The sequence below is a fragment of the Oscillospiraceae bacterium CM genome, assembly GCA_022870705.1.
GTDB lineage: Bacteria > Bacillota > Clostridia > Oscillospirales > Oscillospiraceae > Sporobacter.
This window is the reverse complement of the sequence record CP072107.1, coordinates 490,172-604,705: the sequence shown is the minus strand read 5'-3', so window position 1 is coordinate 604,705 and position 114,534 is coordinate 490,172. Positions and strand designations below refer to the sequence as shown.

Below are 114,534 nucleotides of genomic sequence, written 5' to 3'. Positions count from 1 at the left end.
CGCATAAGCAGGTTATCAAGCGTCTGCATGGCGGCGATTTCCGACCAATAGGACGATGCGCCGACATCAAGCTTTAATGAAAGATTGATTGTTTTCAGCACGTCGAAGTTAAAAAACGGGCTTTGTAAATTACCAACCGGCCTCGTCGACTGTTTAACAGTCCCAGCCGTGTCAAGGCGCCTCGTCCCGTAATATTCTCCCATAAAGTCGATATAGATCCGGCCGAGATCCTCAAGATTCTGATAAAGATTCTGCCGCGTCAGCTCGTTTGGAACGGCCGCCGCTTTTTGCAGGGCGATAATAGCGGAGGTGTTGTCCGGCCGCGCATCTCCAAGCGCTACGCTCGTTGCGCCCAGGGCGGACAATGTATCCTCTTTGGCCATCTGAATAAACTGCGCGATTTGCGGCGAAATCTGCGCCGGATCAATAATACGGGCAACAGAATTCACATCACCGCCCTGAACGGGAATCGCCGCGCCGACGCGGTTGTCCCATTTTGAAACACGTGTTTTATCATAGACGATCTTGGGGTATGCCGTCGTCATCAGGCTGATCATACTCATCGCGTAAAGCTTGTTGATAAAAATCTGATTCGGAATAAGCCCCGTCACCATAGCCTGCCCGTGGTAAGAATCCTGTACATAATCCCAGTTGAGCCACGTGATGGGGTAGCGTGTCAGGCCCGTGTCCCACGCCTTTCTGATTTCCGCATTTTTTGTGCATTCATAACACCAGATCGTCCCGGTGTCGCTGTCTCGCCACAGCTTTAAAAGCACCGTCGTCAGCTCATCCTGGGCATTGTTTTGATCCGGCTTTCGCTCGTCCGTGTCACTTTTCACCATCTCCAAGTCTGCACAGCCGTTCTTTTTGGCCCGCGCACGAACGTCATCCGTCATTTCACGGCTCATGATGAGGATGTACGGCTGCCTCTCAACGCGCCGGTCGCTCGTATTGCCGAAAAACACGCGGCTGTTTTCAATAACCTCTGTCACGACAGCGCCGCTGCAAAACTGGCCGGATGGCGCGTCCGGGTCCCAATATGTATACGTACAGCCGTCACCGTCGACAGCCGTGTTCCTCAAAAGCTCGCGCATCAGCATGAGCAGCTTGTTTTCTTCAAAAAGACGCTCAAATTCATGGTTAACGGTGTCCGTTACTTCCCCCATATCCAGACTGCCTCCATCATCGGGCATTGCGGAAGCCTGCATTTTGACGCAGCTTGACGTAATACCGGCAACCGTGAATAAAACAACGCGCTTGAGGAAGTTGAAAACAGGCGTCGGCAGTCCGTTGGACAAAACGCCCTCCCACTGCTTGCCGATAAAAAAGTTTTCATTCGTCTGAACCGTATCGCTAAATCCCGTCTGAACATTGAAGGCGAGCCCTTTTTCAAAGTCCTTCCAGACGCCGCTAACCGTTGGGCTGTATCCATTCTTCACCAAAAATCCATCCTTCCGGGCCTAAGACGGCCGTTTATCGCGCACCCTGTCGAGCCCATAGCCAAGAATGCTGGCGATACTCTCCGTAAAGTCCTTTTCAGCCGATAAAGACTTCAACGCTTCCTCCTCTGACTGGTCTTCTGCTTCGTCTGTGCTGCGTAAAAGCGCAGAGAGCTCTTTTTTCATGGTTTCGGCATCAGCCGCCAGCGCATCCAAGCGATGACGCAGCCGCTTCAAATTTTCATCGTTTTCTCGCCCTGCAGCGCTCATTTTTCGCTCAAGACGGGCTCCGAGAACAAGCAGCGTGACAAACAGCAGCTGCGCTAATATGAGTGTCGTCAGTTCCATGGTTTCTCTCCTTAAACAATTGCTTAAATTTTGTATTGTTCTCCCGACGCATTGCGCTTAGGCATCATATAAATATCCGCTTCTCAACTCCCCGCCTGTCATAAACATCGAGTATTCTGCCGTTTCTTGCCCGAGCCGGGTGTCGATTTTCATCTCCGGCGTTAAATAGCGCGATACACAGAAGTACCGCAGCGCGTCGACGCTGTGTGTGATGTCATGTGGCTGCCGCGCGCAGTCATTTGGATTGGCTTCATCGGCCAGAATAGCTTGTATATCCTCGATAAGGCCCCGGCAGGTGTCGAAGATGAGAAGCCCCGGCCTGCCGTCCGTCCGGTCCATGAGCATTTCCTTTATTTGCATATGTCCTTGAACCCTGCTGCTGTCAGCGCGGATAATTGGCACACCGTTTGAGAAAAAGAGTTCCGCCATCGTTTTACCACTGTCTTTTTGCCGGTTCCACATATCCGGCGGTGCATAGGTAACGGCGATCTGCTCCTGATAAAGCGTTGCCTCCCGGATCACGGCAGACGCCTCGGATACAACGAGCCCTGCCTTTTTCAGCGCTCTGTACACATAGCACCGCCCCGTCTCATCGACGGCAATCCAGCAGCAGGCCAGCATATCAAGGCCATAGTCAAATGCCCTGTAGCGCAGATAACCGTCAGGGATGACAAACGGTTTTATAACATGCCTGGCTGTTGAGAATTCCGAGAAATACGTGCCGGACAGCGCATCCCACTCGCCATATCGATAAGCGCGCCGCCTGTTTTCCGGCAGGTTTGACAGCATGGAAAGGTAGGCCGGGGACGACTTTATGAGGTGCGTGTTGTCCTCCACCGAGGCAAAAATAAAGGTGTAATCCTCAGGCTGCTCGTTTTCCTCGGGGTTTGCGCTTGCCGTCTTAAATCGCCGGTCGATAAACAGCCGCTTGACCCATTGGTGACCGACGCCACCAGGATTGCAGGTGAGGTAAAACCTTTTCGGAATCTCGTTAACACCGCGTAAGCAGCCGCCGAGATACCGGAATTCCTGCTCTGTAAACTGCGTGGCCTCATCCATGAAGATCCAGTCATATTCCTGCCCCTGATATTCCTGCTCGGCAGTCGCGCTTTGATAATGACCAAACTTGATCATTGAGCCGTCTATAAAATAAAGGGTGTGCAGCGTGCCGTTATAAGTTGCCAGCTCCGACGGAACAAGCTTTAAAATGGGCTCAATGTGATTTTGCTGAAGTTCCGGATACGTCCGTCGAATGATGAGTATTCTGATGCCCGGCCAACGAATAGCCCCGCCGACGGCTTTGATGCGGATGGCATGTGTTTTGCCGCCGCCCTTGGCCCCGCCGTAGGCCGTATAAAGTGTCCGACTTTTGTAGAAAAGAAGCTGCTTCGGATTAGCCTCGCCAAGGTTAACAACGATCTCGCCGGAACTTAATTTTTTTCTCCGTGCCATGAAAGCCCCCTGCGTAAACTAATCAAAAAAGCCGACAGTTCGGTTGGGTTCCCCCAACCGGTCTATCGGCTCTCAGGCTCTGTATTCTTTTTTTAGTCCCAATTAAATGTCAGCATAATTGGTGCCCGGCAGACCTTGCACCACAGTTCAACGCCGTTTGCCCGCCCCCCTTTTTCAAGACGACACAACCTTTTCAGGCAATGCGGACAAAGTGCCTCGTCATGTCGGATTACGGCGGTCACCGCCTCTGTCATCATCACACTCCTTAATCAAACAACCCTTTCTCGCCGCCGTTGAAACGAACATCAATTGTGACGTGATTTGTGTCCTCTCTCATCTTGTCCGTCAGTCCGCCGTTTCCGGCCTGGCGCGCCAGAAATATTTTCCCAGTCGCCGCTTTGTCTGTACCGTACAATTCCCGAACGATAATGCTCTCGCGCCGGAGCGCTGCTTTTTTCAGGCAGTCGGCATTGCCTTTTCCCATCTTCCCGCTCAAACAGCGCTCATACGTCTCTTTGTCAAAGCCGAGAAACAAGATAAGGCCCGCTTCATCGGGGTAAATCTTTTTCGCCGAACACTCTGAGAAATAGTCATCAACCCGCCGCTGAAGATCCTTAACGGTTCTTTTTGCGCCCTGCTCCGGCATCCATCGATCACCCTGTCCTTCAAAATCTCATAGGCCTAATTATACTGACCGTCTTTTTTAAGCGCAATATTTTAGAACAATTTTGTCGGTTATTTTGTACCGACATGCCCTTAAATTTACAGATATGAAAATATTAATAATTTTCTCAACTATTATCATATTGTTATGGAAAATTCATCCGATATATAAGGCATGTGCTGAAAGAAGTGTGGTGGGTTATTTGACAAAGAAAAAAATTCTGCTGATAGACGACAGTAATTTTTATGCCAAAGTCATCGCAATCGCCTTAACACCGGCCGGGTATGACGTGATTCGGGCGATCAACGGTGAAGAGGGGCTGCGTCTTGTGCAGGAAGAAAAGCCGGATCTTCTCTTGTTGGACGTCGTCATGCCGGACATCAGCGGTTTTGAAATCTGCCGGCTGCTGCGTGAATCAGAAAGCAATAATCTCATGCCTATTATCATGCTGACAGGTCAGGATAATCACGAGGATATGCTCATTGGCCTTGAGCTCGGGGCCGACGATTATATTGTTAAACCGTTTGACAACAGGGAGCTTGTCAGCCGTGTTAAAAACACGCTCCGGCGCATTGACCGGAACAGGGATGCAAATCCTCTTACCGGTCTGCCCGGTAATCTGGAAATACAACGAGAGCTCGAAAGCCGCATTCAGAAAGCCGCCCCTTTTGCCGCGATTTATGCCGACCTCGATAATTTCAAAGCGTATAACGATGTCTACGGCTTCTCCAAAGGTGACAGCGCCATTAAGCTGACGGCCGATATCCTACATGACGCGGCAAAAGGCTGTGACAGCAGCGCTTTTGTTGGTCATATCGGCGGTGACGATTTTATTGTTATTATTGACCCCTTTTGTGCCGAAATGATCTGCAAGGACATTATTGAGAAATTTGATTTCAGAATCCGCGCGCTTTACGAACCGACGGATCTGGAGAACGGCTTTATCGTCACATACAGCCGGCAGGGCAATAAAACGGTCTATCCGATTATGACCATCTCGCTTGGGATCGTGACGAACGAGTACAGAACGTTTTCGACTTTTCTGGAGGTGTCCGACATTGCCGCGGAGCTGAAGAAAAAAGCAAAGTCGATGCGCGGCAGCTCCTTCGTTAAGGATATGCGCCGACAATCGACGCCGCATATGGATCATGCCGGGTAAATGCAATGGCAGCCCATCGAAACGGCGGGCTGCCATTATTATTTCGTATTGATTTCTCATATGTATTTGCTGGCTTCCTTCACGCTGAGCGCGCTCAGCGTGTTTTTGTTTTCATCAACAAAGCGGCGTACCCAGGCCTTGTCCGTTTTGGAATACTCCCGCAGCGCCCAGCCGATGGCCTTGTTGACGAAGAATTCCTTCGACCCGGTGTTTGACAAGATGGCGCAGCTTAATACAGCCGTGTCCGTCTTCTCCCGGTATTGCAGCTGAAAATCAATCGCAATGCGTTTGAGCCAAATGTTGTCGCTTGCAATCCAGCGCGGGATGTCCGTCTCTTTGACACTTGGATGCCGCAAGCACAAATCACCGACAAAGGCGTCAATCGTATCGACCGTGTCCCACCACGACTTCGTCGTCACAAGCTTTTCAAGCGCCGGGATATCCTCTGGCACGAGAAGCTTTTTTACTGTTTCCAGATAAGTAAGCGCCAGATATTGAAACTCGCGCTCAGGCAGGTCATAACAGGTCCAAATGAAAGGCCAGTCAATGCTGCGGTCTTTTTTCATCTCCTTCAGAAATGCGCTGCAGAGCAATTTGCGCTCCGGCGTTTTAATGCCGAGAAACGGAAATTTGTTTTTCATATAAGCCGCCATCGGCCCGGCGTTTGCATCATTTCGAGCCGCGTAGAAAGCTTTGAAAATGTCCGGTTTCAGACATATCATCGCCGACGTCCAAAAATCCGCAGGAGGTTCAGAAACAGGTTAATGAGATCCAGATAAAGTTTTAAGGCCCCGATGATGGCAAACTTTTCATACTGCTCCGGCGTGAGGCCGCCGCTCTCATAGACGCGTTTGAGCCACTGCATATCATAGGCCGTCAGGCCTGAGAAAATCAAGACAGCCACAAAGCTGAACAGGTACATCAGCATCTCGCTTCCGATAAAAAGATTAATCAAGGAGGCGATGATGATGCCAAACAGTCCCATAATCAGAAAGCGGCCAATAGGTGACAGGTCGGTTTTCGTCACAAAACCGAATAGGCCCATGGCGAGGAAAAGGCCCGCCGCTGCGAAAAACACGACGAAGATCGATGAGATATCATAAACAACAAAGATCAGCGACAGCGTCACGCCGTTGACAAGCGAAAATACAATAAGGCCAAGATACGCCGCGCCGATACTCATGACCATAATGCGCCGTGACAGGAAAAAGACGAGAACAACCTCCAGAATCATCAGGATAAACAGGCCCGTCCAATTGGACATAACGGCACCAATAAAAGGCGGATAGCTGGCAATGCCGTAGGCTGTCAGTGCTGTCAGCACAAGGGCCCACGTCATATTGAAAAAAACGCGTGAAAAAAAGGTTTTCTCCTTGAATTGCGGATACATCAAATCGCCTTCTTTATTATTATCTACGCACAGAGTATGCTTTTTTAAGGGGTTATTTATCACAAATTTGTTAATCTTTTTGGTTTGTGATGAATTTAACGTCTTTTACGTGCAACGTATCGATCCACGCCTGAATCGTTTTTGGGACGCTCTTTATGGCGGGGCTGTTTGTATACACCTTGACGATTTCAGTGCCGGGGTCTAAAACAGCCCCGCAAATCGTCCCATCCGGCAGAAACATCACAACGGATTCGTTCGTGCCCACAAGACCGACAACCCACCAATGGTAGCACGTCGCGTGATACCCGTCCAAATCCTCGAGGTCGTCTTTAATCTGCGCCGTGTTTAAAAACAGCTCGGCATCCGCCCCGACGAGGGCTTTAAATTCGTCTTCCTGCGTTTTGCTTTCAACATAACCGGTACTCAGCAGCGTCATTTCCGGCAGTTTATCTTTCGTGTAGGTGCCTTCAAAATAGACGCCGGCACCGCCATATCCGTTTGCTGCTTCGTTTGCGCCCAATTCAATATCGCCGTTATGCAGCTTCATTGTGATCTCGGCCCGCGTCTCAGCTTCCATACAGATGGCAGTATTTCCGCTGATCGTTGCCGTCCCGTCAAAAAAGCCCATGTGGCCGCCAAAAAAAGCGCTGATCTGAAAATCGAAGCTCGTTTTTGTCTCGTTGAAGATAACAAGCGTCGATGTGTTAAACACACCGCCATTCTTCCGGTTCCATTCGCCGGACCAAACAGCATCTTTCGGAATACCATCGATGACATTCAGGTTAAACTTCAGTATTTCATTGGTTTTGGCATTTGTCCATAAGCCGGTTAAGCTGATACCGGGCGTGTACCAGCCGTCAAATTTACCAGCCTCTTTTCCATCTGCGCCATATTCGCTGAAGTTAATCATTCTATTTACTTCAATCATCCCGTCAAGCTTTATCGCCTGCTTGATGGTGTCGTAGTAATACGACCCTGTCACCTTCCCTGCCTTTATGATAAGCGTCATATGAACGGGCAGCGTGCCAATCGTCCCTTGCAATTGAATCGCGTTTTCAGGATTCGATGTCGCGTCGGTCGTCGACGCCAATACGCTTGGCGTTGCCGCGTCCGCATTTTGCCCAGTCTGCCCTGCCGTTTGCATGTTTTTGCAGGAAGAGGCTGACAGGAGCAGAACGCCGATTAGAATAACAGCTGATATCCGTTTCAAAATCTCACCCGCCTTATTTCAGCAAATAACTTGCAAACAGGGCAATATTAAGTCCGATGACAGCACCGGCAAACAGCCAGAGTAAAACTGTGTCGAGCTTTGAATTGGCGTATTTACCCATCACTTTTTTAGACGACGTCAGCATAATTTGCGTCACGATGGTTATCGGCAGCTGAATGCTCAAGAACATCTGTGAATAAATCAGCCCATCAAAAGGCGACCGGATGAGGAAGACGGCACCGGCGGCCGTCACCATTGTGATCATAACGCCGAGCTTGCTGTGAAGGTCCCCGATGTCATAAGGCTCTCCGAACATCCCGGCAAAAATGCTCCCGCCTGCCATTCCGGCCGTAATGCTCGAGGCAACACCGGCAAATAAAAGCGCCAACGCAAAAATAACGGCTGCGCCGTTGCCCAATATCGGCTGCAGCATCACCTGTGCCTGCGCCAGATCGGTAACAGTCGTTCCCTGCTTAAAAAACGTCGCCGCGGCGATGAGAATCATGGCGCTGTTGATGGCCCAGCCAATCACCATCGATAAAAGCGTATCGGCAAACTCATACTTAAGCTGCTTTTTAATAACGTGCTCGTCCGTTAAATGCCACTCGCGCGACTGAATAATTTCGCTGTGCAAAAATAAATTATGCGGCATAACAACGGCGCCAAGGACGCTCATGATGATGGGCATCGCGCCATACGGCACGGTCGGCACCACCCAACCGGCAGCGGCACTGCCCCAGTCAAGCGGGACGATATAAAGCTCATACAGAAACGACAGCCCGATGAGGGAGACGAAGCCGATTATGATCTTTTCAATCCTTTTATATGAGTTTGTAAGCTGCAAAAACAAAACGAGGGCCAGAACAAAAACACAGCCGAGCCGAATGGGGACATGAAAGAGCATATTTAGTGCAATCGCCCCGCCTAAAAGCTCCGCCAGCGCTGTTGAAACGCTTGCCGCCACAGCCGACGTCAGGATCGTGTTTTTCAGCCATGGCCGAAAGTTATCCGTTGCCGCTTCGGATAGACATTTGCCTGTGACGATGCCGAGGTGCGCGGCGTTATGCTGTAAAACGATCAGCATTAGCGTCGAGAGCGTAACCATCCATAAAAGGCTATAGCCGTACTGTGATCCGGCAGCGATATTAGCCGCCCAGTTGCCGGGGTCAATAAAACCAACTGTAACCAGAAGACCCGGCCCGATAAACTTTAAAAAGCCAAGCGCTTTCTTATTCGGCACATGTTTTTTGAGAAATGACATATCCATAGCGCATTTCCTTCAATCGTTATTAGCTGTTACATTGTACCGAATATTGCATAATTTTTCAAGGGACACCGTGAAGCCTGGCAAATTAAAACAGAGGCTCGCGCCTCTGTTTTGTTAACTGTATTCTCCCAGTATCTTTGATTTAAATGACCTCTGCTTCGACGCACACTTCTGCAATTTGAATAAGCGGCGCGTTTCTGGCCGCAGCTTCAATTACCGTCATTATCAGCGCGCTGCAAACCTGCAGCGTATAATGAATGTCATTTTCATAACTCGGCCGCCCGGCGAGGTAAGCGGCATAGGCCTCTTCTAAGTCTTCTGTAAGGCTTTCCACTTTAAACATTGTGGCCGGTATGACACCAGGAACAGTCAATAGAGCCTTATTGTCGCACAGATAGCGGTATAAATCCCATTCATATCGCACGTGTCGGCACGAGCCACCGTTATACGCTTTAGTATGCGGGTAGCAGTGAAAATCAGCGTAAAGATGGCATAAAACACCCAGCCGCGTTGAAAAGTCAGCGCTGTAACGTCCGTCTGTTGCCTCGTCGGTGGAAAGCGCCGCTATTTCACTCTGTAAGAAATCTGCCCAGGCATTTGGCTTATGCGGCCGCTTTAAATACATCGGGTGAAAATCGGGCAGCACGTTACCATATAGAAACCAGCCCCGCTGTAGTTTAACACCGGCCGACTCTTCAATACAGCGGCACAAATAATCACCGATCATCATATGAGTCATCGAATTCATCTGCTCATCCTTGCTTAAAAGTTACTTTAGTTGCAGTATAGCATTCTTTTTTAAATTTGGAACGTCAAAAATGCATAAGAAAGATTTACCGATTAATATCTAACGAACGTTAAATTACCATTCCTTAATAAACCTCGATAATATCGGCCCCGCCGCCCGTGATACACCGCCCGCCGTCGGGCGTTACAATATACGTATCCTCAACGCCGACCATACCCGCACCTTCGATGCCCTTCTTCGGCTCAAGGGCAATAACCATGTGTGCCTCCAGCGGGTCATCAAAACCGCGTGCTATGACAGGCGGCTCGTCCACGTGCAACCCGATCCCATGGCCCAAAAACCGTGCCTGCCGTGCCCCGAGGCCCATGAAGTTCTTTAGAAAAGATGCGTCAAGACTGCCGATGATTGCTTGATAAATATCGCCCGGCCGCGCGCCCGGCGTGAGCAGCGCTGCTGTACGCTTCTGAATTTCCATGCACATCCGGTGCGCACGGACGACGTTGTCATGTGGTTTCGCGCCAAAGCTGTACACCTGCGTCTTATCGCTGTGATAGCCGTCAATGCCATAACCCGTATCTACAAAAACAAGGTCGCCTTTCTTCAGCTTCCGTTCCCGGCTGCCGATCAGCGGCACGGCGGGCGATATACCACGGCTGCCGCCCGGACCGTCAAAGCTTGTCGGGTAAAGCGAACTTGTGCCAAAGCCGACCTGCCCGATACCAACCTCCGTTTGAAACATCTGAAATCGCGTGATGCCCTGATAACCGTTCTTAAGCATTCTTTCCGTCAGCTCAGCGACGAAGTCCACCTCGCTCATGCCCTCGCGCAGCAGCGCCGGTATGACTTGGGTAGCCATCTTAAAATGCTGTTGTCCAGACTCTTCCATAAGAGCCAACTCAAATGGCGACTTCACCGCGCGGACGCCGAGTACCGTTTTATCTACAGAGCCAATGCTGTCTATCGGCAGATACTTTTTTACTCGTTCGAGCATAGCGACCGTCATAATCTCCGTCTCAACAAATGTTGCCCCGCAACTGCCGCTGAAAACATCCAGCACGTCCCGATAGCTCTGCATCGGATAGATTGAATCAAGCGGGGATTCCTCCCGTGCCCGCTCGTAACTCCGACGAACGAAATAGCCCAGCTCGCCGCCGTTTTTAATGACAAGCAGTCCGTCCTGCATCGTCCCCGTAAAATAATACTGGTTAACCCTTCCGGCCAGCAGCGCTGTTTCCCACCCGGGGTGCACCAGCATCATGCGTTCGATAAAACGCCGACGTCTGTCGGCCAGTTCATCGCTCGTCAAAGCCTTGTCCATTGTTCCTCCAAAAACTATTATCACAGCGCAAAACGCCGCTTACCGCTTCAAAAATATCAAAAATAAAATTAAAGCGCTCAATAAAAGCGCGATTGTCATATAACTTCCGGCATTTTTTGGCAGCTTCAGCCATCGGCGCTTTTCGCCGTCCGCCTCAGTGCCGAAAGCTTTGGAAAAGGTTGCGTTCAACCCATTTTTCTGAACGACCGAGCCAAACAGTATCAAAACGGCGGCCACTATAACGCAAATGGCAATGAATAAAATACGCGTCAGGCTCATACGTCCGCTCACTCCATTTCCAAGCAAAACTTTTTCAGCGCCACAAGGATTTCCGCCACGATGCCCTCCAGTGTAAGCCTTTTTCTCACGTCAGTCGGGACAGTCAAATCGGCATACCGGCGGTAAAGCGGTTGGCGTTCCGAATAAACTCCCGATATCGTCTGTCCCGGTCGCAGTACGATTCCCCTCGTTTTGATATTTCGCAGCCGCCGTGTCAAAACAGCCAGTGGCACATCAATAAAAACCGTTACCGATCCGCTCCCCAGATGCTGCATCGCGATATCCGACAAAACCATGCTGCCGCCCGTCGCAATCACGGTGTTTTCACAATCAAGTGTCAGTGCCGCGTGCTCCTCTGCTTTGAGAAAATCGACAATACCATACGTGTCAATATACTTCTGAAGTGTCATGCCGCACTGCTTACTGATGAGAATATCCGTATCGACAAACCCAAGGCCGAGCGTTTTGGCCAGAATCACACCGGCGGTGCTTTTCCCGGCGCCCGGCATACCGATTAAAATGATATTGTTTTTCATATTTCTCCGCTGCCTTTTGAATTCATCCGTGATTGGTATCCAATTCGTTCCCCTATTTCTTTCTATTGAAAACAAGGCCCGTTTCTCTCGTACTTTTTTTGCTTATTCGGCTCGTTTATTTTGATAGCGTTGATACAACCGATATAACAGAAACCCTAACACAGCCCCGATGGTGTTGAGCAAAATATCATCAAGCTCACTCTCGCCTGTCCCAAACACATACTGCGACACCTCAATAACAAGGGAAACAAAACCGCCCGTTAGAACGACAAAAGGCAGCGTGATATCTTTTTTTGCAATAAACGGCAGCAGAAAGCCAAGCGGCATGAAAGAGACAATATTGCCAACGAAAAGGTAGATAAAAAACAGATAATTCTTTTCCATTAAAATCTCGAAATAGACCTTGAAGACAATCAGGTTGACTTGTCCGTTCTCAAACAACCTATGTCGAAAAAAGTCATGTCGAAAAACCGTAATTCTCAGCAATATTATTATGTAAATCGCCATTAGCTCAATTATGATAATCCGTTTCATGCGATCTCTGTCCAAACACTTCACCAACCGATCAAAATTTTAATTCTATTATATGTCAATTTTCTGCCAATCTCAACATGCCGCTTATGGCAAAATAGGATATGGAGATGCTTTTTTGCGTCAGTCCTTTGAATACGTTAAAAAACTTGACAAATTTGGCAACGCGGCATATATTGAACTTATATTCAACACTCTGTGTACGCAGTGCCGTGAATTTGAATACAGGGTTAGCCAATCTGGTCAAACGGGGCGGCGCGACCCGGCAGATGGATGGTGACAACCAATGGCACGGACAAAAGAGCAGAACAAGCGTATTCGAGACGCCAAACGAGAGCTGATTTTAACGGAGGCCCTCAATCAGTTCTCCCAAAAAGGGTATGCCGCCACGCGGATACAGGATATTGCCGAAACAGCGGTCATTTCACAAGGGCTCCTTTACTATTATTATCCATCAAAAGAAGCAATTTATGTCGACTTGGTGAATGACGCGCTCGAGCGCATTAATGAAACAGCGCGCTACGTTCGGGACATGAGCCGCCCCTATGGTGAAAAAATCATGTACGCGCTGAAAATTCTGTTCAAAACGATCGAAACAAGCTATCGCTTTCGTCAGACATGCCGAATGATTGCGCAGGCTACTTATCAGGCAGACATTTCCGCCGAGGCGCAGGCGGCACTGAATAAAAAGCGCGATATCTGCTATCGTATCATGGCCGAAATTTTCAAAAAAGGTCAGGAAGAAAACAGCATTGTCGAGGGCGACCCTATGGAGCTGTCCATCCTTTTTTGGACAAGCGTGAACGGTCTGGCCATCTATTACGCCACGCGTGATATTGCCGCAAATCTTCCCGATTACCGGCTCGTCGCTCCAATGTTTTTGAAAAATCGTATCGAGCTGCCTGAAGACGACATATAACCTTAAAAGAATAACACACTCAGCGGCGCCGATTTTTCGGCGCTTTCATTTCGTTCTGTCGGAGCCTAAACGCCACGATTTCACGAATCAGTGCTTCCGGAAGCGGCTTTTCGTACGGAAACTGCACACCGCCTTTTGACCAGGAATACGCAGTCAACTTGTCTTTAAACATCTCAATGCCGTCAGCTCCCGGAAAAAATCCGATATGCTTTTTAAAAGCCGCGAAATGGACGAGATTGCCGAAATAATAAAATGTCGGCATCCGATAGCTGATTTTTTCCGTTGCCTGTGGGGCCTCTTCATGGATTATCCGTCTCATCTCCGAAAGCCGGGCCTGGATCTCTGCCGGAAATTCGCTCATATAAGCGTCAATTGTCGTGAAAGCTTCCGTTTCCGTCATAATTCTTCTCCTTTGATGGCTGTCTCATCATGTTGCGCACAAAGCATTCTGATTATTTGCCCGTTATGCTCTGTTGACAGGCTTTCGGGTTGCTAGTATGATAAAATGGCAAATCGAGTCTATACGTTTGGGGTGTCCTGCATGCTCATCGGGTTTTTTGATTCCGGCATCGGCGGTCTGACGGTTCTGCACGAATCGCTCAAGACCATCCGGAAGGCAGACTATGTCTATTATGCGGACATTGATAACGTACCCTATGGTGCAAAAACGGCAAGCGCCGTCAAAGAATATGTCTTTAAGGCGGCCGATAGCCTGACTGGGCTCGGCGTCGGTGCCCTTGTCATCGCGTGCAACACGGCTACCAGCGTCGCCATAGAGGCGCTTCGGCAAAAGTTCGACATTCCAATAATCGGCATGGAACCGGCTGTCAAGCCCGCTGTCGAAAACCATAAGGGCAAGCGGATTCTCGTCACCGCTACGGCGCTGACGCTGAAGCAGGACAAACTTAAACGGCTGATCACGCGTTTAGACTGTGAAGACATTGTCGATTTTCTCCCGTTGCCGGGGCTTGTTGAATTTGCCGAGAAGCTGGATTTTGACACGCCTGCCGTCAAGGCGTACCTGAACGATGCTCTCTCCCCGTTTGATTTAAGCCACTATCAGGCTGTTGTTCTCGGCTGCACACATTTCGTTTTTTTTGCGCCGGTTTTCAAGGCGCTGCTGCATCCCGCCATTGAGGTCATTGACGGCAACAAAGGAACGGTTAACAGGCTTCTTGATGCGCTGGGCGGCAACCCGGAGGCTGTTGGGGGCAGCGGCGCCATCACCTACTGCCATTCCGGCCGCGCCGTCACGGACGCCGCGACACTCCAGAAATATGCCTCGCTGCTCCGCCGTTTAGACGGTACAGCTTAAGCTGCCTGAGATGAAATCCAGCTGCCATATTCTTTTATCCATCAGCCAACAGCGCCTTGACAGGCGCTGTTGTATTTTAGAGGCCGGGCCGGATCGCACGGCAGTCAAGATAGTAGCGCTTGTCCCGCGCGTGGCCGATTGAAAAGCTTTTTTTGGGGAAAACGCCGCCCGTCAAAACCGTTTTGAAGAAGTCCGATTTGTCCATTGTCGGCAGCAAAAAGCCGATATTGCCCGCTTCAGACGCAAGGGTGGTGAGTGACGATTCACCATGAATATAGTCAATTGTTCCGCCTGTTTTCTCGACGAACTGATCGAGGAACGTCTGCAACAGCTCAATCAGCTCAGCGACGCACCCGGCCCTGATCGCGATGCGACCGCGCCCGTCCCCCGTAATCCAATCAACGGCATAACCGCCGTCGTCAAACGGCAGCTGGCGGGCCATCTCATCGAGAAGGCGATCCGTGTCAATATCGAACACAATGCGATGGATCGCCTCAAAGGTAATTGCCGGGTCGTAAACGTTGTTGACCTCAACAAGAGCATACCGGGCCGGGTGATTCTCCCGCGCAGACTCCGGCAGCCCCGTTTTCATCTCATCCCAATATCCCTTTGCCGAAGCCAGCGAGTGGTTCCCGTCACCGATGATCATCTGCGCCCCGTCGCCGTCCGTCAACGCCGAAAGCGCTTCGGAAATGTGCGTGGCATCCACCGGGGGTACGCGCCAGCCCTTGATAGCGCCACCACCCTCCATCAGCGTAAAATCATACAGCAGTTCATAATCGCCTGTTTTGTCAGCAAGCGGCTCAATAACACGGGCCTGTCTGTCGTCAATGAGCGCCATAATATGCGGCACTTCCAGCGCAGCAGCGCGGCGCACCGCGATTCTGGCCGGCAACCGCGCTGTGATCGTTTTTTCGCTGGCGCGAACAAGTGCGCGTGAACCGGGTATGTAATCGTAGGCTTCCAAATCAAGCATGCCGACGAGGCCGCGGCGGACGCGCCCATCCGATATGGTCCGCTCCACATAAATGAAAGCGTTTTCAACCGTTTTAAAAATGCCGTTTTTCAAATATGTCGCCATCGTGCCGCCGATTTGCCCGGCGCTCTGCGTCAAGTCCACCGTGTCAAGATAAACCTCCGGGACAATCAGGTGCAGCGTTGACGGGCGATTGCCGACGGTCGTTTGAACGCGCTCCCAATAGTCGCGTTCCGAGGAAAACTGATCGCAGGCAACCACGCTCCAGGTCTCAAGATCAGCCCGTACGGGCAACAGAATATCAGCCGGGAAAAAGGCACTTTTTCTCACGATTTTATCTCCTGTATCTCTATTGTAAAATAACGGCCCCAAAGCCCGTTTCTGCATTCGAGAGCGCCGCCGTATTCCCTTTAGGGCTTGTAACGGCGGCAATGCCGGGCACTTCCCTCAGAGCAGCCGAGAGGGCTTCGGTGCTGTCAGAAATGAGATGGAGCGGCTTGTCGCATTGCTCCACAACGGCACGCAGGGCATCGAGAGCCTGCTCAGGCGACTTTGGCAGGCACACCATGATGATGCGTGCGCCGTTGTCGTCCTGCTCCAAAGCCATGTTAACAGTGCTCTCGGGCACCATTCCTTCACCAACCTGCGGGCGTTCAAACGTGTAATCGTCGAGGCTTTCCGTGTGCATCGGTGCGCATATGAAGAGCCCTGTCTCTTTTTGAAATACCTGCGGCTTCAAAGATGCGTAAACACGGCGGAGTGCATCAATATATTCTGGTGTTGTGCCACAGCAGCCGCCGACGATTTTGACGCCGAGAGCAGCATACATTGCCATCTGTTCGGCAAAATCACCGGCATCTGTATCGTACTTTTTCGTCAAGCCGTTGGGGAGACCCGCGTTTGGCTTGACAATGAGAGGCAGCGCTGTTATCCGCGCGATTTTTTCAGCCGCCGGGTAGATATCCTTCGGCGATAGCGAACAGTTGATACCGACAGCCGTAACGCCGAGCCGCTCTGCCATAACGGCAAAGCTTTCCGGCCTGCACCCGGTAAAAGTGCGTCCTCTTTTTTCAAACGTCATCGTTGCAAAAATCGGCAGCTTCGTATTTTCCCGAACGGCAAGAATAGCTGCCTTCATTTCCAGCAGGTCGCTCATCGCCTCAATGGCGGCAAGGTCCGCCCCCGCCGCTTCCCCGGCCGTCGCTTCCTCACGGTACAGGGCGTATGACTCCTCAAACGTCAGCTTCCCGAAAGGCTTGATAAACACGCCGGTCGGTCCGATATCCAGCGCCGTCAGCGTTTTGCCCCCACCGGCTTTTTTGGCGATACCGATAGCCTCCGTAATGATCTCCGAAACGGAATAGCCTGTTGATCTCATGGCGCGCTCGTTTGCGCCGAATGTATTGGCAAACAGAATATCGCTACCGGCATCGGCATACTGCCTGTGAATCTCATAAACGGCCTCGGGGGCCGTCATGTTCATTGTTTCTGGGCGCTTGCCCCCCTTAAGACCCTTGCTCTGCAGCAGGGAACCCATCGCACCGTCTAAATAGATAAAATCTCGCTGCAAAAGTTCGTTCAGCAAGATGAACACCTCCAAGTCTGTCTGGAATCTCATTCCATAGTAAGATACGTCCCTGCAAATGTAAAGTTTTTTTGAGGCGCATACATATAAAAATTCATTGAATTCAATCTGAAGTATGATATGATTACTTAAAAAAGGTAGCATTGAAAATGAGCTTTGCATTATCAGCAGGTGGCTATGCTCCCGGGAGGACTTATGGAAAAATTCATTCTCGCAATAAGCCGTGAATTTGGCAGCGGCGGCAGACAAGTCGGAGAAAAGCTCGCCGCGCGGCTTGGCGTTGAGTTTTATGACAAAGCAATCATCCGGCTTGCCGTCGAAAAAAGCGGCTTGCCATATGATCTCGTTGAACAAAGTGAAGAGCATATACCGAGCAGCCTGTTATATAATTTTCCCGCCGAAGCATCGTATGACGCTCTGACCGTCTCGGCTTTCTTTGATACACCCGTTAACGATAAAACATTTCAGTCTGAGGCGCTGGTTCTTCGGGAACTATCCAAAAACAGCTGTGTCATTGTCGGCCGTTGCGCCGATTATATTTTGAAGGACGACCCCGCCGTCATCAAAATCTATCTTTCCGCGACACTTGCCGACAGAGCCTCTCGCGCCGTTTCGGAATACGGCTTCCCGGCGGAAAAAGCGCTTGAAAAAATCAGGCGTATTGATAAAAGCCGCGCCAATTACTATAAATATTATACCGGCCAGAACTGGGGCAATATCCATAATTACGACTTGGTGATTAACACCTCCACCGTCGGCATTTCCGCCGCCGTCTCCATCATCCTGGCGTTGCTGGAGGAAAAAGGTTTCAACACACAAGCGTTTTAAAAGAGGGCTGTGCGCCCTTTTTTTATTCAATCGCTCGGCGCACCGCGCGCTGCGCTTCAGGAGGAATCATGAACTGGCTTGAAATAACTGTCCCAACAACGCCGCAAGCGCTTGACGGTTTGAGTGAAAACCTTGAGGACCTTGGCATTGAGGGTCTCGTCGTCAATGATGAATCTGCCGTTCGCGCCTTTTTGGATAACAATCCGACCGCGTGGGATTACGTGGATGACGATGTTTTATCATCGCTGCAGGGCGCGACCTCCCTGCAGTTTTATGTGGAGGACAGTGCCGAGGGCCGCACCCGTCTGTCTTTAATCCGTGCCGCCTTGCCCGGGCAAAATTTTTTGGTCAAAGAGGTGCATGACGAAGATTGGCTGAACAATTGGAAGAAATACTTTAAGCCGCTTGAAATCGGCAGCCATCTTTTAATCGTCCCGGAATGGGAACCTGTCCCGGAAAATTCAGGGCGGACGATTTTACGTCTCGAACCGAAAAACGCCTTCGGTAATGGCTCCCACGCCTCAACACGCATGTGTCTGGAGGCCCTTGAAAGCCACCCGGCCAAAAATGTGCTCGACCTCGGCTGCGGCAGCGGTATCCTCGCCATCACAGCGCTATTATTCGGTGCCGAACATGCCGTCTGTTGTGACATGGCCGATGACGCCGCCACTGTCTGCCTTGAAAATGCCGCGCTCAACGGTTTATCGCCTGACCGGCTTTCCGTCCGGGCGGGAGACGCTTTGTCACCAGATTTCCTGATAGCGCTAACAGGCGGCAGACGGTTTGACATCGTGTTTGCCAATATCATCGCCGACGTCATCATACCGCTGTCGACTCATGTTCCCCGCCTGCTCGCACCGGGCGGCGTCTTTATCTGCTCCGGCATTATTGACGGCCGTCAGGACGACGTCAGAAAAGCCTTGGCGGATGCAGGGCTTGTCGTCACCGCCGCCAAAACAGCGGATGACTGGCACATGTTCGCGGCCGTCCCCGTTGTTTCTGAACACGCGCTGTGATAAAATAAAATTGTGCGGCTTGCCGCATCAATGTTTCAGAGCAGGAGGCTATTGTGTGAAAAAGACGGCCGTTGCCATCATCATGCTTTTCTGTCTTCTTCTGGCTGTGACGCCTGCCGTTAAGGCGACGGATACGGTCTACTTTACTGCTGTCAATGACACACTTTTCCCGCTCAAAGGCAATACGATGCCGCGCTATATCGGCGGCAGGCTCTACCTGCATTATACGGTCTTTTCCTCCGACGAGCTGGGCATCTATTTTGCGGCTTCTAATAACCTCGATACCATTCTCTTATATTCCTCCGGCTCAAAACGATTGACGTTTGATTTGCCGAAGGCGACAGTCGTCGACCAGGATAATCAGCAGTATTTCACGCCGGCCGTCGTCTCCGGCGGGACGGTTTTCCTCCCTGCCGAATTTGTTTGCAGTTACTTCGGGCTTGCGCTGTCTGTCATTCAGGCAGATCCGGCACCTGTTGTCCGCATCAAAAAAAACTGTGTTTTAAATGACCCGACCTTCCCATCTTACTACAAAAACAAAATGCAGTCGTATTATAATGATTATATGGGTATTAAACCGTCACCCGGCGGCGATTCCCCGTCATCCTCCCCCGATGCGTCGGACGATGCCTCAAATGACAATATTACTGTTTTTTTAAGCTTCTCGAACCTTTCCGGCGGTAAATTCGACGCGATTTTGAACGCGCTGGACGCGTCGCGTGTCAAAGGCACATTTTTCGTCTCAGCCGATGAAATAGCCCCCAACGCAGACCTCTTACGCCGGGCGGCCTGCTCCGCCCATACGATCGGCATCCGTCTGCTTGACGGGACATATGCTGAGTATCAGAAGGCCGCCGCCCTTCTGTTTGAAGCGGCTAAGGTCAAAACACTACTTGTGACGGGCGGCAGCGATGCCAAAGCGGCTAAAGCCATGGCAGATTCCGGCGGCCTTATATACTGGCTACCCGACAAAAGCTATGTCGCGTCGAGCACTTTTACCGTCTCTTCCGTCATCGGAAAGCTCTCATTCGTCAAGGGCAGCAGGCAGAGTGTGGGTTTTGACTGCTCGGAGAAAACGTCAAAGTTTTTGCACGCCTTTTTGCAGGCGCTGGCAAAGAAAAATTGCGCCGCCCGTCGTATCACGGAGACGAGCGCCCCGACCTTCTCGCTTAACTGACCGCCAAATTCTCTCGAAAGGGATCGATCTATGAAACAACCTCTCAAAGCCGTCGTACTGGCTGCCGGTAAAGGCACCCGTCTTCAAACAGAGGGCTGCGACCTGCCGAAGGTCATGCGCCTGGCAAACGGCCGCCCGCTCCTTCAATATGTGCTTGACGGACTCTCCTTTATAGAACACGGCAATATCATCATCGTTGCGGGCTACCAAAAAGATACCGTCATTCAAGCCTTTCCGGGATACCGATTCGCCATCCAGACAGATCAGCTCGGTACGGGTCACGCCGTCATGTCGGCGGCGGCAGATCTGGAAGGGTTTGATGGCGCCGTTCTCGTCTGCTGCGGTGATATGCCGCTTTTGCGGCGCGAGACGTATGAAGCGCTTGTCACCGTCCATCTGCAGAACGGTAATGACTGCACCATCTTAACCGGCACATCAGATATTCCGCTTCCATACGGCCGCATCGTGCGGGACAATGGCGGCAATTTTGTCCGCATGGTTGAAGATAAAGACTGCCGCGATGACGAAAAGGCCATCAACGAGCTCAATAGCGGTGTTTACGTCTTCGCCGCTCAGAAGCTTCTGCCGGCACTGAAATGCCTCGGGAACAACAACGCCCAGCGGGAATACTATTTAACAGATGTTCCGGCCATTCTCCTTGCCGAGGGTGCCCGCGTCGGCATTTGCAAGCGCAGCCTTGGTTTTGAAATGATCGGCGTCAACACCGCAGAGCAGCTCAATCAGGTTGAAAAGCTTCTTCGCAGCCGGGAATAACGCATCCATTACTGTATGCTTCAGGCCGTATTACACGTCGTGCAATCTTGACAATCGGGCTTTTCGGTGCTAGTATAGCACTTGCTCTCGTATCAAACGCCGGTGTGGCGGAACTGGCAGACGCCCGGGACTTAAAATCCCGTGAGGGTCACCCCTCGTACCGGTTCGATCCCGGTCACCGGCATTGATTGGCTTGACAGGCAGCAGAGCATACGGCCACCTGCTATTAAGAGGCAAAGAAACACGCGCAGCCACGGCTGCGCGTGTTTCTTTATGATGAGCGAGCGTCATGTCTTCCCTCATTTAATATTTGGATGCTCTGTGTCGGAAACGCAAAATGGATTCCCGCTTCATCGAATCTCTCTTTAATTTGTAAATTGACTTCCTGATGGATATCCATATAATGCGCAAAGTCGCCGCTCAAAATAAAATAGGCAATCTCGAAATTCAGGCTTGAAGTGCCGTAAGAATTAAAATGCACACGCCCAAATTCCGTACTTTCAACGCCTTCAATTATCGCCCGTATCAAGCCGGGGATCATCCGCATTTTTTCAACCGGCGTGTCATACGTGACGCCGATATTAAACAGAACACGCCTTTTTTCAAGCGTTTTAAAATTGCTGATTCTTGAATTCGTCAAATCCGAATTGGAAAGGATTAGCTCTTCACCGTTTAAGGAGCGCAGCCGCGTCGTTTTCACGCCGATGTGTTCCACCGTTCCCATTTGTTCGCCCACAACAATGAAGTCCCCGATGACAAACGGCTTGTCGAACAAAATTGAGAAAAAACAGAAAAGATCTTTCAAAATTGTCTGTGCCGCAAACGCCACCGCCAGACCGCTGATGCCGAGCCCGGCAATCAAAGAGTCGATTTTTACGCCGACATTGTCCAAAAAAAGAATCAGAATAACAATCCAAATGAGTGCCTTGCTCAGGTTCGTCAGCAATTTAAGGGCGAGTAAATTATCATCACCATCGTCACGATACTTCCAATAAACAGCGATAAAATAGGCGGCTACGGCTGACAGGGCGAAGGCTGCCACGATCATTAGAAAAGCCAGCACCCCGATATCAATAACTTTCAAAACGGCGGGCGGCAGATTGAGGATTTTTATATCAAAATATAAAATGAGAAATATGATAAGCGGTTTGACATATTTTTGAATGCCCTGCAGCCAAAAATATGACCGCTCCGACTTCCGCCGATTTGTCGGCAGTTTTGTTAAAAGCCGACCAACAATTGCCGCGGCTAAAAAAGCAAAACCCAGAATAAGCAGAAAAATGAGATAGTTCAGCAAGGTGTTGTTCCAAATTTCTCGTGTTAAAAACAGTGGCATGCCATATGGGCCCCCTTCCGTTTGGCACTATATCACAAATAAATGCTTGTCGCAATGTTTGAAACCCTCGCCTTGAATAAGGTTCTGGTTGACTTCTCCTGTCATTCGGGTTAACATTTTTTTAATAGGACGCATCCGGCAAAAGCGGCAGAAGCACGACAGCAGAAAGTGAGTTGTTAAGATGAGAATATCCATATTATATGTCAGCCAGTCCGGCAACACGGAAAAAGCAGCCGGTTTTATTCGAGAGGGCATACAGCTTGCGGGCAGCGTTGACGTCAAGCTGATGAACCTCAGCAATGAAGGTGCCCTTGACGCCGAATTTGTCAAAGATAGCGCGGCCGTCATCATCGGCACACCCACTTATGCCGCCGGTATGGCATGGCAGCTGAAAAAGTGGCTTGACACGGACAGAAGCGTCAATCTCTCCGGTAAGCTCGGCGCGGCTTTCTCCACCGCCAATTTTGTTCACGGCGGCGCAGATGTCGCCATTGCAGACGTTTTGCATCATCTGCTCGTCAAGGGCATGCTCGTCTACTCCTCCGGTGCCGGCTGCGGCAAGCCGATTATCCATCTCGGCCCTGTGGCCATTGCCGGTGCACTCGACAATACGCGCGACCTCTTTGTCACCTTCGGCAGGCGCGTTGCCGAAAAAGCTCTGGCGCTTTTTGGCGCATAGCATTAAATCATCTGGCACACCGGGCAAGACAGCCCGAGCATAAAAAAGCGATCCGTTTCGGATCGCTTTTTCTTTTAAAATAAGTTTTCTGCTGTCGGGCCGTATTCTCGGAGGCGTCCGGCCGCTTCAGCCAGCAGCGCGGCAGACCGTTCCCGTACGGCTTTGACCTCTGGATTCGAGCCGGGGTCAATCCCGAGGATCCTGGAATAAACGTACGTCACATCCGCAAACAGCTGTCCCAAAACCGCTGAATGGCGTAAGTCGGGTGCCATGGGAACCTTTATTAGGAGTGTCGGCATGATTTCGGAAAATCGCTTGTAATTGGCCATCGCCAGAACGGCTTCCTCGTCACCGAACTGTAGCCCCTGATGTGCCGGATTAATGGGGTCGATCTCCGCACGAACCATCGGATGCCGGTTTTGAGCACGCAGATCCGTCCGCAGGAGAAAAACGCCCATTTTGGTCGCCCGGTTGCCCAGAATCCCCTCAATATTCATATGCGAGTCACGCGGCAATCCAAAAAATCGGGAAATGAGAAAATCATTGCCCGTTTTATTGACGCCTTCGTTCCAGAACTGAATAAACTCATCCGCGAGTAGGCCAAGCGCATCGTCATTAGCGCCAAAATAAATAAAGTTCTTTAAATGTTCTTTTTGATGGACGACGAGGAATTTTGCCAAAACGAACGGCAGTGAATTGGTGTCGCTCAAATCAAACACTTTGATGGCCGCGTCAATGTCTTTCCAGTACTGTGCCGTGTCCATGCCCGCAATCAGCATCGGCGCAAGGAGCATCGGCGTTTTATTCCGCCCGAAACGGCCGGAGACCTGATCGGGGAAATGCAAAATTAAATTCTTGTCACGTTCGGCAAGCTGCTTGAGCGGCCCGGAATTGGAAAAAACGATTCTCTTAGCCTCGCGCGGCGTGTACTCATGGGTTTTCACCGTCTCCTCTGTCAAGCTGCTTCGTGAAAACTCAACAAATAATGTATTCTGAACAGTCGCGTCCGGCGGTAAAAGCGCAAGCTTCCGTGGCGAATCGATGACAAGCCAATCGAGGCGGCGGTCTTTATTTTTGTTATTCACATCCGCAATAAAATGGGTAAACTGCTCGTTGGCGCCGATGCCGGTCGTAACCATGTACATGGGGCGGCCCCCGTCGAAGTTCGTGTTTATATAATCCATAATTACCGGTGCCATATCCGTCATAAAGTCGTTATAATACCCCATGACGTCACCACGGTAAAGCCCTGCCAGCGTGTCGTTTTGCATGGTTGCCGCCAACGTGTCAAACAGGCCCTCCAGCGTGTTTTTGAGTGCCTCGCCCAGTGCAACCGGTTCTTGCAGGCCGGGAGAAGACTCAATCTCAAACAGTTTGCTATAGGGGTTTTTTGTTTTTCCGCCGTCTGATAAAACAAGCGTCGATGGTCTGCTGTCATTTGCCCCTGTGTTTTTCAGGCGCGACTGCTCAATTAGCTCACGAAAGCCGTTTACCTCAAGGACTTTCACAGCGTCCTCTTTCGAAATGCGGAACACCTCGGCAAGGTTGTTGCTCAGTGTGTCAACGCTGACAGCGTTTTTAACAGCGGCCGTCACGGCTGCAACGGTTGCGCCCTTGCCGCTAAAGGCAGACAACAAGCTGTCGGTCAGGGCGGGGAAAAAGTATTGTTCACTCTGTCTATCGGCATCTGTGGTGAGCGTTTGTTTATCGGTCTTCCCCTGTATCTTATCGATATCGGCAGCCGTCTTATTATCACGCATTATGAATTCTCCCAACACGAATTTAGTCCGGGCCCTTTGAAATTATAACCATTTTCACCCGCCATATCAACCCTATTTAAACGCCAGACATATCATTGTGTGCAAAGCAGAGAATATTGTTCAAATGTTTTAAACTCTCGTTTAATTTCTGCCGGAATTACCAGAAACTTATCAGCCACAAGGGTTTTTCATTCATGTATAATAAAACGTGTGCAACAGCACAAGTTTTGGTGACGCCCTGGAAAGTGATGATATGAATAAAAAACGTCTTATTTTGATCCTATCCGCCATAATCCTTACCGCTTCGGCATGTCTTGCGATTTTTTTAATGCAGCCGAAAAAAGCGTCGCTTCTTTACTCCGACGTCGTCGGTTACTTTGAAGCCGGGCAAGTCTCCCATTACACGCTCAATGTGGGCAGCGGCACACTCTCCGCCGACCTGCGCGGCGGCGGGACGGTTACATATACAGTTGCTGATGTCGATCTCTTTATCAAACAGATCGAACCGCTTGTAACAGACTATAACGTCTCCCACCCGGAGAGCAAAATTGTTTATGACTATACGCAGCCGTGGGAGGGGTCATCCTTTATCGGCGTGCTGCCATATATCTTGGTGTTCGTTGCCGGGGTGGCGTTCATCTTATTCCGCAGTGGTGTTATCAAGAAAAGCGGGGGCAAAAACGCGCTGGCGTTCACACATCTAAAACCAAACACGCAAACAGCCTCCAAAGATAAAAAGACATTTGCCGACGTCGCCGGGGCGGACGAGGAGAAGGAAGAGCTCAAGGAAATTGTCGAGTTTTTAAAAAGTCCTCAGCGGTTTAACAAGCTCGGTGCGAAGATTCCAAAGGGCGTTTTGCTCGTCGGGCCACCGGGAACAGGCAAAACGCTGATTGCCAAGGCCGTCTCCGGCGAATCCGGCGTGCCGTTTTTTTCAATGTCCGGCTCAAATTTTGTCGAAATGTATGTGGGTGTCGGTGCATCCCGCGTCCGGAGCCTCTTTGAAAAAGCCAAAAAAGTTGCCCCCTGCATCGTTTTTATTGACGAGATTGACGCTGTCGGCCGCCGCCGCAGTGCCGGCCAAAGCGGTAGCAACGACGAGCGGGAGCAAACGCTCAATCAGCTTCTCGTTGAGATGGACGGCTTTTCCTCGGACGAATGCGTCATTGTGATCGCGGCGACGAACAGAGTGGATATTTTGGACCCGGCGCTCCTGCGACCCGGCCGCTTCGACCGCCAGGTTTACGTCGGCGCGCCGGATATCAAGGGCCGTGAAGCTATTCTGAATGTCCATGCGCGAGAAAAGCCGATCGATTCTAACGTCCATTTTCATGACGTTGCCAAAGCCACTGTCGGCTTCACCGGCGCCGATCTTGCCAATCTCCTGAATGAAGCAGCGCTTTTAGCCGCTAAACGTGGCCGACCTGTCATCGGCAGAACGGAAATTGAGGAATCCGTTATAAAAGTCGTCGCCGGGCCCGAAAAAAAGTCAAAGGTTTTGAGTGAAAAAGAAAAGAAGCTTACAGCCTACCATGAGGCCGGTCACGCCCTCGTCACAGCGTACCTCCCCTCTAAAAAGCAGGTGCAGGAGATTTCGATCATCCCCAGAGGGCGCGCCGGCGGGTACACGTTGACGCCGCCGGCGGAGGATAAAAATTACGAGACAAAGGGCGAAATGCTTGAACAGATCTGCATATTCCTCGGCGGGCGGGCAGCTGAAAGCATCGCGTTGGACGATATCTCTACCGGCGCTTCCAACGATATTGAGCGCGCGACGGAGCTCGCCCGTTCGATGGTCACAAAATTCGGCATGAGCGAGCAGCTCGGCCCCGTGACTTACGGCCACGGCAGAGACCGGCAGCACGGTATTTTATCCGGCCGCATATCGGCGGAAATCGACACTGAAATTCAGCGGATTGTCGGCACCGCACAGGAGCAGGCCTTGCGGCTTCTGACGAATCATCTTGATGCGCTCCACGCCGTTGCCGCCTATTTGTGCCAGAACGAAAAAATGTCCGGCGCGGAGCTCAACCGGATTCTGCAAGCAACAGAGCAGCCGATCCTGCCATAACATTCGTCTCATTGAAAGACGGAGAGGATACACTCTCCGTCTTTTTTCATTTTCCTGTAGTCAGGCACGCTCTTTTATATTTTTAAGAAATTTTGTCAAACTAATGACGGGCATTATTGCTGTCACTGTTTATGACAATAAGAGCAAGGAGCGCAGCTATGGTTACAAATCCCGAAGAGCTACTTGAAAAAATCTCATCCATGCATCAAAGTCAAAAGGCGTTTTCAGCCTTTTCACAGTCTCACGTCGACGATATTTTCCGTCAGGCCGCCATGGCCGCCAACGACGCGCGTATTCACCTGGCAAAACTGGCCGTTGAGGAGACGGGCATGGGTGTTTTTGAGGACAAGGTAATCAAAAACCACTTTGCCGCGGAGTATATCTACAATCAGTATAAGGATGCCAAAACATGCGGCATTGTTGACCGTGACGATGCCGCCGGGATCATGAAAATAGCTGAGCCGGTCGGTCTCGTCGCAGCAATCATCCCAACGACGAATCCGACGTCAACAACGATTTTCAAAGCCCTGATCGCCCTGAAAACGCGTAATGCCATTCTCTTCTCCCCGCATCCCCGCGCCAAAAAATCAACGGTTGCCGCCGCGCGGATTATTCAGGACGCCGCTGTTCGGGCCGGTGCGCCGGAGGGCGTGATTGGCTGGATTGACGAGCCGTCAGTAGCTCTGTCACAGCTTCTCATGCAGAAGGCCGACCTTATCCTCGCCACCGGTGGGCCGTCGCTTGTCAAAGCGGCCTATTCCTCCGGTAAACCCGCCATCGGCGTCGGCCCCGGTAACACGCCGGTCATTATCGACGAGACGGCCGATATCAAAACGGCTGTCAGCTCCATCCTCCTGTCGAAAACGTTTGATAACGGCGTCATCTGCGCGTCGGAGCAGGCAGTCATTGCCCTTGACGCCGTCTATGACGATGTCAGGCGCGAATTCGAAAAAAGAGGTGCCGCGATCCTTATACCGGATCAAACAGACAGACTCCGCGGAATTATTCTCAAAAACGGCGCCATCAATGCGGCCATCGTCGGGCAAAGCGCCTGTAAAATAGCCAGAATGGCCGGCATTGACGTTGAGGCCGATTGCAAGGTGCTCATTGGGGAAGTCACGTCCGTCGAGCTTGACGAGCCGTTTTCCCATGAAAAGCTCTCTCCCCTCTTGGCCCTGTACCGGGCGGGGACGTTTGAGGAAGCGCTTGTGAAAGCCGCGCGCCTCGTTGAGCTCGGCGGCTTTGGGCATACATCTGTTTTATACACAGATCAGCTCCGATCACTAAGCCGGATCGAGCGCTTCGGCAACGTTATGAAAACGGGTCGGACGATCATCAACATGCCGGCCGCCCACGGGGCGATCGGTGATATCTATAATTTCAAGCTGACGCCATCACTAACGCTTGGCTGCGGCACTTGGGGCGGCAATTCCGTAACAGACAACGTCGGCGTCAAAAACCTCTTAAACATCAAAACAGTCGCTGAGCGGAGAGAAAACATGCTGTGGTTCAGAGTCCCGAAAAAAATATATTTCAAATACGGCTGCCTGGCAACGGCTTTGTCGGAGCTTCGGGACATGCATAAAAAAAGAGTCTTCATCGTCACCGATCAGCCGCTCTACCAGTTGGGCACGATCGGTCCCATAACGGCGCAGCTCACGGAAATGGGCCTGTCGTCCAAAGTGTATTTTGATGTGGAGCCGGATCCGACGCTGCAGCAGGCCGAAAAAGGCGCTGCGGAAATGGCGGACTATAAGCCGGACGTTATAATGGCCGTCGGCGGCGGCTCGCCGATGGACGCGGCAAAAATTATGTGGGTGCTGTATGAGCATCCTGAGGTACGCTTTGAGGACCTCGCCCTGCGCTTTATGGACATCCGCAAGCGCGTGTACGCGTTTCCGAAAATGGGTGACAAGGCCATGCTCATCTGCATACCGACGACAGCCGGAACAGGGTCGGAGATATCCCCCTTCACGGTCATAACGGACGACAGGACCGGCCTGAAATACCCTTTGGCCGACTATGCGCTGACCCCCGATATGGCCATCATCGACGCCCAACTGATGATGCATCTGCCAAAAGCGCTGACGGCCGCTTCCGGTATTGACGCACTCGTCCATGCCATTGAAGCCTATGTGTCGCCACTCGCCTCCGCATATACAAACGGTCTTGCGCTTGAGGCCATCCGGCTGATCTTTAAATACCTTCCAGAGGCTTTTGATAACGGCTCGAAGAACCTCAAAGCGCGCGAAAAGATGGCCCACGCCTCGGCTATTGCCGGTATGGCGTTTTCAAACGCCTTTCTGGGGCTGTGCCATTCCATGGCTCACAAGCTCGGCGCCCTTCACCACGTCCCGCATGGCATCGCTAACGCCCTTTTAATTAATGAAGTCATCCGCTATAATGCCGTGGACGATCCGCGAAAGCAGGCGGCCTTCCCGCAGTACCATTATCCAAACGCCAAATGGCGGTACGCGCAGATTGCCGATTATCTGCGCCTCGGCGGCAGCAGTACGGATGAGAAAATTAATCTCTTAATAAACGCTATAGATTCGTTAAAACAACAGCTAGACATCCCAAAGACGATCGGTGGCTTCGGCCTCTCAAGAGACAAATTCTTCGCCACGCTGGAGGAGATGAGCCAGGCAGCCTTTGACGACCAGTGCACCGGCACCAACCCGCGCTTCCCGCTCGTCTGTGAGATACACCAGCTTTATGTAAACGCTTTTGAAGGCACGCCCGGTCTTGACGGCGACAGCTGCCGCGATATTCTCTGTCACAGCGGCGGCCTCAAACCGTAAACGCGAAAATCATATAAAGAAAGGCCATCAATTATTGATGGCCTTTCTGCTCTATTACGGGAATTAATAATAGGGGGAATACGGATAATACGGATAGTATGGTGCGTATGGATACCTATGGCCGCCGAGAAGCTCTGCGAGCAAAAGGCCGCCGATCAGGTCTCTGCCGAATCCGCGGCGTCTCGGTCTGCCATAGCCCGGCCTGTAACGGCCGCCGAAAACGATTGTCTGAACAGCCTCCGGCGGATCGTTATTTTGATTGCCGGCCATATATTCTTCCATGTCGGGGTGCATACGGCAAAAGTCACTGAGGATATCGTCACAGATCGTGTCAAGCTCCTCTTGTGCCGGCAACATGCTGTTCGTCGAACGGATGATGTCGCTTGTCGATGTAATGAACGGCTTCAATTTAAAATAGACCTCAGGGTACATGGCGCGGTAGGATTTTACATTTTCAGCCAGCGTCTGTGCATTATTCGGGGTGTCAGGCATGATCATTTGCTGGTCATTATTTGTCATGATCCCTGAATTTGGGTTTTCATTGTTTAACACGGTTTAGCCTCCAATTGAAACGCGGTAAACATACCGGATTTCTGCTTCATTATATGTCAATTGCAACGAGGCGTGCTTTGCGCGCATTCATCGGCTCGAACAAACAGAAGGCCGTGTCATACAATAGGATAAACCGGCGATAACATGGCGCATGCAAACATTAATGGTTTTTGATTTTAAACCGGTAAAAAGGAACAGCCACTATGTCCGTCCTCAATATCCTCACAGCCGAATCAAGCGGACTTCTGCGAAAAAAGGCGGAAAAGGTCCGTTCTGTCAATACATCAATCATAACGCTTTTGAATGACCTTACCGAGACGCTAGAAGCACATCAGGCCGTTGGGCTGTCCGCGCCGCAGGTTGGGTCGCCTCAGCGCCTGATTGTCGTCAAAAACGAGTCGTCACATCTCCTATTTATCAATCCCGTTATCATCCGCTCGGATGGCCGCCAAGTGTCTTTTGAGGGCTGCCTCAGTCTGCCCGGTCTGTACGGAAAAGTCAAGCGCCCTGAGAACATTGTCGTCAGGGCGCTCAACACAAAAGGAAAACCATATGAAATGGCGGCATCCGGCAGGCTCGCCTGCGTTCTATGCCATGAAATCGACCATCTTGACGGCGTCTTGTTTACCGACAAGGTGCTGCCGTCAAGTTTGATATCCGTGCGTCGCCAAGCGGCGCGCCGTTAAGACGTCTGACCGGCGGCAGCTGCCGTCAGTCGTTCGATTTGCAGGTGAATGTTCTGCTGTTCCGCCAGCTTTTCAAGTGCCTTTTTGATCTGCTCCTGATTCGTGTTGATCAGTTCCGCCGTCAATTGGTCAAGTGCGGCCTTCGGCAGTTTTGACAGGATCATTTTAGCGACGGCAGACGAGGCGCCGCCGGATAAGAGCTTGGCAGCCGGGTTGTTTGACCCCTTGAGCTTTTCGGCAATTTGAGGCAGAAACTGCTCTGCCAGACTGCCGTAATCGGCAACTGTTACGTCCAGTTCGAGTTTTATCATGTGTAACCTCTCTTTTTTCCCATGCGCGGACTAACGCAGCGCTTTGGCCAAATAATAAAACTGGCGCCGCTGAATGACGGCGCCAGTTCATGAATCGGTTCATGCCGCAGGCACCGAAACGCTCTTACTTCGCGTATTCGATCGCCTTCGTCTCTCGCAGGAGGTTGACTTTGATTTGGCCGGGGTACTCTAGGTCATTTTCGATTTTTTTGGCAATATCGCGGGCCAAAATAACCATCTGATCCTCAGAGACATCCTCGGGCTTTACCATAATCCGAATTTCGCGCCCCGCCTGAATGGCATAGGAGCTGTCAACACCAGAGAAGGAATTCGTAAGCTCTTCAAGCTTTTCAAGACGCTTGATATAGTTTTCGATATTCTCCCGCCGCGCGCCCGGCCGTGCCGCCGAAATCGTGTCGGCCGCCTGAACAATACAGGCGATAATCGTTTTCGGTTCAACGTCACCGTGGTGGGCGTGGATAGCGTGGATAACCTCTTCGCTCTCTTTATATTTCCGGGCGAGGTCGACGCCGATTGTCACGTGGCTGCCCTCAACCTCGTGGTCAATGGATTTACCGAGGTCGTGCAGAAGCCCGGCGCGCTTGGCCGTCATCACATCAGCACCGAGCTCGGCCGCCAGCAGGCCGGAAATATGTGAAACCTCAATAGAGTGGCTGAGAACATTCTGCCCATAGCTTGTACGGTATTTCTGCCGCCCAAGGAGCTTGACGACCTCGCCGTGCAATCCGTGAATACCGGTTTCAAATGTTGCGCGGTCGCCCTCAGACTTAATTGTCGCGTCGACTTCTCGTTTCGCCTTTTCAACCATTTCTTCAATGCGGGCCGGATGAATGCGCCCGTCAAGAATCAATTTTTCAAGCGCGATACGGGCAATTTCGCGCCGCACCGGGTCAAAGCTTGACAGTGTAATTGCCTCAGGCGTGTCGTCAATGATCAGGTCAACGCCGGTTAATGTTTCAATAGCGCGGATGTTTCGGCCTTCTCTGCCGATGATGCGGCCTTTCATTTCATCGTTCGGCAGCGGAACAACAGAAACGGTTGCTTCGGCGACATGGTCGGCGGCGCAGCGCTGAATGGCCAGCGTGATGTATTCGCGCGCTTTTTGTTCGGCTTCATCTTTAAAGCGGCCTTCGATCTCCTTGATCTTCATGGCGGCTTCGTGTGTCACCTCGGATTCGAGGTTTTTGATCAGATAGGCTTTTGCCTCTTCAGCCGTATAGCCTGAGATTTTTTCCAGCATTTCCAGCTGGCTGCGTTTAACGGTGGCAACTTCTTCATACGAACGGTCGAGCTCCGATAGCCTTCTGGCCAGCTGTTCGTTCTTGCGTTCCAGCGCGTCGGACTTTTTGTCGAGTGTCTCTTCCTTCTGCTGGAGTCGGCGCTCCATCTTTGTGACTTCTCCGCGCCGTTCCTTCACTTCACGTTCATACTCGCTGCGGTTTCTGTGTATTTCTTCCTTTGCCTCCAAGAGGGCCTCGCGCTTTTTGCTCTCGGCTGCTTTTATCGAATCATTGATAATCCTTTTCGCTTTTTCTTCGGCGCTCTGAATCTCGCGCTCGGAAACCTTTTTTCTGTAAGTGATGCCGAGGAAAAATGCTATAATAAACACCGTGATCAGAACAACGGTGAAGATTATCAGTTCAAGTGGCTGCATAATAAGGGAACACACCTCCTTTTTCAATTAAAATTCTTATTAACACTGGTACATCTGTTTAGACGTCAGGCCCACAATTTTGTGAAATGTTCCCAATGTTTTGTAAAAATCACCTGAATTATTTTACAACTCCTTTTGTTTTATGTCAAGTTTATTCTTGTCAGCGGCGACTGGCTTGCAGGGCTTGCGGCGCTTGACAGGGCATGGCGCAGGCGTTAAAATGATGTGCGCCGACTAATCTAATTTCATATGTCCCCGTAGCTCAGCAGGATAGAGCGATCGCCTCCTAAGCGATAGGTCGGACGTTCGAATCGTCTCGGGGATGCCAAAAGCGCCGAAAACCATCAGTTTTCGGCGCTTTATTAACATAAAACCGTCATTCAATGCCTCAAATACAAGCAAATTCGTTCTGATAAGACCATAAAAGAGTCCGTGCCGCCCTTTTTCGACAACAAACAGACGAGAGTCCTGTGTATGATATAGATGAGCGAAAAATAGCGAGACAGAAGCATATGCCTGTTAAATTTTATGGCTGATAGGCCCATACAGTCCATTCAGCTTCATTAAATGTGCCGTGAGCTGACGATTCAAATCATCAATCAGAACGGCAACGGCATTTACGTTTACAGGATCGGATATTTCCTTGAGGATTGCATTGCCTTCCGTAATCAAATCAACGATTTTTTGAAGCTCCAGGTTCATCGTCCGGCGTACAAAAAAACATAACATTTCCTGATTGAACTGATCCTCCAGAAAATCAAGCCGCAAGCCGTTATCCATGTGCTCTGCCACGTCACTCAAATCATTCATCACTCCAAACTGTATGCTCGGATATCTGAAATGCCTCCCTCGTCCGCTACAACGCTTGCAGCCATGCGGTAAATACCATTATATTTATATATTTCAAACAAATAGGAAATTGCTTTTTGTATAAATTTTTGTTGGAATCCGTTGCTTTTTATCGTTATATGTAATAATATTTACATAAAAACGGATATGGAGAGATTTTTTATGGATAAAAAGCTCTCGATTTTGCTGGTTGAAGATGACGAGGCCTCCTGCCGCGAATTCATCGTTTGTGCGGATCAACGCGAGGATGTTACACTCGTCGGGGTGACGAACAACTCCAGTGATGCCATTGGGTATATTAAGGACTGTCTGCCTGATGCCATCATTCTGGATTTGGAGCTGCACCATGGCCGTGGAAACGGCCTGTTTGTGCTGCAGGAGCTTCGGCAGATGGCGCTCGCCGTCAATCCATATGTCCTTGTCACAACGAATAACACGAGCTCGGTGACATATGAATCAGCGCGTCAGCTCGGTGCCGATTTTATCATTTCAAAGCACCAGCCGGATTACTCAGCAAAGGGTGTTCTCGATTTTTTGCTCATGATGCGGCCAATTATCCACAGCCGGATTCAAAGTGCCGCGCCGGAGCACGCCACAACAGAAACGCCGCAGGTGCGCAACAAAAGAATTTTATCGCGCATCAGAACAGAACTAACCAATGTCGGCATCAGTCCAAAGGCCGTTGGCAATGCCTATCTGATTGATGCCATCGACTTGGTTGTCAAGCAGCCCGTTCAAAACTTGTGCACAATCATCGGCCAGAAATACGGGAAAACGGAATCCAGTGTCGAGCGGGCCATGCAAAACGCCATCAATAGAGCCTGGCGGACAGCCGATATTGACGACCTGCTCAAGTTTTACACCGCGCGTATCCACTCTGACAAGGGCGTCCCAACATTGACGGAGTTTATTTACTATTACGCCAACAAAATCAAGGCGGATTATTAAAGAAGCCGCCCCCAAAGGAGCGGCTTTTGGCGTTAAGTGTGATACCACGATCTCATAATCCCGATTAACCAATCCATGAATGACCCCTCCTTTTTAGTTTGTTTTTGTGATACAAAAATACTAAAAACGAAGGGAAAACCCTGTTAGTTTTTGGCTAATACTTTGTGTTGGATATCTTTCTTTTATGTTGTTGTAGGTGAGTCGACGTGTTTTTTACGATTGTCAAAGGTCTTTTTATTTTGATCAGCTGTTTTTATGTATTTTTAAAACTGCTGCACTTAGACGTCCTGAAAACGGTAGTCTTTCAGCTGTCCCTGTTTTTGCTGTTCATGATACCCGTTATATATCTCCTCAAGCTCTACCTTTGGCCGCTCAACACCTTAATTATGGTGACGCTGTTTTCTGCCTTTACTATTGTTGTCTTCAAAAAATCCCTTAATCTATCTATAGTGTCATCCATCATTTCCTATGGTATAGCGTATTTATCATTTATTGTCGCCGCATATTTGATAGCTTTATGTATGGCACTGTTCGCTCATTTATTCGATTTCAATTTTCTGCCCGATTCTATTTCTGTCTTTTTACTTGGGTTCTTTCAACTGCTTTTCCTGATCGGTCTTTTCCGCATTAAACGTCTGCGCAAAGGCATGCCTTTTCTGCAGGAGCGCGGCGCCGGTGACATGGTCACTTTTTTGGGAATCTCATTATTACTGGCAATTTCTTTTTTCGCCATCAGCAAAGAACCGAATCTGTATTTCGCGATTCCTTTATTTTTTGCTTTTCTCATCGGGTTCATCATAATATTTTGGTGGCGTGGCACCATTACCAAAAAATATCTCGAAAAGGTCAAAGCGCAGGAGCTTGAAGAACTGCAGCAGGCATTAAACGCGAAAAATCAGGAAAATGAGCAGTTGCGTCAGCAAAACGGCGATCTGTCAAAAATCATTCACAAGGATAACAAGCTCATTCCCGCGCTGGATTACGCCGTGCGCCAATACCTGCTGACAGCCGAGACGGAAACAGACTACGCCGTGCGCCTTTCCAAAGCCAAATCGCTGCTGGCGCAGGTCGAGGCAGCCTCGCAAGAGCGCCAAGGCATTCTCACGGATTTCGAAACCGGCAATAAAAAGCTCCCATCGACGAACGTGCCATCCGTCGATTCGCTGCTTTCATATATGTATCAAAAAGCAAAAGAGCAGGGTGTCACGTTAGACGTATCTGTGTCGGGCAACATTCACTTTTTGATTCAGCAACAGGCAGCGGAGCATGACTTTAACACCTTGCTGTCCGATTTAATTGAAAACGCCGTCGTCGCAGCAAGACGCTGCACAACCAAAAATGTTATGGTTCATATGGGCATCTCAAACGGCCACTTTTCGATTGATATATTTGATAGTGGTATGCCTTTTGCAGCCGAGACGCTTTCCGGAATCGGTTATCAGCAAACAACAACGCACGCCGATGAAGGCGGCAGCGGTATCGGCCTGGTGACGACGTTCGAAATCCTGAAAAAGTATCAGGCAAGCTTTGTGATTGAAGACCTTAACGGTAACAGCCAATACACCAAGAAGGTATCTGTTTGCTTTGATCAGTTATGTCAATTCCGATTTCTCACAAAATAAGGACAAATTGCGAGTTCCATTATCAAACGATAATTTATTGAGAGGTGCGAATTATGGCAGATATTTTAATAAAATATTCTACTCTCATTTCACTCAGCTTCTATACATCGTTAAAACTCCTTAACATGAGGAGCACCAAAAAGATTTATATCCAGTTTTTAATTTATCTATTTTTGGCTTTGCCAGTCGTCTATGTTCTACGGCTTTATTTAACAGCGCTGAGTATCATAATAATGGTTGCATTTTCCGTTATCTTTTTAATAAAAATAATTCGTGTGCCATTCAATTTGGCCGTGTCAACATCAGTTATTGCTTATGGAATTTCTTATATGGCATTTGCAATTGCTTCGTTTATTTTTAGTATTTATTTATATCTTCATTTCAAAGTGCTGCATTTTCAGCTCCCGCCTACGTGGCTTTCTTATCTTATTTTATCGGTCATTGAATTATTAATCATTGTATTATCATTAAAATCAAAACGACTTAATAACGGTCTTCCTGTATTAATTGAATATAGTTCAAGCGATATTGGGGTCTATATCAGTTACATATTGCTGTTCACCGTCTCTTTATTAGGAATAAACAAAGGCGAAAATTTAGTTTACATAATTCCATTGTTTTTTGCTCTGACAAGCAGTCTTTTCATTATATTTTGGTGGCGCAGCCGAATAACAAAGAAATATCTCGAAAAGGTCAAAGCGCAGGAAATTGCAGCGTTGCAGGAGGTTTCCGACGCAAAAAACCAGGAAAACGAGCAGCTGCGCCAGCAGGTCAATGCGTTGTCAAAAATCATTCACAAGGATAACAAGCTCATCCCCGCGCTCGATTATGCCGTCCGCCAGTATCTGCTGACAGCCGAGACGGAAACAGACCCCGCTGTGCGCCTATCCAAAGCCAAATCGCTGCTGGCGCAGGTTGAGGCGGCCTCGCAAGAGCGCCGCGGCATTCTCACCGATTACGAAACCGGCAGTAAAAAGCTGCCCGAAACAAGCGTGCCGTCCGTTGATTCGCTGCTCTTGTATATGTTTCAGAAAGCAAAAGAACAGGGCGTTGTGTTTGACGTGTCGGTTACCGGCAGCGTTAAATATCTCATCGAAAAAGTGGCCTCAGAGCAGGATGTGAATACATTGCTGGCCGACCTCATTGAAAACGCCGCCATCGCCATGAAGCGCTGCCCGGCGAAAAACCTCATGGTCCATATCGGCATAGCAGACGGCCATTAGTCCATCGATGTTTTTGACAGCGGCATCCCCTTCACCAGCGAGACGCTTCAAAACATCGGCAAAAGACGATCGACAACGCACGCCGATGAGGGCGGCAGCGGCATCGGCCTGATGACGACTTTTGAGATTCTAACGAAGTACGAGGCCAGCTTTGTGATTGAAAACCTTGCCGATAACGCCCAGTTCACCAAGAAGGTGTCTGTCTGCTTTGACCAGTTACATCAATTCCGGCTTCGCACCGGGCAAACAGATCAAAACGAGCCGATTGCCTCACGGGTCACTGCGTAAACAAAGAAAGCGGTGCATAAACAGCACCGCTTAAAAACTGTTTTCGTTTAAAATAGACCGCGTGAAAGATTGAAATATTCTTGAAAGCGGGTGAAAAATGGGATGGCGGAAGTATTAATTAAATATTCTGCTCTCATTTCTTTGAGCTTCTATACATCGTTAAAACTGCTTAACATCAGAAGCACTAAAAAAAGTTGTCTCCAGTTTTTAATATATTTATGTATCTCGTTGCCAATCGTCTATCTTCTAAGGCTTTATTTAAAACCGCTCAGCATTGTATTGATGGTTGTCTTTGCTATTATCTTTTTTGTCAAAATAATGCGTATACCCTTTAACCGCGCTGTGACAACGTCAATTATCGCTTTTGGAATGACCTATGTGGCGTTTATTGTTGGTTGATTGTAAAATGAAATTGAACACTTGAACAGAAAAATCCATAGTGATTATTCTTCGTGGTAAAATGTAGTTCCTACACAACATCTGCCACCGAAAGGATACAATCACTATGGATAACAATGATTCTATCACAGTCAGCGCAGAACGCAAGAAAGGGCAACACTTGAGCTTGGAAGATCGTGGTGCTGTCAAAGCCCTCTTGAAGCAGGGACTTGGCGTACGCGGCATCGCCCGAAACATTGGCTGTTCACCGTCCACCATCTCATACGAGTTAAGGCGAGGTACACCGACACGGAAGAGCAACAGGGGCCAAGCACCTGGCTATTCTCCGAAACTCGGCGAGGCCATCTACAAGGCTAATCGAAGGGCTTGTGTCAAGCCCCTCAAAGCAGGCTCCTGCAAGACTTTCATTGACTGGGTAGTCAAGCAGATCCGGGAACACAAGTGGTCGCTGGATTCCTGCTGCGGATATGCGAAGCGACAGCGTTTGTACAGTGAAGATCAGATGGTTTGTACCCGCACTCTGTACAACATGGTCTGGGCAGGCTTGCTTCCCATCACGCCGACCGAACTGCCGGAAGCCTTAAAACGCAGCACCCGAAAGGCCAGGGGCAGGGAAAACAAAAAGCACTACGGCACAAGCATTTCCGCCCGTCCTGAGATCGCTTCCCTTCGTATAGAAGGCGGCCACTGGGAGGGCGACACCGTGGTTGGAAAACGAGCTGGGAAAGAGGCAGTTGTACTCTCTCTGCTGGAGAAGAAGACCGAGCACTACATCGCCATTCGTATTCCCGGAAAGACCAGTGATGCGGTGATGTCTGCCATGAAAAGCCTACGCGCTGAGTACGGGGAACGTTTTTCACAGATTTTTAAGACGATTACCGTAGACAACGGCAGCGAGTTCGCCGACTTTGCAGAAGTCGAGGCTTGGGGTTCCCAGATCTACTTTGCCCACCCATACAGCTCTTGGGAACGTCCTCAGAACGAAAGGCATAATGGACTGTTCCGGACCTTCGTTCCAAAGGGAACATCTATTGAGCAGTATACAGACGAGGACATCCTGTCCGCTGCTGATGAGTTAAATGGGCGACCCCGGAAGAAGCTCGGATACCACACGCCAGAGGAACTATTTGAAGCCTTTCTTGATTCCGAATACGCAGCCTGACGGCTGCGACAACCTTGGCACAGACAGCGCCTGCGGCACCATCTGTGTCCAAGGTTAATTGATGGGAACGATTTTGCCTCGGGGTGTTCAATTTGCACTTGCAATTTATGGGCGTTTATTGTTGCTTCGTTTATACTTGGTGCTTATTTTCAATTGCATGTTCAAGTGCTGCATTTTCAGCTTCCGCCCACATGGCTCATTGTTCTTTTTGTTTCTCTCATTGAATTTTTACTCGTTGTATTACTGCTGAAATCAAAACGCCTTAAAAACGGCATGCCCTATTTAATCGAAAAAAGCTCAAATGATTTCGGCGTCTATATCAGCACAACGCTTTTGTTTTCAGCATCTATATTAGGTTTAAACAAGGATGTAGAGCTTGTTTACATCATACCCTTGCTTTTTGTGCTGATATGCGCGTTCTTCATTTTCTTCTGGTGGCGCGCCAGCATTACCAGAAAATATCGTGATAAGCTCAAAGCGCAGGAAATTGCAGAGCTGCAGCAGGCTTCCGACGCGAAAAATCAGGAAATAGAGCTGCTGCGCCAGCAGAATGACGCGCAGGCAAAAATCATTCATAAGGATAACAAGCTCATCCCCGCGCTCGATTATGCCGTCCGCCAGTATCTGCTGACAGCCGAGACGAAAACAGACCCCGCCGTGCGCCTATCCAAAGCCAAATCACTACTGGCACAGGTTGAGGCAGCCTCGCAGGAGCGCCGCGGCATTCTCACCAGCTTTCAGCCCAGCAAAAAGCTCCCGTCGACTGAAATACCGTCAGTCGATGCGTTGCTTGCCAGTATGGCTCACCGTGCGCAGGAGCAGGGCGTTACCTTTGACGTAACGGTTACCGGCAGCGTCAAATATTTGATTGACAATCTCGCCTCGGAGCAGGACGTGAACACCCTCCTGGCTGACCTCATCGAAAACGCCATCATCGCCGTCAAAACAAGCGCCAATAAAAATGTTATGGTTCATATCGGTATCGCGGAGAATATCTATGCCATCGACGTGTTTGACAGCGGCGATCCCTTCACCCCGGAAACGGTTGCTGAAGCCGGCATTCATAAGACGACGACGCACGCCGAGGAGGGCGGCAGCGGCATCGGCCTGATGACGACTTTTGAGATTCTGAAAAAGAACGAGGCCAGCTTTGTGATTGAAGACCTCGTCGGTAACAGTCAGTTCACCAAAAAGGTCTCCGCCTGTTTTGACGGGCAAAGCCAATTCCGCTTTCTGGCGGCGGAGGATGTGCGCCTTGAATCGATTTCATCGCGCGGTCTCTGCCGGTAGGAGTTCGCTTTAAGCCCGATCTACAACGCGCCCCGGATATGCTAAACCGCAAGCCGTCTTGGTTTGCGGTTTATAGATGTAAATTTTATTTCGTATTCTCGTCCTATTCCGGCAGAATAATGGTAAAATAGAACGCAGGAACCTGTGCGATGCCATTGGGAGGGAATTATGAGAAAAACAAAAATGATTTGTACGCTTGGCCCCGCCGTTAACGACGTTGATAAAATTTCAAAGCTGCTGCAAGCAGGCGTCAACGCCGTCCGTCTGAATTTTTCACACGGGACGCACGCAGAGCACCGCGCCATCCTTGATCAATTCAAGGCTGCCAGAGACGCCCTCGGCCTACCCGTGGCCTCAATACTTGATACAAAAGGGCCTGAAATCCGCATTCAAAAATTCTCCGGCGGTCGTATTCAGCTCGCTTCCGGCGCTCATTTTACAATTACAACAGACGACATCATCGGTGACGAAACCCGCGTTTCGACCACATACCGAAATCTTCATAACGAGCTCAAGCCCGGTGACCGTATTTTATTGGATGACGGCCTATTGGAGTTTCAGGTCGAAGCGGTCACCGGCCACGATATCCGCTGCGTCGTTATAAACGGCGGCGTTTTATCCGACCATAAAAGCATGAACATCCCCGATGTGCGTATCCAATTCCCCGGCCTGTCCGAGCAGGACGAGCGCGATATCCGTTTCGCCGTTGAAAACGAGATGGACTTTATTGCCGTATCGTTTGTGCGCAGCCGTGCGGACGTCATAGCCGTTCGGGACGTGTTGAAAAGGTACGGCGGCGAGACCATCCGCGTCATCTCAAAAATTGAAAACCGAGAAGGCATTACAAACATCAAAGAGATCGTCGAGACCTCCGATGCCGTTATGGTTGCCCGAGGTGACCTCGGTGTTGAAATCCCGGCCTGGGAAGTGCCGATCATCCAAAAAAAGATCATTAAAGAGACAAAACACACCGGCAAGCCGGTTATCATCGCCACACAAATGCTTGACTCGATGATCCGCAACCCGCGGCCGACACGCGCGGAAGTGAGTGACGTGGCCAACGCCGTGTTTGACGGGGCCACCTGCGTCATGCTCTCCGGCGAGACGGCCGCCGGCAAATACCCGCTTGAAAGCGTTGAGACGATGGATAAAACGCTCCGCGAAGCGGAACACGCCATCGATTACTGGAAGCGCTTCCGCGAGCAGAGCTTTGAGAAAAATATGACGATTAGTGACGCCATCAGTAACGCTTGCTGTACAACGGCGATGGATCTCGCCGCCAAAGCCATTATTACAGTCACAACCTCCGGCCATACAGCCCGGATGATCTCGCGTTTCCGACCGCATTGTCCCATCGTGGCGCTCGCGGAGAACAGCCGTGTCCAGCGCCAGCTCAATGTCTCCTGGGGCGTCACGCCCATTCGCGGCAAAAGCCTTCGCTCAACGGATGAGCTTTTCGAAGAAGGCATCCGCGCGGCGCTTGAAACAAAAATCGTTCAACAGGGTGATATCGTCGTCTTAACGGCTGGTGTTCCCATCGGCATCAGCGGGACGACAAACCTGATCAAAGCGCAGCAAATTGGATGACGGCGTTGCTGCTGAACAATCATATTGACAAATTGACTACGGTGTAGTATTTTTAAAATACACGCTTTGAGTATACTTTTGAGGTGCAGAACATAACATGAAAATCACACAAGAAGGCGATTATGCCCTGCGGGTTGTCCTTTTTTTCTCAAAGCTCTCCCCCGGCGAAAAGATCGAGGCCAGAGTCATGTCTGAAAGCGCCTGCATTCCGCTGCGTTTTCTGCTCAAGCTCCTCCGCAAGCTGACGGTTGCCGGGATTCTGCGTTCCTGCCGGGGCGTCGGCGGCGGTTACATTCTGGCAAAGCCACCGGCCGAGATCTCGCTTTTTGACGTCATCACGGCTATAGACGGGCCGATTAACCTCAACAAATGCCTGTATGATCCCGCGCTCTGCACGGCTGCCCACAGCGACATTTGCGAGGTTCACCGTGCGCTCGGCACCATTCAGGAGCGTTTCATCAAAGACCTGCAAAGTGTCACCTTTGAAAAAATCATTGCAGAATAAATCCCGGCAAAACAAAATTTGATTCCTGTCTTCTCCAATGTATATAAGGCACTTAAAAAAGCGGCGCAGGGCATTTTGCCCTGCACCGCTGCCTTTTTGTTAAAGCTCCCCGCCTATTGGCCCGCCTGCGGGAAGATGACGATAAGCGCCATCTTAAACCGGCCGTCGGCGGCAACGGCGTGTGGCACGCCCGCGGGCATTACGATGGTCTCACCCTGTTTGACGGTGTGTGCTGTTTCGCCAATCGTGATCTTGGCCGCGCCCTCTAAAATCGTGACGACGGCGTCCCCGTCCGACTTGTGCGCGCTGATCTCCTCGTTTTCATCAAAGGCAAACAGTGTGATGCCAACAGCGCCGTTTTGCACCAGCGTCCGACTGACGACCTGCCCCGGCTGATACGGCACCAGCGCGCCGAGCTCGAGCACCTTTCCTGTCTCGATATTCTTTAAAATATTCTGTGTCATGATACAGTTCCTCCTTTAGCAAATCGTTCTTTTCTCCGTCAGAATCATCTGCACGGGGACGTCGTAATCCTTCACGGGAATCGCGTTAAAAACCTGAAAATCAAAGCAAGCGGCGGCTGTCACGCAATCGCTACGCAGCTTGCGCAGCATCACGTCGTGGAATCCCGCGCCGTAGCCGAGCCTGTTTTTCTGAACGTCGAACGCCAGCCCCGGGACGACGAAGAGGTCAATTTCCACCGGGTCAACAAACCGCCTACACGATGGCTTCGGCTCTAAAATGCCCATGGTGCCGCTTTCAAGGTCGGTATCAAGATCGAGCAGCTGTGACGCCCGCATCGTCCGGCTGCCGTCAGGCTCTGTCATAATAATCGGCACGAGCACACGCTTGCCAAGCGCTAAGGTGTCCCGCAGAAAGCCTTTTGTCATGACCTCTTTTTTAAAGTCGATAAAGCACATCACGGTACCGCTGGTTTTATAAGCGTCAAGCGCTTGTATCTTATCGATGATCACGGCGCTGTCGGCAATGATTTTGCTCTCCGGCAGGGCTGTCCTGTGGCGTAAAACCTCCCCGCGCAGCTCTTTCTTATCCTGAATTATTGTGTCCATAAAACCAGTCCTTCCACGCGCCGCTGTCTGCTTTGCTGTGATCTTGGCTTTATTATAAAACACCGCAAAACAAAACGCCGTTGTTTTTACAACAACAGCGTTTTGTTACCGAGGATTTCAATATTAGGTTGTCTTTTCGGTAATATATCTTATTGAGTATATTTTGTCACCAAATCGTGAAAGTGGCACCGCGTCTTTATTCTCGTTCAACGGGTCCATGCAAAAGTATTCACCATCCTTGCTTCCAATGATCAGAACAAAATGGTAATTTCCATTGCCATTTACGCGAACATATGCAATTGGGAAAACACCCTCTGACAGGAGTGTGTCGAGTTTGTAATGAGTCAGTCCGTCTGACTTCAATTTAACAACCTGCACACTAAGCGCCTTCTCCAACTCAGTCCATTGTATATTTCCTTCCGAATCATACACACCCTGTTTTGAAAAGAATTCGTTCAAGCTTCCCGGCGTGATTGCAGTACCACTATCACTTTCTGTCACATTTTGCATTTCAGGCACCTGTATATGCTGCATCAGAAGTTCCGTCGCGATACAAGTCGTCAGGCACCCGGAACCGGCCATCATAAAGGACGAATTTCCAAGCTGTTCGTCAGCCCACTGCGGGTCATTCTGCAGAAAATATATTGTATTGTCTGACGAATAATCCGACTTTGATTTAACATAACTGCCGCCTCTAGTAAGTATCATATATCCTGCTAGAATTGCCAGCAAGACGAAGACGACGCAAATCAATGCAATAACAGCAACTTTCTTTTTCATAAATGCATCCCATAATAAGAATTTAAGCAACAACATTAAAATAACACTACACCCATATTATAGCATTTCTCGCCACAGTATTCAACTTAATCCGGTAGCCACAATGTAGGGCATCCCATTGATCTCAAAACAAATAAAAAGACTCTGTAGCATTTTTACTACAGAGTCTTTGTATGGAGCTGCTAGGCAGATTCGAACTGCCGACCTCATCCTTACCAAGGATGCGCTCTGCCGCCTGAGCTATAGCAGCCTATTGTCATACCGGACGAGACAGTGCTTTTGCATTATACAATCCCCCGCGGGGTCTGTCAATACCGAGGTTTGCATCTCAACGGTATGGGAATATGTGACGAGCGCACAACGTGATTTTGCTCATTCGACGCCTATTAGATTAATGCATTCTGCACAACAATTCAAAAACCACTTTTATTTTAACGTACGTTAGTATTTTTAACGGATTTTGAGCTGTTTTTTCAAACTTTTTGCAAGTTGTTTTTCGTGGTATTTTCCTTTTTCTGTTATGTGCATGCGCTAACATGCTCTATTTTTTCTGATTTTGCAACTGTTTGTTATTATTTTGAACTATTATTCAATATATATTTTCATCGGGAAAAATTGTTGCAAAAATGCTTGGAAGCGGTGCTGTGAGGTCAACAGCCTTGCCCGAGAGAGGCTCCGTAAACGTTAGCCGGTGCGCATGCAGGGCTTGCGTCTCGATGCCCAGCTGCTCGGACACGTTTTTTGATGCTTCCGCGAAATAGAGGCGGTCGCCCAGCACCGGATGGCCAATTGCGAGGCAATGGACGCGGATTTGATGCGTCCGCCCCGTCTCAAGGCGCAGGCGCAGCAGTGAAACACCCGCGTCGCCGGTCGCCTTCGTTTTAACCGTCTCATAGTGCGTCACGGCACGCTGCCCGTCGGGTGCCGTCACTCGGCGCATGTCGCCTTCACAGAACCGCCGAATCGGCAGGTCAATCGTCCCGGACGGCTCTGCCATCATGCCGCAAACGAGCGCCAGATACGTTTTTACAGCCTCCGGCGCGCCGAGCGCCTCTGACGCTCTCGCCTTCATATAGCTGTTCTTGGCAAAGAGCACGACGCCGGAGGTATCCCTGTCAAGCCGGTTGACGGCGTGGCACCGCCCGTCACCCGTCGTCTGCTCGAGATATCCGGCAACATGATTTGCCAGCGTCCCCGTGTATCGGGCGCGGGAGGGATGTGTTAAAACGCCGGGCAGTTTGCAGGCGGCAAGAAGCCCTGCGTCCTCATAGAGAATTCGGAGGTCGCCTATTTCCGGTACGACGTCACACGGCGGCTCCACCGCCGATATGTCCAGCTCCAAAAGATCACCGGGCTGGGCAATATGGTCTGTCCATACCACCTGACCGTCAACGCAGATGGCGTCTGCTTGCTTGAGGCGGCGTATCAACCCAGCGGAAAGGCAGAGCGCATGACGCAGAATCGAATTTACCGTTCTGCCGCGCTCCGCCTCTTGTACAGCGTGTTTTATGACCATATTTTATCCTTAATCAAAATATTTTGATTGAAAATTCAATTTGTATTTATCCTTATATTCCAGCATTTATACGCAAGTAAGACGAACTAATTTTGACAAACCATATCGACAATATTTTTTATGCTCGGTCCATTATCTATTTGTTGAATCTATATTCATTTTAGCTTTTTAAGCTCTTCCGTGATCTCCTCGAAGTGCATCCCGTGTGACGCTTTGACGAGAACGGTATCGTCTTTTTTAATGAGAGACGGTAATGCGGAAAACAACGCGTCCTTGAGCGGGAAGTGCCATGCCTCCGTCTCAAGCCCGGTTGAAATGAGCCCTTTGAAAATAAATTCCGCGCGCGCACCGCAGCAGATGAGGCAATCCACCCCGCTCCTCGCCGCCAGCTCGCCGATTTCACGGTGCAGCGTATCCGTATCATGCCCCAGCTCCATCATGTCGCCAAGAATAGCGACCTTGCGCCCCTCCAGCGTGCACAGAGAGAGAATCGACGCCGTCACCGAATTCGGGTTGGCGTTGTAACAGTCGTCAATCAGGGTGATATAGCCCGTATCGAAAATATTGGCCCTAGCGCCGACAGGCGCAAAATTGAGAAGCCCCAGCCGGATCTCTTCGTCCGTCAGACCCAGATAGCGCCCGATGGCCGCCGCGGGCAGCGCGCCCAGCACCATATGCCGCCCAAAAGCCGGAATCAAAACGCTGATGACGCCTTGCGCGTCTTCAATGTCGCAAGTCACACCCGTCATTCCCAACGTTTTGACATTCAGGGCCCGGACGTCGTTGTCCCGGCCAAAACCGAATGTGATTTTTCGAACACCCGGGTCAAAGCCGCATAAAAGCGCGTCATCCCCGTTGACAACGGCAAGGCCGCCCGGCTGCATGAAATTAAAAACCTCGCTCTTCGCTTTTAAGACGCCGTTTAAGTCCCCCAGCGTGTCGAGATGGCAGTAACCAATCGTCGTCATGAGGCAAATATCGGGCTGCACCATCTGCGCCAGTCGGCTCATCTCGCCAAAATCACTGATGCCCATTTCAATAACAGCTGCTTCATGCGCTTCTTGCAGCGACAACAGCGTCAGCGGGACGCCGATCTCGTTATTGAGGTTCTCCGGTGTTTTTAAAACATTGAATTTTTGTGACAGGACGGCCGCCGTCATCTCCTTGGCCGTCGTCTTGCCGACGCTGCCGGTCACGCCGATAATTGGGATGTTAAAAAGGCCCCTGTAATATGCCCCGAGGTCTTTTAAGGCCTGTAGCGTTGAGGCAACAAGAATATAAGGGCCCTCTGGGTCTTGGAGCTCGTGCTCAGCCAAACAGCAGGCGGCACCGGCCTCATATGCCTTATTAGCAAAGTCATGCCCATCGACGCGCGCACCTTGAATGCAAATAAACAAGCAGCCCTCAAAGACTTCCCGGTTATCACGCACAGCGCCTGTGATCGTCGTTTTCCGCAGAATTTCCTCGCCGATATAGACGCCGCCGGTGACGGCCGAAATGATGTCAAGCGTCAGCGGTTTCATAGCCATAGAGCGCTACACCTCGTATTTTTTGAAGGATTCGGCTAAAATTGTCTCGCACAGCGTGTCGTAAGACATCCCGGCAGCCTGCGCCTCCTGCGGCAAAAGGCTCGTCGGCGTAAGGCCCGGCAAAGTGTTCCCCTCCAAGCACCAGACGTCGCCGTTTTCATCGACGATAAAGTCCATCCTGCCGTAGACCTCAAACATCAGCACCTCAAAAACGCGCTCGGCCGCGCGTTGGAGCTTTTCCGTCACCTCGGGCGGCAGGTCGGCTGGGCAGTATTCGTCCGTCATACCGCTTTGATATTTGTTTTTGTAGTCATAAAAGCCGGATTTCGGGCAAATTTCAATAACCGGCAGCGCTTTCCCGGCGATGACGCCGACGTCGCATTCGCGGCCTTTTATGTACTGCTCAACGATGACGTTGTCCTCAAATGAAAACGCCAGCTGCAGCGCCGGCAAATACTCCTCCAAAGACGTGACGACCGATGTCCCGATGGAGCTGCCGCCGGAACGCGGCTTAACGACGCATGGGAAGCCGACGTTTTGGTAGACAGCATCATTTTTATGGACCGTGATGCCACCAGGCGTTAAAACGCGGTTTTGCAAAAAGAGCTGCTTGGCGATGGCCTTGTTCATCGTCAGTGCGCTGCCGAGATGGCCGGTCCCCGTGTATTTGATGCCCGCCATATCAAAGGTCGCTTGGATTTTTCCGTCCTCACCGTCTTCCCCGTGCAGTGCCATAAACACGATGTCGGCCGCATGGCACACTTCAATGATATTATCACCCATGCGGCTGCTGCTCTCCAGCCTGCGGCTTGCCCAAACGGCTTCGAGGTCGGGGGCTGTATCGGAAACAGCGGCAATTCCGTCGTCAAAGACGGCATTAAATATCTCACTTGGGTCGTCATAATGCTGCGGGTAACCGAAAAACAGATCGACGAGAACGGCCTTGTGCCCCAGCCGCCGCAGCGCTGCCGCTGCCAGTGTTCCGCTGGTGATCGATACGTCCCGTTCGGCGGAAAGCCCGCCGCATAATACAATGATGTTCATAAGCACCTCCGGCTTGTCATGCGATTAAACGCGCGTAAACTTCTTAATACTATACACTAAAAACGATCTTTATACAATCAAAAACACAGTTGACAAGGGGGAAAACATCAAGTATAATTACCGTTGCCTATCCGAAAGACATGGCGGCATAGCTCAGTTGGCTAGAGCACTCGGTTCATACCCGTGGTGTCACTGGTTCAAATCCAGTTGCCGCTACCAAACGGGGACGGAGTCACTCCGTCCCCATAAAAAACATTATTGTCCTTCTGGAAATGTCATCATCACAAGGCCCGTTGGTCAAGCGGTTAAGACACCGCCCTTTCACGGCGGTAACACGAGTTCGATTCTCGTACGGGTCACTTCTTTAGTAGAGATTAGTTATTAGTTGGTGGTAAATCAGATTTGCTTCTTCTAATAACTAATTGCTATTTAAAGCAGATATCTGGAGGCTTAGCTCAGCTGGTTAGAGCGCCTGCTTCACACGCAGGAGGTCGATGGTTCGATCCCATTAGTCTCCATACTAAAAATCCTCGTGATTGCAACGGTCGCGGGGATTTTTGTTTTTTCCTTATTATAGGATTTGTTAGTAACGCGTAAGCAACAACAAATAAGCGGCAGAGGATTCCCCTGCCGCTATCATTTTGTTGACCTCAACAAAATGGTGTCACTCTCTCGATTTCTCAATCACGCAGATTCGCGTTTCGTGGTCGTTGAGTGTTTCGTCCTGTTTGCAGTTGTGTGTCCAGAGCCGGGTATGACTGTCTGAATTTTTCTCAATCAGCTCGTCTAGGTTCTTTTGAAACGTGTCCACGGCGCACGTTAGTTTTGTGATGCTTGTATTTAGCTTTAAAAGCGGCGTCGCTATACGAAGCGATCTCCGTCGGAACGAGTTTTGTAATCGGCTCTATGTGGTTCTGCTGTAATTCAGGATAAGCTCTTCGCATAATTAGAATTCTTATTCCGGGCCATCTTATAGCACCACCGACGGCTTTTGTTCTGACGGCGTGTGTTTTTCCGCCACCCTTCGCCCCACCATAAGCCGTATAAAGCGTTCGGCTCTTGTAGAATAAATCCTGTTTGGGATTCGCCTCGCCAAGATCGAGTGTAAATTTTCCTTCAGGTCTTCCACGTCGTTTCATATATCACCAAAAAAGAAGCCAACACGAATGTTGACTCCTTTTAGCCCTACCGATAGCCATTTCTACCAGCGCTTATTTTGAAATTCTCTGAACAATCTTTTTACTGACCTCAAGGATTAAAACCTCATTCTTCGTTTCCTTGATCTCAACGTTGTTCCCTCGCTTGATGATGTCAGCAATTGAAACAGGTATTTTGCCTTCAAAAAATGAATCAAGTCTGTTCATCTACTTCCTCGATTTCTTGCATTTACCCATTTTAGACCTCCGTTTTGTGCATTGTGTTGATATTGACCCCTGTCTGGATAAGAGGGATTTTGTGCATAGTAAATAATTTTGAGAGGTTTTAAGTGTGTGTGTGATATAACCTAGGGGTACCCGTGAAGATGCCGCCTGTTTTTCCGCACCCCCGCCCAACAACATTATCCTCGGAGCAATAGTCTGCCAAAATACCCCCAGTGTCACTTTGCGGGTTGCTAATTGGCCTAATAACACAGCACATCCGATTATTGCATATCCATTCATCAATTACTGGCAAACACTGCATAAACCCTGCCGACATTCAACAAAATAAAAGTTATATTGAATGTTTAAAGAGCCACATCCCTGCATTTGCAACGCTTTTATCGTGTTTGAATATTATTCATCATCAATTGTGCCAATATTGGTCATTATCACAATGCATATCATCCAAACGCGTCGCCTGATTTGCTGTCCAATTTAACGGTCAACTCACCGCCATGATTAACTTTTTCTTCGGATACCCACGCGCCCCAACGGCCTTGTTTAACGAGAAAATTAAGATGTCCAATAGCTTTAGGATTGGTCAAAGCTGTGGTACTGATGTAATGCTGGCGGTATTGGACTAATTTTTTTATCGCTGCGCCGTAACCTTTATAATTAAGTCTTCCATTTTCATCTTTTAAGTTTCGGTTTGTTTTGCCCTTACCTGATTTACCGGTAGAACCTTTACCCTTGTTGTTTACATTGCTGTCTGATACGTTGTCTATTGTGTTACCCGGTGTATCGTCTGTATCATCATCATTAGAGCCAGAGTAATATCGGTCTAATGTCCTAGGAGATAATCCAGTATAAGTCATCAGCGCAAAGTCTGTTGGTATCTCGCCTGTTGTAATGCAGTGTTGGATAAATGCGTCCATCTTGGCTTCGAACCGATCGGGTGTATATAATATTGGTTTTGACGTATTAACACCCCCTGATTACAGTCTGTATACCTTCTCGCCTGTTTGTTACGCTGTATATATGCTATATCCCATCACTAATTATACCACATTTAGGGCTGATTTGCAATAGATACTATACTATAAGTAATAAAACCGTCAGAAATCAATCCAACGGTTTTATCCTGTCAATTATATATGCGGTTATAGTCATGCCAGCTTTGGCCGCTTCTGCCCGGAGCTTTGCGCCCTTGTCTTTATCTAATAGCAATACAATCCGGTCTTTGTCGCCTTTTTGCCACGCTGATATGCGTTTATTACGTTTCGCCTTATCCTCCGGCATACGGTAACCCTATATAATCATATATTCCGTCCGTCGTAGTGTCAACTACGCAACATGGACAAATAGTGTTAACTACGTTTTGTTATTTAGGCCGCCTATCCCAATAAGCACTCTTTTTAGCCTCGTAATAACTTGGGTCTCGGAGGTAGTCAAACGCCTCCTGTGTGCGATATGGACTTTTACCAGCGGTCAGGAGCATAAACAAAAACCATCCTATACGTTTTAGCATTAACCCGCCTCCTTGTCATTATTTTGTCATTATACCACTAATGCATTGCAATTGCTATACTTTTATTGGGTTCGAGCCCATTAGTCTCCATATTAAAAACCCCTCCGATTTGGAGGGGTTTTGCTTGTTTTATACAGTTTTCGTCATTGACCGACACATTTGCTGCACGGGTCTGTCTTACCCGCCGCTTTCGCCTGCTCTAACGTCCCGCTCATGATGTTATGCGACGTTTCAAGGGTATAGCACCAGTCAATGGCATGATAGGATTTGCCGCTTTTTGTCCAATAGACCTTGTTTTTATCAAACTTCGGATAATTGACCAGCGCTTGTTGCGCGGGTGTCAGCGTTCCCCAAACCCTGCCACCTTCATGTTGCTCCAGCTTACCCCAAACTTCCTCAGGCGTGTCCGGGTATTCTTTATATGACGGCGTACTCGTCGTTGCCGATGTCTGCTTGGAAGGTGAAATTGCGACATTGGCTTCTGATTGCGGCGCGCAGCCAGCCAGCAGAACAAAAACCGCCGCCAAAAGAAAAAGGATTCTCTTCAATATCATCGCACCCTTCATCAATTGTCTGTATAATTCTATCGTAATTATCATTATTTTACAATATGCGACGATAAAGCTTTTCAATTCCTCTGTAAGCCATTAGAAAACCAATTCTTGTGTAATCAGTAAATAATACGCAAAACATTGATTTTTCAACAAAAAATGATATGATATGAGAACAGCAAAGAGGCTGATCGTCGCAACAAGAATTGCGGCATCAGCCTCTTTTTTGAATGCTCGGAGGGTTTTATGTGAAGAACTTGTTGACATTGCTGCAGCTGTCTATCATCGCCGTTTTTATTGGCATTTTCTTTTTCACGCCCATTCCCAAATCACCAGCCGCCATCACTTTTGCTGCCGTTATAAGTGTTTTGACAGTGATAAGTGCTCTGCGCGCCGCCGCTGAAACGCGCCGCCTTCAAAACAAGGTGACGCACCTCGCGCGGGAGCTTGGTGTCGCGTCCAGCCGAATTTCTTCCGTATCGCAGGAAATCGGCATCACAATTGATGAAAATAATGCCTATTCCAGCGACTTGTTCGATCAGACGCGTGTCATGGCCAGCCTCACGTCAGACGTCAATTTACATATTGGTGAGACCATTCGGCAGGTCAAGGGCCTTATCACCTTTTCAGACGAGATGCGCGATACGGCCGCCCGGCTGAATGAAACGAGCAGCGCCTCGTTTGACACGGTTCAAAGCAGCATCTCCGAAATTCTCGGCATTGTTGATACGATCAACGAAATCAAGGTCACGAGCGGGCGCGCCAGTGCCAGTATGGACAGGCTGACAGCAGCCGCCGGTGAGGTGCTGGCCATTATTGGGAAAATCAATGATATTTCGCGGCAAATGCACCTGATCTCCTTGAATGCGTCAGTCGAAGCGGCGCGTGCCGGCCGGAACGGCAGCGGCTTTGCCGTTGTGGCAAAGGAATTTCAAATGCTGGCTGAGACGACAGATTTGTCAATCAAAGACATCAGCAAGCTGATTCATACCATGCAAAATGAGGTAACCGACGTCAGTGCCGTCGTCAAGGAAAATAACGACCGTGTGGACGAGGGTGTGCTCCGGTCCAGAAACGTTGAAAAAAACCTTAAAAACATCAACGCCTCTTTTACGAGCGTTGCCGATATGGTTCGCCAGGTCAGCACCCTGTCCGACGACGAGGCACGGCTCGCCGAGGAGATCAGCCAGCAGATTGACGAGGTTGAAGTCCTCATCGGCGAAACCGGCAGCCACGTTGAGAGCGTCTACAACGCCGCGCTGAATCAAAAAAAGGGCATCGAAAACATTTCAGATATGGGCTCCAAACTAAACAGCGCTTCCGGCGAACTTCTGGCTGCGTCCGGCAGTGCCGGCAGTGAAGCCACCGAAGCGCTTGACGAGAAGACATCGGACCTTTGCCGCCGCTTTTTCCCTCTTATGAAAAGCGAACTCTGCTCAGCGCCTGACATCGTTCAGAAAGACCCAGAGACGCACGCGAAGCTGCTCGGCGCTTTTAAAAATCGGCATGACCTTGTCGAAGCGGCATGGACAAACGAGCCGAACGGCCGGTTTATCTGTTCTATTCCGGCGGCGGGAATCGCCAACGCCGCCATGCGTGACTGGTTCCAGGCTGCTTTAAAAGGCGAAAACTTCATTTCATCGATTTACATATCAGGCATTACAAAAAACAGATGCGTCACCCTCTCCATGCCCTGCTACGACGCGAGCGGTGCCGTCTGCTTTATTATTGGCGTTGATTTAAATCTGAGTTTAATAAAATAAACACAGGATCTAAAAAAGGCATGACGGGGCAACACGTCATGCCTTTTTTGCGGCCGTTATCGTAGCAATTGCATCCCCCTGTGCATATACAAGAATGAATGAATATGCGATGCATCAGGGTTACATAATATTGCCGATCGAAAGGAGGCCGTCATGGACAAGAAACTCCTGCCCTGCCCGTTCTGCGGGGCTGATGCAAAAATCCTAAACTTCTCCGGCGCATACCGCGTGATCGATACCAATTACAAATGCCCCGTTCAATTTGCTGAAAAATGGCACGCGACCGAGCGGGAGGCAATTGACGCCTGGAACAGCAGGACGCCGGAAATCGTCTACTGCCGTGACTGCAAATACGGTGTTCAAAATGCGTTTCAGTGCGGGCTTGTCCTGTGCCAAAACGAATTCTTCAGAAGATACAGGCTTTTCGGCAATACCGACTTTTGCTCCTTTGGAGAAAGGAAGGCTTAGCCTGTTTCAATATTCCCATCGTTAATAACAAGACCGCATCCTGAAACGGAAACGGCCTTGTTATTCCGGAAACGGTTCAGTTTGCCTGGAGCTCATGTGAACCCATTTTTTCATTTATCATCTGCTCGGCGCTCAGCTCCTTCACAGATAAAAAACCGCCTCGGTCATCGAGCACCTGATAATTGAATTTTCCGGTTTCTCCATTCATCTCTCGGCTCAGCTCATCAAAATGCTTGTCGTTTAACCATTCTTCCCGAGTCACTGCGATACCTCCCCCCAAGGATGAATTGCGCAAATTTAGTGTATCTCCATACCGCAAAATTATCCCGCTTTACTGACCTGCAGCACTTTTACATCCGCTCATGCATTTTATGTGCATTTTTGCCGTTGCGCGACTGCTGACAATCTGCCTTAGCTTATTTTACATCGATGACCATGTCGGATTCCTGCAAATCGTGAGTCCAAAAAAAATGAACGCATCGGCTCTAGCCAATGCGCTCATTTTATTGTTTGCATGTTTAGTTCATAAGCAGCATGTATACGGCCTGCCATCGTGTTGTTGGCGGCGCCAAGGCGTATGACGGCCCGTCAAAGTCACCGAGTGCCTTGTCAAGGCCCGCCTGCCCTGACGTGCTGATGTCGGAACCGACCGTAAACGCCGGTGCCGTGATGGGCGGCGCTTTGTCCGTCTGTGTACGCGTTTTATCCAGAATGACTGTTCTCGAACCGTGCTCATCCCTCACCTGAAATGAGCCGTTTGAAATCATCTGCGTTGTATCGCCGTTCTCCGTCCGTTGTGTGCGCATCTGGCCTTTAATATTTTTTTCTCCGATATCCGCCGTCGCGACATGAACATATGAAATCTGCGCCGTCATATCCTGCGCTGATCCAAGTGTCGTGACAGTAAGGTTTTCCTGCGGTTTCCCCCCCGGGCTTAATACATCATAAATGAGAGACCCTTGAGTCTGCCCGCCGTTGGCTTGAGCGTTTTCAGCCTTCATGAATACCCTACTGCCATCAAACCCGGCAAACAAAACGCTGTCCGCCCGAACCCCATCTTTTTCATAAAAGGACAAATCAAGTGAAAACGTTTTCTCCCCCACTTTCAGCAGAAGGTGAAGGCCTGTCGGGCCATCGGTGGTCACGAGCTTTATTGTCAGCACGGCGCTGTTGCGCCCGTCCGTTTTTAACGCGTCGATGTCACGAATCATGCCGTCAAAACCGGTCACGCCGTACTGGCCGCCATCCGTCATTAAATAGGTGTTGAAGGATGCCTTCAGTGACGCGTCCTGCCCTAGAAGCGACAAAAGGCTGCGTGCGGCCGATAGCGCATTCTCACCGCGGAGCGTGAGCGTCTTCGCCGCGCAAGTGACATTGACGCCTGCAAATGTGTTATTTTCGCTTGAAGTTATAATATCCGGCCCGTTTGAAATATCATCGACCGCGCTGCAATAGCCGTTGATGTCCGCCTTCCAAGCATCATCTGTCATTTTTGGGGCATTCGTATCGTCCAAAATGCGTAAAAAACGGGTCATCGCGGGGAGCTCTCTAAACGACGCTGCAACCTGCGTATCCAGCATGTGGCGGATCATCGGCTGGCCGCCGTCCTTCTGCAGGTACATCATGTTTGAAATAAAGAATAAATTGGACCTATGTGTCGTGCCGCCTTTTTGGTTTACGGTTAACAACGCAGCGTCCCCTGTTTCAGAATTGCGTATCGATTCCGTTGTCATTGTCACATCGGATGAGGCATTCTGCGGTGACGTCAGGCGGATGGTTTCAGCGGTATAACCGGCGGTGGTATCATCGGTCTGTAAATTTAGATAGTCCGTCGCCATCGCCTGTGAAATAGTGTTGCTGTGCTGTACCGTTTTTAATAGTACCGCCGCGACGCCGTCAAAAAAAGCTTTTTTCTGCGCATCCGTCGGCTCCGAAAAACCGTCCGTCACCGTTGCCGCACCGTCCGGTGCAAAGACCTGTTTGATCGAGAAACAGGCGCTCAGGAGCGTCAGGCACAGCACAAGCGTCGATATAACAACTACCGATTTTATTGGCTTACTCTTCCCTCGCATCTTCCATCCCTCTGATCGTTGTCAAATTATCAGGAATAATATCACTATAGCAGATGCGCCTGCGCCATTCAATCGTCACACCTTTAAATAATATCAGCAAATCCTGCCAGCAGCTTTCTTTTTCGCGGCAATTTATTTACATAGGCCATATCGCATGTTATCATGGACGATGGATTGACATAAAATGAGCTTTTCGGTTGCGCCGCTGCCAGTCGGTTTTTAGGGCGCTCAACAGATGGCTGAGGTGTTTTGATGGATTACAGCTTTTATGCGTTTATCTCCCGCTTAAAAAACATCGGCCGCTGGTCGCTCATGCGTAACAGCAGCCCCGAAAACGTCCAGGAGCACTCACATATGACGGCCGTTATCGCGCACGCGCTGGCCGTCATCCGCCGTGATGTTTACGGCATCGACTGCGATCCCGGCAAAGCCGCCGCCGTTGCGCTTTTTCACGACGCCTCGGAAATTTTTACCGGCGACATGCCGACGCCTGTGAAATATCACAACCCAGACATTCGCGCCGCATACAAGCAGGTCGAGGCGCTGGCGTCTGAAAAGCTGCTGATGACGCTGCCAGACGCGTTGCGCGGGGCGTATGCGCCGCTGTTGTCCTGCACGGCGGAACAGGGCGGCTTGGCAGAGCTCATCAAAGCGGCGGACAAGCTGGCAGCTTATATCAAATGTCTTGAAGAGCTTAAAACCGGCAACATGGAATTTAAATCCGCTGCCGCCCAAACATTGTCAAAATTAAAATCGCTCGGCATGCCGGAGGTTGACTATTTTATGGCGCACTTTATCCGCGCTTTTGAGTTAACGCTTGATGAGCTTGATTTCTCGGTCGGCCGGTCATAATATTTTTTGGAGGAACTTTTATGCGCGCTATCGTAACGGTTATCGGCAAAGATCAGGTTGGCATCATTGCCAACGTCTGCACACTGCTTGCCGACTTCGGTGTCAACATTCTGGACATTAGTCAGACGATCCTGCAGGAGTATTTTACAATGATCATGCTGGTGGACCCGTCGGACTGCCGCATCCCGTTTGACGAGCTGTCCAAATCCCTTAAAACAAGCGGCGATGAGAGGAATCTCTCCATCCGTATTCAGCGGGAAGACATCTTTGAGGCCATGCATCGGATTTAAGCGCCACCTTCACTTCGGTGACGTGTTTTTTTAATGAAAGGCATCCGAATGAACCGACCCCAAAATCATAAGCCGGAGCTGTCGGCCCTCAACGTGCTGCTTTGCCTTTTGGTGATCTTTATTCACGTGTCCTCCGCTCCGGTAACGGCGCTTTATAAAGATTCCTGGCAGTACATAGCCGTTCTCATTCCATGGCGGCTGTCGGCCTTTGTCGTTCAAGGCTTTCTTTTTTTAAGCGGGCTGAAGCTGTTTTTAAACAGCCGCGGCGAAATCCGGTATAAGCGCTTTTATCTGTCTCGCTTTATTAAAATCGTCGTCCCATATATCCTTTGGAATGTCCTTTATGACCTGTATTTTATTCATCAAGGCTATTTTGCCTTTTCATGGCGCAGCCTCGGCTTCTCTCTGCTAAGCGGCACCCTTGTAAGTCCATTTTATTTTATTGTTGTCCTCGTTCAGTTTTATGCGCTGGCGCCCTTATGGCGATGGATCGTTTTAAAAGTTCCGCCGCGTATAGCGCTCGGCTGCGCCGTCTTGATAACCCTTGTTTTGGGGCAGTATTTGCCGGATATTATCACAGCAATCAGCCCGAAGACGCATTTCCCCTATACCGACAGGGTGCTCACAACGTATGTGTTCTATTGGCTTTCCGGCTGCTATGCAGGCCTTTATTATGAAAAGGTCACATCATTTCTCAAACGCCATTTTATTTTGATTGCCACCCTATTTGCCGCTGTTTCGCTGCTGGAAGCCGTTTTCAGTGTCTTTGCTTTTTCAAAAGAGCGCAACATCATTTGGCTGGAAGATTGGCATTTTCTATACTGCTCCGCCGCCATCTTGTTTTTTTGGACGCTGTTGTCCCGGTTTTATACGCATCGAAAAATCGGCAATCCGCTTTTAAACGCGGTCAACGCCGCTTCTTATGACATATTTTTAATGCATTGTCTCATTATATTTATTGTTAACGGTGTGATGGCGCAGTTGGGGATTTCCGGCATCGCCACGACGTATCTGATCAGAATCGCAGCAGTGTATGTCATTACAATCTGTCTAAGCATTCTCTGGGGCCGCTTAAAAGGCCGCATCATTAAATGGCTGTCAAGCCTGCGTTCTCGGCGCACGCTTCCGGCAAAATAGGAGTGTACACCACATGTTACATGCAAGCGAAATCATGCAGACCATTGAGATGATCAACCAGCAAAACCTCGACATCCGTACGATCACCATGGGTATTTCCCTGCGCGATTGCGCGCACCCGGACGTGGCGGTCTGCTGTCAGAAGATTTACGATAAGATCACAAAAACAGCTGGACAGCTTGTCAAAACCGGCTGCGATATCGAACGCGAATTCGGCATTCCGATCGTCAACAAGCGCATTTCGGTGACGCCGATCGCCCTCGTCGCCGAGAGCTGTGAGACTGACGATTTTGCCCCCATCGCCAAAGCCCTTGACGACGCGGCTAAGGCTGTCGGCGTTAATTTCATCGGCGGCTTTTCAGCCCTTGTGCACAAGGGATTTACAACGGGAGACCGCCGCCTGATTAACGCCATTCCCCGGGCACTCAGTACAACAGAACGTGTCTGCGCAAGCGTCAATGTCGCCACAACAAAGGCCGGTATTAATATGGACGCCGTCGCTCTCATGGGCCGCGTCATCAAAGACAGTGCCGAACTAACAGCCTCGGCGGGCGGCATGGCCTGCGCCAAACTTGTCGTCTTCGCCAACGCTGTGGAGGATAACCCCTTCATGGCTGGTGCCTTCCACGGCATCGGCGAGCCGGAATGCGTCATTAATGTCGGCGTTTCAGGCCCCGGCGTTGTCCACCACGCCTTGCAGGCCGTAAAAGGCCAGCCGTTTGACGCCGTCGCCGAGACGATTAAGAAGACGGCGTTTCGTATTACGCGCATGGGTCAGCTCGTTGCGCAGGAGGCTTCGCGCCGACTCGGCGTGCCTTTCGGCATTGTTGACCTCTCGCTCGCGCCAACGCCGAAAATTGGTGACAGCGTGGCCGATATTTTGGAAGAAATGGGGTTGTCGTCCGTCGGTGCCCATGGGACGACGGCGGCACTGGCCCTTTTAAATGACGCTGTTAAGAAAGGCGGCGTCATGGCGTCTTCACATGTCGGCGGTCTGTCGGGGGCATTCATCCCCGTTTCGGAGGACGCCGGGATGATCCGCGCAGCCAAATCGGGCTGCCTCACCCTCGAAAAGCTCGAAGCCATGACGTGTGTCTGCTCCGTGGGGCTCGACATGATCGCCGTCCCCGGCGACACGCCCGCCGAGACGTTGTCGGCCATTATTGCCGATGAAGCCGCCATTGGCGTCATTAACAATAAGACGACGGCTGTCCGCATCATCCCGGCCCCCGGCAAAAAAGTCGGCGAACAGGTTGACTTCGGCGGCCTTTTGGGAACAGCGCCAATTATGCCGGTCAGCGCTTGTGACAGCAGCGCCTTCATCGCGCGCGGCGGGCGTATCCCCGCCCCGATGCACAGCCTGAGAAATTAAGGTGCCGTCTCGTCAGCCGTCAAGACAAAAAAACGAAACGCCCCCTTTTGGGGGCGCTTTTTTTATCGCTTTAACTATCTCACTTTCATGTGCTCACGCCAAAGATCATGCCGGAGAGGAACGGTATAAGCCAGATCAGCCAAACAAAAATGCTGAATTTATGAAAGTTCTTCAGCCGGTCCGGGTTTCGTCGTATCAGCACAGTCGTTGCCCAGACAGCGTGCACAAGCATCAAAACAATGGCCAGCAGCCCGGTTATCCCGTGAAAGTTAAAAAAGATGCCATCCCCGACAATTTTCGTCATCAGTGTTGTGCCGGTCGTATCAAACACAAAGCCGATCCAGAATAAAACGAGATGCCATGTTTTAAGGCTCCCCTGCAGCTTCTCGCTCCACACACCGACAGTATAGAAAAACAGCGCCGAGGTAATCGTTAAAATTGCAAATACCAGCATAGGAGCACCCCCATTACGAGACTAACATTTTGCCGCTGCCGTCAAATAATACTTTTATTCTCATGACGCTTGACTTTTGTCCAGCTTGCTGTTTCTGAAATATATCCCGATATCGATGCCAACCATGATGAGATTGAGGATATAAAAAATTAGGACGTACGTGACGGTACCGGCTTCCAGTTTGCTGACGATCCCAAAAACGTACCCGATGAGCACCAGAAACATAAAATAAATGCTTTTTCCTTTTGCCGTTTTTGATTTTAATGATTTGGCAATGGAAATCGGCCATGAGACGCCGAAACAAATAACCATAAACGCTTCAAATAACTGACTCATGCAACACACCATTCTCTTTTTCGGTCTGTATCTCATTATAGTATGAAATCAGCAATTGACAAGATTTTATTTCATCACGGCCGAATCTCCTTGACTTGCTGCATACTTTGTATTACGATACATAATGCAAAGGAGGTATGGTCATGCTTTTGCAACTGCAGCTGTCAAGCCCGATACCGATTTACCTGCAGATTCGCAACGAGATCGTCCTCGGTATAGCCGACGGTCGGCTCGCACCAGGCGAAAGGCTGCCGACAATTCGAGCCCTTGCCGACGCGTCCGGCGTGAATATGATGACGGTCAGCAAGGCTTACCAGCTCTTAAAGCGGGAGGGCCACATCACGACCGACCGGCGCAGCGGCGCTGTCATTGTCGGCCGCGATCATGATCAAAGCGACATGCCGGAACACGCCCAACAGGCACTAAAGCTTCTGATTTCAGAAGCCAAGCTGCGCGGCATGTCAAAGGCGGCGTTCCAGCGCCTCTGCGGCGATCTTTTTGATAAAATGGAGGTTGATTGAGCGTGGTTTTTCAACTTATTATGCTCTTTTGCTTTATCCCTGTTCCCATCATTTTATATTTTGTCATGCGCAATGAGGCAAAGCCAAAGAAGAATATGATCCTCGGGGTAACGCTTCCGCACGACGTCTGGGAACTTGATGCCGTTAAAAATGTGGTCGGCGCTTTTTTACGACGGCAAACCCTTGTTTTCATGACGCTTGTGCTCCTCATAATCCCGGTACTTTTTTTCCAGCCAGTATCGGTCGTCATGATGTGGTATTTTCTTTGGCTGATAATCGCGCTCGTTGCGCCCTTCCTGCCGTATGGATTTGCCAACAAGAAGCTTAAGACGCTCAAGCGTCAGAACGGCTGGTTCAGTGCTTCGGCGGGCGTCACGCTCGTTGATACAAGGCTCGCTGTCACACCGCCGAAAATTCTGAGTATCTGGGTATTCCTCCCAGCTATGCTCATTAGCCTGACCCCTGTCGTTCTTACTGTTACCACCCTTCGGGGGCGGGATGAATTTTGGGTTATGCTGATGGTCTACGCGTCGCTTTTTGTGATGGTCGCCGCGTTTTACTTCATATACAGACTCATTTTTCGCCAAAAGGCCGAGGTTGTTGATGAGAACACCGCTTTAACGGCCGCTCTCACGCAGGTACGCCGGTATAATTGGGCCAAGAGCTGGGTCTGGACGGTTTGGCTGTCAAGTCTTTTCAGCCTCGCACTGTGGTTTTTCAGCAGTCGCGCCGATCTCATTTTAATACTGTCTCTTCTATACTCCGGCATTCTGCTCTTTGTCATCCTCAGAGCCGAATTCAAAACGCGAGACATGCAGCAAAAACTGTCGGAGGACAGCGGCCGCACCGTTTATACCGACGAAGACGACTATTGGTTATACGGTTCGTTTTACAATAATCCGCATGACGAGCATGTGATCGTCAACAGGCGCACAGGCATCGGCACAACGGTCAATCTCGCTAGGGCTCCCGGCAAAATCATGATGGTCTTTGTCGCGCTCATCCTCTTGTCAATGCCACTTCTTGGCCTGCGGATGATGCAAGAGGAGTTCACGCCTGTCACGCTGCTCATGACAGAGCAGCAGCTTGTCGCCCGCCACACGCATGACGTTTATAAAATCGATATCGGCAGTATCAAGACAGTCTCTCTAATCGAGAGCCTGCCAAATGGCATCCGCACCAACGGCACTGCCATGTCATCCGTTTTGAAAGGCAATTTTCGCTTTGACGGGCTTGGCGACTGCCGTGTCTGTCTCGACCCGCGCACACCGCCGTATATTGAATTGTCAACAGACGCGCGCACCTACATCCTCGGCTCGCATGACAGCGCGGCAACGTACGCGCTCTATCAAGTACTCGCCGGGAAGACAGCTTCGGCAGCTGTGCCGCCATCTTAAAGACAAAAACCGCAGGGGGTTCGGTTGAAGCCGAACCCCCTGTTTATTACTGTCTCTATTTTTCTTTCATTTCCTTCATGTAATAACCAAGCGTCATCAGGCTATCACTTAAGTGGATGTTTTCAACAGCGACATCCTCGGGCACTGTCAGCTTCACGGACGTAAAATTCCAGATTCCCTTGATGCCAAGGCCAATGACGAGATCGGCAACCTCCTTGGCATACGTCAGCGGAACGGTGATCACGGCTATATCAACATCATTGTGATTGACAAAATCGGCAATTTTATTGACATGCTGTATCTCAACGTCACGGATCTTTTCACCAATCAGGCTGGCGTCGATATCGAATAAGCCGACGACGCTGTAGCCTTCCTTCTCGAACGCCGGGTGGCGGGCGAGCGCCTGACCCAGATGACCGGCACCGATAATAATCATCGAATGGCGATTGTCCAGCCCGAGAATACTCCCAATTTCCTGACGCAGCTGATCAACATCGTATCCATAACCCTGGAGGCCAAAGCTGCCGAAATTAAAGAAATCCTGCCTGACCTGTGATGAGGTAATGCCCATTTTTTTGCCTAAATCTGTTGACGAAACCCTGCTGATGCCCATTTGATGCAAATTCGATAGAAACCTGTAATAAATCGGAAGACGTTTTATGACAATATCGGGAATTTTCTTTTCCATAACAACCTTCCCATTCTGTTTCATATGATAAAAAACATATCACATAACCGGCGGATTTGTCAATAATTTCTGGCAGTTTTGACGGGTTTATGGTTTATCATTCAAATATTTATTCACACCGTTCCAGACAAAGTTGTCCGGCAGGTCTGGCCGTGCGTCGCTTGTCATCATTGATGCTTGCTGAAGGAAACGGGATATATTGAATCCACCTTCAATAATTATAAACCGAAATCTTCCTGGCTCCAGCGCGCGTTGAGGACAGGCATAGAAGCATTTCAGGCAGAGCACGCATTTCCGCCCGAAAACATGCCGTCCGTCGACAATCGAAATATTGCCAACAGGGCAGTTATTTTGGCATATCCCACACCCGTTGCAGCCGCTGCTCACTTTTGTTGCACTACCGATTCTCCACGCGCCGAGCTCTTCCACTCGGCCAATCCAGGAGCAGCAGCGATCCAGAGCGCCCGGCTTTGTCCGCCGTCGGACGCCGAACAGTAAATCGCGTACGATATGCCCCGTTCGATTTGGCAGCACCCTTACAAGCTGCACGGCTGCTTCCTTCGGCGTCGGTATCCAGAAATTAGACGGCATAACCAGCATCTGCTCGTAGACGACGTCGAACCCTCGTTTTTCCAGCGCCCGGATTACGCGGTATCGGCATGCCTTATTGGGCGTCACCTCACCGCCCGCCGAGACGGACAAAACGGCGGCAGGCGTCCCAACCGCCGGGTCTGCCTCCCTGATGAAATCGAAAACCGGTTTTGGGGCGTTCATCGCATAAACAGGAAAAAGAAGAATCAGCATGTTGGCACAAAGCGGCTTGGTCCGTACAGCAATCGATAATTCATGCCGTGACACCGTCACACCGCTATCTGTCAATTGGGTCGCCAGCGCATCGGCGGCACAGCGTGTCCCGCCCGTTCCGGAAAAAAAGACGATGTCGGCCTTATTCTCTTTGAAAAACCCGCTCATAATATATCACCCGCTGACTTAGAATGGTTCCCGACAGTATTTTTTACTCATTTTTCGACATCTTTTTTATGTAATAGCACCGAAATTTAGATCAAAAAACACGATAACATTGAAACACATATTGAGTTGTAGTATAATGTAAAAATTAGTAAAAGTCCAAGATATCGTTCTTAAAGTATAAATATCCGAGCATCATGATGGGGCATTTGAAGATTTCTATTATTCAGTGGGGGTGTCACAATGAAGTCAGCGTTCAAGACCGTATTTGCGTCTTTACTGCTGCTTATTGTCTTAACTGTCAATGCATCGGCCGCCTCAATGGCCTCTTATACCATTGACGAACTGGGCTTAACGGTTCAAGTCCCTTCAGATCTCGTCGTATTTACGCGTAATCTTCAGCCGGGAGACCCCTATCCGCCAAAATATGATTTAAACAATGAGGGTATCAAGGATTTCTTTATCAAGCACGATATCTATTTCAATGCCTTTTCAGAAAATATCACGTATGAAGTTGATATCCTGTCTCAGGAAACACCCGCCGTTTTAAACATATATGATTTTCATCTTCTGTCATCGACCGAGCTGCAAAACGTGATGAATAATTCGAAAGAGCTTTATCAGGAGCCCGGCGTCACCTATAAAACGCCGGAGCTCATTGTCGGCAATCCGCAGGCGACATTTATAAAAACATATTACCAGCTGCCAGAGGACAATAAAACGACATATGGCGTTATGTATTATACAATTTATAATGGCCATTCCGTTAAAATAACTTTGCGCAGCTACGGTGTTCCCATCTCCCCTGAGCGCGAAGTGATCGTGTCAGATCTCGTCAACAGCCTCTCGTTTTCACACACCTATACCTCGTCAGAGCTTGAAAAGCAGCGTGTTTTGCACATGTCGGGCTTTGACCTCCTCCATATGCTGCTGATTGACGCCGCCGCGACGTTTTTACTCTTTACTGTTCCGATTTTGATTTACCGGTTCTTCATAAAAAGAAAGCCTCTGGAGAAGGAACAAGCCAAAAACGTTGCCATCATCTATGGGCTGGCCGCCGAGATTCTCGTCCTCGTCTATATCTTTATTTCCGGCAATAACTATGCCGCCGCCGGTGTTATCCCCTGGAGCTTTTTGAACTACTTCATTTTGATCTGCGGCCGCCAAAAAGACCGCGCGCCGCGCCCGGCACCGAAGACATTTAAAAAACCGGCGGCAAAACCTTTAGAAGGGAAAAAAGGGCGTCCGCGGTTTGGCCACGGCGTTTCAAAAGCGTGCCCCCATTGCTTTGCAAAAAACCTTGCCGACAGTGAGGTTTGCTTCTACTGCGGCAAAAACATGAACGATTTACCTACCGACTAATAATCATTTTTTTCCTAAATAAGTATTACATTGCAGCGCCGGACAATCGCCCGGCGCTTTTTTTATGCCGTGCTTCGTGCCGTTAATGGCCGATGCCATAGGTCCCCGTCGGCGGGTCCATAAAAATCGGCAGGTGCGGCGGATAGAATGTAAAATAGAGAAAAGCCGCCGCCATCACAAAGAGTACAAGCGTCGCTATCAGGGCAGCCATGCTGCCGGGCCGTTTAAACCGATAAAAGTGCACCGCCGTCAGAATACCGACAACAAGCCCCAGCAGCAGCGATATAATGTCAAGGATCAGCGATTCGATGCCCAGGGCACCGGTGTATGTATAGAAAAAGGCCACGATAAATAAAGCGCAGGTGAACTCAGCAAGTGCGCCCGTCACGACAAAGCTCTTGAATGACCAATTGCCCGCCTTATGAAACAACAGGTACCCAAAAATCCACCAGACAAGCAGCGGCCAAAACGTCAGCTTTAAATGCTCCCAGACACTCTCGTTCACAGGTGCAAAAAGCCCGGCAAAGATATTGCCGCCCGTCCATTCAAAAACAAAATGCAGCGGTGAGGCCACGATAAACAAAATCGGGATACCCAACAGCATCCATGCTATTACCGGGTCTTTCTTTGACGTTGTTCTTCTCATACTTCGTACCTCCAATTAGGTTATCAAATGATGAAGATATCGCTCAGTCGGCGTTTGCGCCAAATCCGCCGGAAATGTCTTTTAACATCAAGTGCGCCAAATGTTGAATTAAAATTCAATATATGGCGCACCCTTTGTTTTCAGTTGCTTAGAGGCTTTTTGCCTTCTCTCGGATGAAGGACTTCAGCCATGGGCCGATTTCTTCGCTCTCCAGCGCGTAATCAATCGTTGCTTCTAAAAAGCCCTTGAGATTGCCGGTGTCATAGCGCCGGCCTTCAAAGTCAACAGCCACCATGGGTGACTGCTTGCAGAGCAGCTTCAGCCCGTCGGTCAGTTGAATCTCACCACCGTAGCCGGGCGGTGTATTCTCCAGAATATCAAAGATGTCAGGCGTCAGGACGTAACGGCCTAAGATCGCGTAGTTAGAGAATTTCTCTGCAAGCGTTGGTTTTTCATTCATGTCGGAAACGCGGAATATCCGCTCCTCCAACGGTGAAATTTTTAATGACGAATACTTGGAAATCGCCTCGTCGGCCACAGCCTGCGTGCCAACGGCGCTGGCGCCGTATTTTTCCGCCGCATCAATCAGCTGCTTTGTCACCGGTGTTTTCGCCATCATGATATCGTCACCCAGGAGGACGGCAAACGGCTCGTTGCCGACAAAGCGCTTGGCGCGCCAGATGGCGTGTCCAAGCCCTTTTGTCTCCTTTTGCCGGACGTAAAAGATATTTGCCAAGTCGGCCGCAAAGCGGACGGATTCAGCCTCTTTCGTTTTATTGTTTTTCAAAAGCCGCTCTTCAAGCTCTGGATGATAGTCGAAATAGTCATCCATCGCGGATTTCGCGCGGTTTGTCACAATGAGGATATCCTCAATACCGGAGGCCACGGCCTCTTCAATGATGTACTGGATAACGGGCTTGTCGACCATCGGCAGCATTTCTTTCGGCACAGTTTTCGTCGCGGGCAGCATGCGCGTGCCGAGTCCGGCGGCCGGGATGACAGCTTTTTTAACTTTCATGCGTGTTCCTCCAAATTGATATTACTGTGGGGCGTTGCCCCTATAAAGCGCTATAAGCGTTTTAAAAATATTCGTTCTAGGAAGAAATATCAGTGCGGGCAAGCCAAGTGCAAACAGCACGACAAGCTCACCGAACCCAACCTGCAGACCGTTCACCATAAATGCAGGCCAAAAAGCATCCAGCGACGTCGTGGTCTCATACGCAATCAACGCGCCGACAACAATTCCGTTAATAAAAACAGGCGGCAAACAGGCAAAAATCTTGGTCTTCAAGCTCCCTTTATCCTCTCTACCAAGTCGCATCGTTAAATAGGCTGCTGTCAGTGTCGCGAGGGACCCAAACACAATATCCAGCGCACCGTAGGCACTTAAAAGATTTGCCAGTATACAGCCCACAAACAATCCCCAAACGGAAAATGGAAAGAAAAACGGGAGAATACAAAGAACCTCCGAAATTCTAAATTGCACCGGCCCATAACTGATGGGCATAAGCAATATCGTCAGCGCGGCATAGACGGCGGCGATGACGGCGGCAAAGGCGATCTTTCTGGTAGACATGGTTTAACCTCTTTCGTTTAAAATCGTCCTTGATATTATAGCAGTTTATCGCGCGAAAACAATCAATAAAGTGCCAATCAGGCATCGTTTTAAGTTCTTTTTTCCTTCTCGGCAAATGAATACCGGCAGCCGCAATAGTCCTGACGATAAATAGCATATTGCTTTGACAGCTCGACAGAGCGCTGATAGCCGTTTCTCTTCTTGAAATCGGCGGCCAGATACATAGCGCCTTCTTTTTCGGCCAGCGCTTCGCCAATTTGATTGAGAAGCGCGGCATTTTTGTGCGGGCTGACCGATAGCGTTGTTGTAAAATAGTCAAAGCCATGCTCTTTGGCATATCGCGCCGTCTCAGAAAGCCGAAGTTCAAAACAGCGTCGGCAGCGCGCCCCGCCCTCCGGCTCGTCTTCCAGCCCGCAAGTCGCCGCGTCGAAGACCTCCGGCGTATACGCGGGCGTCACGAGCCGGATGGGACGGACGAAATTCATCCGGGCCAGCAGCTCAGCCTGTGCGGCGGCGCGTTTTTCAAATTCGCCGCGCGGGTAGATATTGGGGTTATAGTACAATATCGTCACGTCGAAAACGGCGGCAAGACGTTCCAGAACGGCGCTGCTGCAGGGCCCGCAGCAGCTATGCAGCAACAGACGCTTCATTTTGCCCGAATCTGCAATATCCCGAAGTGTTTTTTCCAGCGCAAGGTGTGCGTTGATTGCAGCCATCTCCTTCTGTTTTGTCCGGCAGGCCGTATATTTTGGCAAAATGTTCAAACGATACCCGATAGACCCATTAATCCACCTGAGTATAACACAAAAGGGGCGATATTGCCATGTCATGCCTGTCTGAATTTAATCTATCCTCTTCTGACGGCAAAAGCCGCCTTCACATCATGCAGTGGCTCCCGGACGACAGAAATGTTAAGGCCGTTTTACAGTTGGCACATGGTGTTACAGAGCATATCGGCCGGTATGACACGTTTGCCCGTTTTATGGCCAACAACGGCTTTGCCGTCATTGGCAACAGCCATCTCGGTCACGGGCGCTCAGCCGCCACAGAAGAAGATCTCGGCTTTTTCACGGAAAAAGGCGGCTGGGATTTCGCCGTGCGCGATTTGCACCTCGTTTTTGAGTCGGCGCGCGCTAAGTTTCCGGGGCTGCCCTACTTCCTGCTCGGCCATTCCATGGGCAGCTTTCTGACCCGCACGTTTTTAACCCGGTATCAAAACATACTGTCGGGCTGTATCATCAGCGGCACGGGGCAACCGGCGGCCGCCCTGATCCATGTCGGTCTTCTGCTGTCATCTGTTCAGAAGCTGCTGTACGGCGCGAGAAAACAGAGCGCCGCGCTCAATCTTCTCTGCTTTGGCGCCTATAACCGCCGCGTCAACCCGCTGCGGACGCCGTGCGACTGGCTCACACGCGACGTTGATCTTGTCGACCGATTTATTGCCGACAATACGTGCGGTTTCGTGCCAACGGTGGGGCTCTTTTCCGACCTGCTCGGCGGGATTCAATTTGTCGGGCGAAAAAAAAATATCGCACATATGCAGAAGGACCTGCCGATCCTATTCGTCTCCGGCGATCAGGATCCTGTCGGTGACTTTGGATTCGGTGTTCGAAAGGTTCAGCGCCTTTTTACGGCCGCCGGCCTAGATGATGTGACGGTTAAAATGTATCAGGGCGCGCGGCACGAGGTGCTCAACGAGACGATCCGGCAGGATGTTTTCAACGACATTCTTGATTGGCTTTTAGCGAAGCTCTCAAAAGACAAAAAAAAAGCGGCACCATGAAGCATGGTGCCGCCGAGCTTTTCAATTAAAAAAATTTGCGTATCCCTTCTGTTGCAAGAGACGTTTCAGCACTAATGGTAATCGTGAACTTAACATTTGCGCGTTCGGAAAAGGCTTCGCACCAGTCGATAAAATCCTCCGTCTTAGCATCAACCGCCTGATCGAGAATTTTCAAGAGGCTGTCGATAAAAACATGGGTAATGTCATAGTTTTCAGCATGCAGGCCGCTGATAAAGCCTTTGAGGAAATCATAGCTCGTGAAGCCGTACTCGGATGCTTCGATTAAACGGGCGGCATGGGGAATATCGTATGTCAGCTTCTGCCCCTTTTCAATACAGACGACATCGCCGTTTTCCTCATTGACGGCCTTGTTGACCAGATCAATAAGCTGCTTCGTCTTGCCGGAGCCTTTGACGCCCATGATGATCTTAACCATAAAACACCTCTTTCGCTTTTTTCTATTTTAACAGTTCTCAGCCAAGGTATCAACCATAAATATTGGCGTTCATAAAGATTTCATCAAATCGCGCACCTGTTTTTTTCAGCGTTCTTATATTATATATTGAACAATTGTTCAATATAACAGCGCGCCGTCATGACACGGCGCGCCGTTATTGATAGCGTCACCAGACGCTGTTGTTTTATCCCATTTTATTGTTTCTACTCCGTCCCACCAAAAAGCATAGCAACAAATTTTGCGAAGACGTCCCCCCAGCCAAGTCGTGCAACGCTATCACCGGCGACAATCGGGAATTCACCAAGAATGGTTTTGCCACTTTTAACGATCAGCGTCCCCATCTGCTCTCCGGCTTGAATGGGCGCTTCGGCTTTGTCGACCACCTGAACCTCTTTTGTCACATTCGATGCCAAATCCTTTTCTAAGAGGATTTTATCGCTGCCTTGAACAACCGGCTGCACATAGGATACTTTGCCAAGCGCAACGCGAACGGGCAGAAGAGCTTTGTCCGGGAAGGCTGAAATGAGCGCGTAGTTAGCAAAGGCATAGTTCAAAAGTGTTTTCGCGCTTTCAAACCGGTCGGCCGATGTGGCTGCGTGCAGCACAACGGCAATGTATTCCACCCCGTCCCGCTCAGCGGTCGCAGCTAGGCAGTGCATCGAGCGGCTTGTAAAGCCGGTTTTCAGGCCGGTCGCACCCTTATAATAGTAAATGAGCTTGTTGGTATTGCTCAAGCCGAATTTACCGCCGCGGACGGTATCCATCCAGATTTTCGTGTATTCCTTAATCATGTCATGCATAATCAGTTCCCGCGACATGATAGCGATATCACGCGCCGTCGTGACGTGGGTTTGATCGTCCAGCAGTCCTGTGCAGTTCGTAAAATGCGTCTGCGTCATACCGAGTTCTTTGGCGCGCGCATTCATTCGTGCCACAAAAACCGATTCCGACCCTGCGAGATATTCAGCCATGGCAACGGCACAGTCGTTGGCAGAGGCGACGACAATCGATTTAAGCATCTCCCGGACGCTCAGCTGTTCGCCCTCCTCCATAAAAATCTGTGAACCACCCATGGAGGCTGCGTGTGCGCTCGCCGTCACCATATCGTCAAGCGTGATTTTTCCGGCCTTAATGGCCTCAACAATAAGCAGGATTGTCATCACCTTCGTCACGCTGGCCGGTTCTAGCTGCTCGTCAGCGTTTTTCTCATAGATGACCTTCCCCGTCTCCTTTTCCATCAAAATAGCGGACGGTGCCGTGATGGCTAAATCCGCGGCATTCGAAACGGGTATGTCGTCATTAAAGACGGAGGCATCTATAGCCTCGTTATCGTTTTCCTCCAAAAATCCCGGTGCTGTATTTTCGGCGGCTGTCGGGACTGTCAGCACCACAAACAGCACGGCTGCGAGTAAAAAGGACAAAAGTTTTTTCATGGCATATCCCTCCTCTTACAAAGGGATATGATGAAATTCGGACAAATATAACCGCGCCACGGCACCCGCCACGCCAACAACACGCATCCCGCTACTGCTGCGCGCCACGCATCCTGAATCTTCGTTTTTCGCTTGCATTTATGACAAGTTGTGTTAAAATAATGTTTACCGTGATTAAAAGCTGCGGGTGTGGTTCAATGGTAGAACGTCAGCTTCCCAAGCTGAATGCGAGGGTTCGATTCCCTTCACCCGCTCCAAAAAATAAATGACCGACAAGTGCAGTAATTACAACACTTGTCGGTCGTTTTGTCTATAACTGTATATATTATGTCTACCTGTCTGTGTCAAAACAGGCGGGGTCGGAAATCTCGTCATAGTCACTAAATGGCTTTTGTTTCGAGTTTTTCCACACGACGCTGTAGCGTTGCAAGATGACGTTCAAGCTCGTTTTGTTTTTCGTGCGTCAGCATGTACCCATCAAACAGGGAATCAAGCCGTTTTGTTATATCATTTTCTATGTTTATATTTACTTTTGTAACTTCAACTTCAATTTTTTCATTGACGTCGTCAATGCTTTTATGTAACGGCTGTAGCTTTTCATCTATCAGCTGACCGATTGCGTTTAAGAGTTCTTTGTCCAATTGTACCACCTCGTACTGTCAGTATATGGCTCAATAATTCCAAAGTCAAGATAATTTCATGCATCAATGCATCCCGTAAAGTCACCCGGTTCATTGAGGTCGAAGGCGTCGCGTCTCGAATCCATTATCTTGAAATCTCCGCCTATTTCCGTTAAAATTGAAAGCACATATAGAGAGAAAAGAGGAAACCACCATGAAAAAAGTCTCAGTGCTTCTGCTGGCAGTTGTCTTGTTGCTGTTCGTCGGCTGTTCAGCTGCGAAATCACCCGATACCGTTCTGGCAATGTTTTTCGCCGCTGTCAAAGAGCAAGATTCGGAAACTGTGCAGGCGTTATCCATCAGCGAGGTAACGACGGCCGCTTCCGCATCGCCGTCGGCTGATGACACATCACCCGCTTCGCCTTCATCATCTTCCGATTTGGAAAGCGCGGAAGTCATGAACCTTGCCTTCAGTAAAATGACGGTTACGATAGAAGATAAAGTGACGGTCAGCGGCGATTCCGCCAGCGCCCCTGTCAAAATCACAGCGCCCGACACGAAGGTAATCCTGCAAGCATGTATTGCGGCTGCTATGAAGGATGCTTTTTCGAATGCACTCAGTGGCAGCGCATCGGAAAACGATACGCAGAACGACTTCACAAAACAGTTTGTTGACGCGTTGTCAAAACCCGATGTGGCGCTCACGACAACCGAAATGACCGTGCAGCTGAAAAAGGTTGACGGCAGCTGGATGGTCGTCGTTACAGACGAATTGATGGATGCGATGACTGGCGGCATGATCGGCTACGCGAAAAACCTTGCCAACGCATTCCAGCAGTAAATTAACCCTAAAAGTCCATGGATGTATAATTAAAGTGCCGTTAAGGCGATACTGTTTAAAAATCAACCTGTTACAGTATCGGAGTTAACACATGGACAAGCCCATAAACGTCTGCCTGTTGAATGATTCTTTCCCGCCCGTCATTGACGGTGTGGCCAACGCGGTCATGAACTATGCGGATATTATAACGCGCAAATACGGCAGGGCCGTCGTAGCAACACCAAGCTATCCCGGCGTGACAGACAATTATCCCTTCCCCGTTGTCCGTTATCCAAGCATTGATACGATAAAATCACTCGGGTACAGAACCGGTTTCCCCTTTAGTCCGCACACCATCCGTAAGCTTGCCAGATACCATCCTGCTATTATCCATGCGCACTGTCCGTTTGCGTCGGCAATCCTCGCCCGCACGCTGCGCGCTTGTACCGGTGCACCCCTCATTTTTACGTATCACACAAAATTTGATATTGAAATAAAAAATGCCCTGTCGCTCGGTCTGAATCAGGCAGCAGCCATTAAATTAATTGTCAACAATATCGATGCGTGCGACGACGTCTGGGTTGTCAGCCGCGGTGCTGGTGAAAACTTGCGCGGTCTTGGCTATCAGGGTGATTATATTGTTATGGGAAATGGTGTTGATTTCCCGCGCGCGCGGGCAACGGCTGCGGCTATTGCTGCCCTGCGGCGAAAACACAGCATTGGGGAGGACGAGCCAGTCTTTCTTTTCGTCGGCAGAACGCAGTGGTACAAAGGCATCAGGATCATTCTTGACGGCTTACGCCGCGTTCGTGCCAAAGGGCTCGGCTTTAAGATGATCTTTGTAGGCGACGGTACCGACCTTGCCGAAATTAAATCTTATGCCCGGGCGCTCGGCCTTGCTGAGTCGTGCGTCTTCACGGGCGCCATCCGTGATCGCCAACTGCTGCGTGTGTATTACAGCATGGCGGATATGTTTTTACTCCCCTCGACGTTTGACAACAGGCCAATTGTCGTCTTAGAGGCGGCCGCCTGCGGGCTCGCCAGCATCCTTATCCGCGGCAGCTCTGCCGCCGAGGGCGTGACGGACGGGCAGGACGGGCTGCTCATTGAGGAAAACGCCGCATCGCTCGCGCGGGCTGTCCTAGCGGTCATTCGTGACACGAGCCTTGCTGCGCGTCTTGGCCGGTGTGCAATGGCAGACCTTTATATCTCCTGGGAAGACGCCGTCGCCGCGGCAACGGCACGATACAAAACTCTGATTGAATCTGTTAACCGAAAAAAGCCTGACAAAATAAGGGCTGCCTTCGCTTTTAACGTCACCGGGCAGCGCTGAAAAAGCCTCCGCGGCTTTGCCGCGGAGGCCATGTTTTTTATTCGCTTAACCGGTAAAACCGCCGTCAACCCCGATGATCTGCCCGGTGATAAACTGCGCCGCATCGGAAGCGAGAAAGCGGACAAGCGCGGCAACATCCTCTGGTTTTCCCAGCATGCCGAGCGGCGTCATTGTGGCAAGCTCGTCAAGAACTTCCGGCGTCAGGTCATTGTTCATGTCCGTTTTGATGACGCCCGGTGCCACGCAGTTGACGGTGATGCCCGATGGGCCAAGCTCTTTCGCCAGCGACTTCGTCAAACCAAAAAGCCCCGCTTTCGTCGCTGAATAGACGGCCTCGCAGGACGCGCCAACCGTTCCCCAAATGGAAGATATCAGAATGATCCGCCCACTTTTTTGGCGCACCATCGCCGGAATGGCGGCCTGGCAGCAGCGGATAACGCCGCCGAGGTTGACGTCAACAACCCGCTGCCAAGCGTCCTCCGGCGTCTCTGAGAGCAGCCCGCAGAGCGCCTTACCCGCATTGCAGACAAGGATATCCGCCGTGCCGACCTTTTCAAACAGCTGCTTGACTTGCGCGCTGTCAGCCACATCCGCCTGCACGGCAATACCGCCCAGCGCACCAGCCAAGGCCCCGGCGGCATCGGCATCGCTTTGATAATTGATGAAGACGCGGCATCCGGCTTCAGCCAGCCCCCGCGCGCAGGCCGCGCCTATCCCACGGGATGCGCCGGTCACCAATGCTGTTTTCATGAGCACCTCATTATTCCGTCATCCGAATAGCCGTTGCATTCAGGCACCGGCCGGTTTCCGTATCAATTTCAAAAACGGCTGCTTCAATTTTGGCCGGCCCCGACTGTGTCTCGTACCGCACCGGGGGGTTCCCGAGAAACATGGACAGGGATTGCTCCGGCTTGATGCCGAGTACAGAGTCGTAAGCGCCCGTCATGCCAAGGTCTGTGATATATCCTGTCCCCCGCGGAAAGACGCGCGCGTCCGACGTCTGGACATGCGTGTGCGTCCCCCACAGCGCGGACACGCGGCCGTCAAGATGGTAAGCCATGGCCAGCTTTTCGCTCGTTGCCTCCGCGTGAAAGTCGACGAGTGTGATACGCGCCGTATTCTGCCGAAGCAGCTTGTCCGCTTCAAAAAACGGGTTTTCCGTTCCGAAGGGCATGTTGCAGCGCCCGATGAGGTTGATCACGCACACATCGCCGAATGACGTATCGAAAACACCCCAGCCACGCCCTGGATTTTGCGGGGCAAAATTGGATGGCCGCAGGATATACGGGCACTCGTCGAGATAATGGATAATTTCGCGGCGCGACCATGTGTGGTTGCCGAGCGTCACAACGTCGGCCCCGTATTCAAACAGGCTCTCCGCCTGCTGCGGCGTCAGTCCGAAGACAGCCGCGTTTTCACCGTTGACGACGGTGAAGGCGATATTGTGTGCCTGTTTGACCGACCGGAGCTTTTTCGACAGAATTGTCAGCCCCGTCTGCCCCGCGACGTCGCCGACTGCCAGAATATTGACAGACATGAAAGCTCCTTTACATAAATCAGAATAAACGGCAGCGCCAGCGGCAACGCCGTCTCGTCAGATGATGATCTTCAGGGCATGACGGCAGTTTGTGATTTCGAGTTCCCGATATATGCCGCCATTTTCCCCGTCCCGCGTCCACTCAACATCCTCGTCAAAGCGAAAACGGATACGCTTTGTGTGCAGCAGGAGGACGTTGTCGCTGTCATACGTGTGGTTAATGATGCTGTTGAGTATGATGCCAAGATCAGCCGCCTTGACGGGTTGGCGCACGAGGATCACTTCAAAAAGCCCGTCGCCAAGATCCACGTCTTTTTCGTCGAGGCGGACAAAACCGGCAATCGACGTTGAATTTGTCACACCGCCGAAGATAAAATTGCCCTCCAGCGTTCCGTCGTCATAGTCGATAACCGTATGCCGGGGCCGAATGCTGGAGACGCTTGCCAGACCGCCTATAACATACGCCAAATGCCCCAGCGCCCGTTTGGCGCTCTGCTTCGTGGTGTACGATACGCCCGTAAAAGCGCCGAACGCCGCAATATAGGTGAAATGCTTGTTATCGTAACAGCCGATGTCTAGCGGTGTCGGCCATCCATTTAAAATAGATAGGACGGCAGTCCTCGGGTCTCGCGGCAGCGCAAGCGTTGAGGCCATGTCATTGGCCGTTCCGTTCGGTATATAACCAAAAGGCGGGGGCGACGGTGTCTGCATCAGGCCGGAGGCGACGCCGCTTAAGGTTCCGTCACCCCCGACACAGACGACGCCGTCAAAGCCCCCGCTGTATTCTCTGGCAATGTATTCTGGTGTTTGCGTTTTCGTTGTATAAACGGTAACGGCGTAGCCTTCTCTGCATAAAAGAGAGACGATAGCGCCCAGGGCGCTGCATGACAAACCTCTGCCCGAATAGGGATTCACGATGAGCATCATGTTTTTCAGAGGGCTGTCATCTCCTTTATGTAACAGGATGTCAGCGGATCGATCGGACGCGGATCACGCCGTCAATTGCTTTGATTTTCTCCTCAAGACCGGCCTCCAGAGACTGCACGTCAATAATTGTATAAGCTTGCAGGCGGCCTTTTGTGCTGGCATTAAGCATGTTTTCAATATTGATCCCCATGCCCGAAACAGCGCCTGTGATTTTCGCAATCATATCGGGAACATTGTTATGGATGACACAAAGGCGCGGGTCACCGGTGCGGCTCAGAACGGCCGATGGCATGTTCACGGAATTTGAGATATTGCCATTTTCGAGATAGTCTACAATTTCAATTCCAGCCATATAGGCGCAGTTATCCTCGCTCTCTGGTGTCGATGCGCCGAGATGCGGGATGGCGATAATTTTCGGGCAGTTTGCTGTTTTGGCATTCGGAAAGTCCGTCACATAACAAGCGACCTTGCCCTCACCGATGGCTTCGATCATATCATCGTCGCTCACAAGCTCGGCTCTGGCAAGATTGATGATACGCACGCCTTTTTTCATCAGGCCAAGGCTGCATTTGTTGATGAAATGATGTGTGGACTCCATGTAAGGCACATGAATCGTGATATAATCGCAGTTTTTATAAATCGTCTCAATGTCCTTGGCATTAATGACATTGGAGGAAATACGCCACGCCGCGTCAACGGAGAGATACGGGTCAAAGCCGTATACTGTCATGCCGAGTATTGTCGCGTCATGCGCGATTTTAGCGCCGATGGCACCAAGCCCGATAACGCCGAGTGCTTTACCCATCAATTCCGGTCCGACATAGGTGGCTTTGCCCTTCTCAACAAGCGCCGGGATTTCGTCGCCTTTGTCGGCAATGCCTTTGACCCATTCAATGCCGCCCACGATATCCCGTGACGACAAAAGCATCGCGCAGAGAACAAGCTCTTTAACCGCCTCGGCGTTGGCGCCCGGCGTATTGAAAACGACAACGCCGTTTTCCCCGCACTTTTCGACGGGGATGTTATTCGTCCCGGCACCGGCGCGCGCGATGCACAAAAGCTCCGGATTGAACGCATAGTCGTGCATTTTCGCACTGCGGACAAGGATAGCGTCCGGATTTTCAATCTCGTCCGACACCTGATACTTCGTTTTATCAAGCGTTTCCAGGCCGACGGGTGATATACTGTTGAGCGTTTTGACCTTATACATAATAAAGTACTCCCAATTATTTATTCTTTGCTTCAAAGTCCTTCATGAAGTCAACGAGCTTTGTAACGCCTTCCATCGGCATGGCGTTGTAGATGGATGCACGCATACCGCCCACGCTCCGGTGGCCTTTTAAATTATCAAAACCGGCCTTTGCCGCCGCCTTGGCAAACTGCTCGTCAAGCTCGGCGCTCGTTGAACGGAAGGTGACGTTCATGTCGCTGCGCGCTTCTTTATCGGCACAGCCGCTGAAGAAGGCGCTCTCGTCCAGATAATCGTAAAGAAATTTTGCCTTCTGCGTTTTAATTTTTTCCATGCCTTCAACGCCGCCCTGCGTCTCCAGCCACTTGAGAACGAGACCAAGGACGTAAATCGTGTAACACGGCGGCGTGTTATGCATTGAATCACCGTCAATCAGCGTCTGATAGCTCATCAGTTTCGGCGTAAAGGGCAATTCTTTTCCCGCCAGCGCCTTGTCAATGATGACGACGGCCATACCGGCCGGGGCCATATTCTTCTGCGCACCGGCATAGATAACGCCGAATTTGGAGACGTCAACAGGCTTGGAAAGAATGTTGGACGACATATCGCAGACGAGTGGTACATCACCCGTCTCCGGGATGTATTTCCACTCCGTGCCGTATATCGTATTGTTGGCGCAGTAATGGAAATAGGAGGCGTCCGGCGTCAGCTTCAGCGAAGACTGCGCGGGGATGTATGTGTGATTTCTGTCTTCAGAGCTGGCGGCAATGTTAATTTCCCCGTATTTTTTCGCTTCCTTCATGGCAAGCGTTGAGAAATTGCCGGTCAGCGCGTAATCGGCCTTGCCGGTTTTTCCGATCAGGTTCATAGGAACGGCGGCAAACTGCAGCGTCGCGCCGCCCTGAACGAAGAGGACTTCATGTGTGTCCGGGACGTGGAAGAGGCGCTTGAGATCGGCCTTCGTCTCCTCAAAAATCGCGAGATATGCCTTGCTGCGATGGCTCATCTCCATGACTGACATGCCGCTGCCGCGGTAATTCGTCATTTCAGCGGCGGCCTGCTCCAGAACGGGCAGCGGCAGCATAGACGGACCGGCCGAAAAATTATAGATTCTATCGTTGAACATGGTTTGCACCTGCCTTAATTATGAAGATTTATTTATTATAATATAGCGTCAAACCGATGTCAAATCATGGTGCGGCAATTTTTCCGGTTAAAATCCCGTCGCGCAAGGCCTCCACGCGTACCGGCAGCAGTCTGCTCCGAATACCCGTGTCCGGGACTGAAACCTCCAGATAATTGCCCGCGTGGCCAACGGTACCCATGTCCGTCTCGCGCTCAAACAAAACTTCTAAAACCGAGCCAATAAATTGCCCGGCAAAAGCTTGTTCCATTTCGCGGGCCGCGTCGGTAACGCGGCGAGCCCGCTCCGCCTTGACGGTTTTGTCCACCTGCTGCGGCATGGTGGCAGCCGGCGTCCCCGGCCTTATGGAGTAGGGAAATATATGCATGCCGGTAAACGCGCATTTTTTGATAAATGTCAGCGTCTCTTCAAATTCCGTGTCGCTCTCCCCCGGGAAGCCGACGATGAGGTCGGCCGTAATACCGCATTTCGGAAAAGTGTCGCGCAGCAGGGTAACGGCTTTAAAAAAATCTTCTGTCGTATACCGGCGCTTCATCCGCCGGAGTGTCGCGTCGGACCCGCTCTGAAGTGACAGATGAAAATGGTCGCATATATTGGGCAGCGCCTTGAGTGAAGCGCAGAAAGGCGGCGTGATCGTCCGTGGCTCAAGCGAGCCAAGGCGGATGCGCGCGTCCGGCGTGGCCGAATAAGCAGCCTCGACGGCGTCAAGCAATGTCGCCGTTTCTGTGAGGTCTTTGCCGTACGACGAAATTTCGATCCCAGTCAAAACAATTTCACGGCACCCATCCGCCACGAGCCGTGCCGCTTCATCGGCAATCCGTGATGGGGGCATCGAGCGCACCGGCCCGCGCGCATAGGGAATGATGCAATAGGCGCAGAAATTGTCGCACCCGTCCTCGATTTTCAGCAGTGCTCGTGTCCTGCCGGCAACGCGCCCGGCCGGGAGCTCTTCAAAAATGCGCCGCGCGCGGGCATCATCAACGAGGCTTTGCGTTGTTTTATCCGCCACAACGCGCTCTAAAGCGTCGGCAAATCTGAGCCGATCGCCGCTGCCGCCAACGAGGTCTGCACCGAGAGACGTCGTCTCCGCCGGGCTCAGCTGTGAAAAACAGCCGCAGACGGCAACGACAGCGCCGGGCTCCAGCTTTTTAAGCCGCCGAACGGCTTGGCGTGATTTTCTGCCGCTCTCCGCCGTCACCGCGCAGGTGTTTATAATGACGGCCTGGCACCCTTCCCCGGGGCGCACCGCCGTATGGCCTCTGGCCGTTAATATCGTTTCCAGTGCCTGCGTTTCAAATTGATTGACTTTACAGCCCAGTGTTTCAAAACAAAATCGGATCTCGGCCGCCTCCCGCCCTTGCATGGTTTTTTCGTACCGTATATAATACAGTATCATGCAGGCGCATGCAAGTGATACGGCGGCTGACCAAAATAAGGAGCGGCAGAGCATGACGGTATATTTTGACAACGCATCCACAACGCGCATTCATGACGGCGTTATTGACGTGATGAACGAGACGGCGCGCGGCGATTGGGGCAACCCGTCGTCCTCGCATGCGCTGGGCCGCCATGCTAAAAAAACGCTCGAAACGGCGCGTAAAGCGCTCGCGGAGACGCTTGATATCAAAGCAGATGAAATCTTTTTCACGTCCGGCGGTACGGAGGCCGATAACTGGGCTCTTTTCGGTGCCGCCGAGCTGCTTCGCCACGGCGGCCGCCATCTGATCGTGTCTAAAACAGAGCATGCCGCCGTCTTAAAACCGGCAGCCCGCCTTCAAAGCCTTGGCTGGTCGGTCACGGCCCTCGCCCCTGATAAAACGGGGCGTATTACGGCGGAAGCTTTTTCCGAAGCGCTTTGCGAGGACACGGCTTTTGCCTCCGTCATGCTCGTCAACAATGAGACGGGCGCCGTAAATCCCATCGCGGAGATGACAGGCGAAATTAAACGCCGCGGCCTGAAGACCCTTTTTCATTCAGACGCTGTTCAAGCCTTCGGAAAAATCCCTTTTTCAGTCAAAACGCTGGGTGTTGACCTGCTCTCTGTCAGCGCGCATAAAATTCACGGCCCCAGAGGCATCGGCGCGCTCTATGTGAAAAAGGGGCTTCGTCTGCCGCCCCTTTTCTACGGCGGCGGGCAGGAAGGCGACAGGCGCTCCGGTACGGAGCCCCTGCCGCTCATTGTCGGCTTGAGTACGGCAGCGCGCCTTGCCGCAAACGATATGAACGCTGCGGCCGCTGCCGCACGGGCGCTTTACGACCGTGTCGTCTCAAAGCTTCATGCGGCGCTGCCGGAGGCTGTGATTCTCTCGCCGGGAGACTGCCCTTATATCCTCAGCCTGTCGCTGCCCGGATATAAAAGCGAAGTGCTCCTGAATGTCTTGGATGGTGCGGGCATCTGCGTTTCAAAAGGGTCCGCCTGTAAAAAAGGCGCGCGCAGCCACGTTCTTGAGGCCATGCGCCTGCCAAATGACGTTATTGATGGGGCCCTCCGCATAAGCTTTTCGCGCTTTTCGACAGCCGACGAGGCGGACTATTTCGTCACGGCGCTGTGTGCGGCGGCAGCGCGCCTTGTCAAAGTGAAATAAGTGGAATTTTTTAGTAATTTGCGCGAGAATCTTATTGCTTTAACGTCAAAAACGTCTTATAATGCTCATAGTTTGACAATACCAGCCGGGTACATCGGCCCGTTTACATATCGGAGGATTTTGATGAAAAAGCGCGTTATTTCGCTGTTTATTGTTGTTGTGCTTGCCCTTTCTGTTTCAATCACCGCGCAAGCCGCCCCGCCCGGCCTTCAAAACTTCAAAATCCAGAAAACGTATATATGCGGCCAGTTTACGGATGTGTCGGATGCCGCGTGGTACGCGATGGCTGTTCAGGCCGACTATGAATACGGGCTCTTCTCTGGGCGCAGCGCGTCTGTTTTCGCCCCGAACGACGCTATAACGCTTGCCGAAGCCGTCAAGCTTGCCGCCGTTCTCAACAGTACATATGAAACCGGCAGCGCGAGCTTCAAAAAAACGACGCCCTGGTACAAAGCGTATGCCGAAGCGGCCGTTAGAAAGCGGATATTGGACGCATCCGCCACAGGGTATACAGCCCCTGTAACACGGGCGGATTTCGCCGTCCTGATTGCCAAGGCCTTGCCGGACGCCGCTTTCCCGGTCATCAGCCGGATATCCGATAACGCCATACCGGACGTTGCCGTCAACGACCCCAACGGCCCCGCCGTTTACAAGCTGTATCGAGCCGGGATTCTGTCGGGGTGCGACAGCTTTGGCACGTTTCATCCGGAGCAGCTGTTAAGCCGTGCGGAAGCCGCGGCCATCGTCGCGCGGGCCGCCAACAGCGCCTTCCGGAAAAGCATAACGCTCCCCGCGCCTCTCAGCGGCGACGATCTTTATCAAAAGTGTTCCCCAGCCGTTTTTTATCTTGAACGCTATGATGACGCGGGCGACCTGCTCGGCATCGGCAGCGGCTTTTTCATCTCCCGGTCTGGTCTGGCCCTCACAAATTACCACGTCATTGAAGGGGCTGCCTCCGCCAAAATCACGACATCCGACGGCAAAACGTATGATGTCAAGGGCCTGTGCGGATATGACGAGGTCGCAGACCTCGCCCTTCTTCAGATTGACGGCTCTGGTTTTCCCTATCTCGCCCCGGCTGCCTCGGATGACCTTCCCGTCGGCACCGTCGTCTATACAATCGGCAGTCCGTACGGGCTTATGAACACCATTTCAAAAGGGATTGTCTCCAACGCCAATCAGGAAATTGACGGTGCCAGCTATATCCAGTTCTCAGCGCCCATTTCCATCGGCTCCGGCGGCGGGCCCGTGCTCAACACTTCCGGTCAGGTCGTCGGCGTCGCCTGCCTGACGGTTTTAAACGGCCAGACGCTTAATTTTGCCGTTCCGATCCATCAGCTTGACGCTATCCAGCGGACGGACTGCGTGCCGTTTGATAACGGCGCTGGTGACTCTGCCGATGAGACAGCATATTACGCCGGCCTGTATCCCGTCCCGGATTTCGGCGTTTATGCCGACGCGCCTTTGTATGAAATATCTTCGGATGAGGATACAGGCGTTGTGACGTTTAACTACCGCCAGTCGGACATCCTCATGGATAACGACACGGCCGCGGGATATATTGACCTGCTCAAGCAGAACGGTTTTGTCTGGCAGCGCACGTATACGAATGACAGCGGCGACGCGGTGGACGTTTATTATAATGCTGATTTTGACATTTCCGTTCAATTTGGGTTAACGCTTCTTGACGGTGTTGTCTGCCGCTTTGTGGCAGTTTTCTATTGATCACGGAGGTCGCGCCATGATGTCATACTGCGGAATTGTCTGCTCTGACTGCCCGGCTTACAAAGCAACAATGGCTGACGATGACGATTTACGCCGCCAAACAGCAGCGGAATGGAGCGCCAAATTCCACGCGGACGTTTTGCCCGACAGCATCCGGTGCCGTGGCTGCCGTTCGGACGAGCTGTTCGACTTCAGCAAGGTCTGTGCCGTTCGCCAATGCTGCATGGAAAAGAAGCTGGAGCACTGCGGTGTTTGCCCGCTGTTTCCATGTTCACTCGAGGAAAAAATACTCAAACATGTGCCCGGCGTTCAAGAAAGGCTTGAATCGCTGCGACGAGAAAGAGGTCTCCAATGAAAAAAGTGATCCGATCATTATCGCTGATGTTTTTGCTGGCGGCCCTTGTCGCAGCTGTTTCGGCCTGCGGGGTGTCCGGCTCATCAAACAACGCCGCCTCGCCGTCCTCTCCGCCAATTTCGTCTCCTTCCCCGTCAACAGCCGTCACGCCGTCGGCGGATGATACATCACCCGTTTCCTCAGATGGCGTAACACCGGATAATCATGATATCGGCAGCAAACTGCTGGCGGAGGACGGTCTCGGCGGCGTCAAGCTCGGCATGACAGCGTCTGCCGTATCATCTCTGCTCGGCCAACCCGCGTCACAGTCGCCGCAGCAGGAATGGGCGGCCGACGGGCTCTTACATCAAGATTGGAATTACAAGTCCGGCCTTAAAATCAATTTTGCGCAAAACCCCCAACCCTCGGGCGAACCTGTCGTTTACAGCATCACAGCCGTAGCACCATGTCCGCTTGCGACGGCGCGCGGCATCAAGCTCGGCGACACAAAGGATGCCGTCCTCAACGCATACACAGCCGAATATAATGCCGAGGAGAGCAGTGATGAGGCCCTCGTTCTCGGCACTGTCTACGGCGGTATTGTCCTGCAGCTCCAAAAAGGGGTCGTCACGTCAATCTTTATCGGTGCTTCCGCAGAATAGCTATTAGCGGCTTATATACAGCAAAAGTGCAGCGTCAAAAAGGCGCTGCACTTTTTTGCGTTCAATGATTTTCCGACCGCGTCAGACGCGCTCGGGTAGAGCGGCCGCCGATAACGGCAGCGCCAGCGTCATCCTTGTCCCAATGCCCTCACGGCTCAAAACCGTCAAGTGCCCGTCATGGCGCGCGGCGATCCATTTGGCAATGGCAAGGCCGAGTCCGGCGCCCCCCGTGGCTCTGGCACGCGAGGCATCCGCCCGGTAAAAACGGTCAAAGATGTGCGGGATATTATCGGCGCTGATACCGATGCCCTCGTCTGAAACGGTCATCGCCGCAAAACCGGCGTCCTGCGCGGCTGACAGCGTGATTTTCCCGCCAGCGTCCGTATACTTAACGGCGTTGTCCACTAAAATGCGCAGAGCCTGCTTCACAAGCGCCCTGTCGGCGCTGACGACTGTGTGCGCCGACAGGACTTCATACGTGTGCGCCGGATCGATCATTCTCATCTCGCCGGAGACTTCTTCAACCAATGCGCCCAAATCAAACGTCTCCGTCTGCAAAAGGATCGTATTGTTATCGCCGCGCGCCAAAAACAACAGCTGCTCGACAAGGTCTTTCATATTGGCGGCCTCTTCCTTGATCGCGCTGATGGACTCCTGCAGTGTTTTTTCGTCGTTTTTCCCCCAGCGATCCAGCAGATTGGCATACCCCTGTATCACAGAAATCGGCGTGCGCAGCTCGTGTGAGGCGTCCGAGACAAAGCGCACCTGAGCCGAATAGGCCTCATTAATCCGGTCGAGCATGCTGTTAATCGCCCGCGCCAAGCTTTTAAGTTCCTCCTGCGTCTCGTCGACCTGTATGCGGGTATCGAGCCGGGCGGCGTTGATGCCTTCCAGCTTCCCGGCCAGAGCCGCCATCTTTTCAGGGTCAAGCTTTTTCGATACGGCGTTCAAATCCTGCGCAGCCCGCGTCAGGGCTGTAATAGGCTCCAGCGTCCGCCGGATAAAACGCCTGTCTCCGGCTGTGCGCGTGAGAAGGCTCAGTAACTGAAACACGCTGAGCGCAACGAGTGCCAGCTCAAACAACCGGCAAAAGGATCCGAGCATGACGGAGATTTGATACGGTGTGCCGCCCGTGTTAACATAAATCGTGTAGCGAAGACCGCTAAGGCGGTCGGTAACGCTCTCCCCCGCGCCGAGCTCAACACGCCTCGTGCCATCTTGTGTCGCAGCCGGGACGAAGTGTTTCAGCGGCTTGGGGAGGAAAAACCCCTGCACCTGTTGCGTCACCGGTGCGATTATAATGTCACTTAGGCGGCTGAGCGTCGCGAGGTCCGCTTCGGAAGGGATTGATGCCGAAAGCAGCGCGGCGCCCTCCCCCGCCCGCTCTTCACTGTAGACAACAAGGGACGCGGCAGCAATCAGGCAAACAAAAAGGTCGACGGCAAGAAAAATACCGACGAGCCGCCAGAAAAGCCGGGCCTTCAGCTTTTTGGCAATTGACGTGCCAACGCGCGCCGCAGGTTCGGATGCTTTTTTCGTTTCATTCATCTTTAATCACATATCCCACGCCGCGAACGGTGTGAATGAGCTTCAGGTCGTGGACCTCGTCGATTTTGCCGCGGAGAAAACGGATATAGACGTCCACGGTATTTGTCCCGCCGTCAAATTCGAAATCCCAAACGTTTTCTAAAAGTGCCTCTCGTGTGACGACAAGGCCTTTATTTTTTAAGAGATACTGCAAAAGGTCAAATTCCCGCTTCGTCAGCTCAACGGATTTGCCGCCGACGGAGACGGTACGGCGCCGCACATCGAGCAGGACGGTGCTGGCCGATAGGATCTCGTTATCGGGCACTGCTGCCTTTTTGCGCAGGGCTGCGCGAATACGGGCCAAAAGCTCTTCAATGGCAAAGGGCTTAGTAATATAGTCGTCGGCACCGAGATCAAGGCCTGCCACCTTGTCGGTCACACTGTCGCGTGCCGTTAACATAATAACAGGGATTGGCGCGCTGCGGCGAACACGCCGCAGCACCTCCATCCCATTGAGTTCCGGGAGCATGATATCGAGGAGGATGAGGTCAAAGCCACCGCTCACAGCCAACTCGCAGCCCGTTCTGCCATCATAGGCTTTCGTCACTGTATAGCCTTCGTAGGAGAGCTCAAGCTCAACAAAGCGGGCCAGCTTTTCCTCATCTTCAATCAGCAGTATCCGCGCGCCCATTCGAATCCTCCGCTCCTGAATTTTTATTTTTCATCCTGAAAATTCTTTTTAATATCTTCTGCCGTTGTCGAGGCCCCATCCATCACCTTGTTGACAGCGTCCGTCCCCAACTCCCTGCCGCGGATATGATAGCGGAAGCCGAAAAATAGCCCGATGATTAAGAGCGGGACGACGACCCAGAAGAAGAAAATCAGCAGCAAGATAAGCGCCGTTACCGGGCAGGAGATCAGTGTCTCGCCGTTTTTCTCGGCTTCTAGATAGTTGCTGTTGCCGATACGGAAAACGTTGGCGCAGAATCGCCCGATTTTTTTCATGGCTTCGGCAAAGCTGCCCGTCCCGCGCGCCTGCCGTTCGGTTCCGGTGCTGGGCGCGCTTTTCTCCTCTTCGGCGCTGCTGCTGGTGTAATAGCCGCCGCCGGGCGGGGCGTTGACCTTCCCTTGTTTTTCAAGATAAATGAGCGCGTCGAGCAGGTCGCCGTTCGACGCATCGAGCGCCGCCTTTGCGTCCTCATAAGTGACGTTTGCCTTCTCGCGCAGTTTTTCCACCTGTTCAAATGTTGCCATGCTCATTGGCCTCCTTCATTGTTTCTGACCATATCATACCGGAGAAGGCTTAAAAAACACTGTGGGAACGATTAAAAAATGATTAAAGTCATTCTCTATCTTTTTCATCTTACCGTTTGCCGGAAGCCCTGTCAACAAAACGTGCCCTGTTTCAGACAGCGGGTCATGTCGTGGCTCAAAAAGCCATCTTTCGCTTGCCACATGACAAACTGGTTGCATCCGGCTTGCTTGTGCTATAAAATATAAAAAACGCGCAAAAGAGAAGGAAATCAATGAGTAAGAAAATTATCATTAAGCGAAAAGGTCCCTATATCGTGACGGGTGCGCTCCCGCTCACCGAAAAAATCATCACGCCGTCCGGCCGTGGGTACGTGTATCGGGAAGGCCGCCCCCTGAAACAGGCTGGCACTTACGCGCTTTGCCGGTGCGGCCGCTCCAAGAACGCCCCTTTTTGTGACGGCACGCATGAGCACGTCGGCTTTGTCGGGGTGGAAACGGCGTCGAAAAGGCCATATCTGGAGCGTGCGGCGGTCCTTGAAGGTCCGGCGCTTGACCTCTTGGATGATGACCGCTGTGCCTTCGCCCGCTTTTGTCATCGTGACAGAGGCGACGCCTGGCAGCTGACAATGTCCTCCGACGACCCGCTCAACCAGCGGGAGGCTATCCGCGCAGCCGCTGACTGCCCGGCAGGCCGCCTCACGGCGGTAACGAAATCCGGCTATTTGCTGGAACCGGAAGTTCCCCCCGCTGCTGCGGTTTTGCAGGATCCTGAAAAAAATGTCAGCGCGGGGATATTTGTTCAAGGATATGTTCCCATTGAGAGTGCGGACGGCACAGTCTACGAGCCGAGAAGCCGTGTCGTCCTCTGCCGATGCGGCCGCTCGGAAAACAAGCCGTTTTGTGACGCGTCACACGTTACAGCCGCGTATAAGGATTATTGAAAATAACGGAAAAACGGGTTTGCAACAATTCGGCAAACCCGTTTTTCCGTGCTTTGATTTCTTTTTAGAAGTGGCATCCGGTGAAGCCACAGCACTTATTTAAGTAATTGCAGATAAGGCTCCACATCTGTGAATAACACATTTCTGTTTCCTCCTTAACCGGTATTGTCTTGCAAGACCATCGTTATTGTAACCGATTTGTAACTATTTTTCAAACTGTAAATTATGGTTATAAGCTGGATATAACGCCTTCTTTTTCACAGAAATTTACTTAAACTTTTGTCTCGGGTTATCGATAAAATATATTAAGGTTGATTGTAAAATGAAATTGAACACTTGAACAGAAAAATCCATAGTGATTATTCTTCGTGGTAAAATGTAGTTCCTACACAACATCTGCCACCGAAAGGATACAATCACTATGGATAACAATGATTCTATCACAGTCAGCGCAGAACGCAAGAAAGGGCAACACTTGAGCTTGGAAGATCGTGGTGCTGTCAAAGCCCTCTTGAAGCAGGGACTTGGCGTACGCGGCATCGCCCGAAACATTGGCTGTTCACCGTCCACCATCTCATACGAGTTAAGGCGAGGTACACCGACACGGAAGAGCAACAGGGGCCAAGCACCTGGCTATTCTCCGAAACTCGGCGAGGCCATCTACAAGGCTAATCGAAGGGCTTGTGTCAAGCCCCTCAAAGCAGGCTCCTGCAAGACTTTCATTGACTGGGTAGTCAAGCAGATCCGGGAACACAAGTGGTCGCTGGATTCCTGCTGCGGATATGCGAAGCGACAGCGTTTGTACAGTGAAGATCAGATGGTTTGTACCCGCACTCTGTACAACATGGTCTGGGCAGGCTTGCTTCCCATCACGCCGACCGAACTGCCGGAAGCCTTAAAACGCAGCACCCGAAAGGCCAGGGGCAGGGAAAACAAAAAGCACTACGGCACAAGCATTTCCGCCCGTCCTGAGATCGCTTCCCTTCGTATAGAAGGCGGCCACTGGGAGGGCGACACCGTGGTTGGAAAACGAGCTGGGAAAGAGGCAGTTGTACTCTCTCTGCTGGAGAAGAAGACCGAGCACTACATCGCCATTCGTATTCCCGGAAAGACCAGTGATGCGGTGATGTCTGCCATGAAAAGCCTACGCGCTGAGTACGGGGAACGTTTTTCACAGATTTTTAAGACGATTACCGTAGACAACGGCAGCGAGTTCGCCGACTTTGCAGAAGTCGAGGCTTGGGGTTCCCAGATCTACTTTGCCCACCCATACAGCTCTTGGGAACGTCCTCAGAACGAAAGGCATAATGGACTGTTCCGGACCTTCGTTCCAAAGGGAACATCTATTGAGCAGTATACAGACGAGGACATCCTGTCCGCTGCTGATGAGTTAAATGGGCGACCCCGGAAGAAGCTCGGATACCACACGCCAGAGGAACTATTTGAAGCCTTTCTTGATTCCGAATACGCAGCCTGACGGCTGCGACAACCTTGGCACAGACAGCGCCTGCGGCACCATCTGTGTCCAAGGTTAATTGATGGGAACGATTTTGCCTCGGGGTGTTCAATTTGCACTTGCAATTTATGTAAAATATATTAAGTATCTGCGAGGTGATCGACATGACGACAAAAGGCGGGCACCTATGTCCCCGACTGAAACACTTGATGACCAGCCGCCCTTTAAGCGCTTTTGTGCAGTCTCTCAAGGCTGCCCTCGTTTATTTCTTTATTGGCAGCTTGTGGATATTACTGTCTGATTGGGTCATGGACCTTATTGCCGTCCATCCAGAAAATCTTGTTCTAATCAGTACGCTCAAAGGGCTTTTCTTTATTTTGACAACGGCGAGCGTTTTTTTCTTTTTGATGTTCAGTACCATGAAGAAGGTTAATAAGACAAGCGCGGATATTACATATCTGGCCTACCATGACGAGCTGACCGGCTTGTATAACAGAAAGTATATTGAAAAAGTCATTTGCCGTCTCGAAAATGACCTTGAATGCCCCATTTCAGTCGTCATCGGTGATTTTAACGGCCTGAAGCTCATTAACGATGCATTCGGGCACACACGCGGTGATGAGCTGCTTAAACTCTCGGCAGCCGCCATCCAAAAGGTCTGCCGTGACGGCGATATTCTAGCCCGCTGGGGCGGTGACGAATTCATTATCCTCCTGCCAAATACGACTTTCTTACAGGCGGAAGCCTTCATCCACCGACTGCGTAATGACTGTTCAATAAACTTCACCAAGGCATCGGGGGTGGATATAACCTTTGGCTGGTACACGCGGCTTATGCCGGATGAAAAAATGATTGATGTCATCAATAAAGCTGAAAACATCATGTACGATTATAAAATCGTCAACAGCACCAGCCTCCGCAGTAAATCCGTCAGTCTTATTATGCGAACGCTGCATGAGAAAAATTCCAGGGAAGAAGCGCATTCCAGACGAGTCGGCGAGCTGTCTCGTCTCTTGGCGGAGGCGGCTGGTCACTCGACCGTTGATTCAAGCCTCATCAATATGATCGGCTTTCTGCACGACATTGGCAAGATTGCCATCAGTGACGAAATTTTGAATAAACCCGGCAAACTGACAGATCCCGAGTTTAATTTAGTGCGCCAGCATCCTGAAATCGGCTACCGGATTTTGATGACGGCCTACGGCGACTCAGACATGACGAAGGCCGTCCTGCACCACCATGAGCGCTGGGACGGATCAGGCTATCCGGAAGGCCTTTGCGGTGATCAAATACCGTACATATCCCGTATCGTCTCAATTGCGGACAGTTTTGACGCCATGACAAGCGAGCGCCCATACCGCCAGTCTTTATCCGCCGCAGAAGCCGTAGCGGAAATTAACAAGTATTCGGGGACGCAGTTTGACCCCGAACTTGCGAGAATTTTTGTGAAGGACGTTATCCGGGTATAAAAAAAACCCAGGGTTTTCACCCTGGCCCTGCGGTTTTCTTTACTTATCGCTTTCTGTATAGTCTTCGCTGTCGAAAATCATATCATCAATATCGTCGTCATGATGTCGGATCATATGAAACCTCCTTTTTAAATAACTTGTCATTATCATACAGGCATTGGGTGCCAAAATCAACCCATATAATGTTAAATATTTGTAAATATCATTATTTTCGGGCTTCGCGCGCTCGTGCGCGAAGCCCGATCCTTTCATTTCATGCCTGTTTCCCAAAAAATCTCGACACACGGCAGGCAGCGGTGTTAAAATGACATATCGGCCGCTTAAATCGGATGATATCCCACAACGATTAAAAAGGACAGCAACAGCGCATACGTTGGGACGGTTGTTCCAATGAGCAGCTCGGATTTGTCGTGCCGGCCCATATTAAGGCTTGCCCAAAACACAGCCGCCAACAGAAGAATTCCAAACAGCTGCCAAGGCCCCAGAAAATAAATCAGTGAAAACACCGGCCCGGCGACGCCGCAGGCATGCCCGCTGGCTTTGATTTTAAAAACCTTGTTGAGCAAAACGAGCGAAACACCAGAAATCAGGTACGTGAGATAGATAATCAGCAGGTAGTTTGATACAGGCAGAAAGATCGCCGTGATAGCACCAAAAATATACCCGGCGCTTGCCATCCACATGGCTAGGCTGCGCTGTCCGTCACGCCCTTTGCCGCGAAAATACGGGATCAGCGGCTGCAGCGGATACGCGAGAATCGGGAAAACAACCAAAAAGAGTATTGCCAGGACTAAATTCAGTGAATTGCCGAAAAACTCTGGTTTAGTCCCAAATAGTATCATCAGAAGCGCCAGCGCCATAATCGGCGGGACGGTAACGGTCCGGATGACCTTCGCCAAGTGCTGTTTGAACAATTTTTACCTCCGTTTTCGTTACGCTAATCGATCCGCTTGTCGCCCCAGAAAAAGAGCGCAACAGTACCGGGGCCTGTGTGGGCGCCGATCACGGTACCGATATTATTGATCATAACTTCCCCGTTTAAATTCGAAAATTCCCTTTCGATCAATCCGGCAACCTGCCGGGCATCGTCTTCGCATGCTGAGTGGGAGATAAAACACTTCCCCGCATAGGCCGTGCCGTTTTGGGCATGGCGGCGCATCTTGGCGACGATTTCATCGATCACATGCTTTTTCCCCCGTATTTTCGCCCTTGGGATGAGTTCTCCCTTGTTGTTCATGTTCATCAGCGGGCAAATGTTTAAAAGCGTCCCGACGGCGGCCGAGGCTGCCGATATCCTGCCGCCCCTCTTGTAATGCTTCAAATCTGATGAGAAGAACCAGTGATGCACATCGAGCTTATTCTCCTCCAGCCAGAGGTATGTTTCTTCAAGCGTTGAGCCCGTATTAATCATGTCCCAGGCCGCGTCGACCAAAAGCCCAAAACCGGAGGAGGCGCCGAGCGAATCGACAAGATAGAGCTGGCGCTCCGGATACCGGCTCATGAGCTCTTCGCGGGCGATTCTGGCGGAATTGAACGTCCCCGATATTGCCGAGGACATTTCAATGTGCAAAACATCGGTCCCCGCCGCCAGAAACGGCTCAAAAAACCGCACGAATTCGTCAACATTGATTTGCGACGTGACGGGCATCGCCCCGGCATCAATCCTACTGTAAAACTCTTGAAACGAGATGGATTTCCCGAGATCATCCGAATACTGCGTGCCGTCCATTTCAACATGATAACAGACGTAAGGGATGTTCTTGCTCTCGAAATAGGCGGCGGGCAAGTCCGCCGTCGAGCTGCATGTTAATATAAAACTCTTCAAATTGATTCCTCCAGCACACTTTTTTCCGGGTACGCGGCACAAGCATGTGAATATGTTTATGTAACAATCGGTTCCGATGGTTTCATTATAACCAAATCAGCCACTAAGTCCAACCTACTCTTTAATATTTTATCTCTACTGTCACAACTTGTTGCGATAGAGTAAAAAAGACGGCTCTACTGTGCGTAGAATGAGAGGTAAACAGATGGTGACACCCACACCGAATGAGATGCACCTGCGTCAGAAAATCGCCGCAAACATGGCGTATTACAGAAAACTGCATAATATGACGCAATCGGAGCTTGCCGCGCAGATCAGCTATTCCGACAAGTCCGTATCAAAATGGGAGCGCGCCGAAGGCGTTCCCGACATTTATGTGTTAACGCTGCTGGCCGATTTGTTCGGCGTGTCTGTTAATGACCTCCTTTGTGAAAAAGCGCCGCTGCCCGCGCCGCCCCCGGTGCACAAGAATAAAAACCGGCTGATGATTTTGTTAATGTCCATTGGCCTTGTCTGGTTCGTCGCAACTGTGACATATATGGTTTTACAGATCTTTGCGCCGTCCCTTTCAAAGGCTTGGTACGGTTTTATCGCCGCCATACCCGCAAGCTGTATCGTTGCAATTGTTTTCACCTCGCTCTGGTGGGGGCTCAAGGTTCGCTTTATCGCCGTCAGCGCGCTTGTGTGGTCGGTTGCCTTCGGTCTCTACATCATTTTCCCACTGTATCAAGTTCGACTCATCTTTGCCGTTGGCGCGGTGCTGCAGGTGCTTTTTATTCTTTGGTTTCTCTTTCAAAAACAACTCAAAAAGATGCAGAAGGAGCTCTTCACACCGGCTGAAAGGAAACCCCGCATATGAAAATTGTTGCCATATTATCAAGCTTTCGAAATGAGGGCAATACAAAACAAATACTGTCGCTGCTGCAAAAACATGTCTGTGCCTCTCAAGACCGGCACGGCATGCCCTGTGACTTTGAGATCATCTCTTTGGCAAGCGCAAACCTTTCTTTTTGCCGTGGCTGCCGCCTCTGTTTTGATAAAGGCGAAACAAGCTGCCCGCTTCATGATGGTTTCTTTTCTGTTTATCAATCCTTGCAGAATGCCGACGCCGTGATATTGGCAAGTCCTGTCTACGTCGAAGATGTTTCCGCTGCCATGAAGAACTTTATTGACCGCATGGCCTTTAATTGTCACAGACCTGCTTTTGCGGGCAAACCGGCGCTGATTGTTGCAACATCGGGGATGGGCTCGTCCAACCATGCCGTTCGGTCGATGATATTTGCGCTGAGTTCCTGGGGTTTTCAGGTTGTGGGCAAACGCAAATTCCGAATGGGGGCGCTCATGGATCCTGCCGCAATGCCGCCGGCGTTTGACGATGCCGCCCGCCGGCTTATCAGTAAACTGATGCGGGCCATCTCAAGGCAAGAAATCCTGAAACCGTCTTTTTATGCGCTTCTCGTCTTCAAGGTGCAGCAGAAATGCTTCCAAAACGATTTGAGATACCGAAATACGTATGACCATGATTATTGGGCGAGAACAGGTTGGCTCAATCCGCGCTGCACGTACTATAAAAAGCATACTGCATGGCCGATAAAAACGGCTTGCGCCCAGCTTCTTGGTGCTGTTATCGCCCGTATTCTGATTTAAAAAGCCCGCTGCTTTAGAAGCAGCGGGCTTTTGGCGTTATTGGGGTTTTTCAGGTTTTTTCTTTTCAATTGGGACAACGCCGGACATCTCGCCGATCATGTTGATGAGCTGTGCATCACCCGGCACAATGATTTTGGCGTTGTTTTTCAGTGCGTTTTCAACAGTCTGCAGCGATCGAAGCAGCTGCGCGTTGCCGACGAAGTATTCCTGCGCGGCCTCGTTGACGAGCTTAATGGCCTGCGCCTCGCCTTCCGCTTCAAGGATTTTTGCTTGTTTAACGCCCTCAGCGCGTTTAATTTCCGCCCGTTTCTGTCCGTCGGCTGCCGTTTCCGTCGCCGTTGCAAAGTCGATGGCGGCGATCTTTTCGTTCTCGGCCTTGACGACCTTGTTCATTGTCTCCTGAACGTCCTTCGGTGGGTCAATCTCCTTAAGCTCCGTTCGCGTGATTTCAATACCCCAGTTTTTTGTTTCGGTTTCAAGCGTATGGTGCAGGTCTGTATTGATAATGCCGCGTTCACTGTTGGCGGATTTGAGAGACATCGTGCCGATGATATTACGGAGCGTCGTCCGTGCGAGGTTGACGATCTGATAGTAATAATTATTGGCATTGTAGATCGAGGCTTTAACACTCTCCTCATCAGGCTTCACTTTGAAATAGACCTGAGCGTCAACGGTCGCGTTTAAGTTATCGTTCGTGATAATGACCTGCGGCTCGGCGTTAACCATCTGCTCCGTCACGTTGACAACGTAAAGCTTTTGAATGACAGGGACGATCCAGTGAAAGCCCGGCATGGCAAATCCCGTATATTTACCCAGTGTTTCAATGAGGCCGCGATGCGTCGGCCGGACAATTTTGATGCCGCCAAAAAATATGATGATGACGGCGATTGCAGCAATAATAAGTATTGGCATCTTTTTTCCCACCCTTTCATTTTTAACGTCGTAATCTCTCTTAAGCTTATATTTTTACTATATACCATCCGGTTGGAAAGTCAATTCCTGTTTCAGGAATCATCATCCCTTTAGAATCCGCTGCGCTTCGGCTTCACCCTCCGCCGCCAGAATTTTAGCCTGCATCATGCCCTCGGCTCTGATGATTTCCGCCGCTTTTTCACCAGTCGCTTTAATTTGAACCGCAAGGGATGCCCCATCGGCAGCCTTCCTTAAAAATTCCGCAGAGGCCGCTTTGTGAATGATCTCGCGCAGTTCCCGCGGGAGATCCAAATCGCTCACATCGGCGTCAAGAATTGAAACGCCCCAGCGGCCGGCTTTTTCTTGGAGCAGACCCGCCAGTTCTTTGCTGAGCCGTTCCTTCCGACTGATGACGCGTTCTAAGGGTCTTGCGCCGATGCAATCCCGTATGGCCTCTTTTGATACATTTAACAGCTGCTCAATATAATCCTCCGCGTGATAAAGCGCGGCGCTAACACTATCCGGCTCGGCTTTGACCTGAAACGTCACCTGCGCGCTGACCCCGACAGTGACGTTATCCTCCGTTGTCACAAGCATCGGCCCAAGAAAAACCGTCTGTTCGGAAACCATCACGAGATACATGGACTGAATCATCGGGATGATCCAATGAAAGCCGGGTTCGGCGTATCGCGCTGTCTTGCCAAGCGTTTCTATATATCCGCGCTGTGTTGGGCGGACAATGCGAATCCCCTTGATAAAAACGGCCGCCGCGGCGGCAAGAAACAAAAACAGCAGAAAATACAAAAATATTCAACTCCTTGGCGGGAACGCAAGAGGCGTTCAATCTCCGGCCGACACGATATCGTTGCCAGCCATTAAAAATATATGTTGCGGATGAGAAAATATGAGACAAGCACAAAAAGACTCCCGCCTGCGGAAATACGCCGCCGCGGGAGATAAAAGATTTATGAATAAGGAGGGTAATCATGTCGATGGAACAGTCACATTCTATCGGCGGTATCCGGGGCCGGGACCAGGTCTTGGTCCGGGGCCGGGGCCGGGTCTTGGTCCGGGACCGGGGCCGGGTCTTGGCCCGGGGCCGGGGCCGGGTCTTGGTCCGGGGCCGGGCCTATGATCATGGCCGGGTCCCCCGGGGAAGAAAGGTGGTCTCGGAAAAATCGGATAAACGTATCTCGGATAGCTGGGATAGGGGCGATAGCCGTAAACCGGTATGAGGATGACCTGACCAGCGTACAAGTTATAAGGGTTTAAACCGGGGTTTGCCGCTAAAATGGCTTCAACAGGGACGCCGAAATTTGCAGCGATACTATACAGAAAATCCCCCGGTTGGACAGTGTAATACATTGAGATCAACTCCGCCCCATTCTATGAAACATCGTGCAACTTCGTGTCCCTGCGGGCGGCAATTGGGCTGTCTGTTCAGCAGCGCCGTTGCTCTTCTGACATTGAACGCGCTTTTTTCATTATTCTTATATTTTATCATTTATTTTTCCTTCTGCTGTTATGAAGCTTTGTAATGTATCGAAAATATTAACGAGAATCAAAAACATGCTGAAACTGAGGCCACCTATGAACAACTACACTTCCTATAAAAAAGTTCTTGAAAGCATGCCCGTTGGTTATGCACTGCATCAGATCATTCAAGACCGTGACGGGCGGCCCGTTGATTATGAATATATTGATGTAAACAGCGCCTTTGAGGCGGCGACAGGGCTCAAAGCATCTCAAGTCATCGGTCGGCGCGTGACAGAAGTCATCCCGACAATACGGGAAGATCGCTTCGATTGGATTGACGCTTACGGTGACGTGGCACTTAACGAGACAGTGCTTAATTTTGAGCATTTTTCAGAAGCGCTCGGGCGGTGGTACAGAATTAACGCGTACAGCCCGGAGCGCGGCTACTTTGTAACCCTTTTCAGTGATATCACCATCGAAAAAGAAGAGTTTGAAGTCTCCTCTGAGAGTGAAAAAAAGCTGAAAAGCTATATCGACGCCGCACCGCTCGGCATTGTCGCCGTAACGGCTGATGGCAGATTTCTTGACGTGAATACGCAGGCATGTGCCATATCCGGCTATACGCCGGAGGAACTATTAAAAATCAAGCCGCAGCGTCTTGTCGCTGCGCAAAGCCGTATCCTTGCGCTGATGTTTTTTAATGAGTTAATCGGTGCATCACAGGCTGACTGCCAGCTTCAAATCAAGACGAAAGTCGGCGAGCTCCGCTGGCTGTCTATTCATGCCCATGCGCAGTCGGAAAACCGTTTCCTTTTTTACTGTCAGGATATCACCTCGCATAAAGAACTGGAGGACGATCTCGTTAAAAGCGAGCTGCTTTACAGGACATTTATTAACGCGAGCAACAACATTATCTATCTGAAGGACGATCATCTGCGCTACATGATCGTCAACAACGCGCTGTTGGACGCTTGCGGCCTTGAAAGCTCCGAGATCATCGGGCGGAAAGACAGCGAAGTCGCGCTTGATTTCCACGCCGATGAGACAGACATGGCTGCTATTACCTCCAGAAACAGCAGCGTTACCGAGTTTTCGCACGGCGGCACCATATATGAAGCGGTCAAGTTCCCGGTGCCTATCGGCAATCTGAAAACAGGGGTCGGGGCTTATATCCGCGACATTACGGAAGAAAAAAAGCAGGAAGAAAAGCTTAAAAGGACAATGGCGCGCCACAGAATCCTCGCCAACGCTTTCATGATGACGTTTCAGACCGGTCAGGAGCAGCTCGAATACGCCCTTGGCGAAGCATTAACTCTGACGGGCAGCCAATACGGGTACATCTTCACCTATGATGAAGACCAGCGCGAGCTGACATTAAATTGCTGGACAAAGGGTGTTTTATCCGCCTGCATGATTCCTGATATGAAGCATGTTTATTCGCTCGATCAGACAGGCATCTGGGGTGAAGCCATCCGCCACCGCAGCCCGACAATCTTTAATAATTTCGACATGCCGCACCCTCTCAAGCGGGGCTACCCGGAAGGCCATATCGCGCTTAAAAACTATTTGTCCGTGCCGATTATTGTCAACGATAAAATTGTCGCGGCCGTTGGGCTTGCCAATAAAGCCTCCGATTACGACGAGGTTGACGTCTCAGAGCTGACCATGCTGATGACCGGTGTTTGGACGGCTGTCGAGAAGAAAAACGTTCAAAAGCGGATGGAAAATCTGTTTGAACAGACGCAGGCCATGTTTAATGAGCACGACGCCATTATGCTGCTTCTAAGCCCCGTTTCCGGTCAGATCATTGATGCAAACCCTGCCGCCGTCTCCTTCTACGGCTATTCGAAAGACGACCTGCTGTCCCTCACAATAGATAATATTAATGACGGCCCCGAAAATTTTGAGCCGGCTTCGGACCCCGACAGGCGCCGGTTTTACTCTACGTCCCACCGTCTTAAAAACGGCTACAAACGCGTTGTTGACGTTTATTCCTGTCCGATTACGCACAATAACGATCAGGTCGTTTTTTCCATCATCTTTGATGTGACAGAGCGGGAAAAGGCGTTTGCGGAAATTAAATACCTCAGTTTTCACGACCATCTGACAGGGCTCTACAACAGGCGTTATTTTGACTCGATGCTCTGCCAGATGAACGAAGAGCAGTACATGCCGTTGACGATTGTTATGGCGGACGTCAATGGTCTGAAGCTTATTAACGATTCGTTCGGCCATATTCAAGGCGACGAGCTGCTGCGCAGCGCGGCTGCTATCATCAAAGAGGGCTGCCGGAAAGAGGATATTTCTGCCCGCATCGGCGGCGATGAATTTGTCATCATCCTCCCGAATACGGACAATGCAGAGGCTGGTAAAATCGTCCGCCGTATCAAGAGGCTGCAATCAAAGGTCAAAATCAAGCAGCTTGACCTCTCCCTGTCCTTTGGCTACGCCGTCAAGCATACTGCTGCGTCCGATATGGACCTTGTTGTCTCGGAAGCGGAAAACAAAATGTATAAAAATAAAATGCACGAGAGCGCAAGCACACGAAACAAAACCGTCAGCATCATCATGAAGACACTTTATGAAAAGTGCTCCGGCGAAGTGGTTCACTCAAGCAGAGTCAGCAAAATTTCTGAGGCAATCGCCGCTGAAATGAATTTTGACGCCGAACAGCTCACACAAATTTCCGTTGCGGGATTGCTGCACGACATCGGCAAAATCGGCATCGACGATGGTATCTTGACAAAGCGCGGCGTTTTCACGAAGACTGAACGCGAAGAAATTCAAAAACATTCCGAATCCGGCTGGCGTATCCTGTGCAATTCTGACGAGCACGCCGGCATTGCCGATTACATCCTATATCACCATGAATACATTGACGGTAAAGGCTATCCGCGCGGCATCCGGGGGGATGCCATCCCGCTTGTGTCAAAAATCATTGCCGTTGCCGACGCGTATGACGCCATGACGAGCGACCGGCCCTATCGCGCCCGCATGACAAAAGAAGAAGCGGTTGAAGAGCTCATTCATAACAGCGGCACACAGTTTGATAAAGAGGTCGTCACCGTTTTTATCGAAAATGTTTTAAACAGCGGCCGTTACAGCGATATATAAAGCCTTTCTTTTTCCGCATGGCGGGCAAATCAATCTGGTCGAAAAGAGCACCTGCCGCTTTGGCAGGTGCTCTTCGTTGCGTATATCGTTTTGTTTGTCGGCTTTTCTTCATTTTGAATTTACATTCAATTAAATGCTTCTGTATTTTTTCAGCGCCAGTGTATTGATCAGCGACAGGAGCAACAGCAAACCCACCAAAACAAGCAGATAAGGCCAGACAGCAGTAATCCCTTCGCCCTTGAGGAGCACGGCCTTCAGTGCCGTACAGCCGTAATACACCGGCATTACGTAGCTTAAAATCCCTAAATGATAGGGCAGCGTGTCAATCGGGATCATTCCGGAGAAGAAAATCTGCGGGATAATGATGACCGGTATGAACTGGACAACCTGGAACTCATTGTTGGCAAAAATGGAGATAAACGTCCCCGTCGCGACGGCGGTGAACGCCAGGAGAACCATAATCAGCACAGCCAGCAGAACAGAACCGGAAAAATGGAGTCCCAGAACGCTTTGCGCATAAAGGACCAAAACGGCGCTTTGCATAGCGGCGAAAACACCAAACCCGGCTGTGTAGCCCGCGGCAACGGATAAGCGCTTCACCGGTGTCAACATCAGCCTTTCCATTGTCCCGGTTGTTCGCTCGCGGATAAACGACACGCCCGACAGGATGAAGACAACGAAAAATGCCATCACGCCTAAGAGGACATACCCGAGGCTGTCAAAGGTGCTTGTCACCTCACCATAAATATAGGAGAAACTAAGGCCCTGCTGTCCAGATGACGTTTCCAGCGCGTTTTTAACGGCCGTCGTGATCTTCCCCATTTTTACGCTGTCCGGCTCCAGCATTTTGATGTCGGCAGAGCCCGGTGCCATGGAGAGGTAGGCATCAATGTCGCCGTTTTTCAGAAGTGTCTCAACATCAGCGTCTGCTGCAAGATGTGTGACAGTCACGTCCTGTTCTTCAAGGCGTGTCACAGCCTGACTCGGCATAGAGCTTGAAACAGCCAGTTTAGGGACGTATGGGCTGTCTCCCAGCAGCAGAAACAGCAGTGTGAGAATCATAAGCGGCGCGATAAAAATGAGCGCGAGTGAGCGCTTATCGTTTGCCATCTGGCGGATAACTCTCAAAAAAACACCCTTCATTCCGCCGCACCTGCTTTCCCGGCCATGAAGAAAAGCTCTTCCAAACTGCCGGAGGCTGTTTTGTCCTTCAAGGCTGCAACGGTGTCATGCTCGATTAAAAGCCCCTGATACAAAAGTGCCGCCTTCTTGCACTTATCCGCTTCATCCATCACATGCGTCGAAATGATAATCGTCTTGCCGCGTGCGGCAAGATCGTTAAATTTGTCCCAAATCGTCTGGCGCAGGAGCGGGTCAATGCCGACGGTCGGCTCATCTAAAACAAGGATATCCGGGTCGTGCAACAGCGCAACCGCCAAAGACAGCCTCTTTTTCATGCCCCCGGAATAATTGCAGACGAGTTTGTTTTGATCATCCGTCAGATTGACGAGCGTGAGCATCCGCGTGGCAGCGTCCTTTAACCGCGCGCCTTTGAGCCCGTAAAGCCTGCCAAAAAACAGGAGATTGTCAAGTCCTGTTATGTCGTTGTACACGGCGTCATTTTGGGGCATATAACCGATATGACGGATAGACGCCATTGTCGGGATTTTCTCCCCGTCGTAGGTAATCGTCCCGCCGTCGGGGCAAAGCGCGCCGGTAATCAGCCGGATGAGCGTCGTTTTCCCGGCGCCGGACGGCCCCAACAAGCACAATATCTCCCCCGGCTGTGCCGTTAAAGAAATGCCGGATAAGACACGCAAGTGCCCGAACCGCTTCCCGACATCGTTTATGTCAATAACCATAAAACACCCCGTTTCCCCGTCATCAGAAATTTAAGCCAACCAACAATTTCACCTGATATTATGAAAGCACAACAGCCGATAATTTGCAACGGTGTGTTGACAAACGGTAAGACAAATTTTTCCGGGCATCTTGACAAGTCAAAGACCTTCTGAGGCTGTTTAGCGCTCTAAGAAGGTCTTTAGGTTTTATTACGTCAGCTTGATTAAACACAGGCTAAAATCTTGCTGTTGATGCCGGGATACTGTTTAATAGCACCCAGCTCATCGAGCAGGCGCTGTAGCGGTGTGAGTTTTTCATAAAAAATAACAACAAGGTCTCCCCGGCGCGCTGCCGTCAAGGCCTGCATGGCAGCCGCCGTTTCGTCTAGAACAATTTCCAGACTGTCCCGTGAAAATCCGATTTCAAAGGCCGAAGCGGCAATTCGGTGTGCCACCTCGCCAGACGCCCTGCCGCGCCTATCTGTGTCTTCCTTGACATAAAGCCTGTCAAAAGACGCCCCGCAGAGGCGCCCGACCGCCGCAATGGATGCGTCCGTTCTGTCGCCTGGCATGCCCACAACACCGATTAGGCGGCGCGGCGTGAGATTTTGGCAGACGGCGACGGCATTTTCATATCCGGCGGGATTGTGCCCATAGTCGAGCATGACGGCCACGCCGCTGTAATCGTATAATTCGAAACGGCCGATATTGTCCGTAAAGCTTAACAGACCGGCTCTGATCTGTTCCGCCGGGATTTTCAGGGCGTACAGGGCCGCGGTAGCTGCCAGCGCATTATCAACATTGCAGGTGATGCGCCCGCCGAGTGTCACCGGAATCTCGTTGACGCGCACAATGCCAAGGCGCTTTTCGCCGTCTATGACGCGAATCCAGCCGCCCTCATTAAAGACGCGAATGCCGTTTAGGCCGTCAAACTGACTGTCGGCTTCGGGGGCATTATAAAACAAAACCGGTTCGGCGTTGATCCTTTTTTGCATCAGGCGCTTTAAAATCCCAGGTGTCGCCGCGTCGAGCGCATTGACAACAGCATAGCCGCCGTCCTTGACAGCCTCAGCGACAAGCGATTTGACAAAAACGAGGTCTTCCAGCGTCTCAACACCGTCAAGCCCGAGATGATCCTCCGTGATGTTCGTAATAACGCCAACGTCGGCGCTGTCGTAACCCAGCCCCTCTCGGATGATCCCACCGCGCGCCGTCTCCAACACGGCGGCGTCGACGGCCTTGTTCGCGAGTAGCGAGCGAGCGCTCGTAGGCCCGGAATTGTCCCCCCGGCAAATGCATTTTTTGTTGATAAAGGTCCCGCTCGTGCTCGTCAGCCCAACAGTTTTCCCTGTTGTCATTAAAACGTGCTGAATAAGCCGGGCTGTCGTCGTCTTGCCATTTGTCCCCGTGACGGAGACAATAGGGAACTGCGTTGACGAAACATCCGGGAACAAAAGGCTAACGATGTCGGCCGCCACATCACGCGCTTTGCCGGCCGACGGATACAGATGCATTCGTATGCCGGGCGCCGTGTTGACCTCCACGATGACGCCGCCTGTCTCAAGGATAGACTTCGATATATCGGCCGTCACGATGTCAATGCCAGCGATATCAATGCCGATCGCAGCGGCGGCGCGGACAGCCAGTTCCGCATTATCGGGGTGAATGATGTCCGTACAGTCGACGGCGGTTCCGCCCGTGCTGATATTGCCGTTTTCACGCAGAAAGACGATTGCGCCCTCTTGCAGCACCGTATCAGGCGTCATGCCGAACTTTTCCAGCAGCTTGACCGCGATGTCATCCAGCCGGATTTTAGTCAGGGGCCGCTCATGCTTATCACCACGGTTGGGGTCACTGTTCACACGCTCGACAAGCGCGCGAATCGTCAAAACGCCATCACCCTGCACACAGGCGGGTACGCGCTTGGCTACAGCTTTGACGGCGCTGCCAACAACAAGCACGCGGTAATCCGACCCCGTGACATACTGTTCAACGATGACCCCGCTGGAATATTTGGACGCGTTGGCAAACGCCTCCCGGATTTCCGAAGGCTCACGCAGATTAAGATGGACGCCTTTTCCCTGATTGCTGTCAAGCGGTTTAATGACAACCGGCATGCCGATTTGCCCGGCAGCCATCAGCGCCGACATTTCAGAGTAGACAACCTTGCCGTACGGCACCGGGATTTTCTGCTCACTGAGCAGGTGCTTTGACAGCTGTTTGTTGCACGAGATATCGGCGCAGATACAGGCTGTTGCGTCTGTCAGCGTCGACTCTACAAGACGGCTGTTTTTGCCGTACCCTAACCGGATAAGGCTTTCATTGGCAATCCGCGTGACCGGAATCCCGCGCTTTTTGGCCTCGTCGGCAATAGCCTGCGTGCTGGGGCCAAGCTCTGCTTCGACAGATATTTTCTTCAGGTATGCCATGAGGTCGTCGATAGCGACGGCGCGGCCATCAATCAGGTTGTTAAAAATCATGACGGCAGCCTTGGCGCACTCCAATGCGCAAACTTCATTTAAATATTCGCAAACAAGGTAGTATTTGTCGGGCTCTTGAACAGTGCGCGTTTTGCCAAACGACACGTCATACCCCAAGATAACCTGCATCTCCAAAATGACATGCTCTAAAACATGTCCGAGATACGTCCCCTCCCGGAGTCTCTCCAGAAATCCGCCGGAGTAGCCAAGCGCACAGCAGTTTGTCCGAAGCCCGGGAAAGAGCGCGAGAAGCTCCTCGTTAAAATGCGGGATATCTTTTGTCGGAATATCCCCATACCGTCCGATATCGACAACCATTTTGATGACCGGCTTGTGGCTGTAAATGTTTTTGCCGCCGTAAGAAAACAACTCGTCGATTGTTATTGGATTGGCCTTCATATTTAAAATCGCATAACCTTTCTATTTGTGAGATCAAAGCCATAGCCCTGCGGCAGAATGTCGACGGTGACCCCGACAATTGCCAGAATCTCGTTTTGCTGAAGCTCAGAGACGTTGGAGCTCAGAATAGACCGCCCATCGAGAATTGTCACGGCATTTGATCCGACAACCTCAAAGTGCATGTCTGGGTAAAGCTTAATGGACGTGTCCTCATCAATACCGATGCCGAGAACAGCGGGATTTTCCGCAATCCCGCACATCAGCCGCCCGAAACGCCCGCGCTGGTCAAAGTGCTGGTCGATGATGACGCCGTCTAGGAGTCCAAGACCGGGCGCCATTTTCAGCGTGCATTTTTTTGCCGGCTCATGATCGTCGCCGTTGACGATCATGGTTGAACTCATGACAGACGCGCCCGCGCTCGTCCCCATGACGACGCCGCCGGATGCATAGAGATTTTTAATGCCGGCACCGAATTTTGTGCCGCCCAGAATGCTCGTCAGGCGCAGCTGGTCGCCGCCCGTCATAAAGAGGCCTTTTGCCTTGTGAAGCTGTGTGCAAGATGCCTCGTCGGCCGCCTCTTCGCGCGTTGCGATGTTCATGATTTGAACGTTCTTAATGCCCAGCTCGTGAAAAACCTCCAAGTAATTGCGTCCGGCCTCTTCCGGCTTTTCCGTTGCCGTCGTCAGCACAATTAGGCGCTCCGTGTCCACAATGAGTTCGGCTGCCTGGCGCAAAATGATGCTGCCGTTTTTTTTATCCTCGGCGCCGCCGATCATGATGAGATAGCCCTTTGATGATTCCACGTCTGTCTCCCCAATTGTCACGGCCTGCTGAAGAGAAGCTTTCCTTTGCCAAAAAGCATTCTCAAACGCTGCTCGTCGTCTGTTATCAGGATGTCGGCATCACCGCCCTCCCGAAGGTTCCCCTTGCGGGGGTGTAATTTCAAAACAGCCGCCGCGTTTGTTGAAAAGAGGCGGACGGCTTCTCCCGGCATTAAAATCGACTGCTGTATTATTTCCTTAAAGTCACGATAAAATGCCCCCACTTCCGTCACCCCGCCTGTTGGTATGCTGCCCCCGGCGTCGGAGCTAACCGACACGCGGGAGAGGTCGGCGGCTTCGGCAAGAAGGATGCTCACCGCCTCCGCGACGGGGATGCCGTCCCGCTCGCCTGCCGTCAGGTCAATCAGTCCGCCCGATTTGACGAATCCGACGGCTTCGCTAAAAAGCTTCCGGTTTCTGTTGACGTGGGTGGGAATAAACATCGTTATCGGCAGGTCGGAATTTTCAAGGATATCCGTCACAGCACCCAGCCCTTTTTTACCGTCGCCAACATGCAGATGCATCACACCGGCCTTTCCGGCCAGCAGACCGCCAAGGTGCAGTTGGGCCGCTATTTTAATCAGGTCCTCAGTACTCGGGCAGGAGGAACGGTGGTCAGAGACGGCGATTTCACCGCCGCCAATAACGGTGTCAATGAACACCATGTCCTTTACGAGGCTCCCCGTCAGCGTCACCGGCGGAAGCGCATAGCTCCCGGAATAGATATATGTTGTCAACCCTGCCGCTTCCAGCGCCTTTGCCTTGGCAAACAAAGCCTCCATGCTGCGCGTGACGCCGTCCGCCCCCAGAAGGCCGACGAGCGTTGTAATACCCGCGGCAATGATGTCTTCAGCCATGAGTTCGCCCACATGGCTATCAAAACCCGTTTCACCGCCACCGCCTGTGATATGCGCATGCATATCAATGAGCCCGGGGAACGCATATAAGCCATCGGCATCTATGGTGTGCGCCAGATGAATATTGTCTTCCAGCACGCCAGGCATCGTTATTTTAAAAATTTTATCGCCTGCTATTAAAATGTCTTTTTTCCCAACGGGCTTTGGTGTATAGCAGGATATGTTCCGAAGCATCGTCAGCAAAAAATCACCTCTGACGAAAATATTGTGCAGTAATTTAAAAAATCTATTCGGTAAATCTTGTATTCCCATCTTTTAGCGGAATATCTCGTTTTCCGATGGAGATTCTAAAGACACCAAATATATCTGTTGGCAAATCATTAATAAAGAGGTGAAACAGTTGAAACATCTCGTGGCAATCCTTTTTAAATTTGTTATCGTCCTTGTTCTCTTGGAGATTCTTCTGAATCTGATGACGGCGCTCACAGTTGGCCAGATTTTCATGATCTCGCTGGCTGTCACTGTTGTGGGCTATATCATTGTTGACCTTTTGCTTTTGTCGCATACCAATAATATGGTCGCAACGCTCTGCAATGCCGTTTTGTCTTTTCTCACAATCTATTCCTTTACTTTCTGGTCAAGATATCCGTCTATTTCAGTCGGTGCCGCCATTTTCAGCGCCATCATCCTTGCCGTCGGCGACTGGTTCTTTCACAGGTACCTTATCAGATCCATCTATCCAAACCGCAGAAAGCATCATCCGTAAAAGCACCCTCACGCAAAAAAGCGCCCCCGTCACTGTGGCGGGGGCGCTTGGTCGTTTCACCGTGCGGCGGCTTTATCTTAGAATTGCCGAACGAAAATATCTTCATCCTCAATGAGGCTTTCCGCCGTTTCAAATCCGAGGCTTTTTAAAAGGCTCAAGACTGCCGGATTCTCCAGCGGCGTCGCAAATGACGCCTCGTCGCCATAATCATTGACAAAACGCCTGCCATAATCTTTTTCAATCAGAACCTTCGGCCCTCCAACGCAGCCGCCGTCACAGCCCATACCCTCAAGGTAATTCGCTGTCACGGCATCGTTTTTCAAGTCATCCAAAAGCTTTCGGCAAGCCGCTGTACCGTCTGCCTGAACGGCTTTAACCACAATGTGCCGCCCCGGCCGCAGCCGCCTGACCGTCTCGGAGACGGCCTCGCTGACGCCGCCTGTCCTGCCGTAAATCCGCCCGGCACGGGACGACTGCTCTTCAGGCTCCGCCGTCAGATGCGCCATGTCGATTTCAAATGCGTCAAACAGGTCCTTCATCTCTTCAAATGTCAGCACAAAGTCGACAATACCCTGAAGGTCTTTTTCCCGCGCTTCCACCTTTTTGGCGATACACGGCCCGATAAAGACCGTGACGGCTTTAGGGTCAAGCCGTTTGAGAACACGCGCGCAAGCCACCATCGGTGAGACGAGGTCTGGCAGATGCGAAACGAATTGTTTATAGCCGCGGCGCACCATGGCAATCCAGATTGGGCAGCAGCAGCTCGTGAGCATATAGTCGGTATCGGTAATAATCTCCCGGTCGAACAAAAGAGCCTCTTTTAATGTCAGAATATCGGCAAACAGCGCGACCTCCGCCATGTCGGCAAATCCGATTTTTTTAAAGGCACACCGCAGCCGCCCGGCACTGGCGGCCTCCCCGAATTGGCCGATAATCGATGGTGCAACCATCGCGTAGACGGTACCGGGCGCTTTTTTAACGGCTTCAAGCACGGGCAGAATATCTTTGCTTTGCGTCAGTTTGCCGCTCTTGCAAGCCTGAATACAGGCTGAGCAGCCAACGCAGAGGCTCTCGTCAATCATAAGCGCCCCCGTTTCATCACGCCGGATGGCCTTATAAAGGCACGCCGCGGTGCAAGGGGCCTCTTCCCCGTCCTTGCAGTCGCAGGGGCTTTGCTGCCAGACGGGCGCATGTTTTTCAGGATGCAGGAGCTTGTCCACCAGGTGTGCGTCAGTTTCGGTCACGGTCGCCTCGCCTTTGACAGCCGATTTTAGCATCTGTTTGTAGAGCTGATTGAAGGATTCCATATCTTCGCTTCCTTATATCTTTATACGACATATTATCGAAATTTTAACCGCGTGCTTCATAATCATGCATTAAACATGTCGGGCTGGTATGATAAGTGTCCTTTCTGCATTTTTCGAGCCAATTCCATTATATGCCGGTCTTGTCGTGTTTGCAAGGCTGCGCAAATCGTCGCTTTATCCATCCAATTCCTGCCGCCCCGTTTTAATCAGCCCGAGAAATTGCTAGCTTTCAGAACAAGAAACACAAATTTACAATAAGTTTACACTTTATTCAACTCATTGACGGATTTATTGGAGATAATATAAACAGCAGGTTAACACCATCAACCGCCTGAAACGGGGGTCATCATATGAGCGCAGCGCATTCCGCCGCCGGCGCATCACCGAAAAATAAAGCCAAGGCCGGTGCGGGTGATACCGCGCCCGTTCAAGCAAAGGGCATGGAGCGGCTTCGAAAAATTCGCATCAAATGGCCGCATCTGGTCGCCGTCATCCTGATTTTTGCTATCTTGATTGTCGGGACAATTCTCGTCATCTCCAGAGCCTCTAAAGTTGATACGTCCCACGTCATTTTACCCAGCCAGGTATTGCAGCTATAAGCAAAAACGGCGCACCGATTCTATGTCGGCGCGTCGTCTTTTTCCGGCAGCTTGACAAAAGTAAGCGCGTATTCCCCGGTGACGGGGTCTTTGTCGCGGTAATCGGCGTACACCAGCACCTTTTCGGAACAAAGCAGCGCATACCCGCGGCGGGTACCTTTTGGGTTTTGTGCTAAACCTTGTGCCATTTCAGCGTCTCTGAGTCGGTTGACAGCCTTTTTAAATCGATCATCGTGCATTTTAAGCATGGACGGCAGCTTACCGGATACGTTCGTCGCCAGCCTGTCGCAAACCATCCGGTCGCGCAAAACAGCGCCGTCAACGCCCGGCAGCGCCGAGAAAAAATTAAGGATTCTGGCTGTCAGCTCGTCAAGTGACGAGCCTTTTTTCATATATGCGTTAAGAAATTCCCCGGCTTTTGAAAAAAGTTCAAACGGCGTCAGCCCGCTTTGCTTAAGGACATAGACGAGTGTCCGCCGAAAACGCCCGCTGTTATAGAGTCGTTCCAAGGCCTCTGCCGTTTGTTGCAATACATCAAAAGCGGCCGGGGTCAGCCACGGCGTCATCCTCACTTCATACGGCGGTACCAATGAGAAGCGGCATACGTCAACAAGCGGGTCTTCCCGGAGCGGTGCGCCGTGGAGGAGCTTTAAAAACCCTAGCTGCAGCACATGCGGCGAGAGAGCAAAGGCTTTGTTGAAACTCTCGGCGAAGCACTGTAAATCTTCAAAGGGAAGCCCCGCAATGAGGTCAATATGAATGTGGATGTTGCCGAGTGCTGTAAGGCGCTCGATGTTATGCTTAAGGCGGGCACAATCCGTCCGCCTGTTGATGGCCTCAAGCGTGGGCGCATGAAAGCTTTGCAACCCGATTTCAAACTGGAACAAACCCTTCGGCGCCGCCGCCAGCACATCGAGTGTCTCGTCGTCCAACAGTTCCCCGGCAATTTCAAAATGAAAAGAGACGCCTTCCGGAATTCCCTTTCCGGCGTGTCTGATTAGAAACTGAAAAATCGTCCGCGCGCGGCGCTTGTCAGCGTTAAACGTCCTGTCAACGAGCTTAACGGTCTGCGTGCCGCTGTTTGCCAAAAGCAGCATATCCCGCTTTGCCCGTTCCAGATTAAAAAAGCGAACAGTGCCAGTCCTGCCGGACAGGCAGAAGGCGCAGGCAAACGGGCAGCCCCGGCTCGTCTCCAAATAAGCGATCCTTCCGTTTAGCGCCATGAAATATGCCTCGGTATACGGATTGGGCGGGTCGTCGGACGCGGCATACGGTGGTGCGATGGCGACACCGCCGCCGCTCCTATAGCAGAGGCCGGGAATACCGGCTGTGCTGCCGCCGGAGGTAAGCGCTGTCAGAAGCCGCGCGAAGGGCATTTCGCCTTCCCCGGATATGACGTAGTCCACGAGCGGCTCGTCACGCAGAATATCTCCGGTGTTATAGCTGACCTCCGGGCCGCCGAGAATGATAACGGCGTCCGGCAGCGCATTTTTGATGACAGGCAGCAGCTTTTTGATAAACGCGATATTCCAGATATAGCAGGAAAGCCCGAGAACGCCCGGGCTTTTTTCAATGATTCGCGCGGCAACAGCCGCGAGCTCTTCATTCACTGTTCCCTCAACAACTTCGGCTGAGACCGCGCCGTCACCAAACGTTTCAAGCCCCGCCAGCAGATACCACGGTGCGAGTGACGCGTGGATATATTTTGAATTGATGGCGGCGATAACGGCGTGCAGGCAACCTCCGCTCATGCTTGTCGGCCTGCTTTATCACGCTTTTTCATGGATAGCGATATCCGTTTTTTTGCCTGATCGACGCCGAGCACGGTGACGGTGACAACGTCGCCGACTTTGACGATCTCCGACGGGTGTTTAATATAGCGGTCGGTGACCTCAGAGATGTGCACCAGCCCGTCCTGATGGACGCCGATGTCGACGAAAACACCAAAGTCAATGACATTACGCACCGTTCCGGTCAGCTCCATGCCCGGCATTAGGTCACTCATGTCCATCACATCCGTCCGGAGCATCGGCGGCGGCAGCTCGTCTCTCAAATCGCGCCCCGGCTTTTGCAGCTCTCGGACAATATCGCGCAGCGTCGGAACGCCGACGCCGACAGCCGCAGCCGCCTGCGTTTCCCCATATTCCGTAACGCGCGCGCCAAGCGCCGCAAGGCCAGCCTTGTCCGCCATTGTAAGATTCAGCAACGTCAAAAGCTGTTCCGCCGCCGCGTAGGACTCGGGATGCACACCCGTATTGTCGAGAACGTTTTTCCCGCCAGGGATGCGCAGAAAGCCCACAGACTGCTCATAAGCCTTCGGCCCCAGCTTCGAAACCTTTTTAAGCTCCGGCCTGCTTTTAAAATGCCCTTGTTCGTCGCGGTAAGCGACGATATTCTTCGCAACCGTCGCGTTGAGACCCGAAATATAGGTCAGTAAATACATTGAAGCAGTATTCAAATCAACGCCGACGTTGTTGACGCAGTCCTCTACAACGCCGCCGAGCGCATCGTCGAGCCGCGCGGGCGGCATATCATGCTGGTATTGGCCGACGCCGATGGCTTTTGGGTCGATCTTCACAAGCTCGGCCAGCGGGTCAAGAAGCCGCCGCGCGATGGACACGGCACTTCTTTGCGTCACATCGAAATCGGGGAACTCCTCCGCCCCCAGCTTCGACGCCGAGTAGACAGACGCCCCTGCCTCGCTCACCACCATGTATCCGACGGGTCGATCCAGCTCTGAAATCAGCTCGGCGATAAAAAGCTCAGACTCCTTGGAGGCTGTGCCGTTGCCGATGGCAATCGCGTCAACCTTGTGCTTTTCAATGAGCCTTTTCAGGTCGCGCTTGGCTTCCTCCGTCTTTTTCTGCGGTGGCGTGGGGTAGACAACCGTTGTGTCAAGCACCTTGCCCGTCTCACTGACGACGGCAATTTTGCACCCCGTTCGGTAGGCGGGGTCAAGCCCCAAAATGACCTTGTTTTTAACGGGTGGCTGCAAGAGCAATGGCTTTAAATTCAGCGCAAACATCCGGATGGCCTGTTCAGAGGCTTTGTCCGTCAGCTCCCCCCGCACCTCGCGCTCGACTGACGGCGCGATGAGCCTTTTCCAGGCGTCCTCGGCACATGAAGCAACTGTCTCCGTCGTCACGGAACCGGGGACTGCAAAAGCGTCAACGAGAATTTTTATCGCTGAATCGTCGTTCAGTTCAATTCCGACCTTTAGAAAATCCTCTTTTTCGCCCCGGTTGATCGCCAATATCCGATGGCTCGGTATCCGGCTGACAGGCTCTGAATAATCGGCATACATTTCATAAACGGATTTCTCCGCCTTCACCGCTTTTGAAACAAGCCTGCCTTCCCGGTACAGCAAGGCGCGCAGGTGCTTACGGCATGCGGCATCGTCGGAGATTTCCTCGGCGACGATGTCCATCGCGCCGGAGAGCGCCTCTTCCCATGTTGTAACACCTTTCTCGGCGTCGATATAGGGGGATGCGATATCAGCAAGGCTGCCTTTTTTTAGGCGTTGCGCCAAAACGATTTCCGCAAGTGTCCCCAGCCCTTTTTCCCGCGCCATTGTCGCGCGTGTCCGGCGCTTTGGCCGGTAGGGGCGATAAATATCCTCAACCTCGGATAGCGCCGCCGCGCTATCTATGGCTGCCCTCAAGTCATCCGTTAGCTTCTCCTGCGCGGCGATACTCTCCTTGACCTCTTCCTTGCGCTTTTCAAGACTGCGCAGATACGTTAATCGGTCGCTTAATTCCCGAAGGACCTGGTCGTCGCAGGAGCCTGTCATCTCTTTGCGGTAGCGGGCAATAAACGGAATGGTGTTCCCGTCGTCAAGAAGTGAAATAATATTGGCCACATGCTCAGGCTTCAGCTTAAACGCGGCGGCCAGCAGCGATTTGATATCCATACGTTACCTCATGTCATTTGTTGATAAGGATTATAGCATACCCGGGGATAAAAAGCGCCTGTATCGAAAAAGCATGAGACATATTTGCTTTTTTGAGTAGTCACCGGCGGGCATGACGACGAAGAGGAACAGAGGCGATATGACGCTTCTGTTCCTCTTATGCGTTTCAGTTTAGCTGCGACGGTACTGAATTCTAGGCTGTTCTGTTGCGATTGCGGTCGATTCTGTCGAGAACCGGGACAAGAATGGCAACAACTACGGCGGTAATGATGATTTCCCACACCATATAGGTGCCGTTATAGGTCAGCGAATACAGCCACACGGGCGTCCCTTCGGGGGCGTAGCTGCCCCAGATGAGGATGCCGCTGAAAAAATGGCAAGTTAGCCGCAAGACTGTGACGGCCACAGCACCCACCGCAGCACTGATCACCTTGTTTTTAAAGGGCTTCCCAAAGAAAGCTGCTGTGCCGAGCACGGTAAAGGCGATAACATAGTCCAGTAAGACGACGCCGGCAAACGCCATAAAGGTCTTGGCCGGGGGCGGGTAGAAGCCGGGGGGCAAAATCATCTGCAAGAGGCTGTATACAAAGGCTGCGGCAAGGCCCCATTTGACGCCATGACGATATGACACGAGGACTAAGGGTGCCATGCTGGCCAGCGTGACGGCGCCGCCCTGTGGAAACTCATAGAGCTTGATAAAGCTCAGCACGACCGACATGGCGATCATCATTGCGCACTCAACTAAAATGAGGGTTGTTTTTCTTTTCATATCCTTCTCCTTTAACAATTTACTGCAACGGTACCTGGCTGGGAGATGCTCGCGCAGAGAAGGCCCCCCGAAGGCGGCATCAGCATGCCTTAAAAAAATAAAGGCACCCTGCAAATGCCGCAGAGTGCGAAAAGCAGTTTTCCTACGCTGGCATTATCCAGATCAGGTCAAGGGTTTCCGGCGTCACGCCGCCGAATCTCAGCCGAGCATTACTCAGCACCCCATATTGAGTTATATTTATTATAGCGCGAAAAAACACCGTGTCAACAAAAAAATACGGGGGAGAAAAATCTCCCCCGTTACTGTTAATGCTATTTGCCGCTGACGCTGCGCTCGGCCATTTCAATGGCTTTTTTAACGATATTGCCGCAGTCACGCGACGAGACGTCGCCCCAGCCGCCGTTTTGAACAATATCGTTAACGCCAAGCTCCTTGGCGATCTCCATCTTCAGATTGTCGGACATGATGCTGTTCCTTCCGCTCATATCGATTCCTCCTCAAACTCAAAAATCTTTCAAAGAAAACTTTCTTGTATCGCGGCTTTTTTCATATCGCGCCAAATAGGCGCACTGCTAGTGTCGGGCAAAATAGAATTATTATGCTGGCAGATACTATTTGTTTCTCTTGATTTTTCAAAGTTTTAATAAAAGTCGGTTGA

113 protein-coding genes, 7 tRNA genes, 1 pseudogene and 1 riboswitch (2 of these 122 only partly in view) are annotated in these 114,534 nt (G+C 51.0%); of the genes and pseudogenes, 49 read left to right on the top strand and 72 right to left on the bottom strand.

Annotated elements, in window-relative coordinates:
• The 4 genes from IZU99_03075 to IZU99_03060 form a co-directional block, all read right to left on the bottom strand.
• A protein-coding gene (locus tag IZU99_03075; GenBank protein ID UOO38253.1) for a hypothetical protein crosses the window boundary here: on the bottom strand, nt 1-1,442 show its 5' portion. It extends 262 nt beyond the left edge of the window; only the first 1,442 of its 1,704 coding nucleotides appear in the window; the start codon lies at nt 1,440-1,442; the stop codon falls past the left edge of the window.
• Nucleotides 1,443-1,460: 18 nt separating this feature from the next.
• Nucleotides 1,461-1,787 carry a hypothetical protein gene (locus tag IZU99_03070; GenBank protein UOO38252.1) on the bottom strand — a complete coding sequence of 109 codons (327 nt, stop codon included), beginning with the start codon at nt 1,785-1,787 and terminating at the stop codon, nt 1,461-1,463.
• 57 nt (nt 1,788-1,844) lie between these two features.
• A complete protein-coding gene (locus IZU99_03065) occupies nt 1,845-3,239 on the bottom strand; it encodes a phage terminase large subunit (GenBank protein ID UOO38251.1) in 1,395 nt (464 codons plus the stop codon).
• Nucleotides 3,240-3,504: 265 nt separating this feature from the next.
• The gene (locus IZU99_03060) at nt 3,505-3,885 is read right to left on the bottom strand and encodes a hypothetical protein (GenBank protein ID UOO38250.1); all 381 of its coding nucleotides are present in this window, start codon (nt 3,883-3,885) and stop codon (nt 3,505-3,507) included.
• A 220-nt stretch (nt 3,886-4,105) separates the two neighbouring features.
• Here IZU99_03060 and IZU99_03055 point away from each other — a divergent pair, with 220 nt between their 5' ends.
• Nucleotides 4,106-5,062, top strand: coding sequence for a response regulator (locus IZU99_03055; GenBank protein UOO38249.1), 957 nt, complete (start codon nt 4,106-4,108; stop codon nt 5,060-5,062).
• 56 nt (nt 5,063-5,118) lie between these two features.
• Here IZU99_03055 and IZU99_03050 read toward each other — a convergent pair whose 3' ends face one another.
• The 9 genes from IZU99_03050 to IZU99_03010 form a co-directional block, all read right to left on the bottom strand.
• Nucleotides 5,119-5,784 (bottom strand): DNA alkylation repair protein, encoded by a 666-nt coding sequence (locus tag IZU99_03050; protein ID UOO38248.1) that lies wholly within the window; start codon nt 5,782-5,784, stop codon nt 5,119-5,121.
• Nucleotides 5,781-6,452 carry a Bax inhibitor-1/YccA family protein gene (locus IZU99_03045; GenBank protein ID UOO38247.1) on the bottom strand — a complete coding sequence of 224 codons (672 nt, stop codon included), beginning with the start codon at nt 6,450-6,452 and terminating at the stop codon, nt 5,781-5,783. The genes IZU99_03050 and IZU99_03045 overlap by 4 nt, the downstream gene beginning before the upstream one ends.
• Before the next feature lie 70 nt (nt 6,453-6,522).
• Nucleotides 6,523-7,662, bottom strand: coding sequence for a hypothetical protein (locus tag IZU99_03040; GenBank protein UOO38246.1), 1,140 nt, complete (start codon nt 7,660-7,662; stop codon nt 6,523-6,525).
• A 13-nt stretch (nt 7,663-7,675) separates the two neighbouring features.
• Nucleotides 7,676-8,929, bottom strand: coding sequence for an Nramp family divalent metal transporter (locus tag IZU99_03035; GenBank protein ID UOO38245.1), 1,254 nt, complete (start codon nt 8,927-8,929; stop codon nt 7,676-7,678).
• 142 nt (nt 8,930-9,071) lie between these two features.
• A complete protein-coding gene (locus IZU99_03030; protein UOO38244.1) occupies nt 9,072-9,677 on the bottom strand; it encodes a zinc dependent phospholipase C family protein in 606 nt (201 codons plus the stop codon).
• Nucleotides 9,678-9,801: 124 nt separating this feature from the next.
• A complete protein-coding gene (locus IZU99_03025) occupies nt 9,802-10,995 on the bottom strand; it encodes an aminopeptidase P family protein (GenBank protein UOO38243.1) in 1,194 nt (397 codons plus the stop codon).
• The gene (locus tag IZU99_03020) at nt 10,970-11,128 is read right to left on the bottom strand and encodes a hypothetical protein (GenBank protein UOO38242.1); all 159 of its coding nucleotides are present in this window, start codon (nt 11,126-11,128) and stop codon (nt 10,970-10,972) included. Before IZU99_03020 ends, IZU99_03025 begins: the two co-directional genes overlap by 26 nt.
• A gap of 154 nt (nt 11,129-11,282) precedes the next feature.
• Nucleotides 11,283-11,810, bottom strand: coding sequence for a shikimate kinase (locus tag IZU99_03015; protein ID UOO38241.1), 528 nt, complete (start codon nt 11,808-11,810; stop codon nt 11,283-11,285).
• Between the two features lie 102 nt (nt 11,811-11,912).
• Nucleotides 11,913-12,344, bottom strand: a complete 432-nt coding sequence (locus IZU99_03010; GenBank protein ID UOO38240.1) for a VanZ family protein — start codon at nt 12,342-12,344, stop codon at nt 11,913-11,915.
• Between the two features lie 283 nt (nt 12,345-12,627).
• On the opposite strand from IZU99_03010, the gene IZU99_03005 reads away from it, so the two are divergent.
• Nucleotides 12,628-13,260: a TetR family transcriptional regulator gene (locus IZU99_03005; GenBank protein ID UOO38239.1), complete on the top strand. Its 633-nt coding sequence runs from the start codon at nt 12,628-12,630 to the stop codon at nt 13,258-13,260.
• Between the two features lie 19 nt (nt 13,261-13,279).
• On the opposite strand, the gene IZU99_03000 is transcribed toward IZU99_03005, so the two are convergent.
• Complete coding sequence (locus IZU99_03000) at nt 13,280-13,660, bottom strand: DUF1801 domain-containing protein (protein UOO38238.1); 381 nt, start codon at nt 13,658-13,660, stop codon at nt 13,280-13,282.
• A 141-nt stretch (nt 13,661-13,801) separates the two neighbouring features.
• Between IZU99_03000 and murI the strand changes: the two genes are divergently transcribed.
• Complete coding sequence (gene murI, locus IZU99_02995) at nt 13,802-14,575, top strand: glutamate racemase (protein UOO38237.1); 774 nt, start codon at nt 13,802-13,804, stop codon at nt 14,573-14,575.
• A gap of 76 nt (nt 14,576-14,651) precedes the next feature.
• On the opposite strand, the gene IZU99_02990 is transcribed toward murI, so the two are convergent.
• A complete protein-coding gene (locus IZU99_02990) occupies nt 14,652-15,881 on the bottom strand; it encodes a DUF1015 domain-containing protein (protein UOO38236.1) in 1,230 nt (409 codons plus the stop codon).
• 19 nt (nt 15,882-15,900) lie between these two features.
• Nucleotides 15,901-17,136 carry a homocysteine S-methyltransferase family protein gene (locus IZU99_02985; protein UOO38235.1) on the bottom strand — a complete coding sequence of 412 codons (1,236 nt, stop codon included), beginning with the start codon at nt 17,134-17,136 and terminating at the stop codon, nt 15,901-15,903.
• Between the two features lie 195 nt (nt 17,137-17,331).
• On the opposite strand from IZU99_02985, the gene IZU99_02980 reads away from it, so the two are divergent.
• From IZU99_02980 to IZU99_02960, 5 genes are all read left to right on the top strand, one after another.
• Nucleotides 17,332-17,964, top strand: a complete 633-nt coding sequence (locus IZU99_02980) for a cytidylate kinase-like family protein (protein UOO38234.1) — start codon at nt 17,332-17,334, stop codon at nt 17,962-17,964.
• Between the two features lie 68 nt (nt 17,965-18,032).
• Entirely contained in the window at nt 18,033-18,980 is a 948-nt protein-coding gene (prmA, locus tag IZU99_02975) for a 50S ribosomal protein L11 methyltransferase (GenBank protein ID UOO38233.1), read from the top strand.
• A gap of 55 nt (nt 18,981-19,035) precedes the next feature.
• On the top strand, nt 19,036-20,157 hold the full coding sequence (locus IZU99_02970; protein ID UOO38232.1) for a hypothetical protein: 1,122 nt from the start codon (nt 19,036-19,038) through the stop codon (nt 20,155-20,157).
• A 30-nt stretch (nt 20,158-20,187) separates the two neighbouring features.
• On the top strand, nt 20,188-20,931 hold the full coding sequence (locus IZU99_02965; GenBank protein UOO38231.1) for an NTP transferase domain-containing protein: 744 nt from the start codon (nt 20,188-20,190) through the stop codon (nt 20,929-20,931).
• Between the two features lie 98 nt (nt 20,932-21,029).
• Nucleotides 21,030-21,115: transfer RNA gene (locus IZU99_02960), tRNA-Leu, on the top strand.
• An 87-nt stretch (nt 21,116-21,202) separates the two neighbouring features.
• Here IZU99_02960 and IZU99_02955 read toward each other — a convergent pair.
• Nucleotides 21,203-22,267, bottom strand: coding sequence for a mechanosensitive ion channel family protein (locus tag IZU99_02955; protein UOO38230.1), 1,065 nt, complete (start codon nt 22,265-22,267; stop codon nt 21,203-21,205).
• A 181-nt stretch (nt 22,268-22,448) separates the two neighbouring features.
• On the opposite strand from IZU99_02955, the gene IZU99_02950 reads away from it, so the two are divergent.
• Entirely contained in the window at nt 22,449-22,946 is a 498-nt protein-coding gene (locus IZU99_02950; GenBank protein ID UOO38229.1) for a flavodoxin family protein, read from the top strand.
• Nucleotides 22,947-23,020: 74 nt separating this feature from the next.
• On the opposite strand, the gene IZU99_02945 is transcribed toward IZU99_02950, so the two are convergent.
• The gene (locus IZU99_02945) at nt 23,021-24,706 is read right to left on the bottom strand and encodes a hypothetical protein (GenBank protein ID UOO38228.1); all 1,686 of its coding nucleotides are present in this window, start codon (nt 24,704-24,706) and stop codon (nt 23,021-23,023) included.
• A gap of 253 nt (nt 24,707-24,959) precedes the next feature.
• On the opposite strand from IZU99_02945, the gene ftsH reads away from it, so the two are divergent.
• Entirely contained in the window at nt 24,960-26,777 is a 1,818-nt protein-coding gene (gene ftsH, locus IZU99_02940) for an ATP-dependent zinc metalloprotease FtsH (GenBank protein UOO38227.1), read from the top strand.
• A 158-nt stretch (nt 26,778-26,935) separates the two neighbouring features.
• Nucleotides 26,936-29,578 carry a bifunctional acetaldehyde-CoA/alcohol dehydrogenase gene (gene adhE, locus IZU99_02935; GenBank protein UOO38226.1) on the top strand — a complete coding sequence of 881 codons (2,643 nt, stop codon included), beginning with the start codon at nt 26,936-26,938 and terminating at the stop codon, nt 29,576-29,578.
• Between the two features lie 63 nt (nt 29,579-29,641).
• Here the strand turns inward: adhE and IZU99_02930 are convergent, their stop codons facing one another.
• Nucleotides 29,642-30,130, bottom strand: coding sequence for a hypothetical protein (locus IZU99_02930; GenBank protein UOO38225.1), 489 nt, complete (start codon nt 30,128-30,130; stop codon nt 29,642-29,644).
• A 203-nt stretch (nt 30,131-30,333) separates the two neighbouring features.
• On the opposite strand from IZU99_02930, the gene def reads away from it, so the two are divergent.
• Complete coding sequence (def, locus tag IZU99_02925; GenBank protein ID UOO38224.1) at nt 30,334-30,816, top strand: peptide deformylase; 483 nt, start codon at nt 30,334-30,336, stop codon at nt 30,814-30,816.
• Here the strand turns inward: def and IZU99_02920 are convergent.
• Together IZU99_02920 and rny are read right to left on the bottom strand one after the other, a co-directional pair.
• Complete coding sequence (locus IZU99_02920) at nt 30,813-31,127, bottom strand: hypothetical protein (GenBank protein ID UOO38223.1); 315 nt, start codon at nt 31,125-31,127, stop codon at nt 30,813-30,815. The genes def and IZU99_02920 overlap by 4 nt on opposite strands.
• A gap of 124 nt (nt 31,128-31,251) precedes the next feature.
• On the bottom strand, nt 31,252-32,802 hold the full coding sequence (gene rny / locus IZU99_02915; GenBank protein UOO38222.1) for a ribonuclease Y: 1,551 nt from the start codon (nt 32,800-32,802) through the stop codon (nt 31,252-31,254).
• Between the two features lie 251 nt (nt 32,803-33,053).
• Here rny and IZU99_02910 point away from each other — a divergent pair.
• Nucleotides 33,054-33,130: transfer RNA gene (locus IZU99_02910), tRNA-Arg, on the top strand.
• Nucleotides 33,131-33,321: 191 nt separating this feature from the next.
• Here the strand turns inward: IZU99_02910 and IZU99_02905 are convergent.
• A complete protein-coding gene (locus tag IZU99_02905; GenBank protein UOO38221.1) occupies nt 33,322-33,603 on the bottom strand; it encodes a hypothetical protein in 282 nt (93 codons plus the stop codon).
• Nucleotides 33,604-33,813: 210 nt separating this feature from the next.
• Here IZU99_02905 and IZU99_02900 point away from each other — a divergent pair, with 210 nt between their 5' ends.
• From IZU99_02900 to IZU99_02865, 8 genes are all read left to right on the top strand, one after another.
• Nucleotides 33,814-34,599, top strand: coding sequence for a response regulator (locus IZU99_02900; protein UOO38220.1), 786 nt, complete (start codon nt 33,814-33,816; stop codon nt 34,597-34,599).
• Nucleotides 34,600-35,120: 521 nt separating this feature from the next.
• Entirely contained in the window at nt 35,121-36,221 is a 1,101-nt protein-coding gene (locus IZU99_02895; protein ID UOO38219.1) for a sensor histidine kinase, read from the top strand.
• A 716-nt stretch (nt 36,222-36,937) separates the two neighbouring features.
• Nucleotides 36,938-37,444: a hypothetical protein gene (locus IZU99_02890; GenBank protein UOO38218.1), complete on the top strand. Its 507-nt coding sequence runs from the start codon at nt 36,938-36,940 to the stop codon at nt 37,442-37,444.
• A gap of 111 nt (nt 37,445-37,555) precedes the next feature.
• Nucleotides 37,556-37,732 (top strand): hypothetical protein, encoded by a 177-nt coding sequence (locus IZU99_02885; protein UOO38217.1) that lies wholly within the window; start codon nt 37,556-37,558, stop codon nt 37,730-37,732.
• A 505-nt stretch (nt 37,733-38,237) separates the two neighbouring features.
• On the top strand, nt 38,238-39,293 hold the full coding sequence (locus IZU99_02880; protein UOO38216.1) for an IS30 family transposase: 1,056 nt from the start codon (nt 38,238-38,240) through the stop codon (nt 39,291-39,293).
• A 165-nt stretch (nt 39,294-39,458) separates the two neighbouring features.
• Nucleotides 39,459-40,583, top strand: a complete 1,125-nt coding sequence (locus IZU99_02875; GenBank protein ID UOO38215.1) for a hypothetical protein — start codon at nt 39,459-39,461, stop codon at nt 40,581-40,583.
• A 168-nt stretch (nt 40,584-40,751) separates the two neighbouring features.
• Nucleotides 40,752-42,170 (top strand): pyruvate kinase, encoded by a 1,419-nt coding sequence (gene pyk, locus IZU99_02870; protein UOO38214.1) that lies wholly within the window; start codon nt 40,752-40,754, stop codon nt 42,168-42,170.
• A 97-nt stretch (nt 42,171-42,267) separates the two neighbouring features.
• The gene (locus tag IZU99_02865) at nt 42,268-42,675 is read left to right on the top strand and encodes an Rrf2 family transcriptional regulator (protein UOO38213.1); all 408 of its coding nucleotides are present in this window, start codon (nt 42,268-42,270) and stop codon (nt 42,673-42,675) included.
• Between the two features lie 113 nt (nt 42,676-42,788).
• Here IZU99_02865 and IZU99_02860 read toward each other — a convergent pair whose 3' ends face one another.
• From IZU99_02860 to IZU99_02830, 7 genes are all read right to left on the bottom strand, one after another.
• Nucleotides 42,789-43,139 carry a cupin domain-containing protein gene (locus IZU99_02860; GenBank protein ID UOO38212.1) on the bottom strand — a complete coding sequence of 117 codons (351 nt, stop codon included), beginning with the start codon at nt 43,137-43,139 and terminating at the stop codon, nt 42,789-42,791.
• A 15-nt stretch (nt 43,140-43,154) separates the two neighbouring features.
• Nucleotides 43,155-43,745: a 5-formyltetrahydrofolate cyclo-ligase gene (locus tag IZU99_02855; GenBank protein UOO38211.1), complete on the bottom strand. Its 591-nt coding sequence runs from the start codon at nt 43,743-43,745 to the stop codon at nt 43,155-43,157.
• 123 nt (nt 43,746-43,868) lie between these two features.
• A complete protein-coding gene (locus tag IZU99_02850) occupies nt 43,869-44,525 on the bottom strand; it encodes a hypothetical protein (protein UOO38210.1) in 657 nt (218 codons plus the stop codon).
• Nucleotides 44,526-44,699: 174 nt separating this feature from the next.
• Nucleotides 44,700-44,775, bottom strand: a tRNA-Thr gene (locus IZU99_02845).
• Nucleotides 44,776-45,114: 339 nt separating this feature from the next.
• Nucleotides 45,115-46,041, bottom strand: coding sequence for an RluA family pseudouridine synthase (locus IZU99_02840; GenBank protein UOO38209.1), 927 nt, complete (start codon nt 46,039-46,041; stop codon nt 45,115-45,117).
• Between the two features lie 155 nt (nt 46,042-46,196).
• Entirely contained in the window at nt 46,197-47,570 is a 1,374-nt protein-coding gene (locus IZU99_02835; protein UOO38208.1) for a UDP-N-acetylmuramoyl-tripeptide--D-alanyl-D-alanine ligase, read from the bottom strand.
• A gap of 6 nt (nt 47,571-47,576) precedes the next feature.
• On the bottom strand, nt 47,577-48,614 hold the full coding sequence (locus IZU99_02830; protein UOO38207.1) for a D-alanine--D-alanine ligase: 1,038 nt from the start codon (nt 48,612-48,614) through the stop codon (nt 47,577-47,579).
• A gap of 142 nt (nt 48,615-48,756) precedes the next feature.
• Between IZU99_02830 and IZU99_02825 the strand changes: the two genes are divergently transcribed.
• From IZU99_02825 to IZU99_02815, 3 genes are all read left to right on the top strand, one after another.
• A tRNA-Met gene (locus tag IZU99_02825) sits at nt 48,757-48,833 on the top strand.
• Between the two features lie 68 nt (nt 48,834-48,901).
• A tRNA-Glu gene (locus tag IZU99_02820) sits at nt 48,902-48,973 on the top strand.
• 85 nt (nt 48,974-49,058) lie between these two features.
• Nucleotides 49,059-49,132, top strand: a tRNA-Val gene (locus IZU99_02815).
• Nucleotides 49,133-49,387: 255 nt separating this feature from the next.
• Here IZU99_02815 and IZU99_02810 read toward each other — a convergent pair.
• From IZU99_02810 to IZU99_02790, 5 genes are all read right to left on the bottom strand, one after another.
• Nucleotides 49,388-49,753, bottom strand: a complete 366-nt coding sequence (locus IZU99_02810) for a hypothetical protein (protein UOO38206.1) — start codon at nt 49,751-49,753, stop codon at nt 49,388-49,390.
• A gap of 72 nt (nt 49,754-49,825) precedes the next feature.
• Nucleotides 49,826-49,978, bottom strand: coding sequence for a hypothetical protein (locus IZU99_02805; protein ID UOO38205.1), 153 nt, complete (start codon nt 49,976-49,978; stop codon nt 49,826-49,828).
• 458 nt (nt 49,979-50,436) lie between these two features.
• Entirely contained in the window at nt 50,437-50,910 is a 474-nt protein-coding gene (locus IZU99_02800) for a hypothetical protein (GenBank protein UOO38204.1), read from the bottom strand.
• Between the two features lie 187 nt (nt 50,911-51,097).
• Complete coding sequence (locus IZU99_02795; protein ID UOO38203.1) at nt 51,098-51,274, bottom strand: hypothetical protein; 177 nt, start codon at nt 51,272-51,274, stop codon at nt 51,098-51,100.
• Nucleotides 51,275-51,646: 372 nt separating this feature from the next.
• A complete protein-coding gene (locus IZU99_02790; GenBank protein UOO38202.1) occupies nt 51,647-52,051 on the bottom strand; it encodes a hypothetical protein in 405 nt (134 codons plus the stop codon).
• Nucleotides 52,052-52,302: 251 nt separating this feature from the next.
• Here IZU99_02790 and IZU99_02785 point away from each other — a divergent pair, with 251 nt between their 5' ends.
• Complete coding sequence (locus tag IZU99_02785; GenBank protein ID UOO38201.1) at nt 52,303-53,817, top strand: chemotaxis protein; 1,515 nt, start codon at nt 52,303-52,305, stop codon at nt 53,815-53,817.
• 153 nt (nt 53,818-53,970) lie between these two features.
• Nucleotides 53,971-54,285, top strand: a complete 315-nt coding sequence (locus IZU99_02780) for a Lar family restriction alleviation protein (GenBank protein ID UOO38200.1) — start codon at nt 53,971-53,973, stop codon at nt 54,283-54,285.
• 76 nt (nt 54,286-54,361) lie between these two features.
• Here IZU99_02780 and IZU99_02775 read toward each other — a convergent pair whose 3' ends face one another.
• Both IZU99_02775 and IZU99_02770 read right to left on the bottom strand, forming a co-directional pair.
• Complete coding sequence (locus IZU99_02775; protein UOO38199.1) at nt 54,362-54,547, bottom strand: hypothetical protein; 186 nt, start codon at nt 54,545-54,547, stop codon at nt 54,362-54,364.
• Nucleotides 54,548-54,803: 256 nt separating this feature from the next.
• Nucleotides 54,804-56,357, bottom strand: a complete 1,554-nt coding sequence (locus IZU99_02770; GenBank protein ID UOO38198.1) for a hypothetical protein — start codon at nt 56,355-56,357, stop codon at nt 54,804-54,806.
• Nucleotides 56,358-56,609: 252 nt separating this feature from the next.
• Here IZU99_02770 and yfbR point away from each other — a divergent pair, with 252 nt between their 5' ends.
• Genes yfbR through IZU99_02750 form a run of 4 tightly spaced genes read left to right on the top strand, consistent with a single transcriptional unit; the run spans nt 56,610 to nt 60,008 of the window.
• A complete protein-coding gene (gene yfbR, locus IZU99_02765) occupies nt 56,610-57,209 on the top strand; it encodes a 5'-deoxynucleotidase (GenBank protein ID UOO38197.1) in 600 nt (199 codons plus the stop codon).
• Between the two features lie 20 nt (nt 57,210-57,229).
• The gene (locus IZU99_02760; protein UOO38196.1) at nt 57,230-57,499 is read left to right on the top strand and encodes an ACT domain-containing protein; all 270 of its coding nucleotides are present in this window, start codon (nt 57,230-57,232) and stop codon (nt 57,497-57,499) included.
• Nucleotides 57,500-57,547: 48 nt separating this feature from the next.
• Complete coding sequence (locus IZU99_02755; protein UOO38195.1) at nt 57,548-58,636, top strand: acyltransferase; 1,089 nt, start codon at nt 57,548-57,550, stop codon at nt 58,634-58,636.
• 13 nt (nt 58,637-58,649) lie between these two features.
• The gene (locus IZU99_02750; GenBank protein UOO38194.1) at nt 58,650-60,008 is read left to right on the top strand and encodes a PFL family protein; all 1,359 of its coding nucleotides are present in this window, start codon (nt 58,650-58,652) and stop codon (nt 60,006-60,008) included.
• A gap of 85 nt (nt 60,009-60,093) precedes the next feature.
• Here the strand turns inward: IZU99_02750 and IZU99_02745 are convergent, their stop codons facing one another.
• Together IZU99_02745 and IZU99_02740 are read right to left on the bottom strand one after the other, a co-directional pair.
• Nucleotides 60,094-60,462 carry a TIGR03987 family protein gene (locus IZU99_02745; protein ID UOO38193.1) on the bottom strand — a complete coding sequence of 123 codons (369 nt, stop codon included), beginning with the start codon at nt 60,460-60,462 and terminating at the stop codon, nt 60,094-60,096.
• A gap of 60 nt (nt 60,463-60,522) precedes the next feature.
• Nucleotides 60,523-60,798, bottom strand: coding sequence for a hypothetical protein (locus tag IZU99_02740; protein ID UOO38192.1), 276 nt, complete (start codon nt 60,796-60,798; stop codon nt 60,523-60,525).
• A gap of 143 nt (nt 60,799-60,941) precedes the next feature.
• Between IZU99_02740 and IZU99_02735 the strand changes: the two genes are divergently transcribed.
• Both IZU99_02735 and IZU99_02730 read left to right on the top strand, forming a co-directional pair.
• Nucleotides 60,942-61,319, top strand: a complete 378-nt coding sequence (locus tag IZU99_02735) for a GntR family transcriptional regulator (GenBank protein UOO38191.1) — start codon at nt 60,942-60,944, stop codon at nt 61,317-61,319.
• A 2-nt stretch (nt 61,320-61,321) separates the two neighbouring features.
• Nucleotides 61,322-62,716: a hypothetical protein gene (locus IZU99_02730; GenBank protein UOO38190.1), complete on the top strand. Its 1,395-nt coding sequence runs from the start codon at nt 61,322-61,324 to the stop codon at nt 62,714-62,716.
• A 55-nt stretch (nt 62,717-62,771) separates the two neighbouring features.
• On the opposite strand, the gene IZU99_02725 is transcribed toward IZU99_02730, so the two are convergent.
• Both IZU99_02725 and IZU99_02720 read right to left on the bottom strand, forming a co-directional pair.
• Nucleotides 62,772-63,404, bottom strand: coding sequence for a redox-sensing transcriptional repressor Rex (locus IZU99_02725; GenBank protein ID UOO38189.1), 633 nt, complete (start codon nt 63,402-63,404; stop codon nt 62,772-62,774).
• Between the two features lie 87 nt (nt 63,405-63,491).
• Complete coding sequence (locus IZU99_02720) at nt 63,492-64,376, bottom strand: EFR1 family ferrodoxin (protein ID UOO38188.1); 885 nt, start codon at nt 64,374-64,376, stop codon at nt 63,492-63,494.
• A gap of 240 nt (nt 64,377-64,616) precedes the next feature.
• Here IZU99_02720 and IZU99_02715 point away from each other — a divergent pair, with 240 nt between their 5' ends.
• Nucleotides 64,617-65,735: a hypothetical protein gene (locus IZU99_02715; protein ID UOO38187.1), complete on the top strand. Its 1,119-nt coding sequence runs from the start codon at nt 64,617-64,619 to the stop codon at nt 65,733-65,735.
• Nucleotides 65,736-65,817: 82 nt separating this feature from the next.
• On the opposite strand, the gene IZU99_02710 is transcribed toward IZU99_02715, so the two are convergent.
• From IZU99_02710 to IZU99_02695, 4 genes are all read right to left on the bottom strand, one after another.
• Nucleotides 65,818-66,381 carry a hypothetical protein gene (locus tag IZU99_02710; protein ID UOO38186.1) on the bottom strand — a complete coding sequence of 188 codons (564 nt, stop codon included), beginning with the start codon at nt 66,379-66,381 and terminating at the stop codon, nt 65,818-65,820.
• 148 nt (nt 66,382-66,529) lie between these two features.
• A complete protein-coding gene (gene galU, locus IZU99_02705) occupies nt 66,530-67,399 on the bottom strand; it encodes a UTP--glucose-1-phosphate uridylyltransferase GalU (GenBank protein UOO38185.1) in 870 nt (289 codons plus the stop codon).
• Between the two features lie 21 nt (nt 67,400-67,420).
• Nucleotides 67,421-67,957 carry a QueT transporter family protein gene (locus IZU99_02700; GenBank protein UOO38184.1) on the bottom strand — a complete coding sequence of 179 codons (537 nt, stop codon included), beginning with the start codon at nt 67,955-67,957 and terminating at the stop codon, nt 67,421-67,423.
• Between the two features lie 89 nt (nt 67,958-68,046).
• Nucleotides 68,047-68,673 (bottom strand): epoxyqueuosine reductase QueH, encoded by a 627-nt coding sequence (locus tag IZU99_02695; protein ID UOO38723.1) that lies wholly within the window; start codon nt 68,671-68,673, stop codon nt 68,047-68,049.
• A gap of 107 nt (nt 68,674-68,780) precedes the next feature.
• On the opposite strand from IZU99_02695, the gene IZU99_02690 reads away from it, so the two are divergent.
• Nucleotides 68,781-69,740, top strand: a complete 960-nt coding sequence (locus tag IZU99_02690) for a lysophospholipase (protein UOO38183.1) — start codon at nt 68,781-68,783, stop codon at nt 69,738-69,740.
• Between the two features lie 25 nt (nt 69,741-69,765).
• Here the strand turns inward: IZU99_02690 and IZU99_02685 are convergent, their stop codons facing one another.
• Together IZU99_02685 and IZU99_02680 are read right to left on the bottom strand one after the other, a co-directional pair.
• Nucleotides 69,766-70,176, bottom strand: a complete 411-nt coding sequence (locus IZU99_02685) for a hypothetical protein (protein UOO38182.1) — start codon at nt 70,174-70,176, stop codon at nt 69,766-69,768.
• A gap of 224 nt (nt 70,177-70,400) precedes the next feature.
• A complete protein-coding gene (locus tag IZU99_02680; protein ID UOO38181.1) occupies nt 70,401-71,630 on the bottom strand; it encodes a D-alanyl-D-alanine carboxypeptidase in 1,230 nt (409 codons plus the stop codon).
• A 183-nt stretch (nt 71,631-71,813) separates the two neighbouring features.
• Here IZU99_02680 and IZU99_02675 point away from each other — a divergent pair.
• Nucleotides 71,814-71,887: transfer RNA gene (locus IZU99_02675), tRNA-Gly, on the top strand.
• Between the two features lie 123 nt (nt 71,888-72,010).
• On the opposite strand, the gene IZU99_02670 is transcribed toward IZU99_02675, so the two are convergent.
• Nucleotides 72,011-72,271, bottom strand: coding sequence for a hypothetical protein (locus IZU99_02670; GenBank protein ID UOO38180.1), 261 nt, complete (start codon nt 72,269-72,271; stop codon nt 72,011-72,013).
• A gap of 193 nt (nt 72,272-72,464) precedes the next feature.
• On the opposite strand from IZU99_02670, the gene IZU99_02665 reads away from it, so the two are divergent.
• Together IZU99_02665 and IZU99_02660 are read left to right on the top strand one after the other, a co-directional pair.
• Nucleotides 72,465-73,091, top strand: coding sequence for a hypothetical protein (locus IZU99_02665; protein ID UOO38179.1), 627 nt, complete (start codon nt 72,465-72,467; stop codon nt 73,089-73,091).
• Nucleotides 73,092-73,182: 91 nt separating this feature from the next.
• Nucleotides 73,183-74,403, top strand: a complete 1,221-nt coding sequence (locus IZU99_02660; GenBank protein UOO38178.1) for a glycosyltransferase — start codon at nt 73,183-73,185, stop codon at nt 74,401-74,403.
• A 45-nt stretch (nt 74,404-74,448) separates the two neighbouring features.
• On the opposite strand, the gene fabG is transcribed toward IZU99_02660, so the two are convergent.
• From fabG to mtaB, 6 genes are all read right to left on the bottom strand, one after another.
• A complete protein-coding gene (gene fabG / locus IZU99_02655; GenBank protein ID UOO38177.1) occupies nt 74,449-75,153 on the bottom strand; it encodes a 3-oxoacyl-ACP reductase FabG in 705 nt (234 codons plus the stop codon).
• 10 nt (nt 75,154-75,163) lie between these two features.
• Nucleotides 75,164-75,940, bottom strand: coding sequence for a TIGR00282 family metallophosphoesterase (locus IZU99_02650; protein UOO38176.1), 777 nt, complete (start codon nt 75,938-75,940; stop codon nt 75,164-75,166).
• 57 nt (nt 75,941-75,997) lie between these two features.
• Complete coding sequence (locus IZU99_02645) at nt 75,998-76,855, bottom strand: YegS/Rv2252/BmrU family lipid kinase (GenBank protein UOO38175.1); 858 nt, start codon at nt 76,853-76,855, stop codon at nt 75,998-76,000.
• A gap of 52 nt (nt 76,856-76,907) precedes the next feature.
• Entirely contained in the window at nt 76,908-78,077 is a 1,170-nt protein-coding gene (locus IZU99_02640; GenBank protein UOO38174.1) for a 3-phosphoglycerate dehydrogenase, read from the bottom strand.
• A 16-nt stretch (nt 78,078-78,093) separates the two neighbouring features.
• A complete protein-coding gene (gene serC / locus IZU99_02635; protein ID UOO38173.1) occupies nt 78,094-79,182 on the bottom strand; it encodes a 3-phosphoserine/phosphohydroxythreonine transaminase in 1,089 nt (362 codons plus the stop codon).
• 64 nt (nt 79,183-79,246) lie between these two features.
• On the bottom strand, nt 79,247-80,563 hold the full coding sequence (gene mtaB / locus IZU99_02630; protein ID UOO38722.1) for a tRNA (N(6)-L-threonylcarbamoyladenosine(37)-C(2))-methylthiotransferase MtaB: 1,317 nt from the start codon (nt 80,561-80,563) through the stop codon (nt 79,247-79,249).
• An 85-nt stretch (nt 80,564-80,648) separates the two neighbouring features.
• Here mtaB and IZU99_02625 point away from each other — a divergent pair, with 85 nt between their 5' ends.
• From IZU99_02625 to IZU99_02610, 4 genes are all read left to right on the top strand, one after another.
• Entirely contained in the window at nt 80,649-81,785 is a 1,137-nt protein-coding gene (locus tag IZU99_02625; GenBank protein ID UOO38172.1) for a cysteine desulfurase, read from the top strand.
• 123 nt (nt 81,786-81,908) lie between these two features.
• Nucleotides 81,909-83,510: a trypsin-like peptidase domain-containing protein gene (locus tag IZU99_02620; protein UOO38171.1), complete on the top strand. Its 1,602-nt coding sequence runs from the start codon at nt 81,909-81,911 to the stop codon at nt 83,508-83,510.
• Between the two features lie 16 nt (nt 83,511-83,526).
• Nucleotides 83,527-83,865: a DUF3795 domain-containing protein gene (locus IZU99_02615; GenBank protein ID UOO38170.1), complete on the top strand. Its 339-nt coding sequence runs from the start codon at nt 83,527-83,529 to the stop codon at nt 83,863-83,865.
• Entirely contained in the window at nt 83,862-84,506 is a 645-nt protein-coding gene (locus tag IZU99_02610; protein UOO38169.1) for a hypothetical protein, read from the top strand. Before IZU99_02615 ends, IZU99_02610 begins: the two co-directional genes overlap by 4 nt.
• An 81-nt stretch (nt 84,507-84,587) precedes the next feature.
• Here IZU99_02610 and IZU99_02605 read toward each other — a convergent pair whose 3' ends face one another.
• From IZU99_02605 to IZU99_02595, 3 genes are read right to left on the bottom strand one after another with little or no spacing between them, the layout of a single operon-like run.
• Nucleotides 84,588-86,054 (bottom strand): HAMP domain-containing protein, encoded by a 1,467-nt coding sequence (locus tag IZU99_02605; GenBank protein ID UOO38168.1) that lies wholly within the window; start codon nt 86,052-86,054, stop codon nt 84,588-84,590.
• On the bottom strand, nt 86,047-86,724 hold the full coding sequence (locus IZU99_02600; GenBank protein ID UOO38167.1) for a response regulator transcription factor: 678 nt from the start codon (nt 86,722-86,724) through the stop codon (nt 86,047-86,049). Before IZU99_02600 ends, IZU99_02605 begins: the two co-directional genes overlap by 8 nt.
• A 23-nt stretch (nt 86,725-86,747) precedes the next feature.
• Nucleotides 86,748-87,287 carry a ubiquitin gene (locus IZU99_02595; GenBank protein UOO38166.1) on the bottom strand — a complete coding sequence of 180 codons (540 nt, stop codon included), beginning with the start codon at nt 87,285-87,287 and terminating at the stop codon, nt 86,748-86,750.
• A gap of 272 nt (nt 87,288-87,559) precedes the next feature.
• Here IZU99_02595 and IZU99_02590 point away from each other — a divergent pair, with 272 nt between their 5' ends.
• The 3 genes from IZU99_02590 (at nt 87,560) to IZU99_02580 (ending at nt 91,153) form a co-directional block, all read left to right on the top strand.
• Nucleotides 87,560-88,228, top strand: coding sequence for a CDGSH iron-sulfur domain-containing protein (locus tag IZU99_02590; GenBank protein ID UOO38165.1), 669 nt, complete (start codon nt 87,560-87,562; stop codon nt 88,226-88,228).
• 421 nt (nt 88,229-88,649) lie between these two features.
• Complete coding sequence (locus IZU99_02585) at nt 88,650-89,705, top strand: IS30 family transposase (GenBank protein ID UOO38164.1); 1,056 nt, start codon at nt 88,650-88,652, stop codon at nt 89,703-89,705.
• A 143-nt stretch (nt 89,706-89,848) separates the two neighbouring features.
• The gene (locus IZU99_02580) at nt 89,849-91,153 is read left to right on the top strand and encodes a diguanylate cyclase (GenBank protein UOO38163.1); all 1,305 of its coding nucleotides are present in this window, start codon (nt 89,849-89,851) and stop codon (nt 91,151-91,153) included.
• Nucleotides 91,154-91,473: 320 nt separating this feature from the next.
• On the opposite strand, the gene IZU99_02575 is transcribed toward IZU99_02580, so the two are convergent.
• Both IZU99_02575 and IZU99_02570 read right to left on the bottom strand, forming a co-directional pair.
• Complete coding sequence (locus tag IZU99_02575) at nt 91,474-92,067, bottom strand: hypothetical protein (GenBank protein ID UOO38162.1); 594 nt, start codon at nt 92,065-92,067, stop codon at nt 91,474-91,476.
• 23 nt (nt 92,068-92,090) lie between these two features.
• Nucleotides 92,091-92,978, bottom strand: a complete 888-nt coding sequence (locus IZU99_02570) for a DegV family protein (protein UOO38161.1) — start codon at nt 92,976-92,978, stop codon at nt 92,091-92,093.
• Nucleotides 92,979-93,183: 205 nt separating this feature from the next.
• Between IZU99_02570 and IZU99_02565 the strand changes: the two genes are divergently transcribed.
• Both IZU99_02565 and IZU99_02560 read left to right on the top strand, forming a co-directional pair.
• Nucleotides 93,184-93,837, top strand: coding sequence for a helix-turn-helix transcriptional regulator (locus IZU99_02565; protein UOO38160.1), 654 nt, complete (start codon nt 93,184-93,186; stop codon nt 93,835-93,837).
• Entirely contained in the window at nt 93,834-94,625 is a 792-nt protein-coding gene (locus IZU99_02560) for an NAD(P)H-dependent oxidoreductase (GenBank protein ID UOO38159.1), read from the top strand. The genes IZU99_02565 and IZU99_02560 overlap by 4 nt, the downstream gene beginning before the upstream one ends.
• 36 nt (nt 94,626-94,661) lie before the next feature.
• Here the strand turns inward: IZU99_02560 and IZU99_02555 are convergent, their stop codons facing one another.
• From IZU99_02555 to IZU99_02545, 3 genes and pseudogenes are all read right to left on the bottom strand, one after another.
• Nucleotides 94,662-95,537 (bottom strand): SPFH/Band 7/PHB domain protein, encoded by an 876-nt coding sequence (locus tag IZU99_02555; protein UOO38158.1) that lies wholly within the window; start codon nt 95,535-95,537, stop codon nt 94,662-94,664.
• 102 nt (nt 95,538-95,639) lie between these two features.
• Nucleotides 95,640-96,341 carry an SPFH/Band 7/PHB domain protein gene (locus IZU99_02550; protein ID UOO38157.1) on the bottom strand — a complete coding sequence of 234 codons (702 nt, stop codon included), beginning with the start codon at nt 96,339-96,341 and terminating at the stop codon, nt 95,640-95,642.
• Between the two features lie 423 nt (nt 96,342-96,764).
• Nucleotides 96,765-96,902: pseudogene (locus IZU99_02545) on the bottom strand (LysM peptidoglycan-binding domain-containing protein).
• Nucleotides 96,903-97,127: 225 nt separating this feature from the next.
• On the opposite strand from IZU99_02545, the gene IZU99_02540 reads away from it, so the two are divergent.
• Nucleotides 97,128-100,127: a PAS domain S-box protein gene (locus tag IZU99_02540; GenBank protein UOO38156.1), complete on the top strand. Its 3,000-nt coding sequence runs from the start codon at nt 97,128-97,130 to the stop codon at nt 100,125-100,127.
• Nucleotides 100,128-100,256: 129 nt separating this feature from the next.
• Here IZU99_02540 and IZU99_02535 read toward each other — a convergent pair whose 3' ends face one another.
• The 5 genes from IZU99_02535 to IZU99_02515 form a co-directional block, all read right to left on the bottom strand.
• Nucleotides 100,257-101,270 carry an ABC transporter permease gene (locus IZU99_02535; GenBank protein ID UOO38155.1) on the bottom strand — a complete coding sequence of 338 codons (1,014 nt, stop codon included), beginning with the start codon at nt 101,268-101,270 and terminating at the stop codon, nt 100,257-100,259.
• Complete coding sequence (locus tag IZU99_02530; GenBank protein UOO38154.1) at nt 101,267-101,989, bottom strand: ABC transporter ATP-binding protein; 723 nt, start codon at nt 101,987-101,989, stop codon at nt 101,267-101,269. Before IZU99_02530 ends, IZU99_02535 begins: the two co-directional genes overlap by 4 nt.
• A 203-nt stretch (nt 101,990-102,192) precedes the next feature.
• Nucleotides 102,193-104,847, bottom strand: coding sequence for a cyanophycin synthetase (gene cphA, locus IZU99_02525; protein ID UOO38153.1), 2,655 nt, complete (start codon nt 104,845-104,847; stop codon nt 102,193-102,195).
• Nucleotides 104,848-104,849: 2 nt separating this feature from the next.
• Nucleotides 104,850-105,623 carry a cyanophycinase gene (locus IZU99_02520; GenBank protein ID UOO38721.1) on the bottom strand — a complete coding sequence of 258 codons (774 nt, stop codon included), beginning with the start codon at nt 105,621-105,623 and terminating at the stop codon, nt 104,850-104,852.
• 44 nt (nt 105,624-105,667) lie between these two features.
• A complete protein-coding gene (locus IZU99_02515; protein ID UOO38152.1) occupies nt 105,668-106,768 on the bottom strand; it encodes a beta-aspartyl-peptidase in 1,101 nt (366 codons plus the stop codon).
• A 157-nt stretch (nt 106,769-106,925) separates the two neighbouring features.
• Between IZU99_02515 and IZU99_02510 the strand changes: the two genes are divergently transcribed.
• Nucleotides 106,926-107,291 (top strand): DUF2512 family protein, encoded by a 366-nt coding sequence (locus IZU99_02510; GenBank protein ID UOO38151.1) that lies wholly within the window; start codon nt 106,926-106,928, stop codon nt 107,289-107,291.
• A 77-nt stretch (nt 107,292-107,368) separates the two neighbouring features.
• On the opposite strand, the gene IZU99_02505 is transcribed toward IZU99_02510, so the two are convergent.
• Nucleotides 107,369-108,598: a 4Fe-4S binding protein gene (locus IZU99_02505; protein UOO38150.1), complete on the bottom strand. Its 1,230-nt coding sequence runs from the start codon at nt 108,596-108,598 to the stop codon at nt 107,369-107,371.
• A gap of 350 nt (nt 108,599-108,948) precedes the next feature.
• Here IZU99_02505 and IZU99_02500 point away from each other — a divergent pair, with 350 nt between their 5' ends.
• Nucleotides 108,949-109,197: a hypothetical protein gene (locus IZU99_02500; protein UOO38149.1), complete on the top strand. Its 249-nt coding sequence runs from the start codon at nt 108,949-108,951 to the stop codon at nt 109,195-109,197.
• 20 nt (nt 109,198-109,217) lie between these two features.
• On the opposite strand, the gene IZU99_02495 is transcribed toward IZU99_02500, so the two are convergent.
• The 5 genes from IZU99_02495 to IZU99_02475 all read right to left on the bottom strand — a co-directional run.
• Nucleotides 109,218-110,948 (bottom strand): DUF4080 domain-containing protein, encoded by a 1,731-nt coding sequence (locus tag IZU99_02495; GenBank protein UOO38148.1) that lies wholly within the window; start codon nt 110,946-110,948, stop codon nt 109,218-109,220.
• On the bottom strand, nt 110,945-113,107 hold the full coding sequence (locus IZU99_02490) for an RNA-binding transcriptional accessory protein (protein UOO38147.1): 2,163 nt from the start codon (nt 113,105-113,107) through the stop codon (nt 110,945-110,947). Before IZU99_02490 ends, IZU99_02495 begins: the two co-directional genes overlap by 4 nt.
• A gap of 193 nt (nt 113,108-113,300) precedes the next feature.
• The gene (thiT, locus tag IZU99_02485) at nt 113,301-113,876 is read right to left on the bottom strand and encodes an energy-coupled thiamine transporter ThiT (GenBank protein UOO38146.1); all 576 of its coding nucleotides are present in this window, start codon (nt 113,874-113,876) and stop codon (nt 113,301-113,303) included.
• Nucleotides 113,877-113,998: 122 nt separating this feature from the next.
• A riboswitch (TPP riboswitch) is annotated at nt 113,999-114,110 on the bottom strand.
• 77 nt (nt 114,111-114,187) lie between these two features.
• A complete protein-coding gene (locus IZU99_02480; GenBank protein ID UOO38145.1) occupies nt 114,188-114,361 on the bottom strand; it encodes an alpha/beta-type small acid-soluble spore protein in 174 nt (57 codons plus the stop codon).
• A gap of 147 nt (nt 114,362-114,508) precedes the next feature.
• Nucleotides 114,509-114,534, bottom strand: partial view of an RNA helicase gene (locus IZU99_02475; protein UOO38144.1) — the end only. Its footprint extends 1,735 nt past the window's final position; the window shows 26 of its 1,761 coding nt (coding positions 1,736-1,761); the start codon falls outside the window, past its right edge; the stop codon is at nt 114,509-114,511.

What these genes read in the sequence shown, in the direction of transcription:
- IZU99_02885 (UOO38217.1), top strand. Translation starts at nt 37,556, where the DNA reads ATGACGACTTTTGAGATTCTAACGAAGTACGAGGCCAGCTTTGTGATT.
- IZU99_02495 (UOO38148.1), bottom strand. Translation starts at nt 110,948, where the DNA reads ATGAGCGGAGGTTGCCTGCACGCCGTTATCGCCGCCATCAATTCAAAA.
- IZU99_02710 (UOO38186.1), bottom strand. Translation starts at nt 66,381, where the DNA reads ATGAGAAGAACAACGTCAAAGAAAGACCCGGTAATAGCATGGATGCTG.
- IZU99_02920 (UOO38223.1), bottom strand. Translation starts at nt 31,127, where the DNA reads ATGATAAAACTCGAACTGGACGTAACAGTTGCCGATTACGGCAGTCTG.
- IZU99_02620 (UOO38171.1), top strand. Translation starts at nt 81,909, where the DNA reads ATGAAAAAGCGCGTTATTTCGCTGTTTATTGTTGTTGTGCTTGCCCTT.
- murI (UOO38237.1), top strand. Translation starts at nt 13,802, where the DNA reads ATGCTCATCGGGTTTTTTGATTCCGGCATCGGCGGTCTGACGGTTCTG.
- IZU99_02755 (UOO38195.1), top strand. Translation starts at nt 57,548, where the DNA reads ATGAACCGACCCCAAAATCATAAGCCGGAGCTGTCGGCCCTCAACGTG.
- IZU99_02720 (UOO38188.1), bottom strand. Translation starts at nt 64,376, where the DNA reads ATGAGCGGGTTTTTCAAAGAGAATAAGGCCGACATCGTCTTTTTTTCC.
- IZU99_02955 (UOO38230.1), bottom strand. Translation starts at nt 22,267, where the DNA reads ATGCCACTGTTTTTAACACGAGAAATTTGGAACAACACCTTGCTGAAC.
- IZU99_02590 (UOO38165.1), top strand. Translation starts at nt 87,560, where the DNA reads ATGAGTAAGAAAATTATCATTAAGCGAAAAGGTCCCTATATCGTGACG.
- yfbR (UOO38197.1), top strand. Translation starts at nt 56,610, where the DNA reads ATGGATTACAGCTTTTATGCGTTTATCTCCCGCTTAAAAAACATCGGC.
- IZU99_03065 (UOO38251.1), bottom strand. Translation starts at nt 3,239, where the DNA reads ATGGCACGGAGAAAAAAATTAAGTTCCGGCGAGATCGTTGTTAACCTT.
- IZU99_03025 (UOO38243.1), bottom strand. Translation starts at nt 10,995, where the DNA reads ATGGACAAGGCTTTGACGAGCGATGAACTGGCCGACAGACGTCGGCGT.
- rny (UOO38222.1), bottom strand. Translation starts at nt 32,802, where the DNA reads ATGCAGCCACTTGAACTGATAATCTTCACCGTTGTTCTGATCACGGTG.
- IZU99_02680 (UOO38181.1), bottom strand. Translation starts at nt 71,630, where the DNA reads ATGAAAAAACTTTTGTCCTTTTTACTCGCAGCCGTGCTGTTTGTGGTG.
- IZU99_02535 (UOO38155.1), bottom strand. Translation starts at nt 101,270, where the DNA reads ATGAAGGGTGTTTTTTTGAGAGTTATCCGCCAGATGGCAAACGATAAG.
- IZU99_02895 (UOO38219.1), top strand. Translation starts at nt 35,121, where the DNA reads ATGGCACTGTTCGCTCATTTATTCGATTTCAATTTTCTGCCCGATTCT.
- IZU99_03000 (UOO38238.1), bottom strand. Translation starts at nt 13,660, where the DNA reads ATGACGGAAACGGAAGCTTTCACGACAATTGACGCTTATATGAGCGAA.
- IZU99_02690 (UOO38183.1), top strand. Translation starts at nt 68,781, where the DNA reads ATGTCATGCCTGTCTGAATTTAATCTATCCTCTTCTGACGGCAAAAGC.
- IZU99_02805 (UOO38205.1), bottom strand. Translation starts at nt 49,978, where the DNA reads ATGAACAGACTTGATTCATTTTTTGAAGGCAAAATACCTGTTTCAATT.
- serC (UOO38173.1), bottom strand. Translation starts at nt 79,182, where the DNA reads ATGTTCAACGATAGAATCTATAATTTTTCGGCCGGTCCGTCTATGCTG.
- IZU99_02505 (UOO38150.1), bottom strand. Translation starts at nt 108,598, where the DNA reads ATGGAATCCTTCAATCAGCTCTACAAACAGATGCTAAAATCGGCTGTC.
- IZU99_02480 (UOO38145.1), bottom strand. Translation starts at nt 114,361, where the DNA reads ATGAGCGGAAGGAACAGCATCATGTCCGACAATCTGAAGATGGAGATC.
- IZU99_02855 (UOO38211.1), bottom strand. Translation starts at nt 43,745, where the DNA reads ATGGACACAATAATTCAGGATAAGAAAGAGCTGCGCGGGGAGGTTTTA.
- IZU99_02700 (UOO38184.1), bottom strand. Translation starts at nt 67,957, where the DNA reads ATGTCTACCAGAAAGATCGCCTTTGCCGCCGTCATCGCCGCCGTCTAT.
- IZU99_02595 (UOO38166.1), bottom strand. Translation starts at nt 87,287, where the DNA reads ATGGCAACATTTGAACAGGTGGAAAAACTGCGCGAGAAGGCAAACGTC.
- thiT (UOO38146.1), bottom strand. Translation starts at nt 113,876, where the DNA reads ATGAAAAGAAAAACAACCCTCATTTTAGTTGAGTGCGCAATGATGATC.
- IZU99_03060 (UOO38250.1), bottom strand. Translation starts at nt 3,885, where the DNA reads ATGCCGGAGCAGGGCGCAAAAAGAACCGTTAAGGATCTTCAGCGGCGG.
- IZU99_03015 (UOO38241.1), bottom strand. Translation starts at nt 11,810, where the DNA reads ATGAAAAACAATATCATTTTAATCGGTATGCCGGGCGCCGGGAAAAGC.
- def (UOO38224.1), top strand. Translation starts at nt 30,334, where the DNA reads ATGTCCGTCCTCAATATCCTCACAGCCGAATCAAGCGGACTTCTGCGA.
- IZU99_02810 (UOO38206.1), bottom strand. Translation starts at nt 49,753, where the DNA reads ATGAAACGACGTGGAAGACCTGAAGGAAAATTTACACTCGATCTTGGC.
- IZU99_02585 (UOO38164.1), top strand. Translation starts at nt 88,650, where the DNA reads ATGGATAACAATGATTCTATCACAGTCAGCGCAGAACGCAAGAAAGGG.
- IZU99_02610 (UOO38169.1), top strand. Translation starts at nt 83,862, where the DNA reads ATGAAAAAAGTGATCCGATCATTATCGCTGATGTTTTTGCTGGCGGCC.
- IZU99_02540 (UOO38156.1), top strand. Translation starts at nt 97,128, where the DNA reads ATGAACAACTACACTTCCTATAAAAAAGTTCTTGAAAGCATGCCCGTT.
- IZU99_02945 (UOO38228.1), bottom strand. Translation starts at nt 24,706, where the DNA reads ATGCGTGATAATAAGACGGCTGCCGATATCGATAAGATACAGGGGAAG.
- pyk (UOO38214.1), top strand. Translation starts at nt 40,752, where the DNA reads ATGAGAAAAACAAAAATGATTTGTACGCTTGGCCCCGCCGTTAACGAC.
- IZU99_02770 (UOO38198.1), bottom strand. Translation starts at nt 56,357, where the DNA reads ATGCGAGGGAAGAGTAAGCCAATAAAATCGGTAGTTGTTATATCGACG.
- IZU99_02900 (UOO38220.1), top strand. Translation starts at nt 33,814, where the DNA reads ATGGATAAAAAGCTCTCGATTTTGCTGGTTGAAGATGACGAGGCCTCC.
- IZU99_02695 (UOO38723.1), bottom strand. Translation starts at nt 68,673, where the DNA reads ATGGCTGCAATCAACGCACACCTTGCGCTGGAAAAAACACTTCGGGAT.
- IZU99_02500 (UOO38149.1), top strand. Translation starts at nt 108,949, where the DNA reads ATGAGCGCAGCGCATTCCGCCGCCGGCGCATCACCGAAAAATAAAGCC.
- IZU99_03005 (UOO38239.1), top strand. Translation starts at nt 12,628, where the DNA reads ATGGCACGGACAAAAGAGCAGAACAAGCGTATTCGAGACGCCAAACGA.
- IZU99_02665 (UOO38179.1), top strand. Translation starts at nt 72,465, where the DNA reads ATGAAAAAAGTCTCAGTGCTTCTGCTGGCAGTTGTCTTGTTGCTGTTC.
- IZU99_02965 (UOO38231.1), top strand. Translation starts at nt 20,188, where the DNA reads ATGAAACAACCTCTCAAAGCCGTCGTACTGGCTGCCGGTAAAGGCACC.
- IZU99_02725 (UOO38189.1), bottom strand. Translation starts at nt 63,404, where the DNA reads ATGGAAAAGAAAATTCCCGATATTGTCATAAAACGTCTTCCGATTTAT.
- IZU99_02980 (UOO38234.1), top strand. Translation starts at nt 17,332, where the DNA reads ATGGAAAAATTCATTCTCGCAATAAGCCGTGAATTTGGCAGCGGCGGC.
- IZU99_02560 (UOO38159.1), top strand. Translation starts at nt 93,834, where the DNA reads ATGAAAATTGTTGCCATATTATCAAGCTTTCGAAATGAGGGCAATACA.
- IZU99_02650 (UOO38176.1), bottom strand. Translation starts at nt 75,940, where the DNA reads ATGTCTGTCAATATTCTGGCAGTCGGCGACGTCGCGGGGCAGACGGGG.
- IZU99_03010 (UOO38240.1), bottom strand. Translation starts at nt 12,344, where the DNA reads ATGAAACGGATTATCATAATTGAGCTAATGGCGATTTACATAATAATA.
- IZU99_02530 (UOO38154.1), bottom strand. Translation starts at nt 101,989, where the DNA reads ATGGTTATTGACATAAACGATGTCGGGAAGCGGTTCGGGCACTTGCGT.
- IZU99_02800 (UOO38204.1), bottom strand. Translation starts at nt 50,910, where the DNA reads ATGGACGCATTTATCCAACACTGCATTACAACAGGCGAGATACCAACA.
- IZU99_02745 (UOO38193.1), bottom strand. Translation starts at nt 60,462, where the DNA reads ATGCTGGTATTTGCAATTTTAACGATTACCTCGGCGCTGTTTTTCTAT.
- IZU99_02950 (UOO38229.1), top strand. Translation starts at nt 22,449, where the DNA reads ATGAGAATATCCATATTATATGTCAGCCAGTCCGGCAACACGGAAAAA.
- IZU99_03050 (UOO38248.1), bottom strand. Translation starts at nt 5,784, where the DNA reads ATGATATGTCTGAAACCGGACATTTTCAAAGCTTTCTACGCGGCTCGA.
- IZU99_02795 (UOO38203.1), bottom strand. Translation starts at nt 51,274, where the DNA reads ATGCCGGAGGATAAGGCGAAACGTAATAAACGCATATCAGCGTGGCAA.
- IZU99_02850 (UOO38210.1), bottom strand. Translation starts at nt 44,525, where the DNA reads ATGAAAAAGAAAGTTGCTGTTATTGCATTGATTTGCGTCGTCTTCGTC.
- IZU99_02660 (UOO38178.1), top strand. Translation starts at nt 73,183, where the DNA reads ATGGACAAGCCCATAAACGTCTGCCTGTTGAATGATTCTTTCCCGCCC.
- IZU99_02780 (UOO38200.1), top strand. Translation starts at nt 53,971, where the DNA reads ATGGACAAGAAACTCCTGCCCTGCCCGTTCTGCGGGGCTGATGCAAAA.
- IZU99_02840 (UOO38209.1), bottom strand. Translation starts at nt 46,041, where the DNA reads ATGGTCATAAAACACGCTGTACAAGAGGCGGAGCGCGGCAGAACGGTA.
- galU (UOO38185.1), bottom strand. Translation starts at nt 67,399, where the DNA reads ATGAAAGTTAAAAAAGCTGTCATCCCGGCCGCCGGACTCGGCACGCGC.
- fabG (UOO38177.1), bottom strand. Translation starts at nt 75,153, where the DNA reads ATGAAAACAGCATTGGTGACCGGCGCATCCCGTGGGATAGGCGCGGCC.
- IZU99_02685 (UOO38182.1), bottom strand. Translation starts at nt 70,176, where the DNA reads ATGGTTAAGATCATCATGGGCGTCAAAGGCTCCGGCAAGACGAAGCAG.
- IZU99_02490 (UOO38147.1), bottom strand. Translation starts at nt 113,107, where the DNA reads ATGGATATCAAATCGCTGCTGGCCGCCGCGTTTAAGCTGAAGCCTGAG.
- IZU99_02555 (UOO38158.1), bottom strand. Translation starts at nt 95,537, where the DNA reads ATGCCAATACTTATTATTGCTGCAATCGCCGTCATCATCATATTTTTT.
- mtaB (UOO38722.1), bottom strand. Translation starts at nt 80,563, where the DNA reads ATGCAAGGGCGGGAGGCGGCCGAGATCCGATTTTGTTTTGAAACACTG.
- IZU99_02865 (UOO38213.1), top strand. Translation starts at nt 42,268, where the DNA reads ATGAAAATCACACAAGAAGGCGATTATGCCCTGCGGGTTGTCCTTTTT.
- IZU99_02640 (UOO38174.1), bottom strand. Translation starts at nt 78,077, where the DNA reads ATGTATAAGGTCAAAACGCTCAACAGTATATCACCCGTCGGCCTGGAA.
- IZU99_02830 (UOO38207.1), bottom strand. Translation starts at nt 48,614, where the DNA reads ATGAACATCATTGTATTATGCGGCGGGCTTTCCGCCGAACGGGACGTA.
- adhE (UOO38226.1), top strand. Translation starts at nt 26,936, where the DNA reads ATGGTTACAAATCCCGAAGAGCTACTTGAAAAAATCTCATCCATGCAT.
- IZU99_02615 (UOO38170.1), top strand. Translation starts at nt 83,527, where the DNA reads ATGATGTCATACTGCGGAATTGTCTGCTCTGACTGCCCGGCTTACAAA.
- IZU99_03070 (UOO38252.1), bottom strand. Translation starts at nt 1,787, where the DNA reads ATGGAACTGACGACACTCATATTAGCGCAGCTGCTGTTTGTCACGCTG.
- IZU99_02565 (UOO38160.1), top strand. Translation starts at nt 93,184, where the DNA reads ATGGTGACACCCACACCGAATGAGATGCACCTGCGTCAGAAAATCGCC.
- IZU99_02740 (UOO38192.1), bottom strand. Translation starts at nt 60,798, where the DNA reads ATGAGTCAGTTATTTGAAGCGTTTATGGTTATTTGTTTCGGCGTCTCA.
- IZU99_02600 (UOO38167.1), bottom strand. Translation starts at nt 86,724, where the DNA reads ATGGGCGCGCGGATACTGCTGATTGAAGATGAGGAAAAGCTGGCCCGC.
- IZU99_02605 (UOO38168.1), bottom strand. Translation starts at nt 86,054, where the DNA reads ATGAATGAAACGAAAAAAGCATCCGAACCTGCGGCGCGCGTTGGCACG.
- IZU99_02750 (UOO38194.1), top strand. Translation starts at nt 58,650, where the DNA reads ATGTTACATGCAAGCGAAATCATGCAGACCATTGAGATGATCAACCAG.
- prmA (UOO38233.1), top strand. Translation starts at nt 18,033, where the DNA reads ATGAACTGGCTTGAAATAACTGTCCCAACAACGCCGCAAGCGCTTGAC.
- IZU99_02860 (UOO38212.1), bottom strand. Translation starts at nt 43,139, where the DNA reads ATGACACAGAATATTTTAAAGAATATCGAGACAGGAAAGGTGCTCGAG.
- IZU99_02580 (UOO38163.1), top strand. Translation starts at nt 89,849, where the DNA reads ATGACGACAAAAGGCGGGCACCTATGTCCCCGACTGAAACACTTGATG.
- IZU99_02520 (UOO38721.1), bottom strand. Translation starts at nt 105,623, where the DNA reads ATGATCGGCGGCGCCGAGGATAAAAAAAACGGCAGCATCATTTTGCGC.
- ftsH (UOO38227.1), top strand. Translation starts at nt 24,960, where the DNA reads ATGAATAAAAAACGTCTTATTTTGATCCTATCCGCCATAATCCTTACC.
- IZU99_02625 (UOO38172.1), top strand. Translation starts at nt 80,649, where the DNA reads ATGACGGTATATTTTGACAACGCATCCACAACGCGCATTCATGACGGC.
- IZU99_03035 (UOO38245.1), bottom strand. Translation starts at nt 8,929, where the DNA reads ATGGATATGTCATTTCTCAAAAAACATGTGCCGAATAAGAAAGCGCTT.
- IZU99_02760 (UOO38196.1), top strand. Translation starts at nt 57,230, where the DNA reads ATGCGCGCTATCGTAACGGTTATCGGCAAAGATCAGGTTGGCATCATT.
- IZU99_03020 (UOO38242.1), bottom strand. Translation starts at nt 11,128, where the DNA reads ATGGCTGAAGCTGCCAAAAAATGCCGGAAGTTATATGACAATCGCGCT.
- IZU99_02715 (UOO38187.1), top strand. Translation starts at nt 64,617, where the DNA reads ATGAAGTCAGCGTTCAAGACCGTATTTGCGTCTTTACTGCTGCTTATT.
- cphA (UOO38153.1), bottom strand. Translation starts at nt 104,847, where the DNA reads ATGAAGGCCAATCCAATAACAATCGACGAGTTGTTTTCTTACGGCGGC.
- IZU99_02835 (UOO38208.1), bottom strand. Translation starts at nt 47,570, where the DNA reads ATGGCTATGAAACCGCTGACGCTTGACATCATTTCGGCCGTCACCGGC.
- IZU99_02880 (UOO38216.1), top strand. Translation starts at nt 38,238, where the DNA reads ATGGATAACAATGATTCTATCACAGTCAGCGCAGAACGCAAGAAAGGG.
- IZU99_02735 (UOO38191.1), top strand. Translation starts at nt 60,942, where the DNA reads ATGCTTTTGCAACTGCAGCTGTCAAGCCCGATACCGATTTACCTGCAG.
- IZU99_03045 (UOO38247.1), bottom strand. Translation starts at nt 6,452, where the DNA reads ATGTATCCGCAATTCAAGGAGAAAACCTTTTTTTCACGCGTTTTTTTC.
- IZU99_03030 (UOO38244.1), bottom strand. Translation starts at nt 9,677, where the DNA reads ATGAATTCGATGACTCATATGATGATCGGTGATTATTTGTGCCGCTGT.